The sequence below is a fragment of the Jujubicoccus corallicola genome (assembly GCF_047345645.1).
Lineage (GTDB): Bacteria > Pseudomonadota > Alphaproteobacteria > Rhodobacterales > Rhodobacteraceae > JBLEFH01.
The window spans coordinates 223552-337873 of sequence record NZ_JBLEFH010000002.1 but is presented as its reverse complement, the minus strand read 5'-3'; the positions used below and the strand labels follow the sequence as shown (position 1 = coordinate 337873).

Annotated in this window: 103 protein-coding genes and 1 tRNA gene (2 of these 104 running past the window's edge); 32 read left to right on the top strand and 72 right to left on the bottom strand. The window is 62.1% G+C overall.

The genetic code is table 11. The features are described 5' to 3' along the window. Positions 1 to 1367: the 3' portion of an SMI1/KNR4 family protein gene (locus ACMA5I_RS04405; protein WP_525885022.1), read on the top strand. Its footprint begins 34 nt before the window's first position; the window shows 1367 of its 1401 coding nt (coding positions 35-1401); the start codon falls outside the window, past its left edge; it ends in the stop codon at positions 1365 to 1367. A 66-nt stretch (positions 1368 to 1433) separates the two neighbouring features. Then, positions 1434 to 2222: a hypothetical protein gene (locus tag ACMA5I_RS04400; RefSeq protein WP_525885021.1), complete on the top strand. Its 789-nt coding sequence runs from the start codon at positions 1434 to 1436 to the stop codon at positions 2220 to 2222. Position 2223: 1 nt separating this feature from the next. On the opposite strand, the gene ACMA5I_RS04395 is transcribed toward ACMA5I_RS04400, so the two are convergent. From ACMA5I_RS04395 to ACMA5I_RS04350, 10 genes are all read right to left on the bottom strand, one after another. Then, the gene (locus ACMA5I_RS04395) at positions 2224 to 5601 is read right to left on the bottom strand and encodes a DNA polymerase III subunit alpha (RefSeq protein WP_525885020.1); all 3378 of its coding nucleotides are present in this window, start codon (positions 5599 to 5601) and stop codon (positions 2224 to 2226) included. A gap of 340 nt (positions 5602 to 5941) precedes the next feature. Continuing rightward, complete coding sequence (locus ACMA5I_RS04390) at positions 5942 to 7480, bottom strand: aldehyde dehydrogenase family protein (RefSeq protein ID WP_525885019.1); 1539 nt, start codon at positions 7478 to 7480, stop codon at positions 5942 to 5944. Position 7481: 1 nt separating this feature from the next. Beyond that, positions 7482 to 8384 (bottom strand): NAD(P)-dependent oxidoreductase, encoded by a 903-nt coding sequence (locus ACMA5I_RS04385; RefSeq protein ID WP_525885018.1) that lies wholly within the window; start codon positions 8382 to 8384, stop codon positions 7482 to 7484. 109 nt (positions 8385 to 8493) lie between these two features. After that, positions 8494 to 9408 (bottom strand): LysR family transcriptional regulator, encoded by a 915-nt coding sequence (locus tag ACMA5I_RS04380; protein ID WP_525885017.1) that lies wholly within the window; start codon positions 9406 to 9408, stop codon positions 8494 to 8496. 81 nt (positions 9409 to 9489) lie between these two features. Next, complete coding sequence (locus tag ACMA5I_RS04375; RefSeq protein WP_525885016.1) at positions 9490 to 9711, bottom strand: hypothetical protein; 222 nt, start codon at positions 9709 to 9711, stop codon at positions 9490 to 9492. A 24-nt stretch (positions 9712 to 9735) separates the two neighbouring features. Beyond that, a complete protein-coding gene (locus tag ACMA5I_RS04370; protein ID WP_525885015.1) occupies positions 9736 to 10371 on the bottom strand; it encodes a VOC family protein in 636 nt (211 codons plus the stop codon). Further along, positions 10368 to 11150, bottom strand: a complete 783-nt coding sequence (locus ACMA5I_RS04365) for a serine O-acetyltransferase (protein WP_525885014.1) — start codon at positions 11148 to 11150, stop codon at positions 10368 to 10370. Before ACMA5I_RS04365 ends, ACMA5I_RS04370 begins: the two co-directional genes overlap by 4 nt. Before the next feature lie 8 nt (positions 11151 to 11158). Then, positions 11159 to 11635 carry a hypothetical protein gene (locus ACMA5I_RS04360; RefSeq protein WP_525885013.1) on the bottom strand — a complete coding sequence of 159 codons (477 nt, stop codon included), beginning with the start codon at positions 11633 to 11635 and terminating at the stop codon, positions 11159 to 11161. Then, positions 11632 to 12462, bottom strand: coding sequence for a DUF3100 domain-containing protein (locus tag ACMA5I_RS04355; protein ID WP_525885012.1), 831 nt, complete (start codon positions 12460 to 12462; stop codon positions 11632 to 11634). The genes ACMA5I_RS04360 and ACMA5I_RS04355 overlap by 4 nt, the downstream gene beginning before the upstream one ends. A 181-nt stretch (positions 12463 to 12643) precedes the next feature. Continuing rightward, a complete protein-coding gene (locus ACMA5I_RS04350) occupies positions 12644 to 13780 on the bottom strand; it encodes an amidohydrolase (RefSeq protein WP_525885011.1) in 1137 nt (378 codons plus the stop codon). 220 nt (positions 13781 to 14000) lie between these two features. Here ACMA5I_RS04350 and ACMA5I_RS04345 point away from each other — a divergent pair, with 220 nt between their 5' ends. Then, positions 14001 to 14399, top strand: coding sequence for a hypothetical protein (locus tag ACMA5I_RS04345; RefSeq protein WP_525885010.1), 399 nt, complete (start codon positions 14001 to 14003; stop codon positions 14397 to 14399). A gap of 130 nt (positions 14400 to 14529) precedes the next feature. Here the strand turns inward: ACMA5I_RS04345 and ACMA5I_RS04340 are convergent, their stop codons facing one another. The 4 genes from ACMA5I_RS04340 to bglB are packed head-to-tail and all read right to left on the bottom strand — an operon-like array spanning position 14530 to position 18468. Continuing rightward, a complete protein-coding gene (locus ACMA5I_RS04340; protein ID WP_525885009.1) occupies positions 14530 to 15828 on the bottom strand; it encodes a TRAP transporter large permease in 1299 nt (432 codons plus the stop codon). A 2-nt stretch (positions 15829 to 15830) separates the two neighbouring features. Continuing rightward, a complete protein-coding gene (locus ACMA5I_RS04335) occupies positions 15831 to 16343 on the bottom strand; it encodes a TRAP transporter small permease (protein ID WP_525885008.1) in 513 nt (170 codons plus the stop codon). Next, a complete protein-coding gene (locus ACMA5I_RS04330) occupies positions 16343 to 17317 on the bottom strand; it encodes a TRAP transporter substrate-binding protein (RefSeq protein WP_525885007.1) in 975 nt (324 codons plus the stop codon). The genes ACMA5I_RS04335 and ACMA5I_RS04330 overlap by 1 nt, the downstream gene beginning before the upstream one ends. Before the next feature lie 32 nt (positions 17318 to 17349). Next, complete coding sequence (gene bglB, locus ACMA5I_RS04325) at positions 17350 to 18468, bottom strand: beta-galactosidase BglB (protein ID WP_525885006.1); 1119 nt, start codon at positions 18466 to 18468, stop codon at positions 17350 to 17352. A gap of 227 nt (positions 18469 to 18695) precedes the next feature. Between bglB and kdgR the strand changes: the two genes are divergently transcribed. After that, complete coding sequence (gene kdgR / locus ACMA5I_RS04320; protein ID WP_525885005.1) at positions 18696 to 19490, top strand: DNA-binding transcriptional regulator KdgR; 795 nt, start codon at positions 18696 to 18698, stop codon at positions 19488 to 19490. 6 nt (positions 19491 to 19496) lie between these two features. On the opposite strand, the gene ACMA5I_RS04315 is transcribed toward kdgR, so the two are convergent. The 8 genes from ACMA5I_RS04315 to ACMA5I_RS04280 form a co-directional block, all read right to left on the bottom strand. Further along, positions 19497 to 20858 (bottom strand): FGGY-family carbohydrate kinase, encoded by a 1362-nt coding sequence (locus ACMA5I_RS04315; RefSeq protein WP_525885004.1) that lies wholly within the window; start codon positions 20856 to 20858, stop codon positions 19497 to 19499. Then, on the bottom strand, positions 20855 to 21169 hold the full coding sequence (gene rhaM, locus ACMA5I_RS04310) for an L-rhamnose mutarotase (RefSeq protein WP_525885003.1): 315 nt from the start codon (positions 21167 to 21169) through the stop codon (positions 20855 to 20857). The genes ACMA5I_RS04315 and rhaM overlap by 4 nt, the downstream gene beginning before the upstream one ends. Next, a complete protein-coding gene (locus ACMA5I_RS04305) occupies positions 21169 to 22164 on the bottom strand; it encodes an ABC transporter permease (protein ID WP_525885173.1) in 996 nt (331 codons plus the stop codon). Before ACMA5I_RS04305 ends, rhaM begins: the two co-directional genes overlap by 1 nt. 2 nt (positions 22165 to 22166) lie before the next feature. Further along, complete coding sequence (locus ACMA5I_RS04300) at positions 22167 to 23147, bottom strand: ABC transporter permease (protein ID WP_525885002.1); 981 nt, start codon at positions 23145 to 23147, stop codon at positions 22167 to 22169. Further along, a complete protein-coding gene (locus ACMA5I_RS04295) occupies positions 23144 to 24673 on the bottom strand; it encodes a sugar ABC transporter ATP-binding protein (protein WP_525885001.1) in 1530 nt (509 codons plus the stop codon). The genes ACMA5I_RS04300 and ACMA5I_RS04295 overlap by 4 nt, the downstream gene beginning before the upstream one ends. Positions 24674 to 24751: 78 nt before the next feature. Then, positions 24752 to 25741, bottom strand: coding sequence for a rhamnose ABC transporter substrate-binding protein (rhaS, locus tag ACMA5I_RS04290; RefSeq protein ID WP_525885000.1), 990 nt, complete (start codon positions 25739 to 25741; stop codon positions 24752 to 24754). Between the two features lie 29 nt (positions 25742 to 25770). After that, positions 25771 to 26418, bottom strand: coding sequence for an SGNH/GDSL hydrolase family protein (locus ACMA5I_RS04285; protein WP_525884999.1), 648 nt, complete (start codon positions 26416 to 26418; stop codon positions 25771 to 25773). Continuing rightward, positions 26415 to 27215 (bottom strand): DeoR/GlpR family DNA-binding transcription regulator, encoded by an 801-nt coding sequence (locus tag ACMA5I_RS04280; protein WP_525884998.1) that lies wholly within the window; start codon positions 27213 to 27215, stop codon positions 26415 to 26417. The genes ACMA5I_RS04285 and ACMA5I_RS04280 overlap by 4 nt, the downstream gene beginning before the upstream one ends. Before the next feature lie 178 nt (positions 27216 to 27393). Here ACMA5I_RS04280 and ACMA5I_RS04275 point away from each other — a divergent pair, with 178 nt between their 5' ends. Together ACMA5I_RS04275 and rhaI are read left to right on the top strand one after the other, a co-directional pair. Then, the gene (locus tag ACMA5I_RS04275) at positions 27394 to 29490 is read left to right on the top strand and encodes a bifunctional rhamnulose-1-phosphate aldolase/short-chain dehydrogenase (RefSeq protein WP_525884997.1); all 2097 of its coding nucleotides are present in this window, start codon (positions 27394 to 27396) and stop codon (positions 29488 to 29490) included. 33 nt (positions 29491 to 29523) lie between these two features. Next, a complete protein-coding gene (gene rhaI / locus ACMA5I_RS04270; protein ID WP_525884996.1) occupies positions 29524 to 30798 on the top strand; it encodes an L-rhamnose catabolism isomerase in 1275 nt (424 codons plus the stop codon). Positions 30799 to 31007: 209 nt separating this feature from the next. On the opposite strand, the gene ACMA5I_RS04265 is transcribed toward rhaI, so the two are convergent. The 11 genes from ACMA5I_RS04265 to ACMA5I_RS04215 form a co-directional block, all read right to left on the bottom strand. Beyond that, positions 31008 to 32486 carry a Y-family DNA polymerase gene (locus ACMA5I_RS04265; RefSeq protein WP_525885172.1) on the bottom strand — a complete coding sequence of 493 codons (1479 nt, stop codon included), beginning with the start codon at positions 32484 to 32486 and terminating at the stop codon, positions 31008 to 31010. Then, a complete protein-coding gene (locus ACMA5I_RS04260) occupies positions 32428 to 32904 on the bottom strand; it encodes a hypothetical protein (RefSeq protein WP_525884995.1) in 477 nt (158 codons plus the stop codon). The genes ACMA5I_RS04265 and ACMA5I_RS04260 overlap by 59 nt, the downstream gene beginning before the upstream one ends. A gap of 716 nt (positions 32905 to 33620) precedes the next feature. Continuing rightward, positions 33621 to 34349 (bottom strand): SDR family oxidoreductase, encoded by a 729-nt coding sequence (locus tag ACMA5I_RS04255; RefSeq protein WP_525884994.1) that lies wholly within the window; start codon positions 34347 to 34349, stop codon positions 33621 to 33623. Positions 34350 to 34430: 81 nt separating this feature from the next. Continuing rightward, positions 34431 to 35156 carry an SDR family oxidoreductase gene (locus tag ACMA5I_RS04250; RefSeq protein ID WP_525884993.1) on the bottom strand — a complete coding sequence of 242 codons (726 nt, stop codon included), beginning with the start codon at positions 35154 to 35156 and terminating at the stop codon, positions 34431 to 34433. 1 nt (position 35157) lies between these two features. Next, positions 35158 to 36810: an FGGY-family carbohydrate kinase gene (locus tag ACMA5I_RS04245; RefSeq protein WP_525884992.1), complete on the bottom strand. Its 1653-nt coding sequence runs from the start codon at positions 36808 to 36810 to the stop codon at positions 35158 to 35160. Between the two features lie 31 nt (positions 36811 to 36841). Next, positions 36842 to 37819, bottom strand: coding sequence for an ABC transporter permease (locus ACMA5I_RS04240; protein WP_525884991.1), 978 nt, complete (start codon positions 37817 to 37819; stop codon positions 36842 to 36844). Then, the gene (locus ACMA5I_RS04235; RefSeq protein WP_525884990.1) at positions 37809 to 39311 is read right to left on the bottom strand and encodes a sugar ABC transporter ATP-binding protein; all 1503 of its coding nucleotides are present in this window, start codon (positions 39309 to 39311) and stop codon (positions 37809 to 37811) included. Before ACMA5I_RS04235 ends, ACMA5I_RS04240 begins: the two co-directional genes overlap by 11 nt. A gap of 58 nt (positions 39312 to 39369) precedes the next feature. Next, positions 39370 to 40287 carry an ABC transporter substrate-binding protein gene (locus ACMA5I_RS04230; protein WP_525884989.1) on the bottom strand — a complete coding sequence of 306 codons (918 nt, stop codon included), beginning with the start codon at positions 40285 to 40287 and terminating at the stop codon, positions 39370 to 39372. 90 nt (positions 40288 to 40377) lie between these two features. Continuing rightward, on the bottom strand, positions 40378 to 41262 hold the full coding sequence (locus ACMA5I_RS04225) for a cupin domain-containing protein (RefSeq protein ID WP_525884988.1): 885 nt from the start codon (positions 41260 to 41262) through the stop codon (positions 40378 to 40380). A gap of 401 nt (positions 41263 to 41663) precedes the next feature. Beyond that, positions 41664 to 42707 carry an NAD(P)-dependent alcohol dehydrogenase gene (locus ACMA5I_RS04220; protein WP_525884987.1) on the bottom strand — a complete coding sequence of 348 codons (1044 nt, stop codon included), beginning with the start codon at positions 42705 to 42707 and terminating at the stop codon, positions 41664 to 41666. A 215-nt stretch (positions 42708 to 42922) separates the two neighbouring features. After that, positions 42923 to 43843, bottom strand: a complete 921-nt coding sequence (locus tag ACMA5I_RS04215; RefSeq protein WP_525884986.1) for a LysR substrate-binding domain-containing protein — start codon at positions 43841 to 43843, stop codon at positions 42923 to 42925. 121 nt (positions 43844 to 43964) lie between these two features. Between ACMA5I_RS04215 and ACMA5I_RS04210 the strand changes: the two genes are divergently transcribed. Both ACMA5I_RS04210 and ACMA5I_RS04205 read left to right on the top strand, forming a co-directional pair. After that, a complete protein-coding gene (locus ACMA5I_RS04210; RefSeq protein WP_525884985.1) occupies positions 43965 to 44738 on the top strand; it encodes an SDR family oxidoreductase in 774 nt (257 codons plus the stop codon). Positions 44739 to 44803: 65 nt separating this feature from the next. Further along, positions 44804 to 45382 carry a hypothetical protein gene (locus ACMA5I_RS04205; RefSeq protein ID WP_525884984.1) on the top strand — a complete coding sequence of 193 codons (579 nt, stop codon included), beginning with the start codon at positions 44804 to 44806 and terminating at the stop codon, positions 45380 to 45382. On the opposite strand, the gene ACMA5I_RS04200 is transcribed toward ACMA5I_RS04205, so the two are convergent. The 5 genes from ACMA5I_RS04200 to ACMA5I_RS04180 all read right to left on the bottom strand — a co-directional run bounded on the left by ACMA5I_RS04200 (position 45368) and on the right by ACMA5I_RS04180 (position 51234). Continuing rightward, positions 45368 to 45442 (bottom strand) — tRNA-Gln (locus tag ACMA5I_RS04200). The two genes, ACMA5I_RS04205 and ACMA5I_RS04200, sit on opposite strands and share 15 nt — an antisense overlap. A gap of 203 nt (positions 45443 to 45645) precedes the next feature. Then, positions 45646 to 46266 (bottom strand): ligase-associated DNA damage response endonuclease PdeM, encoded by a 621-nt coding sequence (gene pdeM / locus ACMA5I_RS04195; RefSeq protein WP_525884983.1) that lies wholly within the window; start codon positions 46264 to 46266, stop codon positions 45646 to 45648. Continuing rightward, the gene (locus tag ACMA5I_RS04190) at positions 46263 to 48671 is read right to left on the bottom strand and encodes a ligase-associated DNA damage response DEXH box helicase (RefSeq protein WP_525884982.1); all 2409 of its coding nucleotides are present in this window, start codon (positions 48669 to 48671) and stop codon (positions 46263 to 46265) included. Before ACMA5I_RS04190 ends, pdeM begins: the two co-directional genes overlap by 4 nt. Beyond that, complete coding sequence (locus ACMA5I_RS04185; protein ID WP_525884981.1) at positions 48668 to 50242, bottom strand: cisplatin damage response ATP-dependent DNA ligase; 1575 nt, start codon at positions 50240 to 50242, stop codon at positions 48668 to 48670. Before ACMA5I_RS04185 ends, ACMA5I_RS04190 begins: the two co-directional genes overlap by 4 nt. After that, complete coding sequence (locus ACMA5I_RS04180; RefSeq protein ID WP_525884980.1) at positions 50239 to 51234, bottom strand: ligase-associated DNA damage response exonuclease; 996 nt, start codon at positions 51232 to 51234, stop codon at positions 50239 to 50241. Before ACMA5I_RS04180 ends, ACMA5I_RS04185 begins: the two co-directional genes overlap by 4 nt. 219 nt (positions 51235 to 51453) lie before the next feature. Between ACMA5I_RS04180 and ACMA5I_RS04175 the strand changes: the two genes are divergently transcribed. Then, entirely contained in the window at positions 51454 to 53403 is a 1950-nt protein-coding gene (locus tag ACMA5I_RS04175; RefSeq protein ID WP_525884979.1) for a TonB-dependent receptor plug domain-containing protein, read from the top strand. A gap of 56 nt (positions 53404 to 53459) precedes the next feature. On the opposite strand, the gene ACMA5I_RS04170 is transcribed toward ACMA5I_RS04175, so the two are convergent. From ACMA5I_RS04170 to ectA, 8 genes are all read right to left on the bottom strand, one after another. Continuing rightward, positions 53460 to 56534 carry an efflux RND transporter permease subunit gene (locus tag ACMA5I_RS04170; protein WP_525884978.1) on the bottom strand — a complete coding sequence of 1025 codons (3075 nt, stop codon included), beginning with the start codon at positions 56532 to 56534 and terminating at the stop codon, positions 53460 to 53462. After that, positions 56531 to 57682 (bottom strand): efflux RND transporter periplasmic adaptor subunit, encoded by a 1152-nt coding sequence (locus tag ACMA5I_RS04165; protein WP_525884977.1) that lies wholly within the window; start codon positions 57680 to 57682, stop codon positions 56531 to 56533. Before ACMA5I_RS04165 ends, ACMA5I_RS04170 begins: the two co-directional genes overlap by 4 nt. Before the next feature lie 169 nt (positions 57683 to 57851). Further along, positions 57852 to 59744: a pyrroloquinoline quinone-dependent dehydrogenase gene (locus ACMA5I_RS04160; RefSeq protein WP_525884976.1), complete on the bottom strand. Its 1893-nt coding sequence runs from the start codon at positions 59742 to 59744 to the stop codon at positions 57852 to 57854. Then, entirely contained in the window at positions 59741 to 60088 is a 348-nt protein-coding gene (locus tag ACMA5I_RS04155; RefSeq protein WP_525884975.1) for a hypothetical protein, read from the bottom strand. Before ACMA5I_RS04155 ends, ACMA5I_RS04160 begins: the two co-directional genes overlap by 4 nt. Positions 60089 to 60451: 363 nt before the next feature. Next, positions 60452 to 61873 (bottom strand): aspartate kinase, encoded by a 1422-nt coding sequence (locus ACMA5I_RS04150; RefSeq protein WP_525884974.1) that lies wholly within the window; start codon positions 61871 to 61873, stop codon positions 60452 to 60454. 36 nt (positions 61874 to 61909) lie between these two features. Then, positions 61910 to 62293: an ectoine synthase gene (locus tag ACMA5I_RS04145; protein ID WP_525884973.1), complete on the bottom strand. Its 384-nt coding sequence runs from the start codon at positions 62291 to 62293 to the stop codon at positions 61910 to 61912. A gap of 20 nt (positions 62294 to 62313) precedes the next feature. Beyond that, positions 62314 to 63585, bottom strand: a complete 1272-nt coding sequence (gene ectB, locus ACMA5I_RS04140) for a diaminobutyrate--2-oxoglutarate transaminase (RefSeq protein ID WP_525884972.1) — start codon at positions 63583 to 63585, stop codon at positions 62314 to 62316. 67 nt (positions 63586 to 63652) lie between these two features. Next, on the bottom strand, positions 63653 to 64216 hold the full coding sequence (gene ectA, locus ACMA5I_RS04135) for a diaminobutyrate acetyltransferase (protein WP_525884971.1): 564 nt from the start codon (positions 64214 to 64216) through the stop codon (positions 63653 to 63655). A 212-nt stretch (positions 64217 to 64428) separates the two neighbouring features. Here ectA and ACMA5I_RS04130 point away from each other — a divergent pair, with 212 nt between their 5' ends. Beyond that, a complete protein-coding gene (locus tag ACMA5I_RS04130; RefSeq protein WP_525884970.1) occupies positions 64429 to 64902 on the top strand; it encodes a MarR family winged helix-turn-helix transcriptional regulator in 474 nt (157 codons plus the stop codon). On the opposite strand, the gene ACMA5I_RS04125 is transcribed toward ACMA5I_RS04130, so the two are convergent. Beyond that, positions 64899 to 65798: a hydrogen peroxide-inducible genes activator gene (locus ACMA5I_RS04125; protein WP_525884969.1), complete on the bottom strand. Its 900-nt coding sequence runs from the start codon at positions 65796 to 65798 to the stop codon at positions 64899 to 64901. The two genes, ACMA5I_RS04130 and ACMA5I_RS04125, sit on opposite strands and share 4 nt — an antisense overlap. Positions 65799 to 65957: 159 nt before the next feature. On the opposite strand from ACMA5I_RS04125, the gene katG reads away from it, so the two are divergent. After that, entirely contained in the window at positions 65958 to 68129 is a 2172-nt protein-coding gene (gene katG, locus ACMA5I_RS04120) for a catalase/peroxidase HPI (RefSeq protein ID WP_525884968.1), read from the top strand. A gap of 72 nt (positions 68130 to 68201) precedes the next feature. Here the strand turns inward: katG and ACMA5I_RS04115 are convergent, their stop codons facing one another. The 4 genes from ACMA5I_RS04115 to ACMA5I_RS04100 are packed head-to-tail and all read right to left on the bottom strand — an operon-like array spanning position 68202 to position 72244. Then, positions 68202 to 68918 (bottom strand): proteasome-type protease, encoded by a 717-nt coding sequence (locus ACMA5I_RS04115; protein ID WP_525884967.1) that lies wholly within the window; start codon positions 68916 to 68918, stop codon positions 68202 to 68204. Between the two features lie 27 nt (positions 68919 to 68945). Beyond that, positions 68946 to 69758: a transglutaminase-like domain-containing protein gene (locus ACMA5I_RS04110; RefSeq protein ID WP_525884966.1), complete on the bottom strand. Its 813-nt coding sequence runs from the start codon at positions 69756 to 69758 to the stop codon at positions 68946 to 68948. A gap of 3 nt (positions 69759 to 69761) precedes the next feature. Then, positions 69762 to 70706, bottom strand: a complete 945-nt coding sequence (locus ACMA5I_RS04105; RefSeq protein ID WP_525885171.1) for an alpha-E domain-containing protein — start codon at positions 70704 to 70706, stop codon at positions 69762 to 69764. Further along, the gene (locus ACMA5I_RS04100) at positions 70706 to 72244 is read right to left on the bottom strand and encodes a circularly permuted type 2 ATP-grasp protein (protein ID WP_525884965.1); all 1539 of its coding nucleotides are present in this window, start codon (positions 72242 to 72244) and stop codon (positions 70706 to 70708) included. Before ACMA5I_RS04100 ends, ACMA5I_RS04105 begins: the two co-directional genes overlap by 1 nt. A gap of 257 nt (positions 72245 to 72501) precedes the next feature. On the opposite strand from ACMA5I_RS04100, the gene ACMA5I_RS04095 reads away from it, so the two are divergent. Beyond that, positions 72502 to 72867: a hypothetical protein gene (locus ACMA5I_RS04095; RefSeq protein WP_525884964.1), complete on the top strand. Its 366-nt coding sequence runs from the start codon at positions 72502 to 72504 to the stop codon at positions 72865 to 72867. Between the two features lie 99 nt (positions 72868 to 72966). Beyond that, positions 72967 to 73752 (top strand): VOC family protein, encoded by a 786-nt coding sequence (locus tag ACMA5I_RS04090; RefSeq protein WP_525884963.1) that lies wholly within the window; start codon positions 72967 to 72969, stop codon positions 73750 to 73752. On the opposite strand, the gene xylB is transcribed toward ACMA5I_RS04090, so the two are convergent. The 8 genes from xylB to ACMA5I_RS04050 form a co-directional block, all read right to left on the bottom strand. Continuing rightward, entirely contained in the window at positions 73740 to 75170 is a 1431-nt protein-coding gene (xylB, locus tag ACMA5I_RS04085) for a xylulokinase (RefSeq protein ID WP_525884962.1), read from the bottom strand. The genes ACMA5I_RS04090 and xylB overlap by 13 nt on opposite strands. Positions 75171 to 75192: 22 nt before the next feature. Next, positions 75193 to 75864, bottom strand: coding sequence for an HAD family hydrolase (locus tag ACMA5I_RS04080; RefSeq protein ID WP_525884961.1), 672 nt, complete (start codon positions 75862 to 75864; stop codon positions 75193 to 75195). Positions 75865 to 75867: 3 nt separating this feature from the next. After that, positions 75868 to 77331: a mannitol dehydrogenase family protein gene (locus ACMA5I_RS04075; protein WP_525884960.1), complete on the bottom strand. Its 1464-nt coding sequence runs from the start codon at positions 77329 to 77331 to the stop codon at positions 75868 to 75870. A gap of 1 nt (position 77332) precedes the next feature. Beyond that, entirely contained in the window at positions 77333 to 78097 is a 765-nt protein-coding gene (locus ACMA5I_RS04070) for an L-iditol 2-dehydrogenase (protein WP_525884959.1), read from the bottom strand. After that, positions 78094 to 79092, bottom strand: coding sequence for an ABC transporter ATP-binding protein (locus tag ACMA5I_RS04065; protein WP_525884958.1), 999 nt, complete (start codon positions 79090 to 79092; stop codon positions 78094 to 78096). The genes ACMA5I_RS04070 and ACMA5I_RS04065 overlap by 4 nt, the downstream gene beginning before the upstream one ends. Positions 79093 to 79106: 14 nt before the next feature. Continuing rightward, positions 79107 to 79931 (bottom strand): carbohydrate ABC transporter permease, encoded by an 825-nt coding sequence (locus tag ACMA5I_RS04060; protein WP_525884957.1) that lies wholly within the window; start codon positions 79929 to 79931, stop codon positions 79107 to 79109. Positions 79932 to 79941: 10 nt separating this feature from the next. Continuing rightward, the gene (locus tag ACMA5I_RS04055) at positions 79942 to 80814 is read right to left on the bottom strand and encodes a carbohydrate ABC transporter permease (RefSeq protein ID WP_525884956.1); all 873 of its coding nucleotides are present in this window, start codon (positions 80812 to 80814) and stop codon (positions 79942 to 79944) included. A gap of 94 nt (positions 80815 to 80908) precedes the next feature. Continuing rightward, the gene (locus tag ACMA5I_RS04050) at positions 80909 to 82225 is read right to left on the bottom strand and encodes an ABC transporter substrate-binding protein (RefSeq protein WP_525884955.1); all 1317 of its coding nucleotides are present in this window, start codon (positions 82223 to 82225) and stop codon (positions 80909 to 80911) included. 112 nt (positions 82226 to 82337) lie between these two features. Between ACMA5I_RS04050 and ACMA5I_RS04045 the strand changes: the two genes are divergently transcribed. Beyond that, the gene (locus ACMA5I_RS04045) at positions 82338 to 83267 is read left to right on the top strand and encodes a sugar-binding transcriptional regulator (protein WP_525884954.1); all 930 of its coding nucleotides are present in this window, start codon (positions 82338 to 82340) and stop codon (positions 83265 to 83267) included. Here ACMA5I_RS04045 and ACMA5I_RS04040 read toward each other — a convergent pair. Further along, positions 83264 to 83818, bottom strand: coding sequence for a VanZ family protein (locus ACMA5I_RS04040; protein WP_525884953.1), 555 nt, complete (start codon positions 83816 to 83818; stop codon positions 83264 to 83266). The two genes, ACMA5I_RS04045 and ACMA5I_RS04040, sit on opposite strands and share 4 nt — an antisense overlap. A gap of 97 nt (positions 83819 to 83915) precedes the next feature. Between ACMA5I_RS04040 and ACMA5I_RS04035 the strand changes: the two genes are divergently transcribed. The 4 genes from ACMA5I_RS04035 to ACMA5I_RS04020 are packed head-to-tail and all read left to right on the top strand — an operon-like array spanning position 83916 to position 86665. Continuing rightward, positions 83916 to 84374, top strand: a complete 459-nt coding sequence (locus ACMA5I_RS04035) for an acyltransferase (RefSeq protein WP_525884952.1) — start codon at positions 83916 to 83918, stop codon at positions 84372 to 84374. Between the two features lie 15 nt (positions 84375 to 84389). Further along, on the top strand, positions 84390 to 84653 hold the full coding sequence (locus ACMA5I_RS04030; protein ID WP_525884951.1) for a phosphopantetheine-binding protein: 264 nt from the start codon (positions 84390 to 84392) through the stop codon (positions 84651 to 84653). Positions 84654 to 84704: 51 nt separating this feature from the next. Further along, complete coding sequence (locus tag ACMA5I_RS04025; protein ID WP_525884950.1) at positions 84705 to 85937, top strand: AMP-binding protein; 1233 nt, start codon at positions 84705 to 84707, stop codon at positions 85935 to 85937. Further along, positions 85934 to 86665, top strand: coding sequence for an SDR family NAD(P)-dependent oxidoreductase (locus ACMA5I_RS04020; protein ID WP_525884949.1), 732 nt, complete (start codon positions 85934 to 85936; stop codon positions 86663 to 86665). The genes ACMA5I_RS04025 and ACMA5I_RS04020 overlap by 4 nt, the downstream gene beginning before the upstream one ends. Here ACMA5I_RS04020 and chrA read toward each other — a convergent pair. Further along, on the bottom strand, positions 86662 to 87843 hold the full coding sequence (gene chrA, locus ACMA5I_RS04015) for a chromate efflux transporter (RefSeq protein ID WP_525884948.1): 1182 nt from the start codon (positions 87841 to 87843) through the stop codon (positions 86662 to 86664). The genes ACMA5I_RS04020 and chrA overlap by 4 nt on opposite strands. 138 nt (positions 87844 to 87981) lie before the next feature. On the opposite strand from chrA, the gene ACMA5I_RS04010 reads away from it, so the two are divergent. Further along, the gene (locus ACMA5I_RS04010; RefSeq protein WP_525884947.1) at positions 87982 to 88338 is read left to right on the top strand and encodes a YbaN family protein; all 357 of its coding nucleotides are present in this window, start codon (positions 87982 to 87984) and stop codon (positions 88336 to 88338) included. A gap of 42 nt (positions 88339 to 88380) precedes the next feature. Continuing rightward, the gene (locus tag ACMA5I_RS04005; protein ID WP_525884946.1) at positions 88381 to 89082 is read left to right on the top strand and encodes a DUF599 domain-containing protein; all 702 of its coding nucleotides are present in this window, start codon (positions 88381 to 88383) and stop codon (positions 89080 to 89082) included. Here ACMA5I_RS04005 and ACMA5I_RS04000 read toward each other — a convergent pair. Further along, complete coding sequence (locus ACMA5I_RS04000) at positions 89079 to 90071, bottom strand: LacI family DNA-binding transcriptional regulator (RefSeq protein WP_525884945.1); 993 nt, start codon at positions 90069 to 90071, stop codon at positions 89079 to 89081. The genes ACMA5I_RS04005 and ACMA5I_RS04000 overlap by 4 nt on opposite strands. A 104-nt stretch (positions 90072 to 90175) precedes the next feature. Between ACMA5I_RS04000 and ACMA5I_RS03995 the strand changes: the two genes are divergently transcribed. The 4 genes from ACMA5I_RS03995 to ACMA5I_RS03980 are packed head-to-tail and all read left to right on the top strand — an operon-like array spanning position 90176 to position 93720. After that, positions 90176 to 90706, top strand: a complete 531-nt coding sequence (locus ACMA5I_RS03995; protein WP_525884944.1) for a gluconokinase — start codon at positions 90176 to 90178, stop codon at positions 90704 to 90706. Further along, positions 90703 to 91776, top strand: coding sequence for a TRAP transporter substrate-binding protein (locus ACMA5I_RS03990; RefSeq protein ID WP_525884943.1), 1074 nt, complete (start codon positions 90703 to 90705; stop codon positions 91774 to 91776). The genes ACMA5I_RS03995 and ACMA5I_RS03990 overlap by 4 nt, the downstream gene beginning before the upstream one ends. A gap of 58 nt (positions 91777 to 91834) precedes the next feature. Next, complete coding sequence (locus ACMA5I_RS03985; RefSeq protein ID WP_525884942.1) at positions 91835 to 92401, top strand: TRAP transporter small permease subunit; 567 nt, start codon at positions 91835 to 91837, stop codon at positions 92399 to 92401. Then, positions 92401 to 93720 (top strand): TRAP transporter large permease, encoded by a 1320-nt coding sequence (locus tag ACMA5I_RS03980; protein ID WP_525884941.1) that lies wholly within the window; start codon positions 92401 to 92403, stop codon positions 93718 to 93720. The genes ACMA5I_RS03985 and ACMA5I_RS03980 overlap by 1 nt, the downstream gene beginning before the upstream one ends. 46 nt (positions 93721 to 93766) lie before the next feature. Here ACMA5I_RS03980 and ocd read toward each other — a convergent pair whose 3' ends face one another. Both ocd and rocF read right to left on the bottom strand, forming a co-directional pair. Then, positions 93767 to 94816 carry an ornithine cyclodeaminase gene (gene ocd, locus ACMA5I_RS03975; protein ID WP_525884940.1) on the bottom strand — a complete coding sequence of 350 codons (1050 nt, stop codon included), beginning with the start codon at positions 94814 to 94816 and terminating at the stop codon, positions 93767 to 93769. Next, the gene (rocF, locus tag ACMA5I_RS03970; RefSeq protein WP_525884939.1) at positions 94816 to 95745 is read right to left on the bottom strand and encodes an arginase; all 930 of its coding nucleotides are present in this window, start codon (positions 95743 to 95745) and stop codon (positions 94816 to 94818) included. The genes ocd and rocF overlap by 1 nt, the downstream gene beginning before the upstream one ends. Positions 95746 to 95861: 116 nt before the next feature. Here rocF and ACMA5I_RS03965 point away from each other — a divergent pair, with 116 nt between their 5' ends. After that, a complete protein-coding gene (locus ACMA5I_RS03965) occupies positions 95862 to 96293 on the top strand; it encodes an Lrp/AsnC family transcriptional regulator (protein ID WP_525884938.1) in 432 nt (143 codons plus the stop codon). Between the two features lie 114 nt (positions 96294 to 96407). Here the strand turns inward: ACMA5I_RS03965 and putA are convergent, their stop codons facing one another. Further along, positions 96408 to 99989 carry a bifunctional proline dehydrogenase/L-glutamate gamma-semialdehyde dehydrogenase PutA gene (gene putA, locus ACMA5I_RS03960; RefSeq protein ID WP_525884937.1) on the bottom strand — a complete coding sequence of 1194 codons (3582 nt, stop codon included), beginning with the start codon at positions 99987 to 99989 and terminating at the stop codon, positions 96408 to 96410. Between the two features lie 118 nt (positions 99990 to 100107). Between putA and ACMA5I_RS03955 the strand changes: the two genes are divergently transcribed. From ACMA5I_RS03955 to ACMA5I_RS03935, 5 genes are all read left to right on the top strand, one after another. Next, the gene (locus tag ACMA5I_RS03955) at positions 100108 to 100566 is read left to right on the top strand and encodes an Lrp/AsnC family transcriptional regulator (RefSeq protein ID WP_525884936.1); all 459 of its coding nucleotides are present in this window, start codon (positions 100108 to 100110) and stop codon (positions 100564 to 100566) included. Between the two features lie 69 nt (positions 100567 to 100635). After that, positions 100636 to 101598 carry a cobaltochelatase subunit CobS gene (gene cobS, locus ACMA5I_RS03950; RefSeq protein ID WP_525884935.1) on the top strand — a complete coding sequence of 321 codons (963 nt, stop codon included), beginning with the start codon at positions 100636 to 100638 and terminating at the stop codon, positions 101596 to 101598. Then, positions 101595 to 102035, top strand: a complete 441-nt coding sequence (locus ACMA5I_RS03945; RefSeq protein ID WP_525884934.1) for a hypothetical protein — start codon at positions 101595 to 101597, stop codon at positions 102033 to 102035. Before cobS ends, ACMA5I_RS03945 begins: the two co-directional genes overlap by 4 nt. Before the next feature lie 84 nt (positions 102036 to 102119). Next, positions 102120 to 103955, top strand: coding sequence for a cobaltochelatase subunit CobT (gene cobT / locus ACMA5I_RS03940; protein ID WP_525884933.1), 1836 nt, complete (start codon positions 102120 to 102122; stop codon positions 103953 to 103955). Next, complete coding sequence (locus tag ACMA5I_RS03935) at positions 103955 to 104377, top strand: PaaI family thioesterase (protein ID WP_525884932.1); 423 nt, start codon at positions 103955 to 103957, stop codon at positions 104375 to 104377. Before cobT ends, ACMA5I_RS03935 begins: the two co-directional genes overlap by 1 nt. On the opposite strand, the gene ACMA5I_RS03930 is transcribed toward ACMA5I_RS03935, so the two are convergent. Then, positions 104374 to 104643 (bottom strand): hypothetical protein, encoded by a 270-nt coding sequence (locus ACMA5I_RS03930; protein WP_525884931.1) that lies wholly within the window; start codon positions 104641 to 104643, stop codon positions 104374 to 104376. The genes ACMA5I_RS03935 and ACMA5I_RS03930 overlap by 4 nt on opposite strands. A 97-nt stretch (positions 104644 to 104740) precedes the next feature. On the opposite strand from ACMA5I_RS03930, the gene ACMA5I_RS03925 reads away from it, so the two are divergent. After that, positions 104741 to 106525 (top strand): M24B family metallopeptidase, encoded by a 1785-nt coding sequence (locus tag ACMA5I_RS03925; protein ID WP_525884930.1) that lies wholly within the window; start codon positions 104741 to 104743, stop codon positions 106523 to 106525. Here the strand turns inward: ACMA5I_RS03925 and ACMA5I_RS03920 are convergent. Both ACMA5I_RS03920 and ACMA5I_RS03915 read right to left on the bottom strand, forming a co-directional pair. Then, the gene (locus ACMA5I_RS03920; RefSeq protein ID WP_525884929.1) at positions 106522 to 106854 is read right to left on the bottom strand and encodes an antibiotic biosynthesis monooxygenase family protein; all 333 of its coding nucleotides are present in this window, start codon (positions 106852 to 106854) and stop codon (positions 106522 to 106524) included. The two genes, ACMA5I_RS03925 and ACMA5I_RS03920, sit on opposite strands and share 4 nt — an antisense overlap. Next, positions 106854 to 108557 carry a chloride channel protein gene (locus ACMA5I_RS03915; protein ID WP_525884928.1) on the bottom strand — a complete coding sequence of 568 codons (1704 nt, stop codon included), beginning with the start codon at positions 108555 to 108557 and terminating at the stop codon, positions 106854 to 106856. The genes ACMA5I_RS03920 and ACMA5I_RS03915 overlap by 1 nt, the downstream gene beginning before the upstream one ends. Positions 108558 to 108663: 106 nt before the next feature. On the opposite strand from ACMA5I_RS03915, the gene ACMA5I_RS03910 reads away from it, so the two are divergent. Further along, entirely contained in the window at positions 108664 to 110037 is a 1374-nt protein-coding gene (locus tag ACMA5I_RS03910; RefSeq protein ID WP_525884927.1) for an FAD-binding oxidoreductase, read from the top strand. A gap of 12 nt (positions 110038 to 110049) precedes the next feature. Here ACMA5I_RS03910 and ACMA5I_RS03905 read toward each other — a convergent pair whose 3' ends face one another. The 4 genes from ACMA5I_RS03905 to lpxC form a co-directional block, all read right to left on the bottom strand. Beyond that, positions 110050 to 111003: a phosphotransferase gene (locus ACMA5I_RS03905; protein ID WP_525884926.1), complete on the bottom strand. Its 954-nt coding sequence runs from the start codon at positions 111001 to 111003 to the stop codon at positions 110050 to 110052. Next, the gene (gene recN / locus ACMA5I_RS03900) at positions 110996 to 112651 is read right to left on the bottom strand and encodes a DNA repair protein RecN (protein ID WP_525884925.1); all 1656 of its coding nucleotides are present in this window, start codon (positions 112649 to 112651) and stop codon (positions 110996 to 110998) included. Before recN ends, ACMA5I_RS03905 begins: the two co-directional genes overlap by 8 nt. Before the next feature lie 9 nt (positions 112652 to 112660). Next, positions 112661 to 113527 (bottom strand): outer membrane protein assembly factor BamD, encoded by an 867-nt coding sequence (bamD, locus tag ACMA5I_RS03895; RefSeq protein WP_525884924.1) that lies wholly within the window; start codon positions 113525 to 113527, stop codon positions 112661 to 112663. A gap of 115 nt (positions 113528 to 113642) precedes the next feature. Beyond that, positions 113643 to 114322, bottom strand: the 3' portion of a protein-coding gene (gene lpxC / locus ACMA5I_RS03890; RefSeq protein WP_525884923.1) for a UDP-3-O-acyl-N-acetylglucosamine deacetylase. The gene runs 241 nt beyond the window's last position; the window shows 680 of its 921 coding nt (coding positions 242-921); its start codon lies off the right edge, out of view — the gene reads right to left on this strand; the stop codon is at positions 113643 to 113645.

The following is a 114322-nucleotide window of genomic DNA, read 5'->3' as shown; positions in this document are numbered from 1 at the left end:
TTTGCGTCATCCTCCTTCCGATACTTTTCGGCTGGTTTTTCCGCAATCCATGGGTGATCCCGATCTTGGGCGCGGCCTATGTGCCGCTCTATATCCTGGGCAAAATGGGGGCTTGGACCTTCCTCACCGGTCCAGATGCCGTTTCCCGACTGATCAAAGCCGTGCCGGGCACATTTGTCATTCAGTGTCTTCTGGCCGGGTTCTTCTATCTCATCGGCGCTGGCTTGGGCAGCATATTCGGGACGCGCGAAATGGCACCGTCGCTCGAAACGCAGGATGTTTTGACCATCGCAGGCTTCGCGCTCATCATGATCCCCCTGAGTTTCTGGATTGCCTACAACGAGCAAGGATTTTTCTCGTCCGTCATTGGTGGATCTGACGTTTCTTCCAAAGACGATGCAAAGGTCGATTTCGATGTCTTGCCGCAGGCGATCACGACAGAGAATTTTTTCTCCGGCTGGCACTATAGCCGGATGAATTACACCCAAACTGCGTTGAAGGATATTGTCGATCATAAGGGCGAAAAGCCGAAACGCGCGCCCAAAAGAGCGAGTGAGGCGATGATTGCGGCGGCGGAAGATCGTCTCGGGGTGCGTTTCCCGGAAACTTTACGCGCACTTTACAAAATGCAGGACGGGGGTTCGCTCCCCACCTATTTCGTTCCAAAATATGAAGATGCCCCCCACACAAATGAAAACTGGGTCACTGCATTTGCACATGACTATGACGAACTCGTGCCGCTGGCGTACCTGAGGACCTTGCACACAAGTTATATGGAGTATTTTAACCCGGAATATGACGATCCGAGCTTGAAAGACGACTGGCTGCCTGACTCGGAAAAGCTCGTCGTCATTGCGGCGGGCACGGGCTATGGAACGGCGTTGGATTATCGGGGTGGGAGCGAACCCGGTGTGGTTCTTTTCGATCACAATGGAGACGATCTCGAGCTCCTGCACTTTGACAGTTTTGATGTCTTCATGGCCGCGTTGCGTGAAGTTGATTTCGACTATGGCTACGATGATGCCGAAGAGCAGGAAGTGGCTTTCGGCACGCCGCCAAATCCGTTGGATGCGGATCGTTTCTGGGAAAATGGGAATACAGGTCCGGGCGTGTCCGATAAGGACTGGGCAAAGGCGGGTGAAAAACTCGGCGTGACCCTGCCGGACTCGCTTCTGCCTTTCTACAAGGCTGCAAATGGCGGCACTTCAATTTACAGTGTGGCGGTGTCCGAGGATGGCGGCGCGCCTCTGCGAGTCTTCCCCAAGGGACCTTATGTGTCATGCGGTCAACTGCTGAAACTCGACCACATCATCTCCCTTGCGACGCTATCGGATCGCCTCGATTTCGTCGACAATCGCACCCCTTGACGTGATCTTTACGAAGAACCGGAGAAGCTGATCGTCCTTTCAGCGGCTTTCGATAGCGCGCTTCTGGTGGATTATCGCGGCGGCGATGCGCCGTCTGTTTTGGCGATTGAGGATCTCGACATTCCGGAAGAAATAATCTCCTTTCCAGCTGTTGAAAATTTCCTCAAACGCCTGCGCCGCTTTGGCATTCCGAAATTCGAAGAGCGCGACGATATTGGCGACGCGCGCCTCAGTTCGAGAGAGTCGGATGTCACGACTTTCTGGTTCGATGATCCGGAGCGGGACGGCGTGTCAGAAGACGCGGTCGAGGCCTTTGTCGAGACGTGGGGATTCACCACATTCGGCCTCCCTGCCGCGCTGCAGAACCTCTACAAGCATCAAAATGGAGGCCGGGTGCGCTATCGCTTTGCCGCACCCTTCGAGGTCAAAGCAAGCGGGCATCCGCTCCCCCATCTTTCCGCCCCGGAGTGGATTGATGTGTTTCCCTCTGGTCTGCTTCCGCTGGAAGAGTGGCGCAATTTTGAGGAGTGGCGCAGCGAGCAGGACCTTGCGACGGATCAATCGCTTTATGACTTCACGGGGCGCGTCGAAGCTCCCATTCTCGACAATGATGAGGGCGACGTGCAGGTCGCGCTTTTTGTGATTGGCGATCATGATGCGGAGGGCGAGCGCGTGATCACGCTTCTGGATATGTCGAGCGACTTCTTCAATCGCAACGAAGATATCCTGACGCTTCGCTATGATGAAGAGAGCGACCGGTTCGAAATTATGTTCGGCCCCGTGAGATGCGCCAGCCTTTACCAAGGCCCGGGCCGGCAAGTCGTCAAGGCGCTGAAGAGCGAGATTGAAGGCTAATCTAGTGGAAATCCCGGCTTGGGAAGAGCCGTTTCGCCTGATCCCTCGGATGCATTGCACGCGGTGCGGGGAGCGGGCGCGGTGCGTTGTCGGTTTTCGCGTCCCTCTGGCCGATCGCGTCTTCCATCGGGTGACCGAAGGCGCTGAGGCGGTCTGAGACATCCTCGATTCGCTCGGCGATCAGATGCACGACAATGCCTTCGCGTTGCAGCTTGCCGGTGACGCGCAAAAGCCGCCCGCCCATCACGGCGCGGCGGAATTTTTTGAAGGTTTTATTCCAGACGACCACATTGCTCACCCCCGTTTCATCCTCAAGCGTCAGGAAAATCACGCCAGATGCGGTGCCGGGGCGCTGGCGGGTGATGACGAGGCCGCAGACGGTGGTGCGGCGAAGCGGCGCATCTTTGAGCGCGTCGTGGCGGGTCAGGCCCGGCATGGAGGGGCGCAGGAGTTCCATCGGGTGGGCGCGGAGCGTGAGGCGGGTGGAGACGTAATCCTCAACCACCTCTTCGCCCAGATGCATGGCGGGGAGCGTGACCTCGGGCTCGCGGATCGCCTCTCCGTCGATGGGGTCGTTAAAGAGCGGCAGCGGTTTGGTGCCGCGAATGGCGCGAACCTGCCAGAGCGCGTCGCGGCGGGTGAGGCCCATGGAGGAAAACGCATCGGCTTCGGCGAGGCGTTCCAGAACACCCGGCACGATGCCCGCGCGGAGCCAGATGGATTCGGGGTCGGGATAGCCATTGCCGCGGGCGGCGGCGATCCAGTTGGCATCGTCTTCCTTGAACCCCTTGATCTGCCGGAACCCAAGCCGCAGGGCGAGTGTGCCGTCGGCGCGGCGCTCCAGCGTGTTGTCCCATGCGCTGTGATTGACGCAGATCGGGCGCACCTCGACCTGATGCTCGCGGGCGTCGCGGACGATCTGGGCGGGGGCGTAGAAGCCCATGGGTTGCGAGTTTAAGAGCGCGCAGGCGAAGACCGCCGGATGGTGGCGTTTCAGCCAAGCCGAGACATAGACCAAGAGCGCAAAGGCCGCCGCGTGGCTTTCGGGAAAGCCGTAATCGGCAAAGCCCTCGATTTGCGAGAAACAGCGCTCGGCGATCTCGGGGCTATAGCCGCGCGCCAGCATCCCGTTGATAAATTTGTCCTTATGCTCGGCAATCGTGCCCATGCGGCGGAAGGAGGCCAGCGCGCGGCGCAGTTGGTCAGCCTCCTCGGCGGTAAAGCCCGCCCCGACCACGGCGATTTGCAGGGCTTGTTCCTGAAAAAGCGGCACGCCGAGGGTGCGGCGGGTAACGGCTTCGAGTTCGGGGCCGAAGGGTTCTGGTTCCTCCAACCCCTGACGGCGGCGAATGTAGGGCTGGACCATCCCTCCTTGAATCGGACCGGGGCGAACGATGGCCACCTCGATCACGAGGTCATAAAACTCCTTCGGCTTCATACGTGGCAGGAAGTTCATCTGCGCCCGGCTCTCGACCTGAAAGACGCCAACCGCATCGGCGACTTGCAGCATCTGATAGGTGGCAGGGTCTTCTTTAGGAACGGTCGCGAGGGTGAAGCCTTGACGCTCATGCTCTTCCAGCAGACCAAACGCCTTGCGAATGCAGGTCAACATCCCAAGGCCCAGCACATCGACCTTCAGGATCCCAAGCGCGTCGATATCGTCCTTGTCCCATTCGATAACGGTGCGGTCCTCCATCGCCGCGTTCTCGATGGGACAGAGTTCATCAAGGCGTCCTTTTGTGATCACAAAGCCCCCGACATGCTGCGAGAGATGGCGCGGGAAGCCGATGAGTTGGCCGATCAGATGCAGGGTTTGCGACAGGCGTCGATCCTCGGGGTTCAGCCCCAGCTCGCGGACCCGGTCCATGTCCGGGCCGCTGCTCGAATAACCCCAGATGGAGCCGGAGAGACCCGCCGTGACGTCTTGCGATAGCCCCATGACCTTGCCAACCTCACGGATCGCCGCGCGGGAGCGGAAATGGATCACCGTGGCGCAAAGCCCGGCCCGCTCGCGGCCGTATTTTTGGTAAATCCACTGGATCACCTCTTCGCGGCGCTCATGCTCAAAATCGACGTCAATATCGGGCGGCTCGCCGCGATGGCGCGAGACGAAACGCTCGAAGACCATGCCGATCTGGTCGGGGGAGACATCCGTGATGCCCAGCAAATAGCAGAGGATCGAATTCGCCGCCGACCCGCGCCCTTGGCAAAGAATGCCTTGGCTGCGGGCATATTGGACAATGTCATACACGGTGAGAAAATACGCCGGATAATCAAGCTCTTCGATCACCGCAAGTTCCTTGGCCATGAGCTGTCGGGGCCGCTCCGGTGCGCCGCCGGGATAACGCCGCGCCATGCCTTCCTGCGCCAGCCGCGTGAGCCGCGCCATGGGGGTTTCGCCCCCCTCAGCGATCTCGTCGGGATATTGGTAGCTAAGTTCGCTCAGCGAGAAAGAACAGCGCGCCGCGATCTCCAGCGTGCGCCGCAGCGCCGCCGGATAACGGTAAAAAACCCGCTCCATATCGGCGCGCCCCTTGAGCCGCCGCTCGGCATTCAGGAGCGCGCGCCGACCGATATTGTCGATCGTGCAGCCCTCCCGCATACAGGTCAGCACATCGGCCAGCGGGCGGCGCGCGGCCCGGTGCATCAGCACATCGCCCACCGCGACCATGGGCGCGCTGCACCGCTGCGCAAGCTCAGCGCAAACGTCGAGATGGCCCTGATCCGAGCCGTCATAGCGCGGCGCCGCACCGAGGAAGGTCGAGCCGGGAAACCTCCGTTGGATTGCCTGAATATCCTGGAGAGATTCGGGGATATCCGCCCCCGGCAAGGCGATCAGGATCATGCCCTTGCCATGCTCCACCAGATCCTTGAGGTCGAGATGACATTCGGCCTTCTCCGCCCGCCGTTTCCCCAAAGTCAGCAGCCGCGTCAGGCGTTTATAGGCAGTGATATCCGTCGGCAGCGCCAACCATTCGACCGCGCTGTCACGCAATGCCAACCGGCAACCGGTGATGAGTTTCGGCAGATGCGGCACCTCCGGCATCGCAATATCCTGCGGCGTGCCAATCGCCTGCCGCGAACAGCTATCGACCCGATGCTGCGAACGGATTTGCACCGACTCCTCTGCCTTTTCCGCCAAAATTTTCAGCGCCGAATAGGCCCGCACCACCCCCGCCAGCGAATTGCGGTCGGTGATGGCAATGGCCGACAGGCCGAGTTCGGCGGCGCGGGTCATGAGTTCCTCGGGATGCGAGGCGCCAGTCAGAAAGGTAAAATTCGTGGTGACACACAGCTCGGCATAGCCGCTTGCCTCAGCCTCAAGCGCCTTACTGCGCAGCGCTTCAACCGGGCGGTGTTCGGGGTTGATTTCAATCATGGAAACATCCCTCGGAGCAAGAGAGACAGGGGTGAGTCATCACCACACCAGCGGCGCTTATAGCCGATTGACCATAAGGGTCACAGGCGCGCGCAGAGCCGCATGAACAAAACATGAACAATTCCATCTGCGGACAATAGGCCGTCGCAGAAATTGATTCAAATTATACCGCCCTATGGGCGCATATTTTTTCAACGGTTGCGTTAAATTCCGGACGTCACCAGCCTGATCGCGATCAGCGATGCAGGCCAGATCATCTGCCAAGCCTGTCCGGCACCGTGATTTTGCGCAACTTGGTCAGCATGTTACGCGATTAAACGTGGTTCCGAGCCATCCGCCTCTATTCCGGATGGTAGCTGAAGCTCATGGTGGGCGTGGCCGAGGTTTCGACCCACACGCTTTTGGTAACCGAATAAGCCGCGAGCGCCTCGCGGCCAGAGGATCGCCCATAACCGCTTTTCTTGAACCCGCCAAAGGGCGACATGACGTTGATGGACTTGTAGGAATTGATCCAGAACGTCCCCGCCTGCACTTGCGCCGCGACCCGGTGCGCGCGCCCGACATCCTGCGTCCAGACAGCCCCCGCCAAACCATAAGGCGTATCATTGGCGAGCGCGACCGCTTCCTCCTCGCTGTCGAACGGCGTCACCCCAGCCACCGGGCCGAACACCTCTTCGCTGGCGATTTCCATGTCCCGCCGGACATTGTCGATCACGGTCGGGGCATAGAAATATCCGTTGCTGTCGGCGAAAGCCTCTGGCTTGCCGCCACCTGTCACAATGCGCCCCCCTTCGCGGGAGGCCGCCGTGACCATGCTCTGAATTTTTTCATATTGGCGCAGGTTGTTGATCGGTCCCATCAGCGCATCGCGGTCCATTGGCATCCCCACCGGAATGGTCGCCGTCGCTTTGCCGTAAAGATCGACGAATTTTTCATGGATCTTTCGGTGCACCAGAATGCGCGACCCGGCGACACAGCTTTGGCCCGCCGCGCCGAAAATGGCGGCTTGCGCGCCGGGAATGGCGCGGTCGATATCGGCATCGTCGAAAATGATATTGGCCGATTTTCCGCCCAATTCCAGAATACAGGGCACCACATTGCGCGCAGCGACCTCGGCGATCCGCGCGCCTGCGGCTGCAGAGCCGACGAAGACGACGAGCCGGGTTTGAGGGTGGGTAATCGCCGCTTGGCCAGCCGTCGGGCCCGCCCCTGCGATCACATTGACCAGACCCTTCGGCGCACCCGCTTGCTCGCATAGCACGCCGATCACGAGCGACGAGTGCGGGGTGAGCTCCGAAGGCTTCAACAGCACGGCATTCCCGGCGCAAATCGCGGGCGCAACCTGCCAACCGCAAGTGTTGAGAGGCGCATTCCACGGCGTGATCTGCACGACCGTGCCATAGGGCTCATGCCGTGTGTAGTTAAGATGCGTCGTCGGCACGGGAATGACCTCGCCATGCATTTTGTCGCACCAGCCTGCGTAATATTCGAATTGCTCGGCCACGCGGATCGCTTCGCCGGAAACATCGCGGATCATGCGGCCCGCCGACAACGCCTCAAGCTCGGCCAGCGCGTCCGCCTGTTCGCGGATCTTCTGGCCGATACGAAACATGATCCGCCCCCGCTCCGACGCGGTTTTCGCCCACCATTCCGCCTGCGCCTTGGCCGCAGCGTCATGGGCGGCGTTGATCACGTCCTCTCCCGCGTCAGCATAGGCGGCGGTTTTCTCCCCCGTTGCCGGATCGAATAGCTGCACCGCGTCGCCCGTTCCGGCCATGGCCGCGCCGCCCACAAGGCTCGCAACATCGGAAAAGCCGCAGAGCTCCTGCATCAGTTGCGCGATGCGGTCGGCGGTGGAGATATCACTCGTCGCGGTCATCTTATTTTGCCTCGCTGTCTGTTTGAACACCCAGCTTAGGGTTGCCGAGTTGGGTAAAATCGGCGTCGTCGGGAAACCCGGAGCGCTCTTCCGACCACAGGTTTTGCGCCAGCCGCGCCATCGGCAAATCGGTCTGAACCGCCTTCGCCAGGTCCAGCGCGAGACGCACATCCTTACGCATCAGCCCGCTGGAAAACCCGCTGGAGAATGTCTCCGAGAGAACCCATTCAGGAAAATGCACCTCGGACAGCATCGAGCGCCCCGATGCGGCATTGATCACGCGCAGCGCCTCCTCGGCAGAGACGCCGGCCGCTTCGGCGAGCCGCAGGCCCTCGGCGGTGGTCAGCATATGGCAGGCGACGAGCATGTTGTTGACCAATTTCGCCACATTGCCCGCACCGCTCGCGCCGACATGGAGGATCTTGGTGCCCATGGCCGTGAGTTGCGGCTGCGCCTCCGAAAAAGCCGCGTCATCGCCGCCGACCATGAAGGACAATTGACCCGCAGCGGCCCCCGTCGGCCCGCCGCTCACCGGCGCGTCGAGAAACCCGTGGCCTTTATCGCGCAACGCCTCGGCCAGCGCGCGGCTGATACCGGGTTCCGACGTCGACGTGTCGATGATCACGCGGCGCGGACAATTCATATGGAGCAGGTCCGAGGCTTCGATCACGCTCTGCACATGTTTGGCGGCGGGCAGGGAAAAGACGACGATCTCGGCCTCGCTAAAAACCTGCTTCGGATCGGCGGCGAGAGCCGCGCCCGCCTCCGCTGCCATTTGCCCGCGGCTCTCATCGAGATCAAACGCCACCACCGGGAAGCCTTCGCGCACCAATGTGCCCGCCATCCCGAGCCCCATGGACCCGAGGCCAATCACACCGGTTTTGCGCTTCTGTTGCGTGCTCATGTGATCGCCTCGCTCCCGCTTCTACATGTGTTTGAGCAACTATCCTGCGTGGCTGCCGTTCTTGGAAGAGGCAGCTTTGCGCACGCATCGTTGCCAATGGGGCAACACGTCAGCCCTGAAAGGCCACCATATTGCGCGCCAAGATCGTGGCCACCGCATCAACCGAACTTGGCAAGCGCCGACGCGCGCGGACGATCGCGTGGGCGGAGGCGCTGTGGAACAGAGGTTCGCGGATCGGGATGATCGCCAGCTCTCCGCGCTCGGCCTGAATGGTCGCGGCGAAGCGCGGCAGGAAGGTAATGCCAAGGCCCGCCGTCACGAAGCGGATGAGCATCAGGACCGAGTCCGTCTCCGCAACGGGATGAAGCGATTGCCCCTGATCGGCGGCGGCGCGCGCGACGAGTTGCCGGATACCATGCGCCGCGTTGAGGATCATCATCGGCTGATCCAGAAGCTCCAAAAGCGTGACGTCACTGCGCCCGATCAAGGGCGAGGTCACCGGCACGATGGCGCATAGGGGCTGCTGACCAATCGCGAGCGCGCGTGTGCCCGGAACGAGGATCGGGTTGTAGGCGAGGGAAATATCGACCTGACCATCCGCGACCATGCGCAGGAGCGCATCCGTCCCGGCCATGCGGATATCGTAAGATAGGCCGGGATAATCCGCCATCAGGTGCCGCAGACCATTCTGCATGAGATCCGCCGCGAAGCCTTCCCCCACACCGAGGCGGACAACGCGCCGCGTCTCGTTCCGATATTGCCCCAGAAGATCAAGCACATAGTCCTGCTCTTCACGCAGATGGTTGGCGTGATCGAGCACCAATCGCCCCGCATCGGTGAGCTGCATCCCGGTGCTGCTGCGCTCAAATAGCTGCACGCCAAGCCGGGCCTCCGCATCCGCCAGCTTGCGGCTGATCGCCGAGGGCACGATATTGAGCTTCTCGGCGGCCCGGCGAATGGAGCCCTCCTGCGCAACCGTCAGAAACTCTCGCAAAAAGCGGTGGTCGAGCGCATCAGCGTTCATGAGGACAGGTGGCCGGGTGACTGGATCTGCATGGCAAAACGGTGGCACCGAACGCTTGGGCCGTCAATCCGCACAGTCATGTCAGACGGCGGACGGGGTGAATTTAAGGCAAACGCCGCCCAGCTTTTCCGCCTCGGGCAAAATCACGGCATCGTCTTTTCGCAGCGTTTTCAAACCCAATTCCGTCGCGCGCGCTTCTATAAATGCGGGCTGATCCGTGGCGAGATCAATCGCGGCGATATGCGGCGAGGCGTCAGTGCGATGGAGCGCTCCATAATGGCGTTCGAACGTCGCGTGATCCATGATGGACCACGCCCCCTTCGCGGTCTAAATGGCGGTCACGTCACCGCCGCGCTTCGGCGCGACGTCATGGACCTTCGCCAGCCAAGCCGCGATTTCAGGGATCTCATGCGCATCCGCAAGGATGGTCATCCCCGAAATTGCGTTGACGCCATTAGGATGCGCCATCCACTCCGGGTATTCGATCAAATCGCGCCGAAACTGTTGGCAGGCGAAGAGCGACAGGCGCGGGAAATCGGGGTTGTAGAGGATTTTCAGACGGGTTTTGGTGCGGTCCGCCGTGCCATCCTCCCGCGTCAAATCGCGGCCGAAATCAATGGTCCCGGTCACAGTCAGGCCGCGCGCCTCAAGCGCTGCCGCATCGGCCTCAGCATCCCGCGAATTCAGCGCCGTCAGCGCAACGCCCTCCCCCTGCGCAAGATGCTCCGCAACATGCTCGCCGAAGCGAAATCCGCCGGTCTCATAGCTGCCCAGAAGCGACGCATAGGCGATGCTGACGATCTCGAAAAGCTGGTCGCGAAAGATGAAAACCGCCGTGCTGGTGCCCCACGGGTGCTGGCTCAGCCCACGGCTGGCGAAGCCGAGATCCATGTAAAACTTGCGAGCGCGCTCAATATCGCGCACCGCGACGAGGGCATGATCGAGACCGAGGCTGTCAATCATGGCAACTCTCCTATCGGGATGCCCATTTCCGCGGCGGAGCGCGCGCGGCCTTCGTGGATCAGCGATTTCGGGCTGACGGCAACGGCGCCGGGCGGCACATCGTCGACCACGGTCGCGCCCGCCGCGACGACCGCATGTTCGCCAATCTCGACGGGTCCGATGATCTGCGCACCCGCGCCAATGACGCAGCCGCGCCGCAACCGGGGATGGCGGGAGGCACCGCGATCCACCAAGTTTGTGCCAAGCGTCACGCCGTGCCAAAGGCTCACATCGTCTTCAATGATGGCGGTTTGCCCGATCACGACACCCAGCCCATGATCCACCCACACACGCCTGCCGATTGTCGCTTGCGGCATGATGTCGGCCCCGAAGGCGCGAAGGAAATGGGTTTTGAGCACGAGAGCGGTGACCGTCTCGCCCTGCCGGTGAAGCGCGTTGGTGAGGCGATAACCCAGAAGGCAGTGCAGGCCGTTGGCGGTGAAAAGAGTCGCCGCGGGTCCAGCGGGATCGTCGTCGCGCAGGGAGGTGACGATCACATCTTCCCGCAAAATGTGAAAAAGCGCGCCATCGGGGCGGAAATGGGTCTTTGCGGCGGCACGAATACCATCGCGTGTTTGCGGGTCGTCCGACGCGCGCGCCAAGACCTCGGCGATGAGGTCCCCGTCCGTCGCCATTGCCGCCGGGTCAAAGCCCAGCATCTCGCCAAGCCCCGGTTCTTTCGCAAAAAGCGCCTCCCCTGCGTCACAGAGAAGGCGCTGATTGTCGTCTTTCGGGTTCATCATCGCGATCAGAGGAACAGATCCGCGACGAAGGCCGAGCCGATATAGGTGCCGCTCATCACGAACACCGCGACGATAAAGAGTTTCCAGCCGGAGGATTTGGCGATCTCGATCTCACGCCGCGCAATCGCAATACCGGCATAGGCAAGGCAAGGCGTGGCCAGCGTCAGAAAATTCACATGGCTGACCTTGTCGAGGATCCACGCGCTGCCGGGCGTCCACGGCATGGTTGCAATGATCCCGATCAGCGAAATCCATGCGACAGATGGCAGGCGGAACGGCGCGGCTTGCGTGAGGATCAGCCCCAGCATCGAAATAAGCCAGAGGATGATCATCCCGACAAAGCCTTGCATGAAGGTGTTGTCGGTCGCGACCGTGTTGCCGACGAGCCCGATCAGGCAAATAACGACAAGCGCGACGCCATGTTCAGCGATGGTCAATTGCGGATCAGCCTCGTGATCGACGGGGATGTCTTGCTGGCTCATGATTGGTCTCCGCTCTCAAGGGCGTCGGGCGTCTTGCGGCCCAGCAGGTCATAGAGTTTTTCGGTGATTGGCAGGGCGACGAAAATGCACAAATAGAGGCCGGTGGCGTAGGTCAGCACATTGCTGGCCCCGGCGAGGGCGAGGATTTGCGCTTCCTGCTCCGGCACCGCATGGGCCAACGCCCCGGAACAGGCCGCCATCATGGAGCCGGACCCAATCCCGCAGGCCATGGCGAGCGCTTCGATGCTGAAGAGACCCGAGGTTGAGAGCAGCGAGGCGAGAATGGCGAAAATGAAAGTCCCGAACAGGGTGCCGATCACATAAACGCCCATCACGCCCGCGCCTTCGGGCGATTTCAAACCGTATTTATCCGCAATAATGGCGATATTCGGCTCCCGCGCGACGGAGAAACACGCGCCGATGGCTTCGCGGCCCATGCCCAGAACGAGGACGGCAATGGGGAAGGCCACGACGATGGTGCCAAGATTGCCAAGCTCTTGCAGGATAAGCGCGGGACCGGCGGCGATGATCTGCTCCATGGACGGGCCGATGATCGTGCCGAACTTCGCGATGAAGGGCATGATGGCAACAACGATGAGCGGTGATGCGGCGCGCACTTCGCGCTGGCTGAGCCATCCGCTGGCTTTGCGCACCACATTCGGGTTGATCACAAGGCCCATGACAAACGCATAAAGGAGCGGCAGGAGCAGGATGCTTCCGATCCCGATCGGCACCGCGATCACGCCGATCAGCTCGGCAATGATGGTGATGATCAGCACGCTCAAATGTAGCCGCCAATCTCTGAGAATATCTGTGATGCTTGCCATTCGGCTCCCCCCTTTGCTGCGGCTTCGTGACGTGAACAGAATGCCCACCGAGCTACGGATGAGGCATCAAGAGCCGCGTTCTCTCAGCCTAGGCATGGGCTTGCAGGGCTGAGAAGTCATCTTTCAGGCGACAGCGCGTTGCTATGACGGCAACACGCATCCGCCGGTGATGCCGTTATGGCTAGGCCAATGCGGCCCGCACGAGGCGGACCCAGAACTCCGCCCCTTGCGGCAAAATCGCGTCGTTAAAGTCGAAATCAGGGGCATGGAGACCCGGATTTTTGCCCTCGCGCGCGGCGCCAAGCCAGATATAGGCACCCGGCTTTTCGTTGAGCATGAAGGCAAAGTCTTCGGAGGCCATGCTCGGCCCGGTGTCGGGGATTTCGAGGCCCATCTCAGCGCCAATGCGCCGCGCGAACTCCGCTTCCTCAGCGCTGTTGATCGTCGCGGGATAGCGGCGCTGATAGTCAAGCTGCGCGCGGCAACCATGCGCGGCGGCGATCCCTTGCGCGACTTCGGCGATCCGCGCCTCGATCAGATCCCCTGCCCCTTGGGAGAACCAACGCGCCGTCCCGCGGATCACAGCGCGATCCGGACAGACATTCCACGCCGAGCCGGTATGGATCTGCGTGACCGAAACCACGCCCGGATCGAGCGGGGACAAGGCCCGCGCCGGAATTTCCTGAAGCGCCCCGACAAGCCGTCCCGCGGAGGCCACCACACCGTCGCTCTGCTCCGGCATCGCCGCATGGCCGCCCTTGCCCTCAATCACGATTTCGAACACGGCGAAGGCCGCCATCATTTCGCCATCGCGCGCGGCAAGATGCCCCTCGGGAAGCCCCGGCCAGTTGTGGATTCCGTAAACCGCTTCGCAATCATGATCGCGGAAAAGCCCCTCCTCGACCATCACCCGCGCGCCGCCGTCATTCTCCTCCGCTGGCTGGAAAATCAACGTGGCCGCGCCGCCGTTCACACCCTCCGCCGCTAGTTGCCGCGCCGCCAGCAAAAGCATGGCGGTGTGGCCGTCATGGCCACAAGCGTGCATCTTGCCCGGATGAATCGAGGCATAGGGCAGCCCGGTCGCTTCTTCGATGGGAAGCGCGTCAATATCCGCGCGCAGAGCAAGCGGAGACGCGCCTTCTCCGAGCCTTGCAACGACGCCCGTCTTCGCCAACCCCTGATGCACAGTCCATCCCCAGTCCTCAAGGCGGCCCGCGATGAAGGCCGAGGTGCGCTCCTCCTCGAAACCAAGCGCCGGGTGGCGATGCAAATCATGCCGCCACTTCACCGCCTCCTCTATGTGATCCGCGTCGAACATATCCCGTCCTTCTCTTCGCCATGCCGCACCAAACGCACTGAAGCGCGGCTGTTGTCCCTTTGCCGCGATGCTATCGCGCTCCCGGCGTGGGTGTCATTCATAGAGTGATGATGTCTTCTGAAAAATCGCTGCATTCCGGATGACGCTTGACGATTGCCTTGCGGCGAGGCTCGATTTGCATGAGAGCGATTGCGGAAAGACGTTTGGGAAGGACGCCCCTATGGCCGACAGCGATGGCTTCATTTCAAGGGACATTTATTTTTCCGGGCCCAGAAGCGGCTTGTCCGACCTTAGCAAGGCTCTCGGCATACGCAATGCGCAGATGTTCTTCGAAGATGACGCCTTTGCCGATCAGATCTTTCCAAACCGAAAGAGTGGGATGATCTGCTATCGCGTGAAGGGGGGCTTCGCGTTTCTCGTCACAGTGTTTCTGTTCGAGACGACGCCCGAAGATCTGCATGAGGCTTTATTGAGAGCTTCTCAATCCCCCATCACCCTCGCAGTTCCTGACGAGGGTTCAGACAGCCCCTTGACTACCATTTTTTATCGCAAAGGGAACGCTTCTCAAGGCGTGATTGTCGAGGATGAAAATACCGGAGAGGTCGTCATCGGCAGCTAAAAGATAAGCCGGTGATCGCTCTCCGGTTTGCTCCTTTGCCGGGTTTCACACCGCGCACTGAGAAACCAGCCTCTCAATATAAAGTCAGAGCGCAGGTTTCTTGCGCTCTGACCAATCACGCCCCACTCCCTCAAAGACCAAAGTAGCGCGGGAGCCACATGGTCAGGATCGGGATGTAGGTCACGATCAGCAGGGTTGCGAAAAGGAGGAGGTAGAAGGGGCCGAGGCCCTTGATCGCGGTCTCCACTTTCACCCGCGCGACGCTGGCGCCGACGAAAAGGCCGGTGCCGACCGGCGGGGTGATCGTTCCAATCGAGAGGTTGAAGATCATCACCACACCGAAATGCACGGGGTCGTAGCCGACCTTTTGTGCAATCGGCAGCAGGATCGGGGTGAAGATCAGGATTGCCGGGCCCATATCCATGAAACAGCCCACGACCAGCAGCACGATGTTGATGATCAGCATCACGATGATCGGGTTTTCCGAGATCGCGAGGATCAGCGCCGTCACCGCCGCCGGGATGCCGGTGAAGGCCATGGCGAAGCTGAGGGCCGCGGAGGCCGCAAGCAGGAGCATGATCGTGCCGGTCATATGCACCGTTTCCATCAGGAAGAGCGGCAGATCGCGGACGGGCCGGGTCCGGTGAATGACGAAGGCGAGGAGCAGCGTATAGATCACGGCAATGCCGGACGCCTCCACCGCGGTGACGATCCCCAGCATGATGCCGCCGATGATGAAAACGATCAGCATCAGGCTTGGGACCGCGCGGCCGATCACCTGCATCGCCTCGGAAAAGCTGACACTGCCCGCGAGCGGCCAGCCGCGACGATGCGCAACGAAAGCGGTGATCACCATCATGCCGAGGCCCCACATGGCGCCGGCCACCGCGCCCGCCATGAAGAGCGCCGCGATGGACGCGCCGCCGGCGACGAGCGAGTAGATGATGAAGGCGGTCGAGGGCGGGATGAGCATCCCCGTCGGGGCCGAGGCGATGTTGACCGCCGCCGCGAAGCCCGGATCATAGCCCTCGCGCTTTTGCATCGGGACCATGACGCCGCCGATCGAGGTCGAGGCGGCGATGGCGGAGCCGGAGATCGAGCCGAAGAGCATATTGCCCGCGATATTGGTTTGCGCGAGCGAGCCGGGCACGCGCCCCGCGATCAGCTTGGCGAAATCGACGAGCCGCACCGCGATGCCGCCCGAATTCATGATCACCCCGGACAGAATGAAGAACGGCACCGCCAGAAGGGAGAAACTGTCGAGGCTCGCGAGCATCTTCTGCGCCGAGGTGAACAGCGCCATATCCATCGGCACCACGAGCAGCACGGCGGCAATCGCGGCGGCGGTGATGGACAGGGCAATGGGAATTCCGATCAGCGTCATCACGCCGAAAACGGAAATCATGATAAGGCTTGCGGGTCCGGCCATGGCTATTCTCCCGTCAGCTCTGCTTGTTCTTCCGAATGGACGTGATGCGTGATGCCGCGGGACAGGTCCACAAGGTTGAGAACGCTATAAAGGATCATCAGGCCGCCGCTCACCGGCAGCGAGAGATAGACCCAGCTCATCGGGATCTGCATCACCGGGCTGGTCTGGTTGGAGGCGATGGAGACGCCTTTGAAGCCGCCCCAGATCAGCACCGCGCCTGCGAAGAGGATGAAAACGCTGTAGATCAGCGCATCGACGCGGAGCTGGTTTTTACGGGACATGAAATCGCGCAGGAAATCCACGCTGAGGTGGCTCCCCTGCCCGGTGGCATAGGCCGCGCCGAGCAGAGACATCCAGATGACGCCATAGCGCAGCATTTCCTCGGTCACCGATGAGGGTGCGTTGAGGGCGTAGCGGCTGAACACCTGCCACGCCAGCACAATCACCAGCGTGGCCAAGAGCGTGCAGCAGACGAACCCAACGAGGAGGTCTAATCCGCGGCGCAGCCCGTTCATCACTCGCTCCCGCCGGTGCTGCGGATCGCTTCGAGCAACGCCTTCGCCTCGTCGCTCTGCTCGTCATAGATCGGCGTCACGGCCTCGCGGAAGGGCGCGACATCGGGCTCGTAGAAAGTCACGCCGAATTCGTCCGCGGATTTCTGGCGCTCTGCCTCGATGGCGTCATCCCAAACGGTTTTGTGGAATTCGGTCGACTCTTTTGCCGCTTCCATCACCGCCGCGCGATGCTCGTCCGACAAACGGTCGAGCGCGTTGGTGCCGATCAGCAGAATGTCGGGGATGCGGGTGTGGCCGTCATAGCTGTAATGCTTCGCAACTTCGGCATGGCGGGCGATGGTCAGCGCGAACTCGTTGTTTTCCGCGCCATCGAGAATGCCCTGCTGAAGCGCGGTATACACTTCCGCCTGCCCCATGGCGACCGGCGTTGCACCCAGAAGCTCCATGGTGCGGATCGCGGTCGGGCTTTCCAGCACGCGAATTTTCAGCCCCTGCAAATCCTCAACGGATTCAATCGGGGTGTCGGTGGTGTAGAAGTTCCGCGCACCCGAATTGTAATAGGTCGCCCCGACAAAGCCGAGATTGCGGGTCGACTCGTAAACCGGCCCCATCACCTCCGCGCTATCCATGGCGGTGTAGAAATGCTCCTGATCGTCAAAGACGTAAGGCAGCGGGAACACGCCATAGATGGGCGAGAAGCTTTCGAGCAACCCGCCCGATACTTTGGTAATGTCGAGCGCGCCACCTTGGAGCATCTCGACCATTTCGCGCTCCCCGCCAAGCTGGCTGTCCGGGAAATACTGAATGGTGACTTCGCCGCCGGTTTTCTCCGCCACCAGCTCGCCGAATTTCTGCATCGCCTCGACGGTGGGCGTGGCGTTCTGGGCATAACCGAAACGCAAGGTCTCGGCGCTGGCGATCCCGGCACTCAGAATGAGCGCCATGGCTGTCAGGGTCTTGATTGGACGGTTCATAGGGTTTCCTCCACTAAAACGCGCGTGTGTTTTTAGATGTATCCGCGCAGATATTCGGCCAGCGCAAACATCGCCATCGCCTGCCCGTAAGGCATCGAGGTCAGTTTGATCTGGCGGTAGTAATCGAGATCTTCGCCCATGGCGGTCCCGAATGACGTGTTGAGAAGCTCCCCTTCGGGGCTGATATTGTCGATGACGCCGCGAATGGCGCGGCGCGCCACGGGCGCATAATCCGCGGGCAGATAGCGCTTGCGCACGGATTTGAGCAGCCCGTAAGCAAACCCCGCCGTGGCGGAGGCTTCGAGATAGCTGTCCTTGTCGTCGATCAGCGTGTGCCAAAGGCCGCTCTCATCCTGCGTCTCGCGCAGCGCTTCCGCCTGACGGGCAAGAAGCGAGAGCAGATGACGGCGCAACGGGTCCTCCGGCTTGAGGTCGAGCATGTCGATAAATTCGGGGATCGCGATGGTGATCCAGCTATTGCCGCGCGCCCAAAGCGCCCGCGCGAAATTATGGTTCCCATCGAAGGTCCATCCGTGGAACCACAGCCCGCTGGATGTATCGGCGAGATACTGGGCATGGAGCAGGAACTGGTATTTCGCCTCTTCAATATACTCGGGGCGGTTCAGCACCTGCCCGATCTTGGCCAGCGGCATGACGCTCATCATGAGCGTGTCGTCCCACATCTGCTGATCGTTGACGCTGTTGTAAACGATATGCTGGAGACCGCCCTCGCGAGTGCGCGGCATCTCATGCATCACCCATTCGGCCCAGGTGTCGAGATAAGGCTCCCATTGCGGGCTCGGCTCGCGCTCGTAGAGGCAGGCGAGGGTCAGAAACGGCGCGACGGTGTTGATGTTCTTGGTCGGCATCCCTTCGAGCAGCCGCGCATCGAACCAGTCGCAAATAATGCCCATGGCTTTTTCGCTGCCGGTCAGCTCCCAGTATTTGAGGAGGCCGTAGAGCCCGATCCCATGCGTCCACTCCCAACCGGCCCAGCCTTTGGTATCGATAATGCGCCCATCTTCGAGATGCAGCAGGAACTCACCCGTCTCATCGGTGATGTTCACGAGATTATCCGCCAAACGCTCGATCAGCGCGGCAACCTCACCGCGCGCGATAAACTGATCCTTTTGCCGCAAGAGCGGGTGCATTCAAGATCCTCCCTCTGTCCGAATTCAATTTTCGGAACGCTATTCTAAAAATAAAGGAAACATAATCCATTTCGAAAATCAACGTGGAATTTACGCGGCGGCATGTGGTCGCTCGAAATCAACATAAGTTAATGTAAATAAATGAATTTTATGACATTAACAGATGATCTTGACAGGCCATTCCAACAGTTTCAAAATGAGGTTCCAAAATTTGCTGAACGAGTGCCATGGCCAAAACCCCGCAAAAAACTGAAAATGCCGCCGCTGTGCTCAAAGTGTTCGCCGTACTCGAATCGCTGGCGGAGGATCAGCGGGCGAGCCTCGCCGATATTGCGCAGCGGGCGATGACCTCGAAAACCACGGCGCATCGCCTGCTCCAGACCATGCTTGATCTCGGCTATGTCGAGCAGGACCCGGAGACGGAGAAATACGGGCTGACGCTCAAACTCTTCGGTCTCGGGGCACGGATTTTGCGCGGGCAGGAGGATTTGCTGCGCGCCGCCGACCGCGAAATGGGCAAGCTGTCCCGCGCGACGGGCGAGTCGATCAATCTCGGCGTGATCGACGATTTTGACCAGCGCGTCGCCTATATCCACAAATACGACTCCGCCTACACGCTCTCGATGCAATCGACGCTGGGGCGCCGCAATCCGCTCCATTCCACGTCGCTCGGCAAGGCGCTTCTGGCGTTTCGCGATGACGACGAAATCCGCGAGCGGATCGCGAAGATGGACCTCAAAAAACTCGCGCCGCGCACGATCACGCGGCCTGAGGAATTGTTCGTGCAGCTGATGCAGACGCGCAAGCAGGGCTATGCGGAAGAGATCGAGGAAAGCGAGGCGGGCGTGCGCTGCATGGCCGCGCCGGTGCTCGATTATGCGGGCCGCTCGGTCGCCGCGATCAGCGTGGCCTTCCCGCTGGTCCGTTTCGATGAGACGCGCAAGCCGGAATATATCCAGCTTCTGCGCGAGGCGAGCCGCAACGCCTCCGCCGCGCTCGGCTATTTCGAGATCAGCGCCTGACGCCACTCACGACACCGCCGCGCGCCAAGCCGCTGCGTAGGCTTTGAGGTCGGTTGTCTCTCCGCCTTGGGCCGGCGTCGTTGCCGCGTGCCGCCCGTCCGTTTCAAAGAGCAGCGCCGCGCCGATACTCGTGCCCGTCGCGGATGCCGCGATCTCGACGCCGCCCTCCCGGCACGCCGCCAGCATCTGGAGGAAATCCGCGTTCTTGGCGAACGGGCCTTCGACAACTGTCGGCCCCTCGGCACCGATGAGGCTCAGGCAAGCATCCGTCATCAGCGCGAGATAAAGCGAGAGCGCATAGATCCGCGCGCCATCGGTCGGCGGCTCTTGGGTCCAGCGCGCGGTGCGACCGGCAAAGGGTCCGCTCTCGGGAACGACAGCGGGCAGCAGCATGACCTCATCAGCCAGCACAGCGGCGCGATCCTCCGCGCTCGGCTCCGCCGCCCCCTGACCCCGGATCACCTCATATTCCCGCCCGCCCATAAAGCGCGCCGATGGGATGGGATCGCCAAAAGCGGAAACATTGATGAGCGTGTCGCGGGCCGGATCGAGCGCGGGCGTCTCGCCGCCCGCCGCCATTACCACGACCCAAGTGCCTGTGGAGACAACGGAAAACGCGCCGTCTCGCCCGAGCAGATGCGGGAGCATAGAGGCGTTGCTGTCATGGATCCCGCAGAGAACGGGCGTCGCCTCCGGCAAGCCAGTGGCAGCGGCGATCTCCGGCGTGATGGTGCCGAGAACATCCGAGGTTTTGTGCGCGAGCGCGAGTTTGTTCGCGATGCCAAGCGTCTCGACCAGTGCGGATGGCTCACCCGATTGCGGCAGCCACAAATCGGTGTGGCAGCCGAGCGAGGACACATCCGTCGCCAGCTTCCCGGTCAGCCGATAACCCCAATATTGCGGATAGGTCACGATATGCGCCGTCCGCGCCAAGAGGTCCGGATCACGCGCGAAGAGCCAGTGAAATTGCGCCCCAAGATTGAGCCCCATCGGCAAACGCGGCGCGCCGGTCTTTGCAAAAGGCGGACGCAGTTTGTCGTAGTCTGCGGTGAGATCATCCGGGCCGCTATGCTCATAATCGAGCATCGGCGTCGCCAAGTACCCATCCGCATCGAGCAGCACCGCCGCCGCGCCATGGGTGGTGATCGAAATCCCGTCAACACCATGCTCCGCGTGAAACTGCGCCAGATGCTCCAGAAAAAACTGCCAATGCCCGTCGAGGTCGAAATGCGGATAAGGCGGCCCCGGCAGAACCGTGTTGGGCCGCGTGACGACCGCAATTTCTTCGAGACTGCGCAAATCCACCAAAGCCAGCTTGGCATTGGTCTTGCCCACGTCGATAACGGCGATATGGCGCGGCGCGCTCATGGCAGGTGGAACACGGTTTGCAGCGGCGTTTCCATCGGGCTGTCATCGGCGTTCGTCTCCATGATGTCGGCCATATAGGCCCACCATTTCTTGACCGCCGGATGCGCGGGCAGCGCCGCCATATCGTGATCGTCGCGCCGCCACAGCACGGCGAAGAGATGCCGCGTTTCCGGGTCGTAATGGATCGAATAATCTTCGACCCCGGCCGATCTCAAAGCAGTGATCAGTTCGGGCCAGATCTCATCATGGCGCTTTTTATATTCTTCAAGCTGGCCCTCATGGAGGACCATGCGAAACGCATATTTTTCCATTATCTGCGCCTCCGTGCTTTCTCCCAGAGACGCGGGAGCGCGATCACGCCGATCAGCAGCAGGCCGATGAAAATCGACATGACGATCCCCGGCACGTTGAGCAGCCCGAGGCCGAAGGTCACGAGGCCCATGACGAAGGCCGCGATGACCACGCCCGGAATAGAGCCGGAGCCGCCGAGGATGTTGACCCCGCCAAGCACAACCATGGTGACGACCTCAAGCTCCATCCCGGCGGCGATGGAAGGCCGGGTCGAACCGAGGCGCGAGGTCAGGCACACCGCTGCGAGGCCGGACATGAGGCCGGTCAGCAGAAACAGGATCATCTTGACCCGCGCCACCCGGATGCCGGAGAACATCGCGCCGGTCGGGTTGTTGCCAATGGCATAGACGGCGCGGCCGAAATTGGTTTTGTGGAGCAGCACGCCGTAGATCACGGCGAGGATCGCGAAGATCACCATTTCGACGGTGATGACCCAGAACACATAGCCCTGCCCGAACCAGGCAAAGCTTTCCGGGTAGCCGCGAAACGCGCCGTCGCCGAGGATGATATAGCTGATGCCTCGGAAAAGGCTCATCGTCCCGATGGTCACAACGATGGAGGGCAGGCCGAGCCGGGTGACCAGAACGCCGTTGAACGCGCCGCAAAGAAGGCCCGTGCCAAGCCCGGCCAGCACGATCACGGGCGTGCCGAACCCGGCTTGCATCACGAGACCCATGGCGGTGGAGGAGAGCGCGATGATCGAGGCGACGGAGAGGTCGATCTCGCCCGAGATAATCAGCAGCGCCATGGCGAAGGCGATCATCGCTTTCTCGGTGAAGTTGAAGGTCGCGTCGCTCAAATTCCACGCATTGAGGAAATAGGGCGAGGCGAAGCTGTTGAGGATGAAGATCCCGACAGCGACGGCCAGAAGCAGCGTCTCCCAGCTTTTCAGGCGCTTCTCAAACGGCGAGCTGAGTTGGTCCGGGATGTGCCGCCGGGTTTGCGTTTCGGTCATGCTCACGCGGTCACCTCTGCGGATTTGAGGATCACCCGCCCCTTGCTGCGGCTGGAGCGCGCGTTGAAGGCTACGGCGATGATGATGGCCGCGCCGGAAATGGCGAGTTGCCAGAAGGGCGAGATGTTCACCACCGGCAGCGCGTTTTTCACGACGCCAAGGAAGAGCGCGCCAAGTAGCGTGCCGATCACCGAGCCCGCGCCGCCCGCGATGGAGATCCCGCCGATCACGTAAGCCGCGACCACGTCGAGCTCAAACCCGCCCGCGATATCGACATAGGCGACGGCGTAGCGCGCGATCCAGAGATAGCCCGTCAGCCCGGCGAGCGTTCCGGAAATGACGAACGCGAGAAACTGCGTTTTGCCGACATTGATGCCGGTATAGACCGCCGCGTGTGGGTTGCCCCCAACGGCGAAGAAGGAGCGGCCAAGGGTGGTGCGCTGCATGACGAGCAGCATCAGCCCGACCATGAGGATCGCGATCCAGCCAAGCACGGGCATTCCGAGAAATTCGGCACGCGGGAAGCCGGTGAAGCTGGCGCTCATTTCATGGGCGTTGATCCATTGCCCGTCCGTCAGCAGGAAAATGATGCCCCGGAAAATCGTCATGGTGCCGAGGGTGACGACGATGGGCGGAATGCCGAGTTTCCACACCAAAAGCCCGTTGATCGCGCCCAGAAACGCGCCGAGCGAGAGGGCGACAAGGATGATGACAATCACCGGCAGCCCCGGCATGGCGACATTCAGCATCGCGCAAACCATGCCCGTTAGCGCAAGATTGGCGGCGACAGACAGGTCGATACAGCGGGTCAGGATCACCACCATTTGACCGAGGGCCAGAATGATAAGCGGCGCGCTGTCCGCGAAGACGGCGACGAGATTGCCGGGCGAGACGAAAGCGGGGAAGCGGCTGGCGATGATCGCCAGAAGCGCAACGATGGCGCCAAAAAGGATCGCTTCACGGGATTTGAGCAGCGTCATCATGCGGCGTCTCCTTTCGCGTCGATGCCGGCGGCATGGCGCACGAGGGTTTCGGGGGTGAGCGCGTCGCCCGCCAGTTCAGCGGCAATCCGGCCCTCGCGCATCACGATGACCCGGTCGGACATGCCGAGAATTTCAGGGATTTCAGAGCTGACCATGATGACCGAGAGCCCTTGCGCGGCGAGTTCGGACATGAAGTCATGCACCGCTGCTTTGGACCCGATGTCGATCCCCTTGGTCGGCTCATCGAGGATGATCACGCGCGGTTTGGTCGCCAGCCATTTGGCGATCACGACTTTTTGCTGGTTGCCGCCCGAAAGGCTCCCGACTGGGGTGTCGAGCGAGGCGGCGCGCAGGTCCAGCCGTTCGGTATATTCGCGGGCGAGCGCGAATTCCTCGGCCAGTTGAATGAACCCTTTGCGGGAGGTGCGGTTCAGCGACGGGAGCGTCACATTCTGGAAGATCGGCAAATCGAGGATCGCGCCCTGCTTGCCCCGGTCCTCCGGCACATAGACGATCCCCGCGTCAATCGCGTCGGCGGGGGAGCGGATCACCGTGATCTGTCCGTCAAACCGCGCGGCGCCCTTAGAGGGTTTGGTGATCCCGATCAGCGATTGCATGAACTCGGACCGCCCTGCCCCGACGAGACCGTAAAAGCCAAGGATTTCACCACGTTTGAGGGAAAAGTTAATGTCCGCAAACTCGGTCGGGTGGCTGTAGCCCACGACCTTCAGCACCTCTTCGCCAATCTCGGCCTTGCGCTTGGGGAAGATTTGATCGACCGCCCGGCCCACCATCATCTGCACCAGATCGTCCTCGGTGGTGCCCGCCATCTTGCCCGCGCCGACAAACTGGCCGTCGCGAAACACGGTGTAGCGGTCAGAGATGCGGAAGATTTCGTCGAATTTATGGGATATGAAGAGGATCGCCTTGCCCTGCGCTTTGAGGGTCTCGACCAGCTCGTAAAGCTCCTCGATTTCCTTCTGGCTGAGCGCGGCGGTCGGTTCGTCCATGATCACGACCCGCGCATCGACCGAGAGCGCGCGGGCGATGGCAACCAGATGGCGCGAGGCGATGCCGAGGTCTTTCAGCTTCACCGCCGGGTCGATCTGTGCGCCGATCCCTTTCAGGATCTCGCCCGCCTGTTTGCGCATGGCGCTGCGGTCCATCAAGCCGAACCGGCCCTTTGGCGCATGGCCCAGAAAGATGTTCTCAGCGACGGACAGCTCTTCAAAAAGCACCGTCTCCTGATGGATCGCGGTGACGCCCGCATGAGCGGCGTCCTGCGCGGTCGCAAAATGGACCGGCGCGCCATCGAGCAGGATCTGCCCCCCATCGGGCTGATAGATCCCCGTCAGGATTTTCACCACGGTGGATTTCCCGGCTCCGTTCTCCCCGATCAGCGAGGTCACTTCGCCGGGATAAAGCTCCAGCCGAACGCCATCCAGCGCCTTAACCCCCGGAAATGTTTTGGTGATCTCATCCAGCGCGAGAACCGGTCTCCCCTCGCCGGACGCGGTATGATCCATGCTCATGGCTCACGCGCCTTCCGCAAAATGTCGAAAAGGAAAAGGCAGGGGCAGCGCGCCGCCCCTGCCCGTCAAAGATCAGAAAATGTCTTTGAATTCGTCGATATTGGAGCTGTCATAGATGAACGGCTCGGCCATCGCGGCGGAGGTTTCATCATCCAGCGTGACCTCGCCCATGCGGCCGATATTGATCGTCGCACCCGGCTCCGCCTCTGCGTTATCGGTGGCGAGTTGATAGGCCATCATGGTGGCCGAATAGCCCAGATCAATCGGGTTCCAAATCGCGAAGGATTTGGACGCGCCGCTCTCGATCGCGCCCGCCATTTCGGAGGGAAGGCCAAGGCCGGTCACATTGACCTCACCCGCCTTGCCCGCATCGGAGACGGCCTGCGCTGCGGCCACGATGCCCACCGATGTCGGCGCGATGATCGCATCGAGGTCCGGATAGGACTGCATCAGGCCCTGCGCTTCACGGTAGGATTTATCGGCCAGATCATCGCCGTAAACGGTCGCGACGACTTCAATATCGGGATAGTCTCCCATGACCTTGTTCATCTCTTCGATCCAGGTGTTCTGGTTCGTCGAGGTGGTGGTCGCCGACAGCACGGCAACCTCGCCGCCATCGGGCAGGTTGTCCGCCGCGAGCTGAATGATCATCTGACCGATCAGCTCATTCGAGGACGGGCTGAGATGCGCCTCGCGCCCGTCTTCGGCCACGCCCGAGTCCCAAGAGACTACGGTGATCCCGCGCTGCATGGCTTTCTTCAGCGTCGGCACCAGAGCGTCGGTGTCATTTGCCGAGACCGCAATCGCGTCGACATTCTGCGCGATCAGCGAGTTGATCACTTCGATCTGGCCTTCGGCGGTGGTATCCGTTGGGCCGGTATAGATGATCTCGACATCGCCGAGCTCCTCCGCGGCCTCTTCCGCACCCTTCGCGGCGGCTTCGAAAAAGCCGATCCCGAGAGCTTTGGCGACAAGCGCGATCCGCACCTCTTGGGCCGAAGCGCTCCCGGCCATCAAGGCGACAGCGGCGGAGCCGAGCAACAGGTTTTTCACTAGATTCATGGTTCATCCTCCCTTTGAACAGGCGGGCCTTAGCGGCCCATCCCTTTGATAATCTCTGCAAATCTGTCCGCGAGCGTGCGATGCGCTTCCGGCGTCAGATGGATTCCGTCCGCCGGATCGACGGCTGCCATCGATCCCGCGTCGAAAAAATAGGCGCCCTCTTGCTCTGCAAGACGCGCGTAAAAATCGGCAAGCTGCTGCGATTTCGCCGCGCCGCCCGCCATATGCGGGCCGGGCACGCCGATCTCGATAATCGGTGCGGGCGCAACGATGAGCAGCGCCGGATCGCCGCCCTCCGGTCCTACGGCCAGCGCGCGGATCTCCTGAACGAGCCGGGCCATCGCCTTGGCAATATCCGCCGCCTCCAGACTGAACCGCGCCTTGAGATCATTCGTGCCAAGCATCAGGATCACGAGATCCAGCGGCGCATGTGTCTGAAGAAGGGCGGGCAAAACGCGCAAACCGTTCTTATGCGCGCCCTCGATTGGGTCATCGAAACAGGTGGTTCGCCCCGGCAAACCTTCCTCGATCACGCGGTAATCCGGGCCCAGTTTTTCGGCCAACTGCGTCGGCCAGCGGGTCTCCGCGCCATAGCGCCACCAACTGCCATCGGGCGCAATCGCCGATGCGCCGTGGGTATTGGAATCGCCAAAGGCAAGGATGACCCGCGCGCTCATGAAGCCGCCTCTTCCCGCGCCGCCGCGACCGGCGCGACGATCAGCTTGATATCGGCGGATTCGAGCATGGCCGCCGCCCGGTCGCTGATCCCCTCATCGGTGATCAACACGTCGATGCGGTCGAGCGGGCAAAGCACAAGGCTCGACCGGCTCTCGAATTTGCTGGAATCGACGAGGAGCACCAGCTCATCGGCCTGACCGATCAGCTTTTGCTCCGCCTGAATAATCAGCGGGTCCGCCTCCATCACGCCAATCGGCGCAACACCCTGCGCGCCCATGAACATGCGGCGCGCGTAGAAATTGCGGGTCACGTCATTGTCGAAGGGCGAAAGGACAATGTTCTGCTCGCGGTAAATCACACCACCCGAGATCAGCACCGAATTTTTGGAATGTTTTACCAGATGCTCGGCGATGGCGAAGGAGTTGGTGAACACCTTGCAGCGGCGATTGGCGAGCGGGTGGACCATCTGAAAGGTTGTCGTCCCGCCATTGATGATGATCGGATCGCCCTCTTCGCACAGCTCCACCGCCGCGGCGGCAATCGCCTGTTTCTGCTTGATATGGCGCGTCTCATTAACGGAGAACGGACGACCCGCCAGCCCCGGAAACTGGTTCGGCGAAAGCGCTTCGGCCCCGCCCCGCACCCGGCGAAGCTTCTTGGCCACATGCAGCGCGGCGATGTCCCGGCGGATCGTCGCCTCGGACGCGCCGGTCATGGCACACAGCTCCGCCACGGTGACCACCGGGCGATCCTGAACCGCCGACAGGATGATTCCATGGCGTTCTTTTTCGTGCATCCATGCCTCCCTTTTGATCGAAGATGACGGATATTGACGCTCAATGTCAATCATAAATTATCAATGATCGCCATATATCCGCTCATCATGATTGTTTTTGATTGTTTTTGATTGACAATGCATGTGACCCGCCGAATACTCCGCTTCAACACACATCTGGGCTTTGGGAGGAATCATCATGACATCGGCATCGGCGCGGCTGGCTTCACTTTGGGACGACGCGAAAGCGGCAGAGATGAGCGAGCCGGAAAAGCTGCTTTACCGCTCGAACCTTCTCGGCTCAGACAAGCGCGTCACCAATTATGGCGGCGGCAACACCTCGGCGAAGGTCATGCAGGCCGATCCGCTCACGGGCGACGAAGTCGAAGTGCTGTGGGTGAAGGGCTCTGGCGGCGATATCGGGTCGATCGAGATGGACGGGTTCGCGACGCTCTATATGGAGAAGCTGCGGGCGCTGAAGGAGAAATATCGCGGGGTTGAGTATGAGGACGAGATGGTCGGCTACCTGCCCTATTGCACCTTCAACCTCAACCCGCGCGCGGCCTCGATCGACACACCGCTTCATGCCTATGTGCCGAAAAAACATGTCGATCACGTCCACCCGGATGCGATCATCGCCATCGCCGCGTCGAAGGATTCCAAAGCGCTGACGCAGGAGATTTTCGGCGATGAAATCGGCTGGCTCCCGTGGAAAAAGCCGGGCTATGAACTGGGCCTCTGGCTGGAGACGTTTTGCAAGGACAACCCGGATGCGAAGGGCGTAGTGCTGGAGTCCCACGGTCTCTTTACATGGGCTGACGATGCGAAAGAGTGCTACGAGCTGACGCTGGAGATCATCAACAAGGCGATGGACTATTTCGCGGAGAAAACCACTGGCCAGCCCGCGTTCGGCGGCGCGGTTCATGAGAGCCTCGATACCAAGGAACGCCGCGAGATTGCGGCCAAGCTGATGCCCGCCATTCGCGGCTTCGTCTCGGGCCAGCAGCATATGGTCGGCCATTTCGAGGATAGCGACGCGGTGCTGGAATTCGTCAACGCCAAGGATATGCGCGATCTGGCTGCCCTCGGCACCTCCTGCCCGGACCATTTCCTGCGCACGAAAATCCGCCCGCTGGTAGTGGATTTCGACCCGGCCCAGAAGAATATCGACGCGGTTCTGGAGGGGCTGGAGTCGCAGGTCGCGGCCTATCGCGAGGATTACAAAGCCTATTATGAGCGCTGCAAACATGACGACAGCCCGGCCCTGCGCGACCCGAATGCGGTGGTCTATCTCGTGCCCGGCGTCGGCATGATCACCTTCGCCAAGGACAAGGCGACGGCGCGGATTTCGGGTGAGTTTTACATCAACGCGATCAATGTGATGCGCGGCGCGTCGGCGGTGTCCGAATATCAGGGTCTGCCGGAGCAGGAAGCTTTCGACATCGAATATTGGCTGCTTGAAGAGGCCAAGCTCCAGCGCATGCCGAAGCCGAAATCGCTGGCGGGCCGGGTCGCGCTCGTGACCGGCGGCGCGGGCGGGATCGGCGCGGCGACAGCGGCGCGCTATCTGGCCGAGGGCGCTTGCGTCATGTTGGCCGATATCAATGAAGAGAGCCTGAGCGCGACCGCCGAAAGCCTTGCCGGGCGTTTCGGTAAGGATGTGGTCGGCACGGTCATGATGAATGTGACCGATGAGGATCAGGTTGCCGCGGCCTATGCCGATATGGCGGTGACCTTTGGCGGCGTCGATATCCTCGTCTCCAATGCCGGGATCGCCTCCTCCGCGCCCGTGGAAGAAACCAGCCTGGCGCTCTGGAACAAGAATATGGACATTCTTTCCACCGGCTATTTCCTCGTATCGCGTGAGGCATTCAAGGTGATGCGCACGCAAGGGATCGGCGGCGCAATTGTCTTTGTGGCCTCGAAAAACGGCCTCGCCGCGAGCCCCAATGCCTCCGCCTATTGCACGGCGAAAGCGTCTGAAATCCACCTTGCCCGCTGTCTCGCGCTCGAAGGCGCAGAGGCCGGGATCCGCGTCAATGTGGTCAACCCCGATGCGGTACTGCGCGGCTCGAAAATCTGGGAAGGCGAGTGGCTGGAACAGCGCGCGGGCACCTACGGGACAGATAAGGACGGGCTGGAAGAAATGTATCGCCAGCGCTCCATGCTCAAACGCTCGGTGCTGCCCGAAGACATTGCCGAGGCGGCCTATTTCTTCGCCTCCGAAAATTCGGCGAAATCGACCGGCAACATCATCAATGTGGATGCGGGCAATGTGCAGGCCTTCACCCGGTGAAGACACGCGCCCCTAGGGCCATGGGAGGATATTATGATCAAAGATGACATCATCGCAGGCGACAACGAACGCCGCAGCGCAGATCTCGACAGCGACTATGCCGCGCTTGGCGAAAAACTTGCGCGCCGCGGGGTTGAGATTGACGCGATCAAGGAACGCGCGAAAGGGTTCGGCGTCGCCGTCCCGAGCTGGGGCACCGGCACCGGCGGCACCCGCTTCGCGCGCTTCCCCGGCGAAGGGGAACCTGCCACCATCTTCGACAAGCTCGACGATTGCGGCGTTATCCATAAGCTGACACGCGCGACCCCCAGTGTGTCGCTCCACATCCCCTGGGACAAAGCCAACCCGGCGGAGCTGCGCGACAAGGCTGCGCAGCATGATCTCAGCTTCGATGCGATGAACTCGAACACCTTTCAGGATCACGCGGACCACCCGCGCTCCTATAAATTCGGCTCGCTCAGCCATACGGATGCGGCGACCCGCCAGCAGGCCATCGAACACAATATCGAGTGCATCGAGATCGGCGAGAAGATCGGCTCCAAGGCGCTGACCGTCTGGATCGGCGACGGGTCGAACTTCCCCGGCCAAACCCATATGGGCCGCCAATTCGAGCGCTATCTCGGCTCGATGAAAGAGATCTACGCCGCCCTGCCCGGCGACTGGCGCCTCTTTTCCGAACACAAGATTTACGAGCCCGCCTTCTACTCCACCGTGGTTCAGGACTGGGGCACGTCGCTCCTGACCGCGCAGGAGCTTGGCGAGAAAGCCATGTGCCTCGTCGATCTCGGCCACCACGCGCCGAATGTGAATATCGAGATGATCGTCTCGCGCCTCATCCATGCGGGCAAACTCGGCGGCTTCCATTTCAATGACAGCAAATATGGCGATGACGATCTCGACAGCGGCACCATCGAGCCCTACCGCCTGTTTCTCGTCTGGAACGAGTTGGTGGACGCGGAATCCACGCCTGGCCTCGACCTCGCGCATATGATCGACCAGTCGCATAACGTGACGGACCCGATCGAGAGCCTGATGATCTCCGCTATGGAAATCCAGCGCGCCTTCGTGCAGGCCTCGCTCGTGAATCGCAGCGCGCTCAGGGGCTATCAGGACGAGAACGACGCGCTCATGGCCTCCGCCACCCTCCGCGCCGCCTTCCGCACCGACGTGGAGCCAATCCTCGCCAAAGCGCGCCAAGAGGCGGGCGGCGCGATTGATCCGGTCATGGCCTACCGCGCCTCCGGCTATCGCGCGGCGGTGGCGGAGGCGCGGCCGAAAGCGAGTGGTGCGGGCGGCGGGATTGTGTGACGGGAGTCGGGAAGTCGGTTTTCTGGCAAGATTGGCAGTGCCTCGACGTGGAGAACGGCGATGCCGGGCGAGATGCGGGTGACGCGCCCGCCACCCGCTTGCCCCGCAAATCGACGCCCTTTGAAAGAGCGCTTTTGGAGCAGGCAAATCTTGCCTCCGCCCTATAATCCGAAGCGCTGCGGCATAGCTGCGCTCGAGCGTAACCTCGATCAGGCGAACACCCCCTGCACGAACCAACCGGGGTTTTGCGGGGTATAGAACAGCCACAACCGTTGCCCCTGATGGGTCTCGATCCGCCAGTAATCGCGCGCGCCATGCCGCCAGCTTTCATCTTCTATCCACCATTCGGGAAGGATCCGCTCCGGCCCGGTCGCGCGCATCGTGGTGAACGCCATGCGCCGCCAGCGGAAGCTTTGCGGCGGGCGATGGCTGCGGGCGGCGATGGATTCGGGGCGGAACATTATCAGCGGCCGCGGGCGCGGGCTGCTCCAGCCACCAGTCGGTTTGGAATAGGCGGCGGGGGCGATGATAAAGCTGCGCTCGGGGATATGGCTGTCGGCGGGCAGGAAGCGCTGGACGTTTTCAAGCCCGATGCGCGTGCCGATCCGGGTGATGAGATCATCGAGCCGGTCGGATCTGTCTGACACCACATGGCTGATCTGCTCGGTCGGGAGCGCCTCGACCTGCGTGGCCTCCAGCCGAAGCTGGTCGATCCCATAACCCGCATCCACCTCGCTCACGCCGCGCTGGAACAGCGGCAGGATGCGGGTCGGATCGCGCAAGGGCCGCGCGAGGCGCAACTCCACATGCTGCGCGTCCTTATCAACCCGGCGGAGCGTCAGGCACAGCACCCGCGCGCCGGTTTCCTGCTGTTTCAGCGTATCGCACAGACGGCGCAGCAGGCGCTCCGTTCCGGCCATCACATCCGCCTCCAGCCCAATCGGTTCGGGCAGGCTCATCCGCACACCGTAATGCGGCGGCTCCTTTTGCGGCGAAATCTCTTCGGGATGGCGGCCAAGCGCCTGATCGAGCCGCATCATGAGGCCCGGCCCGAAACGCCGGGCGAGCGGCGCGCGGGCGGCTTCCGCCAATTGCCCAATGGTCCGCAACCCGAGCCGCTGGAGCGCAACAACCACCTCCGCCTCCAGCCGCAATGCAGCCACCGGCAGCGGCGCCAGCGCGTTGAGCGCATGGCCCGCCTCGGCCACCCCTTCGCCAAAATGCGCCAGCGCCCAAGCCGCGCCGCGCGTGTCGCCAAGCCCAACCCGGGCCGACAGCCCTGCCCGCGTCAGCCGCCCGCGCAGATCGCGCAGCATGGAGGCTTCGCCACCCAGCAAATGCGCCGAGCCGGTGATGTCGAGCACCAGCCCGTCCGCGCCCTCAAACCCCACCCAAGGGCAATAGCGGAGCGCCCAACGGCGGAGTGTATTGAGAAAGCGCTGATCGGCATAGGGATCCGCCGGGTGGCTCAGCAGTTCCGGGCAAAAGGCCCGCGCATCGGAAAAGGACATGCCGCGATAGAGGCCTTTGCGCTCGGCGGCGGCATTGAGGCAATAAACGCGGTTGGCATTATTCTCCTGAAGCGTCAGCGCAAAGGGCCCCTCGACGGGCCGGGCGCGCAAAACCCGGTCACTCGCGAGACGCGGAAACCACAATGAGACGACGCGCCGATTGATCCCATCGAACATTCCAGACACCAAGTGTTCCTGATTTGTTCTTGATAAGCGCCCAACGTTGAAGAGTCGAGTCTTCCGGGGCGCTCTCAAGGTCCGGCAACGGGCTGACATGCCAGCGGGTTTCGGCGGTGTTGTTGGGCATATCCTCGGGGATCAGACACAGCCCCGTGGTCCCACCCGCCTGCGCCGCAAGCTGCAACCGCCGCCCCTCGGTAAGGGTCAGCGGGGCAGTGAGCTCCATCACAACAATCGGACAGACCCCATCTCGCAAGGCCTCTTCGGCAACCGCGAGCGTTTCGATCTGGCTCTCCGTCTGCGCAACCACGAGGGTCGAGACGTCAAAGAACATATCGAGACTGTGCGGCGTGACGGTCTCGGGCTGATGCGCCTCCCGCGCCCAGAAGGCGGATTGACGAGATTGCGCAATCATCACCGCGACCAGACTGGGGGCCAAAGGACCGCAGACTTCGTGGACACGTGACGGGCGTAAAGGGATAGGGCGACGGGCGATCATGAGGGGAGAATATGCAGTGAGGGACTTTGATTCAAATTATGCCGCTCGGATAAAAATTCACTCTCAACTTTCGAAAAAGAGCCGATGAGATCGCATTATTTGTCCCGAATAATATCTTGAATTTTCAATAAACACAAAATTATGCACTTGAAACATTTTGCATGTCGATCAAATTCATCTCACCTGCGAAAATTAATATTTTCCCTTTTATCGCAATTCGCAAAATCCCGCTTCCAAATAGATCAGAAATTTCGTCTTTTCATTTTGGCTAAAAAACTGAACCCTTATGGATCTTGTGCTCGCTCTCGCTACCGAGGCTTCAAAATCATCCCGCTTGAACTCACATTGGGAAATTGTCTTTCGTCCAAGTATTCAGGGCGATGGCGCGTACAGTTTCATATTCATTACTTCAGAGGAAATTTGGATCTGCGTGCATCTTCGCCACCGCAGACGAAGGCCTGATCCACGGCAATCACCGCGCGACTCATTTCAACCAGCGGCAGCTCTCCTTGACTGCAGATTAGCTGCAATGAATTCTATTCCTATCAAAGCCACAGGGGGCGACTTTTAGCACCAAGCATTGTGTAGCAAAACGTCCAATGAACCCATGCTCCTTTCACGCCGACAACAGGTCAAACATCGAAATTGCTTGGCAGCACAAGCATGTCGCGAATGGTGACGTTGCGCGGTCTGGTCAGCATGAACATCAATGCGTCGGAGACCTCCTTTGGCTCGATAAGCGCGCCCGCGTCCTTCATCTTCTGAAGGCGCTCGGGCTCCCAGTCGGACAAAAGCGCCGAGACAACTGGCCCCGGCGAGACTTGCCCCACACGAATGCCATGCTCCATCAACTGGCGACGCATCGCCTGAACGAAACAAGTGACCGCCCATTTGGACGCGGAATAAACCGGCTCGACATGAATGGGCGCATGTCCAGCGATCGAACAGGTCACGAGAATATCCCCAATGCCGCGCTCAATCATATGGGGCGCAACGGCGCGGACATTTTTCATGACAGCGTTGATATTGAGGTTCAGCATCCGATCAATCGCGCTCGGGTCCGTATCGACAAGACCTCCGCCGATATAGCTGCCTGCGTTACAAATCAGAATGTCGATATGCTCGGTCTTTTCGAGAATTTCGGGGATCATCGCGTTGCAGCTATCGGCGTCCAGCAGATCCGTGACCTGCGCCGTGGTGTTGCTGCCAAGCTTACCGGTCAGTTCGGCGAGCGCCTCAGCGTTCCGGTCCACCATCACAACCTTGGCGCCATAGGCCAGCAATGCTTCTGTTGTGGACAGGCCAATGCCAGAAGCGGCCCCCGTGACGACGGCAGTTTTACCCTTCAGGTCTTGGGTCATGATGGTCTCCTTCATTCGGCGGGACGCCCGCAATTGATATCTATTTGAAAAGCTATGATTTTCTCATCCAAGAAGCAGAGTTCACACAGCCAGAAAGCCGCCGTCGAGGGGCAGAACCGCGCCGGTGATCATCGCCGCGTCGGGCGAGAGCAGCATGGCGATGGAGGCCGCGACATCTTCGGCCTCGGCGAAGCGGCCCATCGGGTGGCGCGCCATCATCGGGGCGCTTTTTTCGGGATCGCTCCAGGCCTCGGCGGCGAGTTCTGTCATGGTAACCGTGGGCGCAAGCGCATTGACGCGAATGCCATGTGAACCAAGTTCCTTTGCCATGACGCGTGTCGCGCCTTCCAGACCGGCTTTCGATGCGGCATAGCAAACATGGTCCGGAAATCCGCGATGCCCGGCGATGCTGGTGACGTTGACAATGGCTCCGCCGCCGCCTGCTTTGACGCGCGCGCGGGCGAACTCCTGCGCGCAGATCAACGCAGTGCGAAGGTTGATATTCATGATGCGGTCATAGCCTGCATCGGTCATGTCCAGCAGGCTTTCGAGCACATTGGTGCCCGCACAATTGACGAGAAAATCGCAAGCGCCAGCTTCTGCCATCGCTTCGCGGGCGCCGGCCGGATCGGACAGATCGACGGCAATGCTGACGCAGCCTGTCTCTTCCGTAAGTTCATCAAGATCGGCTTGCGTGCGGCTAAGCGCAATGACCTTTGCGCCGCGCTCAGCCATGAGGATCGCAGTGGCGCGGCCAATGCCTTTGCCTGCGCCCGTGATAATGACGGATTTTCCAGAAAATTGCATGTCAGACCTCGGTTTCGGAATCTGTGTTTTGCTGTGCGTTTTCGGCAGCGCGGATGCTGCGAGCCGTTTCTTGCAGCGCGAGAAAGGCCGCAAAGCGTGCGTCGTGGCGCACTCGGGTTGAGCCCGTTGCGGGGGTATAAACCTTGCTGATGCGAGACATCGCAGGCATGGCGTCGTCGAGCGAAGAGAACGCGCCGCACGCGACCGCGCCGAGCATGGCGGCACCCAGCAGCACCGGCTCTTCGCATTCGGTGGCCTCAACCGGCAAACCCGTCGCATCGGCGAGAAGCTGGCGGATCAGCGGGTGGCTTCCAGCGCCGCCGCTGATAGCAATGCGCGAGACGGGTGCGCCGTTTTGCGATTGTGTGTCGATGATCTGTCGCAGGCCGTAGCCGAGGCCGCAAATGCCCGCAACATAGAGCGCGATGAGTGAATCTAGATCCTGTGCCATCCCAAGGCCTGCGATAACGGCACGTGCCTGAGGGTCGGCGAACGGCGCGCGGTTGCCCAGAAATTCCGGCACAACATGGAGGTGATCGGCGCGCCGCACTGCGTCAGATGCGCTGTTGCTTTGTGAAAGAGCGCTGTCGGCCAGAAACTGTGGGAGGGATTTACCTGCGGTGCGGGCAAGATCCTGCGCGTCGCCATGGGCGGGATGCAGTGTCACAAGCTGGTCAATGGCAGCTCCGGCGACGGACTGGCCACCTTCATTCAGCCAGGCACCGGGGATCATCGCGGAGAAATACGGCCCCCAAACGCCCGGCACGAAAGCTGGCGCGCGGGTCGTTGTCATCGTGCAGGATGAGGTGCCGAAGACATAGCCGAGGCAGGCCGCCGGGTCCTCTGCGCCACCTGATGCGCCAACCGTGGCAAGGCCGCCAGCATGGGCGTCAATCAAGCCTGCGCCTACGGAAATGCCCGGCGTCAGGCCAAGTTCAGCGGCGGCCTCCTCCGTCAGCCCCTGCGCGAGCGCCGTACCGGGCGCGACCATCTCCGTGCCGATCCGCGCAAACTCCTGATCTACGAGATCGCCAAGCCCGATCGCCTGAAAGTACGCGGCATCCCAGCGGTTTTCATGGGCCAGATAGGTCCATTTGCAGGTCACGGTGCAGGTTGAACGCGCGCGGCTACCCGTCGCTTTCCACGTCAGAAAGTCGGTGAGATCGAAGAAATGGCCCGCCGCCTCATAGATCTCGGGCCGGTTTTCCTTCAGCCAAAGCAGCTTCGGCGTTTGCATCTCCGGCGAGATGCGCCCGCCAACATATTTCAACACATCATAATCGCCAGTGTTGATCCGAGCGGCCTGTTCGACGGCACGGTGGTCCATCCAGACGATGATGTCGCGCTCCGGATGGTCTGGATCGCCAACCGGCAAAGGCGCATCATCGCGTCCGCGCACCACCAGCGAGCAGGTTGCGTCGAACCCGATCCCCCTGATGCTGCCGGGGTCAATCGCGGCTTGCGTCACGGCGGCGCGGGTGGCAGTGCAGACCGCCGCCCACACCTGCTCACTCGACTGCTCCGCAATCCCGCCACCGTCCCGGTGCATGTCGATATCATGCTTGGCTGTGGCGAGAAGCTGACCTGTCTCGTCGAAAACACCCGCCCGTGCAGAGCCCGTTCCGACATCAACGCCTATGAAGTGATTGCGCATTTCAAATGTCCCGTTCTCTGTCAGGGCGCATTCAGCGCCATTCGCGGCCGATATAGATGGCCAGAAGGATGATGAAGCCCTTGATGACATCTTGCAGATACGGGTTGATGCCCATCAGGTTCAGACCGTTATTGATGATCCCGAGCAGAAGCGCGCCGATGAGCGTGCCGATGATCAGGCCGCGCCCGCCGGAGATCGCCGCACCGCCGAGGACGACCATTGCAATGGCGTCGAGTTCGAAGGCAACACCTGCGCCGGGCTGGCCGCTCATGAGCCGGCCCGTCAGGACGATGGCCGCCATGGCGGAGGTGAACCCCGAGATCATGAAGACATAGAGTTTCACGCGCTTGGTGTTGACGCCAGAGAGGTTGGCCGCGGTCTCATTGCCGCCAATCGCATAGACGTGCCGGCCAAACGAGGTGCGCTGGAGCAGCACCCAGGCGAGCGCATAAAGCACGACCATGATGATAATCGGCACCGGCACACCGCCGACGCGCCCCACCCCGAACCACGACACCCAAGACGGGATCCCGCTGATCGGATAGCCGCCTGAATAGACAAGCCCGAGGCCGCGCGCGATGAGCATGGTTGCGAGGGTCACGATGATCGCGGGCATCTGCCCCCATGCAACGAGCGCGCCGTTGAACAGACCAAAAAGCAGTCCTACGGCGATCATGGCAAGCAGGCCGACACCTCCGGGCAGGCCCATATTCACCATCACCCCGGCCCCAAGCGTTCCGCAGAGCGCCATCACCGCGCCAACCGAGAGGTCAATCCCGCCCGTGAGGATCACGAAGGTCATCCCGATGGCGAGAATGCCGATGATCGACTGCTGACGCAGCACATTGGTGATGTTGTCGATGCTAAAGAAATTGTCGCTGGCGAAGGCCATGGCGATGGACACCACAATCAACCCCGCAAGCGGCAGGAGCAGCGGTGAGTGCTTCAGTCGGGCCGCGAAAGATTGCGCGACTTGCGGCTCGGTTTGTGCTGTAGCTTCATGCGACATATCTGACTTTCCCCGTGGTAGCGTGGACCATAATTTCTTCGGAATTGATGGCGTCCCCCTCGACGGTGGCGACGATCGCCCCGCTCCGGAAAACGCAAACGCGATCTGACATCCCGACGACTTCGGGGAGTTCGGATGAGATCATGATGATCGCATAGCCTTCCTCGGTCAGATTGCGCATCAGTTGATAGATTTCTGCCTTCGCGCCGACATCAATGCCGCGTGTCGGCTCGTCGAATATCAGGATCGGCGTGGAGTGATTCAGCCATCGGGCAATAACAACCTTTTGCTGATTGCCGCCGGACAGCGTATCGACGGCGGCATGTGGACCGGGGGCCTTGACCCGCACCGCGTCCATCACGGTCTTCGTATCCTGAAGCTCTTTCTTCAGGTCGAGGAAATATCGCATCGAGCGGTATTTGCTGTAATTGTTGACCGAGATGTTCTGCATGATCGAAAAGGGCGTGATCAGTCCCTGATCCTTACGGCTTTCAGGCAGAAGGCCGATCCCGCGATCAAGCGCATCCTTTGGATTTGTCGGGGGCCGCGCATCGCCATTGATCTCGACTTCGACCTTTTCCGCCGGATAGGCGCCCATGATTGAAAGCGCCGTTTCCGTGCGACCCGAGCCGACCAGACCCGCAAAGCCAAGGATTTCACCCCGGTGGAGTTGAAAGGCGCTGACCGGACCGTTCTTGCGCAGTTGGATATGTTTGGCGTCGATCACCACCTGCGGGTCTTGCGGCGTTGCCGGTTTGGGCGGGAAGCTGCTTTCGATACGGCGGCCGACCATCATCTCGACGAGCCCGTCTGTGTCGATGGCGGCGACTTCGGTGGTGCCGACATATTCGCCGTCGCGCAGAACGGTGATCCGGTCGCAAATCTCGAAAATCTCTTCGAGATGATGCGAGATGAAAACCATGCCGACGCCTTGGCCGCGCAATTCATTCATCACTTTGAACAGATGCTCGACCTCGGCCGGAGTGAGGGTCGCTGTCGGTTCATCGAGCACAAGGATGCGCGCGTCGAGCGACAGCGCCTTGGCGATTTCGACGAATTGCTGCTCGGCAACGCTGAGATCCGCCACAGGCACATCGAGTGCCACATCGACACCAAGCTTGTCCAGCACCTCTTTGGCGCGGGCGCGCATCGCCCTGCGGTCGAGAAGCCCAAAGCGGGTTTTGATCTCACGAGCCAGAAAAATGTTTTCGATAGCGGTCAGATAGGGGATCAGGCTGAATTCCTGAAAGACAATGCCAATCCCGGCGTCAATTGCATCGTCGTAATGGGCGAAATTCTGGGCCTTGCCATCAATGCGGATCTCGCCCTCATCGGCTTTGAGAATACCGCAGAGGACCTTCATCATCGTGGATTTTCCCGCGCCATTCTCGCCCAGCAGCGCGTGGACCTCACCGGCGCGGACATCGAGATTGACGCCGTGAAGCACCTTGATGGGGCCGAAGGCTTTTTTGATACCCGTCATCTCAAGCATAGTGTGTCCTCTCCAAAATTGCCGTGCCCGAAATTCGGACACGGCCCTTCGCTGCGCCTTACCAGCTGAACTCTTCGGCGTTCTCGGCATCGACAACGCGCACGTCGATCGGCACTTCGCTTGGTACGACCTGAGCGCCCCAGTATTTCGCTAGCGCCATCCCAAGGCCGACCCGCACCTGATCGCGCGGGAACTGCGCTGTGGTTTCGATGAAAGGCGTGCCTTGCGCGATCGCCGCAACGGCTTCGGGTGCACCGTCAACCGATGTCAGTTTGATGTCCTTGCCCGAGCCCTGAATAGCGGCCATGGCCCCCATGGCACCGCCATCATTGACCGAGAAAATCCCCGCAAGATTGGGGTGAGACTGGATCATGTTCTCGACAACACCCAGCGCGACCGAGCGATCCTGACGCCCGTTTTGCGTATCGACGAGCGTAATGCCTGGGCTTTCCTCAAGCGCGGCCTTGCAACCTTCGACACGCTCCAGGATCGGCACCACGGGGATACCGTCAAGGATCGCAACCTCACCCTCGCCGCCAAGCGACTCCGCAAGATATTGGCAGGACTGATAACCCGCATCGCGGTTCTTGGAGCCGACGAAACTGTCCACCGGGCCATTGGCGTTCGCGTCCACGGCGACGACGATCACGCCCTGATCCTTCGCCATACGCACGGCGGACTCGACGCCTGCGCTATCCGTCGGATTGAGCAACAGAATATCGATATCCTGCTGGAGCATGTCCTCCACGTCGGAGATCTGCTTGGCCACGTCATGACCTGCATCGGTGACGATCACTTCCGCGCCGATCTGGGCCGCCGCTTCATTGAGTGCCTCCTGCATACTGACGAAATAGGGGTTGTTCATTTCCTGAAACGTCATGCCGATTTTCAGGCTGTCATCCTGCGCGGCGGCGATGCTGGCCGTGCTGGCAACACCAAGAGCGGCGATGGATGCGGTTTTCAAAAAGGTCTTCATATGGTCCTCCCGTTGATGAAGATGGCAAATCTTTCCTGTGCGCTGCGGGCATGTCGCCGCAACGTTCGGAATTTTCGTGATCTTTATGTGTTAACTGGCCATGCGAATAATCTCGTTCGCGGCAAAGGTCGCGCGGAATTCCGACGGCGCCATGCCTTTGAGCTTGAGAAAATGGCGGTTGAAGTTTGAAAGGTTCGAGAACCCGACATCAAAACAGATATCCGAGACCTTCGCATCCTGATCCGAAAGCAGGATATGACAGGCGAGGTCGATCCGAAGCTGATTGCGGTATCGCACAAGGGTCGTGCCGGTGTGGCGCTTGAAAGATCGCGAAAAGGCGCTTTGGCTCTGGCCAGTGAAATCGGCCAGTTCCGCCTCGCTCAGCGGCTCGTTGAGATTGTCGCGCAGATGGGCGATGGCGCGGTTCATGTCCGTTTCCTCGGCCTTCTCCAGATCAAGAACGAAGCTCAGGCTGGCAAGAATCTGCGTCTTCGGTGCGTTTATGAGCAGGTCCAGGATCTCGAAGAAGAGCGCCAGACGACGCACACCGCGCGCCTCTATCAGTTTGGGGATCACCGGGCGAACCGCTTTACTGGTCTCTTCGTCGAAGAGGATTCCGCGACGGCTGCGTTCCAAAAGGCGCTCTGCGGCCTCCATCTCGGGGAAAAGCTTGCCCGCGTCCTCGATGAAGCGCTCCGGAAACTGAATAACTTGTGTGCGCTTGGGGACAATCTCATCGGGGCCAATATCACTGATCCAGTTCTGTGGCAGGTTCGGGCCCGTCATAATGAGCTGGCCGGGACCAAATTCACCAACATGATCGCCAACATAATAGCGGCCCGACGTCGCGACGACTTGGTGGATTTCGTATTCCGGGTGGTAGTGCCAACGTACAGTGCGAAAGGGGTAGCCATGCTTCCAGGCTGCGAAGGATTCGCCTCTCCTGATATGTACGAGCTCCAAATCGGGCTGCATGATCTTCTCCTCCCGGCGCCTGGCCTGCCTTTGCGGCTATGATCCTCTCGGCGCTGATTCCCTTTTTAACACCTGATGAAGACAGCCTTCCACGACCCCAGCCGCAAGAATCTGATACTTTTTTGACATTTCACCCCGGAAACGCATAACAGCGCTGCGCAATTTATCCCCATCTGAATGCTGCAATGCAGAATTTTCTTACGTCGCCGTGAGTATTTTTTATATTTTCAGGGCTAAGAGGCTTGTCCTCATAGATTGGTCGCCGCCGTTCGACCGAGAAATGCGCAGTGTAACCTCATACTTTTTCTGGCACCCTTCCGCCTTACGCAAGTGTTAATAAAGGCCTCGACGCAATCGCGCTGAGGCCTTTCCGTTTCTCATACGTTTGTGTTTGATGCCTCCTAGCTGGCGGGCATTTCGATATGTATCTTCACATCGGTCTCGCGCGCCTCGACAGCACGATCGAACGCGGCAATGCTGTCTTCGAACGGCAGTGTTGCCGAAATGAGCGGCTTCAAATCGACCTTACCAGCACCGATCAGCGCAATGGCGCGGTCGTAGATATTGGCGTAGCGGAAGACCGTCTCGATCCGCAATTCCTTGGCCTGCAGGCCCACGATATCCACAGGGACCGGGTCTACGGGCATTCCGACCAGAACAATCGCGCCGCCGGGGCGCGCCAGCGCGGGCAGGCCAAGGATCGCGGGCGCCGCGCCCGAGCATTCGAACACCACATCAGCGCCCCACCCGTCCGTCACATCATGAATAACGTCGGCTGCTGCGTTTTCGCGGATATTGATCGTCCCAATGCCGTCATATGCACCAATGATGTCGAGCTTCGGCTGCGCCATATCCGCGACGTAAACCTTCGCGCATCCCCCCGCCAATGCGGCCAGCGCCGTCATCATGCCGATCGGACCCGCGCCGGTCACAAGCGCAATATCGCCGGGCTTAATGCGGGCGCGCAGCGCGCTTTGCATCCCGATGGCGAATGGCTCAACCATCGCGCCCTCGGCAAACGAAACACTGTCCGGAAGCTTATAGGTAAAGGCTGCAGGGTGGACGACCTCCGGTGTCAGGCAACCGTGAACGGGCGGCGTTGCCCAGAATGTCACCGAGGGATCGACATTATATATGCCGAGCTTCGCGGCGCGCGAGGTCGGGTCGGGAATGCCGGGCTCCATGCAAACCCGGTCGCCAACTGCAAGGTGACGCACATCAGAACCGATTTCGCTAACAACGCCGGCAGCTTCATGGCCGAGCACCATCGGATCATTGACGACAAAAGGGCCGATTTTGCCGTGGGTGTAGTAATGCACATCCGACCCGCAAACCCCGACCGTATGCACCTTGATCCGCACATCGCCGGGTCCAAGCTCTGACGGCAGCGCGATGTCCCGCAGCGCCAACTGCCCTTTCTTCTCCAACACCAAAGCTCTGGCCATAGTCTCCTCCTTGTATCCGTGGGATCGCCTGCCCCATCCGTCCATGTCCCGACGTTCAGGATGTTGATGAAGGCGCTGTCTGTAAACTTTTTCCGTTCCGTTCGCGGCTTTCTTCCGGTGAGGTGGAATAAAGCTATCAACTTTGGGAAGCGCCTCTATCAGGCTGCTAAATCGATGCACATTTTCGGCGTGAGTTTAGAATAGAGACACCCGTTTCATTTTATGGGGACAGGACTCAACACGCCCACACTGCCGAGCACACCCTCCATCCACTTCTGGAAAACCTTCACTTTTGCCGGCATGTTTCTGCGTGTCGGATAGAGCATCGAGAGCTGGATCGACGGCTGCTTTTCGCGGCTAAGGACCGGGATAAGCGTGTCGCCCGAGAGCAGGGCGTCGAGTTCAAACCGCGGGATCTGAATCAAGCCGAGGCCCGCGCAGGCCGCGGCGATATAGGCTTCGGCGTTATCGACGGTGAGCGCGCTTTGCATCGGAATTTCGCACGGCGCGCCGTTGTCGAGCACCGTGAGCGAGGGCTCGCCCGCGGGGAACTTCGTCGCGTAATTGACGAGTTTATGGCCTGTCAACGCGGCTCGGCTCGCGGGGTTGCCATAGCGGTTCACATAGTCGCGGCTGGCGCAGGTCACGAAGGGAATGTCGGCGAGTTTGCGGCAGATCAACTCAGAACTGCGCAGGCTGTCGAGGCGCAGGACGCAGTCAACGCCGTCGGTCACCAGATCGACGGGCCGGTCGCTTGTGCTCAGATCGAGATGCAATCCGGGATGCGCCGCCAGAAAATCCGGCAAGGCAGGGATCACAATCTTGCGGCCGATCCGGCTGGGCATGTCCACGCGGAGCCGTCCCGAAAGCTGGGTTTGGCTATTGATGAATCGCGCTTCAGCAGAGTCGACAGCGTCGGTCACCTCGCGCGCGACATCGAGAAACGCATAGCCATCCGCCGTCGGCGTCACATTGCGCGTCGAGCGATGGAAGAGCGGGCAACCGAGGCGATCCTCCAAGGCCTGGAGTTCTGTCGAGACGGTCGAACGCGGCATCGCCAAGGCCTTGGCAGCCTTGGTGAAATTTCCACTCTCCATAATCTGGATGAAGATTTTCAACTGCCGCAATTTATCCATGGCCTATTGTTCGCGATTTCCGACATCTGTTGTCAAGATTACGTTCTTCCCTTCGCGCAAGACTCTGCCCAATCTCAAAAAACGCCGCGCATCTGGCGGCGACAATGAGAGGAAAATCCCCATGTCCAGAAACAGTATCGAAGGCAAAGTCGTGCTGATTGCGGGCGGCGCCAAGAACCTTGGCGGCCTGCTCGCGCGTGAGTTTGCAAATGCGGGCGCGAAGGCGGTTGCGATCCATTACAACAGCGACTCGTCCAAGGCCGACGCCGACGAGACCGTCGCCGCGATCAAGGCGGCAGGCGTGGAAGCAGCCGCTTTTCAGGCCGATCTGACCAGCGCCGATGCCATGGCGAAGCTGTTCGAGGATGCCGTGGCCGCCGTTGGCCGCCCGGATATTGCCATCAACACCGTCGGGATGGTGATCAAAAAGCCGATTCTTGAGGTCACGGAAGCCGAGTTTGACCAGTCGAGCGCAGTGAACATCAAATCCGCCTTCTTCTTTCTCAAGGAAGCGGGCAAGCATGTGAATGACAACGGTAAGATCGTCACCATCGTGACCTCGCTTCTGGGGGCGTTCACACCGTTTTATGCGGCTTATGAGGGTCTAAAGGCGCCTGTGGAGCATTTCACCCGCGCAGCCTCGAAGGAGTTTGGCGAGCGCGGCATTTCCGTAACCGCCATCGGGCCGGGCCCGATGGACACGCCGTTTTTCTACCCCGCCGAAGGCGAGGACGCCGTGGCCTATCACAAGACCGCCGCCGCCCTCTCGCCCTTCACCAAGACGGGCCTCACCCATATCGAGGACATCGCCCCGTGGATTCTCTTCATGGTTTCCGATGGCTGGTGGATGACGGGTCAGACCATTCTGGTGAATGGCGGCTACACCACGAAGTAAGAGCGCTGGCCGGCGGGGACCCCTCGCCGGCTTTTTCAACCTGACGTCAACCGATGGTGTGCGCCATGCCCAATGCTTTTCAGGAGATTTTCGACCGCCAGAAATCCGCCTTCGAGACGGATCGCAGCAAGAGCCGCGAGTGGCGGTTAGATCAGCTCAACCGGATGGAGCGGATGCTGCGCGATCATCAGGAGCACTGGGGCGCCGCACTTCACGAGGACTTCGGCAAGCTGCCCTTCGAACAACTGTTCGAAATCACGGTGCCCGTGGGCAATATCACCTACTATCGCGACAATCTCGACACGCTGATGGAACCTGAAGAGGTGCCGCTCCCCGAAGGTTTGGCAAAGCTGGTACAGCGCGGCGCGAGCCTTTCGGGGTCACACTCGCATCTGGCACTTCAATGCGCCGATCCTCCTGCTGCTCAATCCGGCGATTGCGGCCATCGCAGCGGGCAATCGCCGCCGCCAGACATAGGTCGCACCGCGCCGCGCGACATAGTTCACAAGCCCCATTTGGCCCTCCATCAGAAGAGCTTTTCGGCGCATGTCTCGCAGGGATGTGTCGCAGCCCGATTCACAGCTTGTTTTCGCCGTAAACACCAACAACATCAATCACTTAGGGTAAGTTGGCTGGGGTGGTAGGATTCGAACCTACGGTACACGGTACCAAAAACCGCTGCCTTACCGCTTGGCTACACCCCAACAGTGGGAGGGTTAGTATAATCTGGATCGCCGGGCTTCAAGGGAAAAATTGCGAAAATCGGCAGTTTATTTTTAACCTTGGAGTGACGGTTTGCGCGGGCTTTGGAAATCGGGCGATGGGGTGGATTGGCAAGGCTCAAAACCGCTTGGAAGGACGGGGGAAGGGTCTTGCCCTCATCACACAGTCAAGGCGCTCGCGTTCCTCACCGCACGGGCAGACACCGGCAGCTACGGCCCGTCGTGATCACATAGCGGCCCTGCGCCAGCGGCGACAATGCGGGATCGTCGATCAGGAGCCCGCCGGTATAGGTGCCGAAGGCGGGCATGATCAGGTGATTCCGGCCGACAACAAAAACCGGGACGCGCTGGCGGGCGATGATTGCCTTTGGGTGGTAATGCCCTGAAATATCAGGTCCCTGCCCCGCGATGTGACGCAGCGCGATACCGTCCACAGACATCTCATCAATCGCCGCGCCGCCATCGTGATTGCCTGCGATCCAGCGCCAGCGGCCATGGCGCGTGAGGCCCTCGATCCGGGCGGTCACCGCGTCCGGAAGCGCGTCGCGCGCGAAATCGTCATCGAAACTGTCGCCGAGCAGAAACACTTCATCGGGCTGCGTCGCGTCCAGCTCCGCCTCAAGGCGGTCCAGCGTGTCCTGCGTCTCATAGGGTGGGAGGAGCGCGCCGCCACGGCGGGCCATACGCTCGGATTTCCCCAGATGCAGATCCGCCAGCACCAGCGCGCGGCGCGCGGGCCACCACAGGGTGCGGGCCGGGCGCGCGAAGAAACTCTGCCCGGCAAAACGAAAGGGGAGCGTGGTCATGCGGCTGTATCGCCCAAAACCTCTTCGGGGTCGAGACCCGCCTCGGCCATCATGCGGGCGGCTTCCTCGTCGATCATCCGGTCGATGCCGAGGCCCTTGATCGGCACCCGCCCATGTTCCAGCAAAAGCGGCGCGGCGAGCGGGGTCACATGGGGCGGCAGGCTGTGGACGATCTCGGGGTTGCCTGCCAACATCTGCTCGATCCGCCCGAAATCGACGAGGCCGCGCTGCGTTTCGGCTTCGGTGATCTCCAACAGCAGATGCTCGGGATCATATTTGCGTAGGGTGTCGTAGATGATGTCGGAGGAAAAGGTCGCCTGCTTGCCGCTTTTCCGGGTGCCGGGGAGATTGCGCTGCAAGAGCCCGGAGATGGTGGCGACGGCGCGAAAACTGCGCTTCATCAAAGCGTTCTCGCCGAGCCATTGGTCGAGCCCGTCCCGCAAGCCCTCGGCGCTCAAAAGCGGCGCGGGATCGGTGACGAGATCGAGCGACCAGATCAGCAGCGCGTAATCGGTGCAGACGAAGCCGAGCGGCGCGAGGCCGGCCTCTTCCATGCGGCGCGTGAGCAGGAGGCCGAGCGTCTGATGCGCGTTCCGGCCTGCGAAGCCGTAGAGGCAGAAATAGGCGCGGTCGCCGCGGCGGAAACTTTCGCAGGTCAGCGTGCCGGGTTCGGGCAGAACGGAAATTTCGCGCTGAAGGCTGAGCCATTCTTGCGTGTGGTCTGGCAAAGCGCGCCAGCGGCCCGGATCGCCGATCAGCGCCAGCACGCGCTGGCTGAGCGCGGTCGATGTCGCCATTTTCAGCCCGTTGAACACCGCGATTTTGGGCTGTTTGGACGGGGTCTTGGTGACTTCGACGATCATGTCGCGCAGGCGCTCATAGCGCACGGTTTCGCCGCCAATCAGGAAGGTGTCGCCCGGTGTGAGGGCGGTGGCGAAGGCCTCCTCAACCTCGCCCAGGGCCGGGCCGCCGCGCCGGGATTTGGAGCGGACCTTGAGCGTTTCCGGGCTGAAAATCGTACCGATATTCATGCGGATGAGCCGGGCGCTACGCGGGTCGCGAAGTTGCCACAGACCGTCCCTTTTCATCAGACGTTGCCACTGATCATAGGCTTTGAGCGCATAGCCGCCGGTCGCGCAGAAATCGAGGCAGGCGTCGAAACCGGCGCGCGTGAGGTCGCGATAGGGCCCTGCGCGGCGGACCTCTTCGAAGAGATCGTCCTCGTCGAAAGGCGCGGCGCACGCCGTGAGCAGGATATGCTGACATAGCACATCGAGTGGGCCGGGCGGGCGCGGCTCGCCGTCAAGTTCGCCCGCCTGCACCGCTTCGAGCGCGGCAACACATTCGATCACCTCAAACCGGTTGGCGGCGACGATCCGCGCGCGGGACGGCGCGTTGTATTGATGGTTCGCCCGGCCAATCCGCTGCACCAGCCGCTTGACGTTTTTCGGCGCGCCGATCTGGATGACGAGATCCACATCGCCCCAATCGATCCCGAGATCGAGCGAGCCGGTGCAGACGACCGCGCGCAGATCGCCGCTCGCCATCGCCTGCTCCACCTTCTCGCGCACATCACGCGAGAGCGAGCCGTGATGGAGGCCAATCGGCAGGTTCTCGTCATTGATCGCCCAGAGCGCCTGATAGAACAACTCGGCCTGCGCGCGCGTGTTGATGAAAACGAGCGTCATTTTAGCCGCGCGGATCGCGTCCAGCACGTCCTGCGCCGCGTAATGCCCCCCTGCCCCGGCCCATGGCGGCGGATCGCGGGTGTCCAGCATCGCGATATCCGGCGGCGGGCCGGGATCGGCGAGGTGGATCTTCGCCCCGCCCATGAAATCCGCAAGCGCGGGCGGGTTCTCGACCGTGGCCGACAGTCCTGTCACGATCAAATCCGGCGCAAGCGTGCGGAGCCGCGCCAGCCCGAGCATCAGCTGATCGCCCCGTTTGCTCTCGGCCAGCGCGTGGATTTCGTCGATCACCACCCGCCGGAGCGTGCCGAAAATCTTCGGCGCTTCGGGGTAGGACAGCATCAGCGCGAGACTTTCGGGCGTGGTCAGCAGTATGTGCGGCGGGTCCACCCGCTGGCGCGCGCGCTGCTTTTGCTTGGTGTCGCCGGTGCGGTCCTCGATGCGAATGTCGAGGCCAAGATCCGCCACGGGCCGCGCGAGATTGCGCGCGATGTCATTGGCGAGCGCCTTGAGCGGGGAGATATAGAGCGTGTGCAGACCCGGCTCCGGATCTTTCAAAGCGGCAAGGCTCGGCAGGAACCCGGCGAGCGTCTTGCCGCCGCCGGTCGGCGCGATGAGCAGCGTGTCCTCCTGCGCCTCCATCAAGGCCAGCTGATGCGGATGCGGGGTCCATCCTTGCGCAGCAAACCATGCAGCAATATCGGGCGGCAAATTCACAGATCGACCTCGGGCGGGAGCAGTTCCTGAAGGCTCGCGAGCGTGTCGGCTTCGGCGGCTGGCTTGTCATCCCGAATACGCGAGATGCGCGGAAAACGCATGGCGACGCCGGATTTGTGCCGCGCGGACCGGTTCAGCCCCTCAAAGGCCACTTCGACCACTTTTTCGGGCTTCACCGAACGCACCGGGCCGAAGCGCTCCACCGTATTGTTGCGGACAAAACGGTCCAGCTCTTTCAGTTCCGCGTCCGTAAACCCAAAGTAAGCTTTGCCCACCGGAACCAGTCGGTCACCATCCCACACGCCGAACGTAAAGTCCGAATAATAGCCCGAGCGCTTGCCATGCCCGCGCTGCGCATAGAGCAGCACAGCATCCACCGTCATCGCGTCGCGCTTCCATTTGAACCAATGTCCCTTGATCCGGCCCGCGAGATACGGGCTGTCGCGATGTTTGATCATGACGCCCTCGATAACCACTTCCGGCGGATTGGCGCGCTGCGCCGCAATCTCGCCCCAAGTCTCGAAAGGCAAAAGCGGGGAAAGGTCGATTTGCGGCTCGTTCAGCGCCGGGATTGCCGCCTCCAGCACCGCGCGGCGCGCGTCGGTGCCGCGCGCCCGCAGATCCTCGCCCTCCCAGATCAGCACATCGTAAATCCGCAGCGCCGCCGGGTGGCTCTCCTGCATCTTCTTGCTGACCTGTTTACGGCCAAGCCGCTTTTGCAGATCGGCGAAAGGCGCAACCGCATCACCGCGCCGGATCAAGAGCTCGCCATCCAGCGCGCCCTCGAAATTCATGCGCTCGATGAGGTCCGGAAAGGCGCGGGAAATGTCCTCGCCCGTGCGCGAATAAAGCCGCGCGACCCCTTCTTCGCAGACCGCCTGCACGCGGATGCCGTCCCACTTCCACTCAACCTGATACTGCGCGGGATCGAGCGCTTTCAGACCCGCCGCATCAATCGGGGTCGACAGCATGACCGGGCGAAACGGCGCGAGCGCGGCGCTTTCCGGCTTCTCGCCCCCTTCGGCCCAGGCGAAGAGATCCAGAAAAGGCGGTGTCAGCCCGTGCCAGATTTCCTCCACATCGGTCAGCGGCAGATCGCCAAACTCCGCCACTGCCGTGCGCGCGAGCCGGGCCGAGACGCCGACCCGCAACCCACCCGTCGCGAGTTTCAAAAACGCATAGCGCTCGGACGGGCCAAGGCGATCCAGCAACCCCGCAATCAACGCGGGCAATTCGGCGCGGGATGTGGTTTTGAGCGCTTCCACAATCTCCGGCAGCGGCGGGTCCTCGCCCTCCGCCGGACCCGGCCAGATCAGCGCAATGGTCTCCGCCAGATCGCCAACGAAATCGTAAGAGAGCTTGAACAGTTCCTCATCCGCCCGCTCCGCCACCAACCCGCGCAGCAGGGACGGCGTGACATTCCTGAGTTCTAGGTCCCGGGTCAGCGCGGCCAGTGCAAAACCGCGGGACGGGTCCGCCGCTTCCTCGAAATAGGTCCGCAAATGGCGGATCTTGCCAAGGCGTGACGGTGTGAACGCAAGCTGTTCGAGAAGACGGGCGAAGCGTTTCATTCGACCTCATCCTCATAGCCGACCAGCCGAAGCGGGCGGGCCTTGCGCCCCTCCATCTCGCACCAACGGATCAGTGCATCCTCGCGCCCATGGGTGGCCCATGTTTCTTCGGGGTTCAGCTCCTCAATGGTGCCGATGAGGTCCGGCCAGTCCACATGGTCCGAGATGATCAGCGGCAATTCGACGCCGCGCTGCCGGGCCCGGGCGCGGACCTGCATCCAGCCGCTCGCAAAGCAGATCACCGGGTCCGGGAAGCGCTGCGCCCAAGTGGCCGCGAAGGCCGAGGGCGGGCCGAGGATGATCGCCCCGGCAAAATCGCCCTTCTTGCCACGATCCACGGTCGCGGGCTGCAGATCGCCGAGCGGGATGCCCTGCGCCACATGATAATCGCAGAGCCGTTGCAGCGCGCCGTGGGTATAGATCGGCTTGTCCCAACCCGCCTCGCGCAGGAGCATGATGACCCGCTGCGCCTTGCCGAGCGCATAGGCCCCGACGAGATGCGCCCGCTCCGGGAACGCGTCGACCGAGGAAAGCAGCTTGGCGATCTCCCCTGCCGGGTCCGGGTGGCGAAAGACAGGCAGGCCAAAGGTCGCCTCCGTCACGAAAATATCGCAGGGGACCGGCTCGTAAGGCGCACAGCAGGGGTTGGCGGTGCGGCAGTAATCGCCCGAAACGGTGATCCGCTGATGTTTGTCAGCCACCGTAATCTGCGCCGAACCGAGGACGTGGCCCGCGGGCGTGAAGGTCGCGCGCACCCCGCCGATCTCCACCGGACCCTCCGCCACCTGCCGCGTCTCGCAAAAGTCCTCGCCATAGCGGATCGCCATGATATCGAGTGTCTGCGCCGTCGCCAGCACCGCGCCATGGCCTGCCCGCGCATGATCCGCATGACCATGGGTGATCAGCGCGCGTTTCACGGGCCGCACCGGGTCGATGAAGAAATCGCCGGCCGGGCAATAGAGGCCCTGGGGCCGCGGTGTGAGTAGCTGCATTGCTGTCCGTATCCGATTGGCCGATGAACGCGCGAAAGGTCGCGCCAAGAGGCATCTTTCCGCCTCTTTTCAAACGTTAACCAATCTGGGGCAAAGCGCAAACACAAACCCGGTCGCATTCCCCTTGTTTCACAGCGTCGTTAACAGTAAGGCTGTCGATCAAGTAGCCAGGTAGCCCCCAGCGAAACAGCACAAGATTTTCGTCTGGAGGTTCTTCTCATGCGTTTTACACGCACCGCTTTGCTCTATCCCACATCCCTCACGGCGGCGCTGCTCGCCAGTTCCGCCGCTGTGCAGGCGCAGGATTCCGTCTTCATGCTCGATGAGCTTTATCTCGAAGCCGTTGACCCGAATTTCGGCGCCGCCGACCGTGCGACCACCATGTATGTCAGCGGGCTGGAGCTGGAGAAGGCCCGCACCGGCGATATGAAAGATGTGTTTTCCGGGATCGCCTCGGTCTCCGTGGGCGGCGGCATCCCGCTGACGCAGAAGATCTTTGTTAACGGCGTCGATATGCTCAACCTTGGCGTCACCGTGGACGGCACCGCGCAAAACAACCGCGCCTTCCACCACGTCTCCGCCAACGCGATTGATCCGGGGCTGCTGAAACAGGTGCGCGCCGATGCGACGATCTCGCCCGCCGATGCTGGCCCTTACGCGCTGGCCGGGTCGGTGGTGTTCGAGACCGTCGATGCCGAGGATATTCTGGACGAAGGCGATGTGTTTGGCGGGAATTTCCGCCTCGGCTACACCGACAATGGCGAAACGGCACAGGGCGCGCTGACGCTGGCGGGTCAGTATAACGGGTTCTCATGGGTCGGTTATGGCAAGCGCGCCACCGGTGACGAGTATGAAAACGGCGATGGCGAGACCATGGACGGCTCTGCCGCCGACCTGAACAGCTATCTCGGCAAATTGGCTTATGAGGCGCCAAACGGCCACCGTTTTGAGCTGTCGGGCCAGCGTCTGGAAGATCAGGAACTGCGGCAATACCGGGCGAATTTCCAGGATATCCGGGGGATTGGCCTACGTTTCTACGACACCACCCGCGAAAGCTACTCGCTGCGCTATGAGAACACGCAAGCAAGCGGCATTTGGGATCCGGAAGTTCACATCGGCTATTCCGAGAGCAGCGTGAACATCCCCGACCCGTCCGCGAGCGAAGGTCTGTCCGAAACATGGTCGGCGACCGTTCAGAACAACTTCCACCTGAATGGCACCGACACCATCACCGCCGGGCTCGATTTCCAGCGCCGCGAGAGCAATTATAAAGGCTTTGAGGAAGAGACTGGTTCCATCGATCTCGATGAGAGCTCGGACAATTTCGGTGCCTTCGCCCAGGCACGGATGAGCCCGACGGAGCGCCTAGACGCCTCCTTCGGTGTCCGTGCGGATCGTCAGGAATTCACGGGCATCGGCGGCGCGGAGAAGACGAATACCGGCGTTTCCGGCAACGCATCGGTGAAATATCAGGTCGCCAACAGCTTCGCGCTGCGCGGCGGTGTGTCTTCAGTCTTCGGCGGGATCGATCTGGAAGACAACTATCTCTACTACCGGATTTCTGACTACTCCGTGCTGGAAGCCTCGCGCGCGAACAACGCGACACTCGGTTTCGATTGGGAGCAAGGCAACCTGAAACTTGGCGGCGAGCTCTTCCTCACGCGGATCAATGACGCGCGAAATGAGGAGGCGAATTTCGATTTCGAAAGCCGCGGTTTCAATCTCGGCGCAGAATATGGTTGGGACAGCGGCTCCGCGCGTTTCACGCTGTCGCATAGCGATATCGAACTTAATGGCGATGAAACCAACAGCTACGACGCGCAGGATTTCGGCGCGCCGCTCGGCACGGTTCTCGCGTTCGAAGTCGAGCAAGCGACGCCCATGCAAGGCCTGCGTGTTGGCGGCGGCATTGAGGCTGCGCTGAGCTATGAGACGGAAAAGAGCGAGATTACGGGCGTCGCCAACGACATCCCCGGCTACGCCATCTTCAACGCCTTCGCGGAATACACCCCCGCGAGCTATGAGGATGTGACGCTTTGCCTCGAAGTGAACAACATCTTCGACAACACCTATGCGGATCGCGCGACGTACGGCGCGGAATATGACAGCATCGCCACCTTCGATGAGCCGGGCCGCAACATCACACTGACCGCGGTGTCGCGCTTCTAAAGCCGCGCAAAGATCAGCCCATCACACCCGCGACGCAGATCGCAGGTGTTTTCGTTTTAAACCGACGTCGCCGCCTCACTGTTCAGCGCCCGGCTGCGTTCGCCCGGCGGGGGCGAGAGCGGGGCGAGCAGGCGGTAGAGGACCGGGGTCAGCAGCATGGTAAAGATGGTCGCGAAGCCGAGCCCGCCGACGATCACCCAGCCGACCGCCATGCGCGCTTCTGCGCCCGCGCCGCTCGCTAGCACCAAAGGCACGCCGCCGAGGACGGTCGAGATCATCGTCATCATCACGGGGCGCAGGCGCAGTTTCAGGGCATCGAGAATGGCGGTTTCGACATCCGCGCCGTCCTCGCGCCGTTGATTGGCAAACTCGACCAGCAGGATCCCGTTTTTCGCCATGATCCCGATGAGCATGACGAGCCCGATCTGGCTGTAGTAGTTGAGCGAACCGCCTGTTAGCGCGATGGCGGCGACTGCGGCGCCGAGGCCGAAGGGGACGGTTAGCAGGATAATCGCGGCGCTGACGATACTTTCAAATTGCGCCGCAAGCACAAGGAAAACCACGAGAAACGCCGTCGCGAAGACGAGGATCGTGCCGTTGCGGCTTTCCTCCAGCGCAGCGGCTTCACCGGTCATCACCAGGCGGATGCCGCTTGGCAGGGTGTCTGCGGCCAGTTCGCGAAGCCGGTCCGCCGCGTCGCCAAGCGCAACACTGGCACCGAGATCGGAGCGCAGTTCCACGGCCCGCTCGCGGCCTTCACGGTTGAGGCTCGACGGGCCGGCGATCTGCTCCAGCGACATGAAGGTGGAGAGCGGCACAAACGTGCCGGAGGTGGTGCGCGCAAAGAGCCGTTCGAGATCGCGGGGATCATCCACCGGACGCCCGCCGGGACGGATCGCCACATCGGTTTCGGTGCCTTCGAGGAAGACGGTTGCGGGCACGACGCCTTCGGTCATCACCCGGATGGCGAGCGCCAGATCGTCGGGCGAGAGGCCGAGATCGCGCGCCTCGTCCCGGTCGATTTGAACGGAGAGAAGCGGCTCGTCGGTTTCGTAATCGAGTTCGGGGCGCAGGAAGGTTGGATCGCCCTCCATCGCCGCGACAAGCTCGTCGCCGACCCGCGCCAGGGTGGGGTAATCCGCGCCGGTGAGCGCCGCGCTCAGGCCCTCACCACCGCCCCGGATGCCCAGCGAGTTGCCACCAAAGGCGGCGACGGAGATGCTGGGGATTTCAGCGAAAAGCGGGTTCAGCTCCTGCAAAATCTCCTGCTGCGAGCGGCGTCCGCTTACCCAATCGCTGAGGCGGACGATCACGAAGGAGCGCCCGGCGCGGACGATGGAGGTCACGGCATCCACCTCGCCGCTGGCCTGATAGGGCGCGAGCGCCTCTTCGATCTGCGTGATCGCGCCGTCGGCAAATTCCACGCTGGTCCCGGTCGGTGCGCGGGCGGAGATGAAGAACGCGCCGCGATCCTCGGTCGGGGTGATTTCGCTCGGCAGGGTTTTGACGAGACCGAAGCAGAGGACCGCGAAGGCGATAGCGACGCCAATCACCAGTTCCGGCGCACCGAACATGCGTTTGGCAAACCGCGCATAGCCGCGCCCGGCCCAGCCCCCGTCATCGGCGGTTTTGCGGCCCGCTTGCGCGCGGCCCGGATCAATGATGGCGGCGAGAGCGGGGGTGAGGGTCAGCGCGACGAAGGAGGACAGCCCCACGGCGAAGGCCAGCACGAAGCCGAATTCGGTGAAGACGCCGCCCGCCTGCCCCGGCAGGAAGGAGATCGGGATGAACACCGCCGCGAGGGTCGCGGTGGTCGAGATGACGGCGAAGAACACTTGGCTCGCGCCATCGGCGGCGGCGCGGTTTGGCCCCGCCCCCTTCCCGCGCAGACGCACGATGTTTTCCGTCACCACGATGGCGTCATCAACGACGAGGCCCGTGGCCAGCACCAGCGCCAAAAGCGAGATGGTATTGACCGAAAAGCCCGCAAGCCAGATCGCGGCGATGGTGCCGATCAGCGCCACGGGAATCGCGAAGGCGGGCAGAAGCGTGGCCCGGAGCGAGCCGAGAAAGGCATAGATCACCGCGATCACGATGAGGATCGAAATGCCAATGGCGAGCGAGACTTCGCGGATCGAGTTCTCGATATAGATGCCATCATCGGAGCCGGTGACGATGCGCACGCCCTCCGGCAAAGTTTGCTGGATCTCGCCAATCGCGCCGCGCACCTCTTGCGAGACCGCCAGCGTATTGGCGACGGACTGGCGCAGGATGCCGAGACCAATAGAGGTCTGCCCATCCATCCGCGCGGTGGTGGTTTTCTCCTTGGCTGTCAGCACGACGCGGGCGACATCGCCAATGCTGGTCGTCTCGTTGATGCGGAGCGCTTCGATATCAGCGGCACTCGGGTCGTCATTGCTGATCCGCAATACGATGTCCTGCGCGTCCGACGACAGGCTGCCAAGCGCCGCGTCCACCCGGATGCGGCCAAGCGCTTCGGAGAGGTCCGCAATGGTCAGCCCGCGCCCGATAAGCGACGGCATGTCGGCAATGACGCGAAATTCCTGTTCCGTGTCGCCGTAAACCTGCACATCCGCCACGCCATCAACGAGCAAGAGCGCATCGCTGATCGGGCCGGTGGCGAGTTCGGTCAGATCGGTCAGGGGCAGATCCCCAACCAGCGCGAGGCGAATGATCGGCTCCGCATCGGGATCGCTGACGGACACCTCGGGATCGTCCGCGCCATCAGGAAGCTGCGAGGCCACGCGCGCGACGATGGAGACGAGATCGCTCGCGGCCACGTCGGGGTCCACCCCATCGGCGAGTTCAATAGTTATCCGGCTACGCTCGTAGGAGGACGAGGCCGAGAACGCGATGGCGCCCTCAAGCTGCGTCACTGCGTCCTGCAAAACCTCGGTGACGCCGGTATCCACGGTTTCGGGCGACGCGCCATCATAATCAGTGCGCACGGACACGACAGGCCGCTCGACGGCGGGCATTTCGCGCACATCCACGGTGGTCAAGGCGGCGAGACCGGCGATGATAATCAGCAAATTCAGCACCAGCGCCAGCACCGGGCGGCGCACGAACAGCGCGGACGGGCCGCCCTTATGCGGGATCATCGCGCTCATTCCGCTGCCTCCCCGAGCGTGGCGGCCTCCGCCAGCCGGTCATCACCGCGTGCGCCACCCGCCTCGCGGACCTCGACGCCCTCGCGCATTTTCTGCATCCCTTGGGTGACGACCCGGTCGCCCGCCTGCAGTTCCGCCTCAACCCAGACCTGATCGCCCTCGCGGGTGACGATAGTGACAGGCGCGCGGGTGACGGTGCCCTCGGGCGTTTCCTTCCAGACAAACGCGCCCTCGCGGCTCCACGCAATCGCGAGCGCCGGGATGACCGGAAGCGCGTCCTCTTCGCTGGTGGTCGAGACGCTGAAGGTCATGCCTGGCCAGAGCATCCCTTCGTGATTGGCGATGCTGGCCTCGGTGGTAATGGTGCGGGTCGCGGCGTCGACGCGGCTATCAAAGCCAGTGATGCGCCCCTCAAACACCTGCCCGCTTCGCGCCGACGTGGTCAGCCGCACCGGCAAATCCGCGCGCAGGATCGATGCCGCGCGTTCGGGCAACTCGAAAGAGACGAGCAGCGAGGACACGTCGTCAATGGTCGTCAGCGCGTCGCCGGAGGAGACCCGCGCGCCTTCGTTCAGCGTCGTCAGACCGATGCGACCCGAGATCGGCGCGCGGATGGTGCGATCATCGAGGTCAAGCCGCGCCGCTTCCAGATCCGCTTCGGCGACCGCGACGGCGGTGCGTGCTTCCTCCAGCGTCCGGGTCGCGACAATGCCGCTGCCGCCCGATGCCAGTTGCTCGTTGCGGGCCAGCTGCGCCACCGCCTGATCGTAATTCGCCTCAGCGCGGTTCAACTCAATCCGCGCCAGATCCTCGTCGAGCGTCAGCAGCACATCCCCCGCCGCGACCTCGTCATTGGCCGCAAAGGTGATCTCGCTGATCTCGCCATCGACCTCGGCCATGACGGTCACGCTTCGGATCGCGCGCGCCGTGCCGACCGCCTCGAACTCCGTGGTGTAAGGCATCACCTCGACCTCGGAGAGCACAACCAGCGTCGCACCCCCGCCGCCGCCCGGCCCGAAACCGCGCCCGCCACCGGGACCGCCGCCCGCCGCCGCCATATCCTCGGCGCTGCTCCCGCCGCCGCCCACATACCAAAGCGCGGCCCCAACAAGGGCAAAAGCCAGCAAAGAGGTCACTAAACGGCGCATCGGAACTCCAGAGTCAGAATCAATCCTGTTGATTATACGGAGCGGTTTCGGCTTTCCGTCGGTAAATTTTTACAAAAACTCGGGATAACCGCGCCGCCTTGCCCCTAGAAACGCAAAACGCCCCGATGCGGTTGCATATCGGGGCGTTTTTTCTTGAGAGGTGAAGCGCTTATTCGGCGCGCTCCGGCAGGGCGTAAACCGCGATCTGATCGCCGACATTCGGCTTGATGATCGAGTTGCCTCCGGCGACGAAGGCGACATATTGGCGGCCCTCATGCTCATAAATCGCCGGGATCGCGACGGACGGTGCCTGCACCACATCGGACCACAGCACCTCGCCGGTCTCGGTATCGAGCGCGCGGACGCGGTCATCCATGGATGCGCCGATGAAGATCAGCCCTGATTTGGTAACGGCCGGGCCGCCGAGCGTGGGCGAACCCCAGCTTTTCGGCCCGACGAACCCCCATTGCTGCGAGCGGCCAAAGGGCGCTTCCCAAAGGCGCTCGCCGGTGTTGAGGTCATAAGCGGACATGGTGCCATAGGGCGGCTTCCAGCAAGGCAGGCCCATCGAGGTGACCCAGTTTTTCAGCTCGAACCCATAGAGTGCGCCCTCTTGCGGGTAAAAGCCCTGCTCATTGCCGCTGCCGCCATCGAGGTTGTCATAGTCTTCGCGCGGGATCAGCTTCAGCGTCTGCACAACCTTCGACGCGTTCACATAGAACCGGTTGGTCTCCGGGTCGAGCGCGCCGCCGCCCCATTGCATCCCGCCCGCCGTGCCGGGATAGACAATCGTGCCTTCCTCGGAGGGCGGCGTGAAAATGCCTTCATAGCGCATCCCCTCAACGATCTCGCCACATTCCCCAAAGGAGACGAGGTTCGCCAGCATCGACATTTCGGGATAATTCTCGAAATCATGGGTCGGCGGCGGCGTCATATAGAAAGGCTGCGTCGGCGCGGCTTCTTCGCCCGTCGCATCGGAGGCGGGCACCTCCCGCTCCTCCATCCCAAACACCGGCTCGCCCGTGCGGCGGTCCAGCACATAGAGCATCGCCTGCTTGGTGGTCTGCACCAGCGCCGGAATCGTCTCACCGTCGCGCTGAATATCCACGAGGGTCGGCGCGGCATTGGTGTCGTAATCCCAGATGTCGTGATGGACGAGCTGCTGCGACCAGATGATCTCGCCCGTATCCGTATCGACCGCCGTCACCGAGGTCGCCAGCGGGATCGGATCGAGCCGGTTGCCGCCCCAGTAATTTGGACTCGGCGAGGAGACGGGGATGTAGAGCACGCCCGCTTCCTCATCCACGGTCATCGCCGTCCACACATTGGCGGTGCCGGTTTGCGGGCGGATCTCGTCGGGGATGAATTCCACCTCCCACTCAAGCTCCCCCGTCCGCGCATCCAGCGCAAACACGGTGCCCGGAGGCGCTTCGGAAAACTCCCAGTCCTTCCCGGCCCAGCCAACGAAAAGCTTGTCATCATAAGCGGTTGGGGGCTGGAGCAGCGAAAGCGGCCATTTCGGGTTCAGGTCATTCCACTGATTGACGGTGACGATCCCGCCCTCGCCGAAACCAGTGCAAAGCTCGCCGGTGTCCGCATCGACCGCGTGCAGCTCGGAATCCATCGTGCCGATATAAACGCGCTTGTCGCAGGTGCCTTGCGGGTTCTCCGCCTCCCAATAGGTCACGCCGCGGTTTTTCAGCGCCGGCTGCGTCATCGCCTCCAGCGTCGATTGCGTGTTGTAGGACCATTTCTCTTCCCCCGTCGCCGGATCGAGCGCGAGGATGCGGTAGAAGGGGGTGCCGAGATAGAGCGTGTGATTGGCGTAAATCGGCGTCGCCGACCACACCGTTGCCGGAAGATCGCCCGAACCGTCGGACACATCGCCCGTATGCAGCTCCCAGACCTTTTCGAGATCGCCGACATTGTCCTTGGTGATCTGCTCCAGCGGCGAATATTTCTGCGCCGCGAGATTGCCGTGGAACTCGGTCCAGTCCGTATCCTGCGCGAACGCCGCAAGCGGGAGCAGCGCGAGTGCGCTTAATGTGAGAGGCTGTTTCATGCGTGCGCCCCCTCAAGTTTCGGCGATGCGAGATGCGCAACGAGGCCGACCAGCGCGAACACCATGGCGATCACGATGCCCATGGAGAGCAGGAAATGCCCCGCCACCCCGGTGCCGATGATGCCAAGCCCGGTCAGAAGCGCCATGAATTTCTCAAACCCGCCGATCGGCGTAAAATTCAGCACCGCACCCCCGAAGGCCACCGCGCCGCCGCCAAAAGCCGTGAGCGCCGCGCCGGAGGTGCCCGTCATCCCGCTCAGCGGTGTGAAATAGAGCCACAAGGCCAGTCCGCAGGCGACCAAACCGCCCAGCACGACCAGCAGCATCCAGTTGCTTTTTCGCATATCTCTGTTCCTTGGATTCAGGGTCTGAAAGCACCCATCACCGCGACCATAACATCTTTGTCAGCGCTGTGAAGGACTGCGTCTAAGTTTCAGAATTTTCGGCGGTGTTTGGCTTTCTGCCTGCGCTATTTGGTCGCAGATCGGCAGGGTTGCGCAGCGTTCAGGCAAGCTTCGCAACCCGTGCCGCCATCTGCGCATCCGCCGGGAAAAACGCCTCGATGGTGAGGTCGGCCAGCGTCGTGTCATTGGCCGTGCCGAAGCGAGACACGCGGGCGGATCACAAAGCAACGGACATTCTCGCGATGGCATGAAAAAGGCCGAGCCCTTTACGAGGCGCGGCCCGATTTAGCGCTGCGAAACAGATCACCCAGCCTTGCGCATTTCCGTTTCTTCTTCCTCGATCAGCGCTTTGTGGAGGGCGCGGATGCCGTCGTCGAGATGCTCGCGAGCGACGATGAATTGCGCGTCCACGTTGCGGCCCGACTGGAAGACGCTTTTGACGGGAATGCCCGCCTCTTCAAGCGCGATCAGCCCGCGCGAGATCACCCTGAGCCCGTCGAGATCGCGGCCAACGGCGGCGACCATGGCCAGGCCTTCGGTGACAATCCCCGCATCCGGGTAGGCCTTGCGCAAATCTTCCTCCGCCCGCTTCACTTGCGAGAGCGAGCCGCGCAGATAGTGCGTGATCGTGTTGGCGTTGGAGTTTTTCGAGACGATCCAGAGCTTGTGGCGGTCGAGCACGCCCAAGATCGTCGCGTCATAGCCCTTCTCGCCAACCATATCCTGTTCGAACAATTCCAGCGCATAGACCGAGAGGCCCGTGACCATCTCGACGCGGGGCGTGTCCGGCTTGCGCTGGTCGATGACCGTGCCGGGGTTGTCCTGATCGAAGCAATTATCGACCCGGAGCGCCACGCCCGACTGGCGGAGCACCTTGGCCGCATTGGGGTGGATCGCCTCCATCCCGAGGTTCGACAGCTGGTCGGCCACATCGTAATTGGTCGTCCCAAGCACCCGCACCTTGTCCAGCCCGACGAGATTGGGATCGGCGCTGGAGAGGTGGAATTCCTTGTGGATGATCGCCTCATCCGCGCCGGAGAGCGCGGCGAGATGCGCGAAGGTCACCTCCGAATAGCCACGATCATATTCCTTCATCAGCCCGGTGCTGCATTGGCAATAGCCGGTCACGATCGGCATTTCCTGAGCGACATCAACATCCTGCCAGGCGTTGCTCAAGCGCTCTTCGAGGGTCAGGACCGAGTCGTCCCGCCATCCGGAGAGATCGACCGCGCGGGCGTTCACCCCGTCCCGGCGCAGCATCAGCGCGGTCGCCATGGCGGAGTGGGACTCGCCAAGCCCCGACAGCATCTCGCGGATGGTCATCAGATGCTCGGACAGCTGAAACTGCCCATAGGTACAGAGCCGCTTGAGATCATGCAGCAGGCTTTTCGCCCCGTCGATCCGCTCGGCGACAAAGGCGTCGGCCTCGGCGATGTCGTCGTCATGCGAGAGGATCACCCGATGCGCCTTGCGCATGGCCTCGGCCACCCGGTCGAGCCCGGCCTCCCAGGCGTCGTCCTGCTCATCGCTGTCGGCAAAGAGGCGGTAAACGCCCGGCTCACCGCTTTTCTTATGCTCCAGCAACAGATTGGTGATCCCGCCGAAAGCCGAAACGACGAAGGCGCGGTTATAGACCACCTCGCCGTTCTTGCGGAAAAGCGTGTCTTTCAGCTCATGGGCGCGGCTCATGCTCGTGCCGCCGATTTTCTCAACAGTATGGGTCATAAAATGCGTGGAGCGCCTCAGCGGCGCTCCCAAAAGTTAGTCAACAAGGGCGTAGGAGCCGTCTTCGCGGTGGACTTCCTTGCCGGTGATCGGAGGGTTGAAGCAGCAGGCCATCACCAGCTCTTCTTCCGAGCGCAGGATATGGCGGTCATGCTCGTTGAGGGCATACATCACGCCGGGGCGGATCTCGTGGGTCTCGCCGGTGGCAAGATCCGTGATCGAGCCCTTGCCGCTCATGCAATAGACGCTCTCAAAGTGGTTCTTATACTCGAACGTATGCTCCGAGCCGGCCTTCAGCGTGGTGATGTGGAAGGAAAAGCCCATCTGGTCATCCTTCAGCAGCATCCGCACCGAGGTCCACTCCGCGTCCGACACCGCACGGTCCGTGTTTTTCAGCTCGTGAAAATCGCGTACAATCATGCTCGTCTCCTTAGTCTTCGTTATTCTGCCGCGTGGGCTTTGTCGTTGATGGCCGCATCGAAGGCGCTGGCGAGGATGCCGAGACCTTTTTCCAGCAACTCATCCGGCGTCGTCAGCGGAGCGAGGATCTTGACCACCTCGTCATTCGCGCCCGAGGTCTCGATGATCAGCCCGCTTTCAAAGCAGCGGCGGCAGATGTCGCTGGCCAGCTCGCCCGAGACCACATTGATCCCTTGAATCATACCGCGGCCACGCAGGGTCGAACCGGGCAGTTTGTCCTGCATCGCTTTCAGCGCGTCATGGACCATCTGGCCCCGGCGGGCGATGTCCTTCTGGAACGCATCATCGGCCCAGAATTTTTCCAGCGCGACACGGGCGGTCACGAAGGCATGGTTGTTGCCGCGGAAGGTGCCGTTATGCTCCGCCGGTTCCCAGTCGTCATATTCGGGGCGGATCAGCACAGCCGCGAAGGGCAGGCCCATGCCCGAAAGCGATTTCGCCATTGTGATCATGTCCGGCACGACGCCCATCTCCTCGAAGGAGAAGAAGGTGCCCGTGCGGCCACAACCGGCCTGAATGTCGTCCACGATAAAGATCGCGTCATGCTTCTTGGCAAGCGCAGCAACGCCTTTGATGAACTCGGCGCTGGCAGCATTCAAACCGCCCTCACCCTGCACCGTCTCCATGATGATCGCGGCGGGCTGGTCGAGACCCGAGGACGGATCGTCGAGCATTTTTTCCAAGAGCTTCAGGCTCTCAACACCATCCGCATAATTGTCGTACGGCACCGGGGTCACGCCATGGGTCATGTTTTCCGGGCCCATGCGGTGATGCTGGTTGCCGGTCGCGGCGAGCGCGCCCATGGTCACACCGTGGAAACCGTTGGTGAAAGACACAACATTGGTGCGCCCCTTCACTTTACGCGCCAGTTTCAGCGCCGCTTCCACCGCGTTGGTGCCGGTCGGGCCGCAGAACATAATGCGGTGATCCATGTTGCGCGGGCCTAGGATGATCTTGTCGAAGGCTTCGAGGAAATCCGCCTTGGCCGAGGTGAACATGTCGAGGCCGTGTGTCACGCCATCGGCATTGATGTAGTCGATCAGCGCGGCCTTCATGTCCGGGTCGTTATGCCCGTAATTCAGCGAGGCACAGCCCGCCAGAAAGTCAATGTAATCCGTGCCGTTCTCGCCGATCAGTTCGCTGCCGCGGGCGGCTTTGAACACGGTCGGGAAGCCCCGGCAATAGGAGCGGGCTTCGGATTCGCGGGTTTCGAAAATCTTGGTGTCAGTCATGAAAAGTCCTTCCTGCCGCAAGAAGCCTCGCGGCGGTGACAGTTATTCAGAAGTCGTTGGGTTTGGCTCAGGCGACGCTTTCCAGCGCCTCCGGGAAACGGATCGTGACCAGATGTTCGGTCGCGTGCTCCCCGTCGAAATGAGCCTCTTTCTTGAAATAGGGCTCGTCACTCAGCGCCGCATCCATATCCTTGGCCAGCTTGGTGAAGAGCGCCCAGGATGCGTCGTTGTCCTTGGTGATCGTGGTTTGCAGGCGGGTCACATGGCCGCACACGCTGCGCGACAGGATCTGCCGCAGCATCCGCGAGGCGAGCCCTTGCCCGCGCGCCTTGTCCGCCACCGCGACCTGCCAGATGAACAGCACGTCGTCCTCGGAAGGCGGCAAATGCGCCGAGATCCAGCCCACAACCTCATCGTCCTGCGCGGCCAGAACGCAGGTCTCTGCGAAATGGTCGCATTGCACGAGGTTGCAATACATCGAGTTCTCGTCCAGCGGGTCGCAATCGCCGATCAGGTTCCAGATGTCCGAGCCGTCCTCTATGGTCGGCTCGCGGAAGGTAATTGGCGAGCGCTCTACTGGTTGCGCATCATTGGCAGCAACAGCCGCTTGGGTGGTTGCATCCAAGGTCATAACAAAGCCCAAATTTGTTTCGTTGATCGAAATATATTCGATGCAGCGCAGCAAATCAACCATGTCGGGGAAGAAAATTGCGCGGACCCGACGTCCATTTCACGCGTTCATAGCGGCATTTGAGGCTTGTCTTGCCTATATTACAGGCCTAAAAGCGCTTTAGTCCCTTCGATAGGCAAATTATGGCCGTCGAACCAATTTTAGGAACCGCCATGCCGACACGTTCGGAAACCGCTCTCATCGCCCTGCGCCGAATCCTGCGCGCCACGGAGACCCATGCCCGCCAGATCGCGGCGCAGACGGATCTGACCGCCTCGCAGATGTTTTTGCTCTCGACCATTGCGGAGGCGGCGGCGCAAACGCCGACGGCGCTGTCGCAGAAAATGAGCATCACGCAAGCGACCACGACGGCGCTTTTGAACAAGCTGGCGGAGAAAAATCTGATCGAGCGGCGCAAGTCGGAAAGCGACCGGCGGCAGGTTTTGATTTACATCACCGATGCGGGTCGCGCGCTGCTCGAAAGTGCGCCGAACCCGCTGCAAAGCCAGTTTGAACAAGGGTTTAGCGCGCTGGATGATTGGGAGCAGGCGATGCTGATTGCCTCCCTCGAACGGGTGGCGAGCCTGCTCAATGCGTCCGATGCGGACGACATCGCGCCGGTGCTGACACCGGGCGAGGTTGGTTAACCGAGCCGCAGCTCCGCCTGCCCCGCCGTTTTCAAAATCCCGGCAATCTGCTGGAGGTGATCGGTCAGCGGCGTCGTCTTGCGCCAGACCATGCCGATGGTGCGCGTCGGCGGCGGCGAGAGGCGCGCAACGGAGACGCCTGCAGAGGCCGTCTCCACCGGCACGGCCATATCGGGGATGAGCGTCACCCCGATCCCAGCGCCCACCATCTGGACGAGAGTCGCGAGCGAGCTGCCTTCCATCAAATCGCGCGGCGGTGCGGAGGACATTTCACAAAAGGTCAGCGCCTGATCGCGAAAACAATGCCCTTCCTCCAACAAGAGAAGGCGCATCTCGCGCAATTTTTCGGGTCGCGGCACGGGTTTTTCGGCGTCTCCGAGGGGGCGAACCAGCACGAATTCTTCGTCAAACAAAGCAGTTTCGGTCAGCGAAGGCTCGGACACTGGGAGCGCAACAATCGCCGTGTCAAGCCGCCCGTCCCGCAAATCGGCGATCAGCCGCGCCGTGGTGGTCTCGCGCGGATGCAGGTCGAGCCCCGGCATGTCCTCCCCGAGCCGCTGGATCAGCCAGGGCAGCAGATAGGGCGCAATCGTCGGGATCACGCCAATCCGGAGCCGCCCGGCAAGCGCACCGCGCGAGGCGCGCGCCAGATCGCCAAGCGCGTCGACATCCTGCAAGATATCGTGAACCCGCGCGGCGAAGGCTTCCCCGAGGCTGGTGAGACTCACCTGCCGCCCGCCCCGCTCGACCAGCGGCGCGCCAACCGTTTCCTCCAGCTCGCGAATTTGCACAGACAGCGCGGGCTGTGAGATCGAACAGTCCCGCGCCGCCTGACCGAAATGCCCGACCCGCGCGAGCGCGTCGAAATAGCGGAGTTGCTTCATCGATATGTCCATAAGATTTTCCTATCAGATAATTCAGAAAATACAATTTTTCTCTATCGCGTGAATTTGCTAAGAAGCTGGCAACGGAGATGAATCGCCTCACGCAGCCAGAACCTTCTGGCGACGGACAGGGCACATCTCCCAATCACATGTGAAACAAGGAGACCCGCAATGGATGGAAGCGACGTAACCAAAGGTGGCGGCTGCCCCGTCATGCATGGTGGCAACACCAGCCATGACAACTCGGTCATGGATTGGTGGCCGAATGCGCTCAATCTCGACATTCTGCACCAGCATGACCGCAAGTCGGACCCGATGGGCCTCGATTTCGATTACCGCGAAGAGCTGAAAAAGCTGGACGTGGAAGCGCTGAAGCAGGATCTGCGCGACCTGATGAACAACAGCCAGGACTGGTGGCCCGCCGATTGGGGCAGCTATGTCGGCATGTTTGCGCGCGTTGCGTGGCACGCGGCAGGCTCCTACCGTCTCGAAGACGGGCGCGGCGGCGGCGGCACGGGCAACCAGCGTTTCGCCCCTCTCAACAGCTGGCCGGACAACGCGAACACCGATAAGGGCCGCCGTCTGCTTTGGCCGATCAAGAAGAAATACGGCAACAAGATTTCCTGGGCCGACCTGATGATCCTCTCGGGCACGATTGCCTATGAAGTCGCTGGCCTCAAAACCTATGGCTTCGCCTTTGGCCGCGAAGACATCTGGCACCCGGAGAAAGACACCTATTGGGGCGCGGAGAAAGAATGGCTCGCACCGTCCGATGAGCGTTACGAGAATGTCGATCAGCCGGAAACCATGGAGAACCCGCTCGCTGCTGTGCAGATGGGCCTCATCTATGTGAACCCGGAAGGCGTCAACGGCCAGCCGGACCCGCAGAAAACGGCGGATCAGGTGCGCGAGACCTTCAAGCGCATGGCGATGAATGACGAAGAAACCGCCGCGCTGACCGCAGGCGGCCACACCATCGGCAAATGTCACGGCAATGGCGATCCGGACGATCTGAGCCCGGTGCCTGAAGCGGCTGGCCCGGAATTTCAGGGCCTTGGCTGGGTGAACACCAAGGGCCGCGGCATTGGCCGCGATCAGATGGTTGGCGGGCCCGAGGGCGCATGGACGACCCATCCCACCCAGTTCGACGATGGCTATTTCAAGATGCTGCTCGACCATGAGTGGCAGATCACGAAAAGCCCCGCAGGCGCGTTCCAGTGGGAGCCGGTCGAGATTGCCGAAGAGGACAAGCCGGTCGATGTGGAAGACCCGTCGATCCGCACCATGCCGATGATGACCGACGCCGATATGGCGATGAAGGTGGACCCGATCTACCGCAGCTATATGGAGAAGTTCCGCGAAGATCATCAGTATTTCTCGGAGACCTTCGCCAAGGCATGGTACAAGCTGACCCACCGCGATATGGGGCCGAAGGATCGCTATTTCGGACCGGACGTGCCGAGCGAAGATCTGATCTGGCAGGATCCGATCCCCGCAGGCAGCACGAGCTACAACGTCGATGCGGTGAAATCGGCGATCGCCAATAGCGGCCTCTCGGTCAGCGATATGATGTCGACCGCGTGGAACAGCGCGAAGACCTTCCGCGGCTCGGATATGCGGGGCGGTGCCAATGGCGCGCGCATCCGTCTTGAGCCGCAAAGGGATTGGGAAGGCAACGAGCCGGCCCGCCTTCAGCGTGTGCTCGGCGTGCTTGAGCCGATTGCCAACGAGCATGGCGCGAGCGTGGCTGATGTGATCGTTCTGGCGGGCAATGTCGGCGTCGAGATCGCGGCGAAAGCGGCTGGTCACGATGTTGAAGTGCCGTTCGCGCCGGGCCGCGGTGATGCGACCGCCGAGCAGACCGATGCGGAATCCTTTGAGCCACTGGAGCGACTGGTCGATGGCTATCGCAACTACCAGAAGACCGATTATGTGGTCAGCCCCGAGGAAATGATGCTGGATCACACCCAGCTTCTCGGCCTCACCGCGCCGGAAATGACCGCGCTGGTTGGCGGGATGCGCGTGATCGGTGCCAATTATGAAGACAACAAACACGGCGTCTTCACCGACCGTGAAGGCCAGCTGACGAATGATTTCTTCGTCAACCTGACCGACATGGCCAACAAATGGGTGCCGGTGGACAAGCAGACCTATGAGATCCGTGATCGCAACACGGATGAGACCAAATGGACCGCCTCGCGCGTCGATCTGGTCTTCGGGTCGAACTCCATCCTCCGCGCCTATGCCGAGGTTTATGCGCAGGACGACAACAAAGAGAAATTCGTCAAGGATTTCGTTGCCGCCTGGACCAAGGTGATGAACGCGGACCGTTTCGACATTTAAGCTCGAACGTCTGACATGAAAAAACGCCGCGCGGGCTCTGGCTCGCGCGGCGTTTCTTTTTTTATCAGCGGTTTAAATCTCGATCTGCGTGTAGGCGTCGCGAAGCGCCCGGCTCCACGCCTCCGACATGCCCGCGATTTTCTCATCCCCCGCCTCAAAGCGCTCGCGGCTCTCGACCCGCCATTCGTCGCGCGGGATGGTCACGAGATCGAGCGGCATCCCGACGGAGAGGTTCGAGCGGATCGTGCTGTCCATCGACAGCAGCGCCGCCTTGCGCGCTTCGGCGAGCGAAACCGAGCGGTCGATCACGCGGTCGAGGATCGGTTTGCCGTATTTATGCTCGCCGATTTGCAGGAAGGGTGTGTCATCCGTCGCCTCGATGAAATTGCCCGCGTCATAGAGCAGGAAGAGCCGCATCTGCCCGCCCTTGAGTTGGCCCGACAGCAGGATCGAGGCGGAGCCGCCGCCCTTCTGGCCAAGGCGGCTTTGAATATCGGTGGAGACCTCGCGCAGCATCCCGCCGACCATTTCGGCAACTTCCAGCATCGTCTCGCAAGTCATCAGAGACGGGCGGCCATCTTCCGCCTTGATCGCCTCATTGATCCGAGCCAGCACCGTTTGCGTGACCGAGAGCGAGCCCGCCGTTTGCAGACAGATCACCCGGTCGCCCGGCTCTTCAAAGATGAACAGCTTGCGATAGGTCGAGATGTTGTCGAGCCCGGCATTGGTGCGCGTATCGGACAGCAGCACCAACCCGGCATCGACCAGAACGCCAACACAATAGGTCATAGAAACCCCCAAAAATCGAGGATGGGTTTACTTGTCCTTGGCGGTTACGGCAACGCTTACTTCGACCCGGTGCGACGATGGCCCATAAGCCGTGCCCCGGATGGGCGCAGCGTCCAGCGCATCAAGGCCCGAACCGACGCGGATATATTTCTCGTCCGGGCAGCAATGATTGGCCACATCGAAGCCGACCCAGCCGAGCCCGTCGATATGGATCTCCGCCCAGGCGTGGGCCGCATCATGGGCCTGGCCGAACTCATCCGCTTGCAGATAGCCGGAGATATAGCGCGCGGGCAGACCGTTGAGCCGGGCGACCGCGCAAAGCACCTGCGCCTGATCCTGACACACGCCCTGCCCCGCCTGAAGCGCCTCGGCGGCGGTGGTTGTGGCTTCGGTCACGCCCGGCAGATAGCGCACGCGCTCGGCCACCAGATGCGAGAGCGCATGGCTGTGATCGAGCGGCGCGAGGCTTTTGCCCTTCACCTCCGCAGCGAGCGCCCTGAGCGCGGCATCGGGTTTCGTCATGCTGCTCGGCGTGAGATAGACCAGCGGCGAAATCCGCTCGCGGTGGCCTTTCAGAACGCCCGCCGTGTCCTCAGTCTCGACCTTGCCGGTCACGGTCACGGTGACTTCCTCGGTCGGCCCCGGCGTTGAAACGGTGGTGATCTTGTCCCCCGCCCCATCGGTGAAACTCGCGCCAAAGGTCGCGCCCGGCACGGAGACATCCCAGTTTATGATGTCCTGCCCGTCAGACATGGACGGCGTCATGCGCAGGCTTTGCAAAATCCAGCGCACCGGGGCGTCATAGCGGTAGCGGGTGGTGTGATGCACAGTCAAAATCATCGCTTACCCTCCAAAGAAAAAGGTGTCGGACAGGGACGCGCCCAGCTCGTTGATCTTGCCGAGCCGCTCTTGCAGGAACTCGTGCAGACCGTCGGAAATGATCTCGTCCACCGGGATTTCCCGCAGACTCACCCGGAAGCGGCGCACCATTTTCTGCGCGTCGAACTCGGTACCGTAAAGCTCCGAAAGGTGGTCGAGATGGAGGGCGATCTCATCCATGCAGTGAATGAGCGAGCGCGGGTTCTTCTCGTTCTTGAGGAAGAATGACGCGATCTTTCCGGGGGTATAGTCCCCGCCATACGCCCAGTGAAATTGCCGCTGCGCGGACATGGCCCGAAGCAGCGTCTGCCACTGATAGCTGTCCACACCGCCGCCGACCTCATCGAGCGAGGGCAGCAAGACGTAATATTTCACATCGAGGATCCGCGACGTCGCGCCCGCGCGCTCCAGATAGCCACCGATATTGTAGAAATCATAGCCATCGCCATGCAGCAGCGTGCCCTCGATCGCGCCGCGAGTCTGGTTGGCGACCCGCCGCGTCCATTCGCAGAATTTCGGCAGCGCATCGGCGGAACGGCTCTGCCCCTCCAGCCCGCGGATTTCCTGATACCCAGCGTTGAGCGCGTCCCACACTTCGGCGGTCACCGCCGTTCGCTGCGCCCGGATGTTCTCGCGCGCGGCGGTGATGCAGGAGACAACGGAGCTGGAATTGCTGCGGTCAAAGAAGAGGAAATCCAGCACGTTGCTGCTGTTCACCTCGTCATAGCGCTCATCGAAGCCATAGCGGCCCGCGACGGTAAGGATCGACTCCCATTCATTGTGATAGCCCTCCCGTGCGCCCGGAATGAGCGCCATGCGGTAGCCCATATCGAGCAGGCGGGACATGGTTTCGGCGCGCTCCAGATAGCGGGCGGACCAGTAGAGATTTCCTGCGGTTCTTGAAAGCATCACTGCTGTGCCCCCCCTTCATCCTGATCCTGCACGGTCGAGATCGGCGGCGCGGGTTGGTCATCCTGCTGATGCGCGCGCGGCGGCTCTTTGGGCGGCGGGTTGAACTCTTTCTCACCCCCCTCAGAGGAGGACGCCAAGACCCACGTATCCTTCACGCCGCCCCCTTGGGACGAGTTGACAACCAGAGAGCCCTCGCGCATCGCCACCCGCGTCAGCCCGCCGGGACAAAGTTGAATATCCTTGCCAACAAGACAATAGGGCCGCAAATCCACATGGCGCGGCGCCAGCCCCTGATCGACAAAGGTTGGCACGGTCGAGAGCGAGAGCGTCGGCTGCGCGATGAAGTCCGACGGGTCCGCCTTGATCCGCTCGGCATAATCCTCACGCTCTTTCTTGCTCGCCGCCGGGCCGACCAGCATCCCGTAGCCGCCCGAGCCGTGGACTTCTTTCACCACCAACTCGTCTAGATGCTCCAGCACATATTTGAGGTCATCTTCTTCGGAGCAGCGCCATGTCGGCACGTTTTTGAGGATCGGTTCCTCGCCGAGATAGAAGCGGATCATCTCCGGCACGTAGGTGTAGATCGCCTTGTCATCGGCGACACCCGCCCCCGGTGCGGAGCAGATCGTCACCCCGCCTGAGCGGTAAACATTCATCAGCCCCGGAATGCCGAGCATCGAGTCCGGGCGGAAGCAGAGCGGGTCGATAAAGTCATCGTCGATCCGGCGGTAGATCACATCCACGCGCTGCGGCCCTTGGGTCGTGCGCATATAGACGAAATCGCCTTCGACGAAGAGATCCTGCCCCTCCACCAGATTGATCCCCATCAGGTCAGCGAGGAAGGAGTGTTCGTAATAGGCGGAGTTATAGGCCCCCGGCGTAAGCAGCACCGCCGTCGGATCGCCCTCACATTTCTTCGGCGCGACCGAATGCAGAGTCCGCCGCAGCATCTGCGGATAGTTGTCCACGGGGCGGATACGCGTGCCTTTGAAGAGATCCGGGAAGAGCCGCATCATGATCTCGCGGTTCTCCAGCATGTAAGAGACGCCCGAGGGGGTGCGGCAATTGTCCTCCAGCACGAAGAACTCATCCGGCCCGGTGCGCACCAAATCGATCCCAACAATATGCGAGTAAACATCACGCGGCGGCGCAAAGCCCACCACCGACTTTTCATAGGCGGCATTGCGATACACGAGATGCCCCGGAATTTTGTCCGCGCGGATGAAATCGCCCCGGTGATAAACATCCTTGAGGAACATATTGAGCGCCCGCGCGCGCTGCTTCACGCCCGCTTCCATATTGTCCCATTCGGGCGCGGTGAATACCCGCGGCATCATGTCGAAGGGGATCAACCGCTCGGGATCGCCGCCCTCGCCATAAACCGCGAAGGTGATGCCGATGCGCCGGAAGATCGCCTCCGCCTCCGCCCGCTTTTGCGACCGGTCCGCTTCGCTGAGGTGATCCATCCACTCCGCAAGCTGGCGATAGGGCACCCGCACCTCATCGCCATCATACATCTCATTGAAGAAACTCATCTTCTACATCCCCACTTGGCTTTGTCGCTATTGAACCGAGTTGCCCGAAGGATTGGAAGGGGGATGGATAAAATAGTCCACAAAAAAAGGGTTTTAGGGGGCGTTGCGGCGGGTTTTGCTAAAGATTTAGGCAATCTTATGGGGCGCGGCGACGCCCCGCCCTTCCGTTGAACACGTTTTCGTGAGATCACAAAAAGATTAGATCGAAATCCCTTTCTCATGCGTTGGACACATAGAAATTTAATGGAGTTTTAACGATGACGCGCCTTCAGATTGCTGCCGCCCTTGCCCTCGCAGGTCTCGCTCCCGTCGCTATTCTGGCCGCGCCGCAAGGGCCGTCCCCCTGCCCGGCACCTGAAGGGTGCGAAGAGGCGGTGTCGCAGGACGCCGCGCCTCGGGAAGCCGTTGAAGAAGTTCACAACGCCATCCACCCGCAAAGCGGCCCGCATATCGGCGAAGCGGCCCATGACAGCCAGGCCTTTGCGCCCGCCGCGCAGGATCACCTCCGCGCCGCGCCGCAGGGCCACGAGTATCGCGTGATGGGCAATCATGTGGTGCTGGTCGAAACGGAGAGCCAGACCGTCTCCAAACTCATCGGGGTGTTGACCAGCGCGGCCCAGTGACGCCGCGATTGTTTCGCGCCGCGCGACAGTCTGGCGCGGCGCTGGCCCTTTATTCGCCGCGTTACGACGTTACATCTGGCCCCTGAAAAGGAGGCCGATATGGCAAGTTCTGATGCCCCTATCTCGATTGGTCACGTGACCCTGACCGTCAATGATCTGGACCGCGTTGGCGATTTTTACACCCGTGTTCTCGGGCTGGAGCCGCTCACCCGCGACGGCGAAACCGCGCAGTTTGGCGCAGACGGCCGCCTGCTCGTCGCGCTCGAAAAAGACGCCGCCGCGCGCCACCACCCTTACGAGGCGGGGCTGTTTCACACCGCGTTTCTGCTGCCGTCCCGCGCCGCGCTTGGCGGGTGGCTGACCCATGCGCGCGATCTCGGCCTGCGTCTCGACGGCGCTTCGGATCACCTCGTGAGCGAAGCGCTGTATTTGCGCGACCCTGAAGGCAATGGCATCGAAATTTACTGGGACCGCCCGCGCTCGGAATGGCAGGTGAGCGGCGATGAGATCGCGATGAACACGCTCCCGCTCGACCTCATGGCGCTGGCGGAAGCCGCGACGCCGTGGAACGCCGCGCCCTCCGGCACGGTGATCGGCCATGTGCATTTGCAGGTCGGCGATGTGGCTGCGATGGATAGCTTCGCCACCGAGACCCTCGGCGCGACCAAGACCTTCGGGATGGCCGCGGCGGGTTGGTATGGCTGGGGTGGCTATCACCACCATATCGCGGGGAATGTCTGGAACTCGCGCGGCGCGGAGACGCGCAGCGCAGACAGTCGCGGGCTCAAAGAGGTCGGGCTGATCGCGACTGATCCCGCCGGGCTGCCCGACACGCTAACCGATCCGTGGGGCACCCGCTTTACGCTCAGCAATCAGCCCGCGTAGAGCGCGCGATAGCGGGCCAGCGCGTCGTCAAAGGCGGCGCGGTGGTCCGCCTCGGGCGTGATCTCCTGCGCAATCGCCGGAGCGGTGCAAACCTCCAGCGGGTCCGCCCCGGTATCGGCCATGAGCCCGAGCCGCGCCGCGCCGAATGCCGCACCGAAATCGCCACCTTCGGGGAGCAGCACGGGCAGATCGAGCGCGGTAGCAATGAGTTTCAGCCAATAAGGCGACTTCGCGCCGCCGCCCAGTGCCAACAACGCCTGCGGATCGGAGCCCGCTGCGCGCAGCGCCGCGAGGTTGTCGGCGAAGGCAAAGGCGACCCCTTCCAGCACGGCGCGGGTCAGCGCCGCCCGGTCGGTGCGCGCCGAAAGTCCGGCGAGATGGCCGCGCGCGGACGGATCGTTATGCGGCGTCCGCTCTCCCGAAAGGTACGGCAGGAAGGTCACGAGACCGGGGGCCTCAAGCGTGTCGCCAATCTCCGCCGTCAGCGCTTCGGGCGGCTGGCCGGTGATCCCGGAGAGCCATGTCAACGAGGCGGAGGCGGAGAGGATCACGCCCATCTGGTGCCACGTCTCGGGCAGCGCGTGGCAGAAGGCATGAACCGCGCTTTCCGGGCGCGGCAAATAGCGGTCGGTCGCGGCGAAAAGGACGCCCGAGGTGCCGAGCGAGACGAAGCCCTGCCCTTCGGCCACCGTGCCCGCGCCAATCGCCGTCGCCGCATTGTCGCCCGCGCCGCCTGCCACGGGGATGCCGGGGGTCACACCCCAGGCTTCGGCGAGATCCTTGCGCAGACCGCCCGAAACGGCATTGCCCTCGATGAGATCCGGCATCTGGTCGGCGCGCATCCCGGAGGCCTCCAAAAGCGCGTCCGACCAGCGGCGCGCGCCGGTGTCGAGCCAACTCGTGCCCGCCGCATCCGACATTTCGGCGACATGCTCCCCGGTCAGCCAAAGGCGCAGATAATCCTTCGGCAGCAACACCTTGGCGACTCGGGCAAAGGCGTCCGACTCATGTTTCGCCATCCAGACGAGCTTCGGCGCGGTGAAGCCCGCAAAGACGATATTGCCGGAAATCTCGCGAAATTGCGGGTCGGCATCGAGCGCGGCGGCTTCCTCATGGGCACGGCCGTCATTCCAAAGGATCGCGGGCCGGATCACCTTGTCATCCGCATCGATCGTCACCGCGCCGTGCATCTGGCCCGAGAGGCCAATCCCGCGCAGGCCGGAGAGGTCATGTTTGGCTTTCAGCTCCGCAATCGCCCGCTCCGACGCGGCGACCCAATCCGCCGGGTCCTGCTCCGACCATCCGCGTTCGGGCCGGGACACGTCTAGCGGCGCGCTGGCCGAGCCAAGCACCTTCTGCGCATCGTCCATGAGAAGCGCTTTGACACCCGACGTGCCGAGATCAATGCCAAGATACATGCTGCCCTCCGCTTGCCGCGATTCAGCGCGCGGCGATCAATTTGCGAATAGTTTCGGGCAATTCGGCGGCATGTGCAACGAGCGCGTCGGGATGAAGCTGCGGCAAACGCGCGCCGAGACGCGCTGCCTCCGCATGGCCGCCGCCGGTGAAGCCGATCACCTGCATCCCGGCGGCATGTGCGGCCTCGACGCCGTGGGCGCTATCCTCGATCACGATGCAATCTTGGGGCGCGGCCCCGATCTTCTCCGCCGCATAAAGGAAGAGATCCGGCGCGGGTTTGCCGTTTTTCACAAGGCTCGCCGAATAGATATGCGGGGCGAGGCGCGGTTTGAGATTGGTCAGGGTCAGCGTCTGCTCCAGCCGCGAGGGCGTCGAAGAGGACGCGACCGCGCGCGGCAGATCGGCGAGTGCGTCGAGCGCGTCGGCGATCCCCTCAATCGGCTGGAGCGATGCGGCAAAGCGCTGCTCCAGACGCAGGCGAAAATCCTCGATATAGGGCGCGGCATCGACGCCATACTCGCGCCGCACAATGTCGAGGATTTTGGCAATCGACAGCCCGACCATCCGCACGAAAATCTCGTTATCCGTGATCTCCGCCCCGGCCTCACGCAGCGACGCGCCCAGTTCTGCGACGGAGAGCGGCTCGCTGTCGATCAGCACACCGTCGCAATCGAAAATGAGCGCCGTCGCCATCGTTTAGCTACCGAGATAATGGCGCAGCGTCGCCTCGGTGCCGTCCGCCCACAGCATATTCAGCCAGCGGGCGAAAGGCTCGGCAAAGGCCGGATCGCGCCCGGTTGCGCCGTAAATATCCGACATTTCCAGCCATTTTGACGGATCGTCCTTGGCGGCTTTGGCGGTCTCGGTCAGGCGGTCCCAGTTCGGATCATTCGGCGCGATCTCCGCCCCGCTCTCGGTCGTCCCGGCGCAGTAGCGGCACCAAAGCGCGCTTTCGAGGGCCAGACCATCCACTGATTTGCCGTCCTTCAGCCGATCGGCAATGGTCGGGATGATAAATTTCGGCTGGCGGTTCGAGCCATCAAGGCAGAGCCGCCGGATCGTATCCGCGATTTTGGGGTTGGCGCAGCGCTCTTTCACCTTCTCGAAATAGGCGGTGGTGTCCGTGCCGGGCACGGGCGGGACAGCGGGGATCATCTCCTCGGTCTCGATCTTTTCGAGGAAGCGCGCGACGAGATCGTTCTGCATCCCTTCATGAACATATTCGATATCCATCAGCCCGGCGGGATAGGCGATCACCGCGTGACCCCCATTGAGGATACGCAGTTTCATATATTCCCAAGGCGTCACATCCTCGACGAATTCGACGCCGACCTCTTCAAGCGCGGGCCGCCCGGCGGGAAAATTGTCCTCCAGCACCCACTGGATGAAATCCTCGCAAAAGACCGGCGCGTCGTCCTCGATGCCAAATTCGTCGCGGACCATCTTGCGCTCGCGCTCGGAGGTGGCAGGGGTGATCCGGTCCACCATGCCGTTGGGGAAGGCGACGTTTTCTTCGATCCAGTCCGCCAGCTCACTCGACGACAGCCGCGCCGTCTCGACCACCGCTTCGCGGGCGACGACGCCGTTATGAGGAATGTTGTCACAGCTCATCACGGTGAAAGGCGGATGGCCTGCCTCGCGCCGCGCCTTGAGCCCCGCAACCAGCATCCCGAACACGGTTTCCGGGCTCTCCGGGTTCGCGCCGTCATGGGCGATGGCGTGATGGGTCGGGTCGAAATGATTGGTGTTGGCGTCGATGAAATAGCCGCCCTCGGTGATGGTCAGGCTGGCGATTTTCGTCTCCGCGTCCGCCAGTCGCGCGATCACCGCATCGGCGTTACCGGGCGCGATATAGTCGATCATTGGGCCGATCACCCGCGCATCGGCGGCCTCCGCCGTCTGCTCGACCACCGTATAAAGATAGTCCTGTTCGGCCAGCGTATCGCGCATTTTCACATCGCCCGGCATGACGCCCGCGCCGACAATCGCATAGTCGCCGCCCTTGCCCGTCTCCAGCAAACGGTCGAGATAAACCGCCTGATGCGCGCGGTGGAAATTGCCGACCCCGAAATGCAGGATCCCGCCTTTCAGCGCGGTGCGATCATAGCTTGGGGTGGGAATATCGATCTTGTCGAGCGCGGCAGCGTTCAGCTTTGTCATATCAGCTCATCCATTGTCCGCCGTCCACATTGTAGCATTGCGCGACAATGTAATCGGCTTCGTCTGTTGCGAGGAAAATGGCCATACCAGTTAAGTCGTCTGCGGTGCCCATGCGGCCATAAGGAACGGCCTCGCCGACCTCCTTTTTCTTCTGGCCGCGCGGCTTGTTCTCATATTCGGCGAATTTGGCGTCCACGCCGTCCCAGTGATCGCCATCCACCACGCCGGGGGCGATGGCGTTGACGTTGATGCCATGAGAGATGAGGTTCAGACCCGCCGATTGGGTCAGCGAGATCACCGCCGCCTTGGTCGCGCAATAGACGGCGACGAGCGGCTCGCCGCGACGGCCCGCCTGACTCGCCATATTGATGATCTTGCCGTTGCGGCCCCTGTCGATCATGTCTTTCGCGACGGCCTGCATGGTGAAGAGCGTGCCGCTGACATTGATCGCAAAGAGCCGGTCATAGCTCTCGCGGGTGATCTCGGTGATCGGGGCAAGGTCAAAGAGCGCGGCATTGTTGATGAGAATGTCGATCCCACCCATGGCCTCCGCCGCATCCGCGACGCCCGCATCTATGCTCGCCTGATCGGTCACATCCATCACAATCGGCACCGCGCCAATCTCGGAGGCCGTGGCTTTCACGCCCTCCGCATTGATATCGGCAATCGCGACCGTCGCGCCTTCGCGGATATAAGCCTCCGCAAAGGCTCGCCCGATCCCGCGCGCCGCGCCCGTGATGAGCGCGGTCTTGCCTTCCAGCCTCACAGAGCCAGCCCGTTTTCGCCGAATTTATAGATGCGGCCTTCCTGCGGGGTGAGGTGGATGCGGTCGCCATGCTTGACCGGGAATTCCCCCTCGGCGCGGGCGATGATATGCGTGCCCTCGTCGAGATCGATATGGAGGAACGTGTCGGAGCCGAGATGCTCGGCGACGCCGACCGTGCCCGCGAAGGCGCCGTGGGTGGTGGACATCGACCAATGCTCGGGCCGCACGCCGATGGTATGGGCGCCAAAGGGCGCCGCCGCCTCGCCTTCGATGAAGTTCATGTTGGGCGAGCCGATGAAGCCGCCGACGAACTTGTTCGCCGGGCTGTTGTAAAGCTCCAGCGGCGAGCCGACCTGCTCCACCCGGCCCGCGCGCAGCACCACGATCTTGTCGGCCATGGTCATGGCTTCCACCTGATCGTGCGTCACATAGATCATCGTGGTTTTGAGGCTGTTATGCAGCTCCGAGATCTCCACGCGCATGTTGACCCGGAGCGCCGCATCGAGGTTCGACAGCGGCTCATCAAAGAGGAACGCCTCCGGCTCGCGGACAATCGCCCGGCCAATCGCGACCCGCTGGCGCTGACCGCCCGAGAGCTGGCCCGGCTTGCGGTCAAGATAGCTGTCGAGGTTCAGGATCTTCGCCGCATGGGCGACGCGCTTTTCCTGCTCGGCCTCAGACATTTTCGCCATCTTCATCGGGAAGGCGATGTTCTTGCGCACCGACATATGCGGATAGAGCGCATAGGATTGGAACACCATCGCAAGGCCGCGCTTGGCAGGCCCGGCATCGGTCACATCCTGCCCGTCGATCAGGATTTTGCCGGAGGTCACATCCTCCAGCCCCGCGATCAGCCGCAGCAGTGTGGACTTGCCGCAGCCCGACGGGCCGACAAAGACCACGAACTCGCCATCGTTGATATCGAGATCGACATCGGGAATGACCTCAACCTCGCCAAAGGTCTTGCGGACATTTTGAAGTGTAATGGAACCCATGTGTCAGTCCCCCCTTATTTCACCGCGCCGAAGGTCAGGCCGCGGACAAGTTGTTTTTGGCTGAACCAGCCGAGGATCAGGATCGGCGCAATCGCCATGACGGAGGCCGCCGAGAGCTTGGCCCAGAAGAGACCCTGAGGGCTGGAGAAAGAGGCAATGAAGGCCGAGAGCGGCGCGGCATTGGTCGTGGTGAGCTGGATCGTCCAGAAGGCTTCGTTCCAGGCGAGGATCACGTTGAGCAGAAGCGTCGAGGCAATGCCGGGCACCGCCATCGGCGTCAGCACATGGACGATCTCTTGGCTGAGCGTCGCCCCGTCCATCCGCGCGGCTTCGAGGATTTCCCCCGGAATCTCGCGGAAATAGGTGTAGAGCATCCAGACCACGATCGGCAGGTTCATCAGCATCAGGATGATGGTGAGACCGATCCGGGTGTCCATCAGGCCGGTGCGCAGGAAGATCAGATAAATCGGCACCAGCACCGCGACGGCGGGCATCATCTTGGTCGAGAGCATCCACATCAGGATGTTCTTGGTGTGCTTGCTCGGCGAGAAGGCCATCGCCCAGGCCGACGGGATCGCCACGATCAGCGCCAGCAGCGTCGAGCCGATGGAGACGATCACCGAGTTGGTGAAGGGCCGCATGTAATTATATTGCGACTGCACCTCGCGGTAGCTGTCGAGCGAGAAGCTGGGCAGAAGATCGAACCCCGCAATCGCCTCCGGCTCGGTCTTGAGGCTGGTGATGATGGTGTAAAGGATCGGGAAGAAGATCACGAGGGCCACACCCCATGCGGCAATCGTCCATCCGATCTTGGCTTTGGTGGAAACAGCGCGTGCCATAATGCCCTCCTCAATCCAGGTTTTTGCCAACGGCGCGCATCAGGAAGATGGCGACGATATTGGCCAGAATGACCGCGATGATCCCGCCAGCGGCAGCAAGGCCGACATCCTGGCTGAGCCGTGCGGCCCGGTAGATCAGATAGGTCAGGTTGGTCGAGGCATTGCCCGGCCCGCCGCCCGTGGTCACGAGGATCTCCGCATAGATGCTCAGAAGGAAGATCGACTGGATCAGGATGACCACGGTGATCGCCCGCGACATATGCGGCAGCGTGAGATAGCGAAAGCGGCTGAGCGCCGAGGCCCCGTCCATCTCCGCCGCTTCCATCTGCTCGCCATCAAGCGATTGCAGAGAGGTCAGCAGGATGAGGGTCGCAAACGGCAGCCATTGCCACGCCACGATCAGGATGATCGAGAAGAGCGGATATTGCGCAAACCAGTCCACGGGATTTGCCCCAAAGAATTTTGCGATATCGGCAAAGACCCCGTAGCTGGGGTGCATTATCATGTTCTTCCAGATCAGCGCGGCCACCGGCGGCATGACAAAGAACGGCGAGATCACGAGGATGCGCACAAAGCCCTGCCCGAAGATCGGCTTGTCGATCAGCATGGCAATCAGGATGCCGCCGATGACAGTGATCGCCAGCACGCCGAGCACAAGGATCAGCGTGTTCCAGATCGCATCCCAAAAGGCCGGATCCGTGACGAAGAATTCATAATTGAGCCAGCCGATCCAGCCGGTCGGCTCCGAGCCATACTGTAGGCGGAAATCTTGAAAAGAATACAAAAGCGTCATGATGAGCGGCACAGCCATCCAGATCAAAAGCAGGATGATGGCCGGCAGGTTCATAAGACGCGCAAGGCTCTGTGTCTGACGAGTCGCCATTGCATGTCCTCCGACAAGGCGCGAGCGAAAAACACGACCCGCGCAGGTTCCGGAAAATCAGGCGCCCCGAGAGGCGCCTGAGGTCAGTGGAAAATTAGCGGATGTAGCGCGCGCGCTTCATCTCGCGGGTCGTGTCCGACTGCGCGTTGCTCAGGGCTTCTTCAGCCGAAACCTGCCCCGCCAGTGCCGCCGAGAACTGCTGACCCACGCTCGTGCCGATGCCCTGGAATTCCGGGATCGCGACGAACTGGCCGCCGGTATAAGGAATATCCTGCACGGAGGCTTTTTGCGTGTTCGCGTTCTCAATCGCGGTCAGGGTCGGCGCTGCGAAAGGCGCTGCCTCCTGATATTCGCTGTTCTCATAAAGCGAGGTGCGGGTGCCCGGAGGCGCTGCGCGCCAGCCTTCGGATTCGGCAACCTGCTCAATATAGGCTTGGCTGGTGGCCCAAGCGACGAATTTCTTGGCCGCATCCGGTGCATCCGAGGAGGACGGGATCGCGAGGCTCCAGGACCACAGCCAGTTGCCGCGGTTGTCCACGCCTTCCTTGTTCGGGAACTGCGCAAAGCCCACGCTGTCGGCCACAACGGATTCGTCGGGGTCGGTCACGAAGCTCGCCGCCACCGACGCGTCAATCCAGATGCCGCATTTGCCCTGCTGGAACAGCGAGAGGTTCTCGTTGAAGCCGTTCGACGATGCGCCCGGCGGGCCGTAATTCGTCATCATGTCCAGATAGTCGGTGATGGTCTCGTTCCACTCCGCGCTGTCGAATTGCGGGTTCCACTCCATGTCGAACCAGCGCGCGCCATAGCTGTTGGCCATGGTGGTGATGAAGCCCATATTCTCGCCCCAGCCCGGCTTGCCGCGCAGACAGATGCCGTAGAGCTCTTCATCTTTGTTCGTCATCGCCTCAGCGGCCGCCTTGATGTCGGCCCAGGTCGGCTCTGCGGGAATTTCAACACCCGCCTCTTCGGCGATATCCGTGCGATACATCACCAGAGCGGACTCGGCGTAGAACGGCACCGCGTAAAGCGTGCCATCGACCGACAGCGCGTCGCGCACCGGCGGCAACAGATCGTCCACATTGTAATCTTCCGGCAGATCCTCCAGCGGGGTCAGCCATTCCTGTTTCGCCCAGATCGGCACCTCGTAGTTGCCGATGGTCAGCACGTCATACTGGCCGCCATTGGTGGCGATATCGGTCGTGACGCGCTCGCGCAGGATGTTTTCCTCCAGCGTCACCCATTCCAGTGTGATGTCCGGATTGGCTTCGGTGAAGGGTGCGGTCATTTGCTGCATGCGAATCATGTCACCGTTGTTCACAGTGGCAATGGTGATGGATTGCGCAAAGGCCGGAAGCGCCAATGTCGTGATTGCGCTCGCAGCCATGAGACGGCGGGTCATCTTGGTCATCATTTTCTCCCTATGGTCGAACTTTCTAAATTAAACAGTTGCTCGACTCGTGGGCAAATGCTCACATTAACCTAAGGTAAAAGTCAAACATTATTCTGGGAGGAAGCGTGAAATGACAGCGGAAGAGAGGAAGCTGGATCAGGCCGCACGGGCCGCATGGCTTTATTATGTTGGGAATTTGCGGCAGGACGAGATCGCGCGGCATATGGGCGTCTCGCGCCAGACGGCGCAGCGATTGGTGGCTCAGGCGATGGATGCGGGGCTGGTCAAAGTGCGAATCGACCACCCAACGGCGGTCTGTCTGGAGCTCTCGCGGGCGCTTGAGGCGCGGTTTGACCTTCAGGAAATCTATGTCGTTCCCGATGAGGGCGGCTTTGCCGGGGTCGCCATGGCCCTCGCCGATGCGATCGAGCGCGACCTGAACGGCACGGACCCGATCACGCTGGCGATCGGCACCGGGCGGACCCTGCGCGCCGCCGTCCTGCAACTCGCCCGGATCGACTGCCCGCAGCACAAGATCGTCTCGCTCACCGGGAACATCGCCCCGGACGGCTCGGCTGCCTATTACAACGTGATGTTTTCGCTCTCGGAACGGGTGACGGCGCGCAGCTATCCCCTGATGGTTCCGGTGATCGCGGCGACGGTGGAAGAGGTGGAGGCGCTCCACCGCCAGCCCGGCAATGCGCGGGTGATCGAAATGGCTCGCCGCGCCGATGTGGGCTATATCGGCATCGGCTCGATGGACGATAAAGCGGCTCTGCTCGATGACGGGTTCCTCTCACGCCGTGAGGTAGAAGCCCTGCGCGCAGCAGGCGCCGTCGGCGAAATCCTAGGCTGGCCCTATGATGCCAAAGGCAATGTGATGCCCAATCTCGACCGCGTGGCCGCGCCGCCCCTGTCCAACCTCGCCGAGGTGATCGTGACCGCCTCTGTCTTTGGCCTATCCAAAGGCCCGGCAACCCTCGGCGCCCTGCGCGGCGGACTGATTAACGGGCTGATCTGCGATCAAACCCTCGCCGCCTGGATCCTCGATCAAGCCTAGCCGAAAGACCGCATCCGGCGACGGCGCAGAATATCCGACAGCAGCGCGCCAAGGAAAATCCCGCCGATGTTCAGGATAAGATCATCGACATCGAAAGTTCGGTATGCGCAGGGATAAAACCCGAAAAGCCCGGTGAGTTGCGCGAGTTCAATCCCGCCGGACAGCAGCGCGCCAAAAATCAACGCTCCGCCCGGCCCGATCCCATTGGCCGGAAGCCGCGTGCCGATCAAAAAGCAAAGCCCGAGATTCATGAGGGTCGAGGCGGCCAGCAAATCCGTCGCCCATTGCCGAAGCGAGGCCTGCTCCGCGATCAGCTGGCTCATGCCACCGAGGAACGCGAAGGGCACCAGCCGCGGCGACGGCGCATTGGCGCACACCATCGCCTCCCGGTCCGGGAAGGGATGAAGCGCGAGGAAGATCATGAAGAATGTGAGGAAGGTCAGCAGCCAAGCGGACCGGACGCGCCGGATGAGCAGGAGCAGCGTACCAGACGCCAGCGCCGCATAGAGCGCTGCCGTTGCGAGGAAACTTGCCAATCCAGTCAAACTCATCATTCGCTCTACACAGTTCCGCGACCAAACACGCCATAGCGTTTGACCAAATCACATGCCTCAACTACATGATGCGTTCAAATCACCCGGGGGTAATATGGCAGCGGCTGCTCAACTTAAAAGATTTATCTTTCGGAAAGTCTTGCTGCCCTTGAATCACTTCAAGTTCAAGACGCTTTACGGCATGGATATTGGAGAGCACGCACGGATTTCGCGAACCGCGCGGCTGGATATGACAAACCCGAAAGGCATTCATATCGGTAGCCACACCGCTGTCGTTGGCGGCGCATCGGTGCTCAGTCATGATTTCGTAAACCGTCAATGGCATGACACTTATGTCGGCTCGCATTGCTTTATTGGCTACAATGCTGTGATCCTGCCCGGTGTGAAGGTCGGCAATCACTGCATTGTGTCCGCAAATACGGTGGTGGCGCGCGATGTACCTGATAACAGCGTCGTGGTTGGCAATCCGGGGCGCGTGGTGGAGCGCGATATTGTCACGGGGCCTTGGGGCATTCGGCTCGATAAGGGCAATGACTCCGAAGTGGCGTATTAATAAGGGATAGAAGAGATGGATAAGCAAAAACTCGACAGCGAAATTCGCCGCGTTTTTGGTGAGGTGTGGGAAACGGAGCAAGGTGGTGCGGCTCCTGAATTGAAACAGGACACGGTTCTGCTCGAATCCGGGCTGGACTCCATGGGGTTCGCGATTTTCGTCTCGCAGCTTGAGGAAGAGCTGGGCTTTGATCCGTTCACGCTCGCTGAAGACGCGTTCTATCCGCAAACCTATGCGGAGTTTCTGGACTTTTACGACAAATACAAACCCGCCGCCTGAGCGATGTCACTCTGGGCACGCATAGAAGCGCGGTCGGCAGACGACGTGCTGATGTCCGCAGCGTCGGGCGATCTCACTATGCGCGATGTGGCGCCCGGCGAGGGCGCGTTGCCCTTTGGCTCTGATGCGACGGTTGCGGTTTCGGTGAAAGATGCGCGCGCGCTGATCGAGACGCTCATCCGCCTCGATGGACAGGTCCGCGCCATTCTTCTGATCTCCTACGCTCAGCCGGCATCGGTGGTGGATGCGCTGGCGGAGGAAGCGGGCGCCTCGGCGCTGGTGACGGATCGGGCTGATCTCAATGGGATGCCGCCGCAAGCGCTCCGTGCCGCGCGGCGCAGTGAGGTCGAAACCCGCTGGCTGATGACCACATCTGGGACGACCGGCCAGCCAAAGATTGTGCCACATACGCTTAAATCGCTGGCCCGCACAGTGTCGCATTATGAGGGCAATCAGCAGGCGCGCTGGGGTCTGCTGTATGATCCGACGCGGTTTGCCGGGATGCAGGTCGTGCTTCAGGCCGTGATCGGGCGCGCGGCGCTGATTGCGCCGGATCTCGACGCGCCGCTGGCCGAGCAGGTGGCCACACTTCACCAAGCGGGCTGCTCGCATCTGTCTGCCACGCCGACTCTTTGGCGGCGGCTTTTGATGGTGCCGCAACTCAAATCTTTGCCGCTCAAGCAAATCACCCTTGGTGGGGAAATCGTCGATCAACAGATCCTCGACGCCCTCCGCGCCGCCTTCCCGGACACGCGGATCACCCATATCTATGCCTCAACCGAAGCGGGCGTGGGCTTCTCTGTCAATGACGGCAAAGCGGGCTTTCCGGTCAGCTATTTCGACCGCCTGCCCGGCGGCACCAAGATGGAAAACAAGGATAACACGCTCCATTTCCATCTCGCGGACGGGCAAAGTGTCAATTCCGGCGACCGCGTGAAGATAGAGGGCGAGCGCGCCTATTTCCTTGGCCGCGACAATGGAATGATCAATGTCGGCGGCGTCAAAATCTATCCCGAGGGCGTTGAGCGAGTCATCATGGATGTGCCGGGCGTCGCACTTGCGCGGATCTATGCCAAATCGAGCCCGATCACCGGGGCGCTCGTCGCGGTCGATGTGATGCCGGACGGCGAGGTCGACAAAGCCGCGCTCAAGAAGGCCATCCAGACCCATTGCAAAGCGCATCTGGAGCGCGAAGCGGTGCCCGCGATAATCCGCATCGTGCCGGATCTCGAGGTCAGCGCCGCCGGGAAAATCATTCGCAAAACCGAAGGAGGTGCCGCATGACCGAGGCTCCGAAATCCGTCCTCGTCACCGGCGCGTCGCGCGGGCTTGGGCTTGCCATTTGCCGCCGCCTTGTCGCCGAGGGCTATCACGTCACCGGGGTCAGCCGCTCCCATTCGGACGCCTTTAAAGAGGTCGCCGAAAAGGCCGACGGTCGCCTCGATTTCATCCCCTTCGATGTCGCGGAGCTTGATGGTATCCCGGAGCTGGTTAACGGCGTCGTGAAAAAACATGGCGGCCTCTGGGGGATGGTCAACAATGCCGGGATCGGTTCGGACGGGGTGCTGGCGACGCAGCACAAGACCGATATCGAGAAGGTCATTCAGGTCAATCTCACCGCCTCGATCATTTTCGCGAAATATGCCTGCCGCCCGATGCTCGCGGCTCGTGCGGGGCGGATCATTAATATTTCCTCCATCATTGCCACGACCGGTTTTCACGGGCTGGCGGCTTATGCGGCATCGAAGGCGGGACTGGAAGGCTTCACCCGGTCGCTCTCGCGCGAGCTTGGTAAGCGCTCGGTGACGGTGAATTGCGTCGCGCCCGGCTATATGGAGACGGAGATGACCGGCGGGCTCGATGACCACAAAATGGCCTCAATCCGCCGCCGCGCGCCCTTGGGGTTGCCCGAGGTGGATGATGTGGCGGGCGCGGTTTCGTATCTCATTGGCCCGGATGGCGTGCGGGTCACGGGCTCGATTGTCACCGTGGATGGCGGCAGCACGGCTTAAATCAGGCTGAGGGCTGCGCCGCCAAACGCGGTAAGGATCACGACCTGCCAAGGCGAGCGTTTCCATATGGTCAGCAGCAGAAACGCGGCCAGCGCGAGGGTGAAATCGCGGCTGTTTGTGACGGCGCTGGTGAAGACCGGGTCGTAGAGCGCGGCGCCGAGGATGCCGACCACGGCGGCGTTGGTGCCTTGCATCACGCCCGCCGCCGAGGGGTGGCGGCGCAGATCATCCCAGAAGGGCAGCACGCCGAGGAGCAGCAGAAAGCCCGGCAGGAAGATGAAGAGGATGCCGATTATGCCGCCGATCAAACCGTTTGGCTCGGGGGTCATGGCCGCGCCGAGATAGCCCGCGAAGGTCGAGAGCGGGCCGGGGATGGCTTGGGCCGCGCCATAGCCTGCAAGAAACGCGTCGTCGCTGATCCATCCGCGCGCGACGGTGGCGCTGTCGAGGAGCGGCAGGATCACGTGGCCGCCGCCAAAGACGAGCGCGCCGGCGCGGTAGAAGGCTTCGGCCGGCGCGAAGATATGGGCGAGATACGCGAGCAGCGGCAAGCCGATCAGCAGTGCGGCGAAGGCGATGAGGCAACGCACCCCGAACCGGCGGGAGAGCGGGATCGCGGGCGGCGCGCTTTGCGGGGTGCCGCCGGTCAGGCGCAGGCCGATGAGCGCGCCGAGCAGGATCGCCCCGATCTGGCCGACCGCGCCGCCGATAAAGGCGACCATGGCGACGGCAAGCAAGGCGATGGCGGCGCGCGGGCGGTCCGGCGTGAGGGTCCGCGCCATGCCCCAGACGGCTTGCGCGACAATGGCGACGGCGACGAGTTTGAGCCCGTGGAGCGCGCCTTGTGCGAGATCGCCGGTCAGGAACTGCGTCGAGAAAGCGAAGGCGATGAGCAGGGTCGCGGAGGGCAAGGTGAAGCCCGCCCACGCCGCCGCCGCGCCTTTGAGACCGGCGCGGCTAAGGCCCATCACAAAACCGACCTGACTTGAGGCAGGTCCCGGAAGGAACTGACATAATGCGACAATATCGGAATAGGCCGCGTCGCCCATCCATCTGCGACGGGTCACCAATTCGTCGCGGAAATAGCCCAGATGCGCGATCGGCCCGCCAAAGGAGGTGAGGCCGAGACGCAGAAACGCCCAGAAAACTTCGCTCGCCGTACCGCGCTCTTGCTCCATCGCGCCTCCCTTCCCGCGCCACGTTACCCGGCGGGGCGGGCATTGCAATCACGCGGCACTCGGATTTTCAAATTGTCATGAAACGGCTTGCGGCGCGGCGGCGCGGGCGGCAACACTGGCGAACAAGCGAGGCAGATCATGACATTCCGGCTCTTTTGGCTCCTGATCGGTTGGCTGGCCGTGGCCCTCGGCACGCTCGGGATCGTGCTGCCGCTCCTGCCGACGACGGTGTTTTTCATCCTCGCCGCCTTCGCCTTCGGGAAATCTTCGCCGGAATTGCGGGCGCGGCTGATGAACCACCCCCGGATCGGCCCGCCCCTGCGGGATTGGGAAGCGCGCGGCGCGATCTCGCCCGCGGCCAAACGCGCGTCGATCCTGGCCATGCTGGCGACGCTGCTGATCTCCTGGGCGCTTGGCGCGAGCGGCACGGTGCTGCTGATCCAAACCCTTTGCCTCAGCGCCGTTGCCCTCTTCATCCTGACCCGCCCCAGCTAAGGCGACTTGACCAGAGCGCCGCGCCATGTGCATTTGCGAAGCATGACAGCAGCGCTTTCCTATTTCACCTGGCTCGACGGTCTGGCCCTATCGATGCTCATCGGGCTTTGGGTGCTCACCGGCTATTGGGTCGATCACGGCTTTCGCGGCCGCGCGTCTATGCATTCGACCATCCGCCATTATCGCTATGACTGGATGCGGGCGATGATCACGCGCCAGCCGCGGATTTTCGACAGTGCCATCCTCGCGCAACTGGCGCAAAGCGCGAGCTTTTTCGCCTCTGCCTGCATGATCGCGATTGGGGGTGCAGTGGCGCTGATGGCCAATACGGACCAACTCTCAGGCTTTGCCAGCGACATTTCCGCCGAACTGGCCGCGCCGCGAATCGTTTGGGAAATCAAGGTGATGACGGTGCTTGGCTTCATCGTCATCGCCTTCCTGCGCTTCGTCTGGGCCGTGCGGCTCTTCAACTATTGCGCAGTGCTGATGGCCTCGGTGCCAAATGACCCTGAGGATCCGAAAACCGAGGACACCGCGCGCCGTGCCGCCGAAATCAACATCGCCGCCGCCCGGCATTTCAACTCGGCCCTGCGCGGTGTGTATTACGCCATCGCGGCGCTTGGCTGGCTGATTGGCGGCACGGGGCTGGTCGTCACCACGCTCTTTGCGACGCTGACGGTGATGCGGCGCGAATTCTACTCCCACTCCCGCGATGTGATCGGCGCCGGCCCGCCGCCGCGTTAACGCGACCGCGCGGTGCTGCTGCGGGCCATCACCTCGAAGCCGAGATCCAGCACATCGCCATCGACCTGCCCGAGCAGAAGCTCGATGGCCTTCACCCCCATCTCATAACGCGGTGTGCGCACGGAGGTCATCGCCGGGTTCGCAGCCTGGCAATATTCAAGATCATTGAAACCGCAAACGCCCATTTTCCCCGGCATATCGACGCCGAGTTCCAGCAACTCAAACACCACGCCGAGCGCGATATCGTCGTTGTTGCATTGGACCGCGTCAGCCTCCGGGAAGCGCTGGATGACCTGCGCCATCATCTGGCGGCCAAGGGCGATGGAACTCGGCGCGGGATCGGCGACCAGCCCGGCCTCCTCCCCCCAGACATCGCGAAACCCGCGGATCCGGCTTTTACTGCGCGGGTCCATCTGGGCGGCCATGAAGACGGGCCGTTTATAGCCCTGCGCCTTGAGATGCCGCGCGCCCGCCGCCGCCGCCGCGCGGTGATCGAGGCCGACCGCCTTGTCGATGATCTGGCCGCTGATATCCATCACCTGCACCACCGGGCAATTCATATTGCTGAGAAGATCCACCACTTTCGGCGTCTGATCCGTCCCGGCCACGATCATCCCCGCCGGGCGCTGCGCCGCGAAGGTTTTAACAAGGCGGCACTCCTCCTCCGGGTCGTAGCGGGTGTTGCCGATCTGGATGGTCATGCCCGTCCCGTCGGCCGCTTCATAAAGCCCGAGCAGCACGTCCGAGAAGACCGCATTCGTCACGGAGGGCACCAAAACCCCGATCACATCGGAGCGTCCATTGGCGAGCGATCGCGCCATCGGGTCCGGCGTATAGCCAATCTTTTCCGCCGCCTCTTCCACCCGCACGCGAGTGTCCGGCCGCACATTTTCCAGCCCGCGCAGCGCCCTGCTCGCTGTAATGGGGCTGACCCCCGCCAATTCGGCCACCTCCGCTAAAGTCGCGTATCCCTTTGTTTTTCTAGGCATTTTTAACTCATTATCTACGCTTGACTACTAATGATAGCGCTGTCATCATCCTGAACACAACATTATAACATGTGATTCACGCATGAAAACTTAAGGGAGAAAAGATGGAAAACCCGCGCAATCTGCTGGTTATGGGTGTCTGCGGCTCGGGCAAAAGCACCGCCGCGCGCGCCATTGCCGAGGCTTTGAACGCGCGGTTTCTCGAAGCCGATGATTTTCACCCTCAGAAAAACGTCGCCGCGATGTCGCGGGGCGAGCCGCTGAATGACGAGATGCGCTGGCCCTGGCTGGCGGCGGTGGCCGAAGCGGCGGCGCGCAGCGACGGTCCGGTGGTGATCGCCTGCTCCGCGCTGAAACGCAGTTATCGCGATCTTCTCTGCGCGCGGGTCGAGGGGCTTCACATCGTCTATCTCCATGCCGAGCGCGATGCGCTGCGGGCGCGGATGCTGGCGCGGGAAAACCACTATATGCCCGAGAGCTTGCTCGACAGTCAGCTTGCGGATCTCACACCTCCCGAAGCGGACGAGCCGCATATAAAAGTTGATGCGACTCTGCCCGTAGCGCAGATTGTTTCAAAAACCTTAACCCCATGGGCCGATGACGCCCAACCTCAAAAGACAGGAGAGGATTCATGACCTTACGCACAACAGTGACCGTGGGCGCTTTCGCCCTGATGGCAACAAGCGCACTGGCGCAGGACTACGCGCTGAAGTTCCAAAGCTCGGACCCGGCAGGCAACCCGAATTTCGAGTTGCAGATGGAATGGGCCGCCAATCTGGAGGAAGCTTCGGACGGCGCGATCTCCGTCGAGATGCTGCCCGTGGATGCGGTCGTCGCCCATAACGAGACGCAGGACGCCGTGGGCGCGGGCATTCTCGACGGCCACATCACCGACACCTCCTATTTCACCGGCAAAGACCCGGCCTTTGGCCTGATCGCCAACCCGGTCGGTGCATGGTCGGACCCGCAGCAGATGCTGGATTTCATGGAAAATGGCGGCGGCGCGGAGTTGATGAACGAGCTTGTTGAGCCCTACGGCCTCCACTTCATCGGCGCGACCACGCCGGGCCTCGAAGCCTTCGTGTCCAAGGTGCCGCTCGACGGTGTGGACGATCTGCAAGGCGTCAAAGTTCGCGCGCCCGAGGGTCTTGTCCAAAACGTCTTTGCTGCCGCAGGCGCGGCGCCGGTGAACCTGCCGGGCTCCGAGGTTTTCACCTCGCTCGACAAGAACGTCATCGACGCGGCGGATTACACCGTGTTCTCGACCAACCATGCGCAGGGTATGCATGACGTGGCCAAGCATCCGGTCTATCCGGGCTTCCACTCGCTCCCCCTCGTCGAAGTGTCTATGAACAAGGCGAAATGGGATGAAATGCCCGAAGACCTGCAAGCGATCATGACCCAGTCGGTCAAGGATTACGCGCAAAACCTCATCGAGACGCTGAACGAGAAAGACGAAGCCGTGAAGGCCGAGATCGAGGAAGAGGGCGAGATCACCATCCATGACTGGTCCGAAGAAGAGCGTGCCAAGTTCCGCGCCATCGCGACCGAGCAATGGGCAGATGTTGCTGAAGGCTCTGACAACGCGCAGAAAGTCTATGACACGCTCATCGCCTATCTGACCGAAGAAGGTCTGATGGACGCGCCCGCTGAAGAGGGTGCCGAGGCGGACGCTGCCGAGAGCGAAGACCAGCCCGCAGAATAAGCGGATCGGCCGGGGCGGCGCTCTGCCCCGGCTTTTTTAAACCCAAGGGGAGGCCGATATGAACGAATCCACCGAACACGCGCCTGAGGAGGATCTTCACGGCCCCGACCCCGGAGCGGTCCCAGAAGCTGGCTTCTTTGGTCGCATCATCGACAAGGGCGGCGTGATCTTCGCGCTGATGATCGTCGCCGCCATGTTCATGCTGATCTGGGAAGTCTTCGCACGCTATGTGCTGAACAGCCCGACGGCCTGGGTCCATGAAACGGTGGTGTTCCTTTGCGGCCTCGCCTTCATCTATGGCGGGCTCTACGCGGTCGCGCGGGACAGCCATATCCGCGTGGTCCTTATCTATGACGTGATCCCCAAAGGCGCGCGGCGGGTGCTCGATATCGTGATCTCCCTCGTCTGCGCCTTCACCTCAGTGATGTTCGGCTGGGCCGCCTGGGGCATGGCGACCAAAGCCACCTTCGCCCCGAGCGGCGAGATGCGGTTCGAAACCTCCGGCTCCGCTTGGAACCCACCCTACCCCGCTTACGTCAAAATCTTCCTCTGCGCCGCCATGGTCGCCCTGACCATCCAGTTCCTCATTCTGGCGTTCAACTATCTTCGCGGAGGGCAGCGCTAATGGAATTTCTCGAACCCGGCGCGCTAAAGGCCATCGGCATTGAAGGCGGCACCCTCCTCATGTTCGTCATGCTGCTGGCGCTGCTCGTCACCGGCATGCCGCTCGCCTTCGTGACCCTTCTGGTCGCGCTTCTCTTCACCCTCGGCTGGTTCGGCCCCATGGGCGTGCCGCTCATCACCAGCCGCGTTTACAGCTTCGTCTCCAGCTTCGTCTTCGTCTCGGTGCCAATGTTCGTGCTGATGGCGGCAATCCTCGACAAATCCGGCATCGCCCGCGATCTCTTCGACGCCATGCGCCTCATCGGCGGCAAAATCCGGGGCGCGCTGGCGGTACAAACCATTTTCGTTGCGGTGATCCTCGCGGCCATGTCCGGCATCATCGGCGGCGAAGTCGTGCTGCTCGGCCTGATCGCCCTGCCCCAAATGGTCCGCCTCGGCTATGACCGCAAGCTCGCCATCGGCACCTGCGTCGCGGGCGGCGCGCTTGGCACCATGGTCCCGCCCTCGATCGTGCTGATCATCTACGGGCTAACCGCGAACGTCTCGATTGGTGATCTCTTCACGGCGGCCTTCGTCCCCGGCTTCATGCTGGCGGGCTTCTACATCGCCTATATCCTGATCCGCGCCCGGCTGAACCCGGAGATCGCACCATCCTATGACGTGGGCGACGTGCCGCGTGCCGAAAAACTGCGCTTGCTCAAGGGCCTGATCCTGCCGCTCCTCGTGGTCTGCATGGTGCTCGGCTCGATCTATTCGGGCATCGCCAGCGTCACCGAAGCCTCCGCTGTCGGCGTCTTCGGGGTTATGATCTCCACCATCATCCGCGGCGAGTTCACCGTCGGTCTCATGATCGACGCGGCCAAACGCACCCTCGCCACCTGCGGCATGATCGTCTGGATCGGCATCGGCGCAAGCGCCCTTGTCGGGGTGTTCAACCTTATGGGCGGCGTGACGTTTGTCTCAAACCTGCTCACCGGCATTTCCGAGAACCCGACGATCATCCTCCTGGTGATGATGGCGATCCTCTTCGTCCTCGGCATGTTCCTCGACTGGGTCGGCGTTGCGCTTCTCACCATGCCAATCTTCGTGCCGATCATCACCGATCTTGGCTATGATCCGGTCTGGTTCGGGGTGCTGTTCTGCATGAATATGCAGGTGAGCTTCCTCTCGCCCCCCTTCGGCCCGGCGGCCTTCTACCTCAAATCGGTCACGCCGGACATTCCCTTGGGCGAGATCTTCCGCGCGCTCGTACCCTTCATCATGATGCAGGTGCTTGCCGTCGCGGTGCTGATCATGTTCCCCGGCATCACCGGGCGCTGATCGACACACCAAATGAAAAAGGCCGGGGCTCATCCCCGGCCTTTTCTTATGCGCCCGAACGCAGCAGCATCCCGTAAAGATCGCGCGGATCATCCGGGTCCGCCAAAAGGTCCAGCATCTGATAATGCTGCGTCCCGTCCAGCCGGTCGCGCACATAGCGCAGCGCCGAGAAATCCTCGATAGCAAAGCCGACAGAGTCGAACAGCGTGATCTCCCGCGCGTCTTTCCGCCCCTCGGTCTTGCCAGCCATCACTTCCCAAAGCTCGGTCACGGCGTAGTCCTCAGGCAGCGCCTGAATCTCGCCCTCGATCCGGGTCTGCGGCGGATATTCCACAAAGATCGACGAGCGCAGCAGAATGTCCTTATGCAGCTCCGTCTTGCCCGGACAGTCCCCGCCAACCGCGTTGATATGCACACCGCCGCCGACCATGTTGTCGGTCAGGATGGTCGCATATTGCTTGTCCGCCGTGCAGGTCGTGATGATATCCGCGCCCTCAACGGCTTCCTCGCCGGTGCTGAAAATCTCCACCTTCAGCCCGGAGCCCTCGAGGTTCCGCTTGCACCGCTCGGACGCCGCGCGGTCGATATCATAGAGCCGGATAGTCTCGATCCCGCAGACCGCCTTGAACCCAAGCGCCTGAAACTCCGACTGCGCGCCATTGCCGATCATGGTCATCGTCTTGGCCCCTTTCGGCGCCAGATGCTTGGCCGCCAGCGCCGACATCGCCGCCGTGCGCAGCGCCGTCAGGATAGTCATCTCGGTCAGCAGCACGGGATAGCCATTGTCGACATCCGCCAGCACACCAAAAGCGGTGACCGTCTGGCGGCCCGTCTTGGTGTTCTTCGGATGGCCGTTGACATATTTGAACGCATAATCCCGCCCGTCCGACGTCGGCATCAGCTCGATCACGCCTTCATGAGAATGGGCGGCGACCCGCGGCGTCTTGTCGAATTCCTCCCAGCGAAGGAAGTCGGATTCGATATACTCCGCCAGTTCCGAAATGAACCGCTCGACGCCGATCTCCAGCGCCAGTTTCATCATGTTTTCGACGCTGACGAAAGGCACCAGCGCCAGTTCAGATGCTTTAATAGCCATCAGTAACTCCTTGTGTAACGGTCCATAATACGGCGACCGAAGAGGCTCGCGGCGAGGTCCACCATCAGCCGCGCGGTCATGCCGCGATCATCGAGAAAGGGGTTCAACTCCACGAGGTCCAGCGAGGTCACGAGCCCGCTGTCATGCAGCATCTCCATCACCAGATGCGCCTCGCGGAAGGTCGCGCCGCCCGGCACCGTGGTCCCGACAGCCGGTGCGATGCTCGGCTCCAGAAAATCCACATCGAGCGAGACATGCAAGAGGCCATTCGCCGCCTTCACACGCTCCAGAAACGGTCCGATCAGCCGGGTCACGCCCTTTTCATCAATCGCGCGCATATCCCACGCCTCAACGCCGTGCTGCGTGATCAGCTCCCGCTCCGGCAGATCCACCGAGCGCAGGCCGAAAATGCAGACGTTCTTGGCGTCCAACGGGGTTTTCAGCGGCGCGCCGAGATAGGCGTCGAACCCCGGCAACCCGCAAAGATAGGCCAGCGGCGTGCCATGCAGATTGCCGCTCTCAGTCGTCTGGAACGTGTTGAAATCGCTATGTGCGTCGAGCCAAAGGACGAATTGCGGCCGGCCCGCTTCCGCCGCCGCCTCCGCCTGCCCGGCAACCGTACCGAGCGACAGCGCATGATCGCCGCCCATATAGACCGGCACGCCCGGCTTTTTCGCCAGATCCCGTGCCGCGTTGAAGAGCCCGCGCGTCCAGCCCGCGACCTCATTGAGATGGTGAACCGCCGTGCCCGGCGCCTCCAGCCCGCTCACCTCTTCCGGCGTCACATCGCCGTGGTCGGTCACGTCATGGCCAAGCGCCGCCAATTCCTCGGCGAGCCCCGCCGTGCGATACGCATCCGGCCCCATCACACAGCCCTTGCGGCCCGCGCCCTCTTCAATCGGCGCACCCAGCAGATGAATCTCTGTCATGTCGTCCTCATTTTCGTTTCGGTCATAAGATGGCGTCCAAATCAGGCAGGGAAAAGCAGTTAAAGTGGTCGATTTGGGCGCTATATTTCTCGAAACGAATAGGATAACTTATCAAAATGGACGATCTGGACGAAAAGCTTATCGGTATCCTGCGCAGCGACGGACGGCGCGCCATTGCGAATCTGGCGCATGACCTCGGGGTGAGCCGCGCCACGGTGCGCGCGCGCTTGGAGAAACTGCAAGAACGCGGTGAAATCGTTGGGTTTTCCGCCATCGTGAAGGGCGACGCGCTTGGCGGCGCAGTGCGGGCAATCATGTCGCTTTCCATCGAGGGCAAGCGCACGGATCAGGTCATCCGCACCCTCTCCGGCATCGGCGAGGTCGCCGCGATCCACACCACCAATGGCCGCTGGGATCTGGTCATCGAGATCAGCGCCCCGGATCTCGACCGGTTCGACGCGGTGCTCGCCCGCATCCGCCTGATCGAAGGTGTCGCCGCGTCCGAAACCTCGCTCCTGCTCTCCACGAAAAAGACACGGCTCGGTTAACGCGCTGTCACATTTCGCACGGGCTTGGTTAATCCACTGTCATAAACCGCGCGAAGCTGGTTAACGGGCTGTCACAAATCTCGTGAGAAATATGACAGCCCGTTAAGTTTTGGCTCAGGACACTTTTGCGAGCAGGGCCGCATTGCCGCCCGCCGCCGTGGTGTCGATGCAAACCGCGCGCTCATGCGCGAAAGCCGAGAGGCGGTTGAGATCGGTCACGACTGGCACAATCGCCCCGTCCCGCGCCGCAAGCGCCTGACGCAGCGGGCGCAGCGCCGCGTCATCCCCGGCAAAGGCAACCAGATCGAGTGGGCCGGATGTCAGCGCCCCCGCCTCGACCTGCCCTTCGCGGATCACCAGCGGCACACCTCCGCCGCGCAGACTGTCGAGCGTCTCCATCGCCTTCGGCGCAATCGCCACCACCGCATTGCCCATGGCGAGCGCGGTCACGACCTGCGCCTTGAGGCTCTCCGCATCGGGGCCAAGGCAGAGCACCCGCCCGCGCGGCGCGAGCCGCAGACGGTTCGACTCCCCTGTCGGCCCCGGAAGCTCCTCAGCATTGAGCGGCGAGGTACTGATATCATTAAGCAATGCCGTGTCCGCACCGCGGCGGCGCAGCACCGCGAGACGGTCATTCCGCGCCGCCCAAGCCGCCGCATCCGGCCAGCTTGGTAGCTTCACGGTCTCACCGCTGACACGCCCGCCCGCCCGTTTGCTCTTGCGGAAACGGGAGAGATAGAACGGCCCGCCCGCCTTCGGCCCGGTTCCGGAAAGTCCTTCCCCACCAAAGGGTTGGCTGCCGACAATCGCGCCGATCTGGTTGCGGTTCACATAGACATTGCCCGCGTGGACGCCGTCGACCACCTCCTGCACCCGCGCGTCGATCCGGCTGTGGATGCCGAAGGTCAGGCCGAAGCCGCGCGCGTTGATATCGTCGATCACCTTGCCGATCTCTTCCGCGCCAAACCGGGCGACATGGAGGACCGGGCCGAAGACCTCGCGCTCCACCGTGCCGATATTTTGCGTCTTGATCGCGACCGGCGTGACGAAGAAATCGCTGGTCGGGCCGTCAATGGCATGGAGACGGTCCGCCTGATGCGCCTTAGTGTAAGACGTAATGTTTTCATAGGCTTCTTCGTCGATCACCGGGCCGATATCGGTGGACATATCCCACGGATCGCCGATCACCATCGCATCCATCGCGCCTTTAAGCATCTTAAGAACACCGTCGGCCACATCGTCCTGCACGTAGAGGACACGCAGCGCCGAACAGCGCTGGCCGCAGCTTTGGAACGCGCTCGCCGTAATATCCCGCACGGCCTGCTCCGGCAGGGCGGTCGAGTCGACGATCATCGCATTGATGCCGCCCGTCTCCGCGATCAGCATCGCGTCCGGGTCGCCGTTTTTCGCCAACGCCTTCTCGATGATCCGCGCCACCTCGGTCGAGCCGGTGAAGCAGACCCCCGCAATGCGCGGATCGGTGGTGAGCGGCGCGCCGACATTCTCGCCGTCGCCGGGCAGCAGATGCAGAACCTCTTTCGGCACGCCCGCCTCATGCAAAAGCCGCGCGCCGATGGAGGCGATCAGCGGCGTTTGCTCGGCCGGTTTCGCCAAAACGCTGTTGCCGGTGACGAGCGCCGCCGCGATCTGGCCGGTGAAAATCGCCAGCGGAAAGTTCCACGGGCTGATGCAGACAATCGCGCCGCGCGCCTCGGTGCCCTCTTCGGCGGCCTCGGCCTGATCGGCGTAATAGTTCAGAAAATCAACGGCCTCGCGGATCTCGGCCACCGCGTCGAAGGGTGTCTTCCCCGCCTCGCGCGCGATGCAGCCGAAGATTTCGCCCGCGTTTTCCTCATAAAGCTGGCCCGCCTTGCGCAGAATGTCCGCGCGCTCGGAAACCGGGCGTGCGGCCCAAGCCTCTTGCCCGTCAATCGCGGCGGTGATGGCCGCCTCAACACCCGCCTGATCGACCTCATAGACCGTGCCAATCACCTCTTCGCGCTTGGCCGGATTGCGCAACTCGCGCGGCGTGCCATCCTGCGCGCCGAGCGCGGAGGAGAGCGGACCCGCCTCCCAAGTATAGGGCGCGGCGAAGGGCGCGCGGGCCGATTTGAACCGCATCACATCCACCGGATCGAGCAAATCCCAGCCTTCCGAATTGCGCCGGTCGCCGAAAATCTTCTCCGGCGGCGTCACACCCGGATGCGCCTTTTGCTCATGCTCCAATGCCTCGGCAATCGGGTCCGCGGCAACCTCGGCGGGCGGGATGTCCTCATCGACGATCTGATTGACGAAGGAGCTGTTCGCCCCGTTCTCCAGCAGGCGGCGAACGAGATAGGCGAGCAGGTCGCGATGCGCGCCGACGGGCGCGTAAATCCTCGTGGTCACGCCGGTCTGGCGGCGCACGATCTCATGCACGCTCTCGCCCATGCCATGCAGGCGCTGAAGCTCGAAGCTGTTGAAATCATCGCCCGCCATATCAAGGACGGCGGCGACCGTATGCGCATTATGAGTCGCGAATTGCGGATAAATCCGGTCGCGGCTGTCGAGCAGCAGACGGGCACAACCAAGATAACTCACATCGGTATTTGCCTTGCGCGTGAACACCGGGAAGCCGTCGAGCCCTTTCACCTGCGCGAGCTTGATTTCAGTGTCCCAATAGGCGCCCTTCACGAGGCGCACCATGATCTTGCGATCCAGCTTCTCGGCCAGCGCGTGAAGCCAGCGGATCACCGGCGCGGCGCGGCGGCCATAGGCCTGCACGACCACGCCGAACCCGTCCCACCCGGCGAGGCTCTCATCGGACAGCACCTCCTCAATGATATCAAGCGAGAGATCGAGACGGTCTGCCTCCTCCGCATCGACATTGAGGCCGATATTGTAGGATTTCGCGAGTTGGCAGGCCTCCAGCAGACGCGCGACCAGCACCGGCACGCAATCCTCGCGGTGGCTGGTCTCGTAACGCGGATGGAGCGCCGAGAGTTTGACCGAAATGCCGTGGTTCTTGCGAATATCGCCGCTGTCGCCGGATTTGCCGATCTTGTGGATCGCGTCGAGATAGGCGTCGTGATAGCGCTTCGCATCGTCCTCGGTCCGGGCCGCTTCGCCGAGCATGTCGAAGGAGTAGGTGTAGCCCTTCTTGGTATAATCGCGGCCCCGCTTCATCGCGTCCTGAATGGTCTGACCGAGAACGAATTGGGCACCCATTTCCCGCATCGCGCGGGTGGCGGCGGTGCGGATCACCGGCTCGCCCATGCGGCGGACCATGCCGCGGAGCGACCCGACGATCCCCGGCTCGCGTTCTTCGAGAACCCGGCCCGTCAGCATCAGCGCCCAGGTCGAGGCGTTCACCATGGTAGAGGACGAATCGCCCAGATGCTCGCCCCAGTCATGAGGGGTGATCTTGTCCTCGATCAACTCGTCCACGGTCTCGGCATCAGGCACCCGCAGCAGCGCCTCGGCCATGCACATCAGCGCAACGCCTTCTTGGGTCGAGAGGCCATATTCGGCCAAAAACGCTTCCATAATGCCGGGGCGCTCACCCTCACGGACATTTTTGACGATCTTCGCCGCTTGATCCGCAATCCGCGCACGGTCCGTCTCCGACAGCGCCGCCGTGTCGATCAATTGCGACAGAATCTCGGCCTCGTCCGCCAGCGTCGCGTTCCGAATGTCTTTGCGAATATCATCAAGCATGAGCGCCTCCCTTTCCCGCCACCATGACACAAAATCGCGACAGCGGATGGTCTGAAATGATCCAATCGGCAGCGCAATCGGACTGTTCTTAACCGCTTTTTCGCACTATCGTTCTGCGATGGATGAGAATGAGAACCCGCTTGACCGGATCGACCGCAAGATCCTCGCCGCGCTAACCCGCGACGGGCGACTCTCCATGGCCGCGCTGGCGGACACGGTGGGGCTCTCGAAAACCCCGGTGCAGGCACGGGTCAAGAAGCTCGAAGCGGGCGGATTCATCAAGGGCTACACCGCAATTCTCGACCACACCAAACTCGGCGCGGGCCATGTGGCCTTCGTGCAGGTCTCGCTGACGGACACCCGCTCCGAGGCGCTGGATGCGTTCTCCAAAGCCGCCCGCGAAACGCGCGAGATCGAGGAATGTCACATGATCGCAGGTGGTTACGACTATCTCCTAAAGGTCCGCACCGCTCATATCGCGGGGTTCCGGCGTTTCTTGGGCGAAACCCTCTCCGCCATGCCGCATGTCTCCCACACAACCACCTTCGTCGCGATGGAAACGGTCAAGGAAAGCTGACGCCGCAAGGGCGGGGTTGCACCCTTCCGCAGCATGGTCCACAAGGTTTCGACAACCCCCGGAGGCCCCATGGATTTACCGAGCGTAGAACTCTCCGTCCGCGATGTGTTCGGCATCGACAGCGATCAGACCGTGCGCGGATTTGCCGATGTGACGGAGCGCGTTCCTGCCCGTGACGACAGCTATCTTTTCGACCGTGACACCACCCTCGCGATTCTCGCCGGGTTTCAGCACAATCTGCGGGTCATGGTGCAGGGGTATCACGGCACCGGGAAATCGACCCATATCGAACAGATCGCCGCGCGGCTGAACTGGCCGAGCGTGCGGGTCAATCTCGACAGTCATGTCAGCCGGATCGACCTGATCGGCAAGGATGTGATCAAGTTGAAGGACGGTCTGCAAGTCACGGAATTTCAGGACGGAATCCTACCTTGGGCGCTGCGCAATCCCTGCGCGATCATCTTCGACGAATATGATGCGGGCCGGGCCGATGTGATGTTCGTTATCCAGCGTGTTCTGGAAGCCGAGGGCAAGCTGACCCTTCTGGACCAGAACGAGGTGATCACGCCGCATCCGTCCTTCCGCCTGTTTGCCACATCGAACACGGTCGGCCTCGGCGACACGACGGGCCTCTATCACGGCACCCAGCAGATCAACCAGGGCCAGATGGACCGCTGGTCGCTGGTCGTCACGCTCAACTATCTGCCCCATGACGACGAGGTCGGAATCGTTCTCTCGAAGAACCCGACCTATGCCGATGATGAAGGCCGCAAGGTCATTAGCCAGATGGTCACGGTCGCGGATCTCACCCGGAACGCCTTCATGAACGGCGATATTTCCACCGTGATGAGCCCGAGGACCTGTATTGCATGGGCCCGTAATGCGCGGATCTTCGGCGATGTCGGCTTTGCCTTCCGCCTGACTTTCCTCAACAAATGCGACGAGTTGGAGCGCCAGACCGTGGCGGAATTCTACCAGCGTTGCTTCGATGAAGAGCTGCCCGAAAGCGCAGCCAATGTGAGCCTCGGATGAAGACAATCAAAGCCCTGACCCCGCTTTTCGCGCTGGTCGCCCTCGCCGCTTGTGAGACGCCCGCGCCGACGCAGTCCATCGCGGAGATGGATCTCACCGACGAGCAGACCACCGCGATTTCCTGCACCGAAATGCTCCGCGCGACCTATGATGTCGGCGAAAAACTTGGCGTCCCCGGCCCCGAGCCGCGCGACGAATATCTCGGACCGCAGGATCAGGCCATGATGCGCATTGCCGGTGATCTCGACGAAGAAACGCTGATGGCCGCGCGGCGCTCTGCCTATTACGCGGCCTATCCGATGCTGGAAACCATGCTGACGGTGGAGAAGGAAAGCGGCGCCGCTGCGGCCGAAGCTACCCCCGAAGGTGAGGGCATGGGCAAGCTGCTCGACGACTGCACCCCTTACTACCAGCGCTCCCTTCTCGCCGCGATGTAAGCCGCGCCGGGTGCTTGGCACCCGTTTCGCGCTGGCTTAGGCTAGGGATGCGCGGCCTCACTGAAGCGCGCAATTGGAGGCGTCGTGACCAAATCTGACAACCCTGCCGACCCGTTCAAAAAGGCGCTTACCGGGGCGACCAAGGCGCTGGCGGCGGATCGCGATCTCACCGTCTCCTATTCGGCGGACCCGCCGGGTTTGACCCGTGAGAATGCGCGGCTCCCGCAAATCTCGCGGCGCATGACGCGGGCGGAGGTGCTGCGGGCGCGCGGCATGTCGGACAGTTTCGCCCTGCGCCGCCGCTTCCACGACGCGGCGCTTCATGCCCGTTTTGCCCCCGATGGCGAGATGGCGCAGGCTTTGCATGAGTCGCTGGAGCAAGCGCGGATCGAGGCGACGGGCGCGCGCGCCATGCCGGGCGCGGCCCGCAATATCGAGACGATCCATGCCGAGCGCGCCGAATCCGCTGGCTATGACAAAGCCAGCAATATGACCGATATCCCGCTCGATGTGGCGGCGGGCTTTTACATGCGCGAGCAGGCTACGGGCCGGAAGCTGCCCGGTGCGGCGGGTCAGGCGGTGGATCTGTGGCGCGATTATCTGGACGCGCAGATTGCAGGGCGGTTCGATCATATCGACAATGTGCTGGGCGATCAGGAAGCCTTCGCGCGGCTCGCCCGCGACATTATCCGCGACCTTGGCTATGGCGACCAGCTTGGCGAAGATCCCGATGATCCGACCGAGGATGACACCCCGCCGGAGGACTCGCCCGAGGACGCCAATGACGACAATCAGGGGCGCGGCGAGGAGGAAGCGGACGAGCAGTTCGACGAGAGCCCGAATGAGCAGGCCGAGGAGGAGGACAGCTCCTCCGCCGCCGAAGCGACGATTGCGCAGGACGAGGATGAGCTTTCCGAAGGCTCGCCCGCCGATGGTGATGACGCGGAGGCACCGCAGGAGCAACCCGCGGCACCGGACAGCGAGGCCACACCGGATTACAAGATATTTACCAAAGCCTTCGACGAGATTGTTAAAGCGGAAGAATTGGCCGATCCGCAGGAGCTTATCCGCCTGCGTCACTATCTCGACCAGCAATTGGAGCCGGTGAAGGGCGCGGTCAACCGCCTCGCCAACCGCCTGCAACGCCGCCTTCAGGCGCAACAGAACCGCAGTTGGCAATTCGATATGGATGAGGGCCTGCTCGACGCAGGCCGCCTCGCGCGGGTGATCGCGAACCCCACCCTGCCGCTGTCTTTCAAGGTCGAAAAAGACGTGGAATTCCGCGACACGGTGGTCACCCTTCTGTTGGACAATTCCGGCTCCATGCGCGGGCGGCCGATCTCGATTGCCGCGATCTGCGCGGATGTGATGGCGCGCACGTTGGAGCGCTGTCAGGTGAAATGCGAAATCCTCGGCTTCACCACCCGCGCCTGGAAGGGCGGCAAATCCCGCGAGACATGGCTGGAGGCGGAACGCCCGGCGACGCCCGGCCGGCTCAACGATCTGCGCCATATCATCTATAAAAGCGCGGACACCCCCTGGCGGCGGGCGCGGCCCAATCTGGGGCTGATGATGAAAGAAGGTTTGCTCAAGGAAAATATCGACGGCGAGGCCCTCGAATGGGCGCATCGCCGCCTGCGCGCACGGAGCGAGCAGCGCAAGATCCTGATGGTCATCTCCGACGGCGCGCCGGTGGACGATTCCACGCTCTCCGTCAATCCGGCCAACTATCTGGAGCGGAATCTGCGAGACGTGATCGAGATGATCGAGAAGCGCAGTTCGGTGGAGCTCAACGCGATCGGCATCGGCCATGACGTGACGCGTTATTACCGCCGCGCCGTGACGATCACCGATGTGGAGCAACTCGCCGGCGCGATGACCGAGCAGCTTGCGGCGCTCTTCGATGCGGAGGGTGTGTGATGGTGGAAACGACGCAAGACCTCATGGCCTTCGCCAATGACGTGATCGCGCGCCAGCCCTTCAGCCGGCTGATCGGCGCGGAGGTGCTGGAAGTGACCGCGGAGAACATCACCGTCGCCATCCCGCTGGAGCATCATCATCAGCAGCAGCACGGTTTCGCCCATGGTGGCCTCGTCGCAGCGCTGGCCGATATCGGGCTGGCTTTTACCGGCGGCATTGCCCTTGGCGGCGACAATGTCGTGACCTCCGAGTTCAAGATTAACTATCTGCGCCCCGCCATCGGCGAGCGGCTCATCGCGCGGGCCAGCACCCATGCGGGCAAGCGGCAAGCGGTCTCGCGCTGCGAGATTTATGCGGAGAAGGACGGGGCCGAAAAGCTCTGCGCGCTGGCGCAAGGCACCATCAACCGCGTCGGCGCTTAACGGCGAAAGATATTGCGGCGACGCGAGCGCAGGATCAGCAGCAGGAACCCGATCACCAGCAGAATCGGCGCGAGCGGCAATTCCAGCACCGGCCCGATCCAGCGTTGATCGCCCAAGCCTTCGAGCAAGGCGGGCGCAAGGTCATAGACGACCTCGCCGATCCGGTCGAAGCGCAGCGCATAGCCCTCCGCCAGCGTATCGGCATAATCCAGCCAGCCCTTCCAAAGGCCCGCAAGGATGAACAATATGGCGACGATCCGCGTCATAGCCCCGCCTTGAAAACATTTCCCTGTTTACGGTTCTTTCTAAACCTATAACCTGTTCTGATGATCGAAAAGTCCTTTCCCAATTTGGTGATCCACGATGTTCCAACGCTTTGACGACCGCAGCAATCCCGCCAATGTCGGCCCGCGCCTTTCGGCCTTGCGCGAGGAAATGGAGGGGCTGGGGCTCGACGGGTTCCTGATCCCGCGCGGCGATGCGCATCAGGGCGAGAATGTGGCCGAGCGCGACGAGCGGCTGGCCTATGTCACCGGCTTCACCGGCTCGGCGGGTCTGGCGATTGTCACGCAGGGCGATGCGATCCTCTTTGTGGACGGGCGCTATACGCTTCAGGCCCCGAAACAGTCGGACCCCGATCTGGTGACTTTCGGCAAACTTGGCCAGTGCAAACCCTCGGACTGGCTCTCGGAGCATCTGCCCGATGGCGGCGTGGTCGGTTTCGATCCGTGGCTGCATGTGCTCTCCGAAGTGCGCGGCCTCGGCAAGGCGCTTGAGGCGCATGACATCAAGCTGATGCCGGTGCGCAACCCGGTCGATATGATCTGGGACGATCAGCCCGCCGCGCCGGTCACACCCTTGCGCATCCAGCCGCAGGATCTCGCCGGGCTGAGCCATCAGGAAAAACGCGAGACCATCGGCAGCCAGCTTGAGGAGGACGGGATCGACGCCGTGCTGCTCACTCAGCCGGATTCGATTGCGTGGCTTCTCAACATCCGCGGCGGCGATATCCCGCGCACGCCGGTGGCGCTCTGCTTTGCGATCCTGCACAGCAGCGGGCGGGTGGAGCTCTTCATCGACGAGGGCAAGCTGACGCCCGAAATCGACGCACATCTGGGGAGCGACGTTGCGCCCGCGCGGCCCTCCGAACTCGTGGCCGCGTTGAGCCAACTCAAGGGCAAGGTGCAGATCGACCCGGACCTCACGCCCTACAAACTCGCGCAAGCCATTGACGCCGAGACGGTCGAGGCAGGCGATCCCTGCATCGCCATGAAAGCCCGCAAGACCGAAGCGGAGCTTGACGGTGCGCGCGCGGCCCACAAGCGGGACGGCGTGGCGATGGTGCGCTTCCTCCACTGGCTCGACACGGCGCTGGAGGCGGGCGACGAGGTCACGGAAATCAAGCTGGTCGAGGTGCTGGAAGGCTTCCGCCGCGAAAGCAACACGCTGCAGGACATCTCTTTCGAGACCATCTCCGGTATCGGCCCGAACGGTGCGATCGTCCATTACCGCGTGACCGAAAGCAGCAACCGCAGCCTGACCCCCGGCGAGGTCATTCTGATCGACAGCGGCGGGCAGTATCCCGATGGCACGACGGACATCACCCGCACACTGGCCACCGGCGAGACCGATGCGGAGGCGAAAGACGCGTTCACCCGCGTCCTTCTCGGCATGATCGACCTGACGCAAGCGCGCTTCCCCGACGGGGTCACGGGCCGCGATCTCGACGCCATCGCGCGGATGCCGCTCTGGCAGATCGGCAAGGATTACGCGCACGGCACGGGCCACGGGGTCGGCGCGTTTTTGGGGGTGCATGAAGGGCCGCAAAGCATCGCCCGCAGCCCGCGCGGCGCGGTCAAGCTGGAGCCGGGAATGATCCTCTCGAACGAGCCGGGCTATTATGAAGAGGGCCGCTTTGGCATCCGCATCGAGAACCTGATCGCGATCCATAAGGCCGAAGATGGGTTCATGGAATTCGAAACTCTCACCCTCTGCCCCATCGACCGCAAAATGATCGCCCCGGAGATCCTGCCGCAAAGCGCAAAGGATTGGCTCAACGCCTATCACCAACAGGTTTTTGATGCCCTCTCGCCCGATCTTGGCGAGGCCGAAACGGGCTGGCTCCGCACCGCCTGCGCCCCACTTTAAGGGGCGTCGCGGCCTTCGGGACCTTCATATTGGCGTTCGACCTTGGCCACGCGAAGGGTGTAGTGCCGATACCAGCGGGCCTGTCCCGTCTTTTGCGCCGCGCGGTGGCGCATCACGGCTTTCCACGCGGCGATATCGGCCTCGCTCCGCCAATAGCTGACCGTGATGCCAAACCGATCCGAGCCGCGCACGCTTTCCATCCCAAGATACCCCGGTTGCGCGGCCGCGAGCGCCGCCATTTCTTCCGCCATCTTGTCGTAACCGGCATCATCCGGTGACAGATCGCTGCTGAAAATGACGGCGTAATAGGGCGGCTCCGGCAGCGCCATTAACTATGCTCTTCGCGGGCAATCGCAGAGAGCGCGCGGTTGAGCGATTTCAGCGCATCGACCTCGAAGACCGCGCCGAGGAGTTCCGGCTCTTCCTCCCCCTCGATCCGCACAATGGGGATGATGCCGAGTTTGCTTTGATTAAAGAGCGGCATGGCCTGTTCAAGCGTCGCGTTGGTGCGCAGGTAGGCGCCCTGCTCGATCAGCTCCCAGCATTTGCTGTCCGACGCGCCATTATCCGCGCCGCGCGGGCGCATGAGCCGTCCGACCGAGATGGTTTGCAAAAGATATTGCTGCGGTCCGGCGGCGACATGCACGTCGCGGCGTTCCAGTTGGGTAAGGAAAAAAGAGCGATCCACCAGCCGGGTCGAGACCGCGCAGGCGAGAGAGACGGCGACCATCACGGCGAGGCCGGTCTGCCAGTCGCCCGTGAGTTCGAAGACGATGAGCGCGGTGGAGATCGGCGCGCCGAGGACGGCGGCGGCGACCGCGCCCATGCCCGCGAGCGCATAGAGGGTTTCGGTGCCGGAAACAGTCGGGAAGAGGTTCGTCGCGATATAGCCGAAGGCGAGGCCCGTCAGCGCGCCGACCATGAGCGAGGGCGAGAACATGCCGCCGCCCATCCGTCCGCCCACGGTGACGGCGACGGCGATCACCTTGACGACGGCGAAGATGACCGCTTGCCAGATCAGGAGTTGCCCGGTCAGCGCGCGGGTCGTCGTTTCATAGCCGACGCCGATGATATGGGGGAAGCCAAGCGCGATCACCCCAAGCACAGCCCCGGCCATGGCAGGCCGCGCCCATGGGGGGATGGAGAGGGATTGCGTGACCACACTCGCCGCGTCTTCGGCGAAGAACACCGCTTTCATCATCATCACGGCCACCACTCCGCAGACGAGGCCGAGCAGCATAAAGGCCGGGATTTCCACGTAGAATGCGAGGGTGTGAGGGGCGAGGACGAACTCGGTCACTTCGCCCAGGGTCAGCCGCGAGATCACCGCACCCGCGACGGCGGAGATCACGATGGGCGCGAAGGCGTGGACGGCGAAATGGCGCAGGATCACTTCGAGGGCGAAGAGCGCTCCGGCAATCGGGGCATTGAAGCTCGCCGCCACCGCACCCGCGACGGCGCAGCCGAGAAGGTCGCGCGCGGTCATGCCATCGGCGTGGATGAGGTCCGAAATCCGCGTCGAGATCAGCCCGGCGATATGCACCACCGGCCCTTCCCGGCCCGTCGAGCCGCCTGTCGAGAGCGTGATCAGCGAGGCCAGCGCGCTGGCGATCCCGGCCTTTGCCTCGACCCGCCCGTCCCGCATCGCCGCGCCTTCGATCACATGGGCGACGGAGCGGACGCGCTGGTCCGTGGTAAAACGCGTGAGGATCAGCCCCACCACCAGCCCGCCAAGGATCGGCATGAGCATAACGACCCACCAGTCGAGACCCGCCGCGGCAGTCGCCAAGCTGTAATCATCCGCGCCGTAAAAGGTCCGTTGCAGAAGCGAAATGCCCATACGGAAGAGAATGGCGCAGGTCCCGGCGGCCAGCCCGATAAAGAGCGCCAGCACCCAGAATTGCACCTGCCCGAGCCCCTGCTCGCGCACCGCCTGCCAACCCGTGCGCCAACTGGTCGCGACACGGGTTCGCCGCGCCGTGATAAAGCTGGCGATCTGCTGGCGTCCGGTGGGTTTGGGCTGCTCGACCATAACAGTCTCTTAACGCGGGATTCGCATGAGCGCAAAGTGGCTTGTCACGAAATCCGCCTTGCCTGCCCCCGCCCGCCGCGCCATCCTTGAGCCAAGGAGGAACGCCATGTCCATCAGCGAAGCCATTGCGCAGATTGCAGCCGCGTTAGGCGCGCGTCTCGTCACCACCGACGCGATCCGCCAGCAGCATGGCGAGAACGAGAGCTATTACCCGGTCACCCCGCCCGATGCGGTGGCCTTCCCGGAGACGACGGAGGAGGTCAGCCTGATCGCGCGGATCTGCAACGAGCTGGGCTGTCCGCTCGTGGCTTGGGGAACCGGCACCTCGCTGGAGGCGCAGGCGCTCGCGACCCAGGGCGGAATCTCCCTCGATATGAGCCGGATGAACAAGGTGCTGGAGGTCCGGCCCGATGATCTCGACGTGACCGTGCAGCCGGGGATCACGCGGGAGGAACTCAACGCGGAACTGCGCGCGACCGGCCTGTTTTTCTCCGTCGATCCCGGCGCGAATGCGAGCCTTGGCGGCATGGCGGCGACCCGCGCGTCCGGCACTACGGCGGTGCGCTACGGCACCATGCGCGAGGCGGTGCTGGCGCTTGAAGTCGTGCTCGCCGATGGCCGGATCATCCGCACCGGGAGCCGCGCGCGCAAATCCTCCGCCGGGTATGATCTGACGCATCTCATCATCGGCTCCGAAGGCACGCTCGGGATCATCACGGAAATGACGGTACGCCTTCAGGGCCAGCCCGAGGCGATCTCCGCCGCGACCTGCCGGTTTGCGGATGTGGAGAGCGCCGTCGCCGCCGTGATCCAGACGATCCAGATGGGCATCCCCATGGCCCGGATCGAGCTGGTGGACGCTATGTCGATCCGCGCGATCAACTTGAAGACCGGATCAGAGCGCCCTGAAACGCCGCATCTTTTCCTCGAATTTCATGGTAGCGAAGGCGGCGTCGCGGAGCAGACCGAGGCGGCCAAGGAAATCATGGAGGACAACGGCGCGGACGGGTTTGAATGGTCGACCCTGCCCGAGGAACGCGCCGCGCTTTGGGAGGCCCGGCACAAGATGTATTGGGCGGCGCTCGGGTTGCAACCGGGGGCGCGCGGGCTGACCACGGATGTGTGCGTGCCAATCTCGGCACTCGCCGAAGCGATCCGCGAGACCGCCGCCGATATCAATGCGAGCCCGCTCATGGGGCCGATTGTGGGCCATGTCGGCGACGGGAATTTTCACGCCTGTCTGCTCGTGGACCCGGACAAGCCCGAGGATTTGAAAGAGGCCAAACGGCTGGCGCATCTGATGAATGAACGCGCCCTGCGCCTCGGGGGGACGGTCACGGGCGAGCATGGCGTCGGCATCGGCAAGAAGGTCTATATGCCCGATGAGCATGGCGATGGCTGGGCGGTGATGGCCGCGATCAAGCGCGCGCTCGATCCGAATAATATTCTCAACCCCGGCAAGACGGTTGAGATTAACTGAAGGGTGGCCGGTTTAACCGGCGCGCTTGAGCCAGCCTTCTCCGATCCGGCGAAGGCGCGCCCGAACCGCTTCGGGCCGGTCGCGAGAGGTGAGATTGATCAGCGCGCTTTGGCCGATGAAAAAGGGCAAAGTGCGCGCGAGGTCGCTCTCCGGGAGCAAGGCGGAAGCTGCGATCATCTCGAATTCCGCCGGCGCGATCCCCCAACCCGCCGCGTCTCCATCTCCCGCAAAAGCCGCTGCGCTCGAGGGTGCCGCGCCTTTGAGCCGCGTGCCGATGAGGTAATGCGCGATGTCGCGGGCGAGCGGAAAGACGGTGTCCGGGCCGAAGTCGATGCCGGTCAGCACATCTTCCGACAGCATCAGATTGCGCGGCGAGAGATCGCCATGTCCCGGCCCGCGCAGCACCTCAAACCCACGTAAATCCTGCGCAAAGTCGAGGAGCGCGGGCCGCAGGCGGTCAAACAGCGCGGCGTCCTGCGCGTCCTTCGGGCGCGGCATCTGGCGCAGGCGGCGGATCGCCGCGCGCGGTGCCATCGGCTCGATCCGACGCTGCCCGGCGGTGAGCGCACTCAGCCAGTTCAGCACTTGAGGAAAGGCCGCCTCACGGGTCCGCGCATCGCCGCGCGCCAGATGCGCCGCGAGGGTTTCGCCGGGGACGCGCTCCATCACGACGACGCTGCCGTAAAGCGCGAGCGGGCGAACGGCGCGGAGATGCGGCGCGGTGAATTGTGCCTCCAGCGCGGTCAGACGGGCATGAACCGCACGGGCGGTTTGCTCCGCCTCCTCGCCAAAATACCATTTGAAAACCGCAAGCTGGCCGTTCCACGTCCCGCTCACAACCACCCGATCCTCGGCCCGGCGATAGACGTGATCGAGGGTGATACTTGCCTCAGGATCCGCCCGATGGATCGCCGCGCTCAGCGCCTTGCGCAGCCCGCCGCGAAACCACGCCGAGGCGTCATCCATCGCGCGGGCCGTCGAGCAGCGCCGTCGCCGCGTCCCGCGCCGCGTCGGTCACCGCGTCGCCAGAGAGCATCCGCGCAATTTCGTCGACACGGGCGGCCTCATCGAGCGGGGTGACGCGCGAGAGGGTCGCCCCATCCTCGACAGATTTCGCGACACGCCAATGGTTTGCGCCAAGGGCCGCGACCTGCGGCGAGTGGGTCACGACCAGCACCTGCCCGCCGTTCGCCAGCGCTTTGAGCCGCCGCCCGACCGCATCCGCCGTCGCGCCGCCGACGCCGCGGTCGATCTCGTCGAAAATCATGGTGATGCCGCTGTCATCTCCGGTCAGACACACTTTGAGCGCGAGCAGGAAGCGCGAGAGCTCCCCGCCCGACGCGATTTTGGCGAGCGGCCCGGCGGGCGCGCCCGGATTGGTCGCCACGACAAAAGCCACATCGTCGCGGCCCTCCGGCCCCGGCTCACCGCGCGCGACCTCGGTGGTAAAAACGGCGCGCTCCATTTTGAGCGGCGGCAATTCCTTCGCCATGGCCTTGTCGAGCGCCTTCGCCGCACGGCTGCGGCCCTCACTCAGCGCCTTGGCCGCGCCATCATAAGCCAGATCCGCCTCGACCAACGCGGCTTCCAAGCTTTTGATTTCACTCGCTCCGCCCTCGATCTGTGCGAGGCGGCGCGAGAGATCGTCCGCCAATGTCGCCAGATCATCGGCCAACACATCATGTTTGCGGGCGAGCGCGCGGATCGCGAACAGCCGTTCCTCCACACGCTCCAACTCCGCCGGGTCGGCCATCAAATCGCGGCGCTGATCGTCGAGTGCCCGGCCCGCCTCGCCAATCTCGGTGATCGCGCGGTTCAGCGCGTCGGCCACCTCATCGAGCTGCGGCGCGTGGCGGGCGGCGTCCTCGATCCAGCGGAGCGCATCGAAAAGGTTCCGCTCCGCGCCCTCCTCCACCAGACTGGCCGCCTTGGCGAGATCATCGGCAATCTTGCCCGCCGCCTGCAACTGGCGGCGGCGGGTGTCGAGGCTGGCATCCTCGCCAGCTTCGGGCGAAAGTTTCGTCAGTTCTTCAACGGCATGGGTCAGAAAATCGCGATCCGCTTCGGCGGCGGCAAGGCGCGTTTCGGCTTCGGTCAGCGCCTTGCGCGCGGTCTGGCGGGCGCGCCACGCGGCGCGGGTTTCGGCCAGATCGCCGTCGAGCCCGCCGAAGCGATCCAGAAGCGCACGGTGCTGGCGGGGGTCCAACAGCCCGCGATCATCCTGCTGGCCATGCAATTCCACCAACACCGCCGAGAGCGCGCGCAAGGTCTCCCCGGAGACGCGGCGGTCGTTGACATAGGCCGTCTTGCGCCCGCCGCCCGCATTGACCCGGCGTAGGAGCAGCATGTCGTCATCGGGCAGATCCGCCTCGCGCAGGATGGCGCGGGCCGGGTGGTCGTCATCCAGCGTAAACTCCGCCGTCACCTCGCCTTTTTCGGCGCCGCTGCGCACGAGATCGGCGCGGCCGCGCCAACCCAGCACGAATCCGAGACTGTCGAGAAGGATGGATTTGCCCGCCCCCGTCTCCCCGGTCAGCACGTTCAGACCGGGCCGGAAATCGAGATCGAGCCGGTCGATCAGCAGCATGTCGCGGATCGAGAGCGCGGTCAGCATGGGGTCAGCTCAGAGCCACTTGCCCTGAACGACCTGCCGCCAGACATCGTCGAGCCAGCCCTGGCTCTTCGCCTCGGGGCGCAGCCCGCGACCGGTCAGCAGCGCATAGCTGTCCTGATACCAGATCGAGCCGGGGAAGTTGTGCCCCAGAATCGCCGCTGCTGTCTGTGCTTCGCCATCAAGGCCGAGTGAGAGATAGGATTCGACAAGACGGTGCAGCGCCTCTGCGGTGTGGCTGGTGGTCTGATATTCCTCGACCACAGCGCGGAACCGGTTGATCGCCGCCGGATAATGCTGGCGCTTGAGATAGAACCGCCCGATCTGCATTTCCTTACCTGCGAGATGGTCGAGGGTCAGGTCGAATTTCAGCAGCGCTGATTTAGCGTAATCGCTGTCCGGGTAAAGCTCGATCACGTCGCGCAGGGATTGCAGCGCGAGGAAGGTGTTTCCCTGATCGCGGCCCGTATCGGCGATCTGGTCGTAATAAGAAAGCGCGATGAGATATTGCGCGTAAGCGGCATCTTTATCAGCGGGATAGAAGGAAATGAACCGCTCCGCCGCGGACCGGCTGCGCTCATAGTCGCGCGCCTCATGCCAGGCAAAAGCCTGATTGATCATCGCCCGGCGGGACCATTCGGAATAGGGGTAAAGCCGCTCGACTTCCTCAAACTGCTCCGCCGCATCATCGGCATTGCCATTTTCGAGATCACGTTCGGCCTCAAGATAAAGCGCTTCGGCGCTGCCGACGGCCTGCTCCTCGCCTGTTGCCTCTTCGGGGCCAAACAGCGCATTTGCGCCCGGCACGCGACCACAGGACGCGGTTCCCAGAAGCAGGAGGCCCATGAGCCCCAGTCTCGCCAGCGATTTCATCTGCATAGTTACCTCAGAATGCTCCGGGCCGGACCGGCAAAGCAGCGGCCATGCCACGAGTTAGCATAGCATTCTCAAAGGGGAAAGACTTCGAAGGCGCGAAGGCACGCAAAGCCGCCGGTTAAACGGCTTCGCGCAGTTCGGTCAGCGCCGCGACGCCGCCCGGCAGCTTGCGCGCGGTTTCCGGCGACACTTCGACGAGACGCCACGCATCGGGCTGCGCAAACAGCGTGTGCAGCAGACGGTTGGTGATGCCGTGGCCCGCGCGGTTGCCGATATAGTGGCCAAGGATCGGGTGCCCGGCGAGGCCGAGATCGCCGACCGCATCGAGCGCCTTGTGACGCACACATTCATTTGAACGGCGGAAGCCCTCCGGGTTCAGCACCTTGTCGCCTTCGACCACGACCGCATTTTCCAGCCCGCCGCCAAGGGCGAGGCCGTTCTGCTGCATCATGTCCACGTCGCCGCGGCGGCAGAAGGTCCGGCAGTCCGACAGCTCGCGCATGAACTGGCCGTTCGACATATCGAGCTTGATTTCCTGATGACCAATGGCCGCATCGTCGAAATCAATGGTGAAGTCGATGGCGAACCCGTCATGGGGATGCAGCTCGGCAGAAGCCGCGCCATCCTCGTAACGCACCGGTTTCAGGATCTCGATGGCGTAAAGCGGCGCGTCGAGACGGCGCAGACCCGCCTCGCGGATCGCGCGCACGAAACGCTGCGAGGAGCCGTCCATGATCGGCACTTCCGGCCCATCCACGGACACCAGCGCATTATGGACACCGCAGCCTGCCAGCGCCG

Coding starts and splice junctions, on each gene's coding strand:
- ACMA5I_RS04395 (WP_525885020.1), bottom strand. CDS start 5,601: ATGATTGAAATCAACCCCGAACACCGCCCGGTTGAAGCGCTGCGCAGT.
- ACMA5I_RS04390 (WP_525885019.1), bottom strand. CDS start 7,480: ATGACCGCGACGAGTGATATCTCCACCGCCGACCGCATCGCGCAACTG.
- ACMA5I_RS04385 (WP_525885018.1), bottom strand. CDS start 8,384: ATGAGCACGCAACAGAAGCGCAAAACCGGTGTGATTGGCCTCGGGTCC.
- ACMA5I_RS04380 (WP_525885017.1), bottom strand. CDS start 9,408: ATGAACGCTGATGCGCTCGACCACCGCTTTTTGCGAGAGTTTCTGACG.
- ACMA5I_RS04375 (WP_525885016.1), bottom strand. CDS start 9,711: ATGGATCACGCGACGTTCGAACGCCATTATGGAGCGCTCCATCGCACT.
- ACMA5I_RS04370 (WP_525885015.1), bottom strand. CDS start 10,371: ATGATTGACAGCCTCGGTCTCGATCATGCCCTCGTCGCGGTGCGCGAT.
- ACMA5I_RS04365 (WP_525885014.1), bottom strand. CDS start 11,150: ATGAACCCGAAAGACGACAATCAGCGCCTTCTCTGTGACGCAGGGGAG.
- ACMA5I_RS04360 (WP_525885013.1), bottom strand. CDS start 11,635: ATGAGCCAGCAAGACATCCCCGTCGATCACGAGGCTGATCCGCAATTG.
- ACMA5I_RS04355 (WP_525885012.1), bottom strand. CDS start 12,462: ATGGCAAGCATCACAGATATTCTCAGAGATTGGCGGCTACATTTGAGC.
- ACMA5I_RS04350 (WP_525885011.1), bottom strand. CDS start 13,780: ATGTTCGACGCGGATCACATAGAGGAGGCGGTGAAGTGGCGGCATGAT.
- ACMA5I_RS04345 (WP_525885010.1), top strand. CDS start 14,001: ATGGCCGACAGCGATGGCTTCATTTCAAGGGACATTTATTTTTCCGGG.
- ACMA5I_RS04340 (WP_525885009.1), bottom strand. CDS start 15,828: ATGGCCGGACCCGCAAGCCTTATCATGATTTCCGTTTTCGGCGTGATG.
- ACMA5I_RS04335 (WP_525885008.1), bottom strand. CDS start 16,343: ATGAACGGGCTGCGCCGCGGATTAGACCTCCTCGTTGGGTTCGTCTGC.
- ACMA5I_RS04330 (WP_525885007.1), bottom strand. CDS start 17,317: ATGAACCGTCCAATCAAGACCCTGACAGCCATGGCGCTCATTCTGAGT.
- bglB (WP_525885006.1), bottom strand. CDS start 18,468: ATGCACCCGCTCTTGCGGCAAAAGGATCAGTTTATCGCGCGCGGTGAG.
- kdgR (WP_525885005.1), top strand. CDS start 18,696: ATGGCCAAAACCCCGCAAAAAACTGAAAATGCCGCCGCTGTGCTCAAA.
- ACMA5I_RS04315 (WP_525885004.1), bottom strand. CDS start 20,858: ATGAGCGCGCCGCGCCATATCGCCGTTATCGACGTGGGCAAGACCAAT.
- rhaM (WP_525885003.1), bottom strand. CDS start 21,169: ATGGAAAAATATGCGTTTCGCATGGTCCTCCATGAGGGCCAGCTTGAA.
- ACMA5I_RS04305 (WP_525885173.1), bottom strand. CDS start 22,164: ATGACCGAAACGCAAACCCGGCGGCACATCCCGGACCAACTCAGCTCG.
- ACMA5I_RS04300 (WP_525885002.1), bottom strand. CDS start 23,147: ATGATGACGCTGCTCAAATCCCGTGAAGCGATCCTTTTTGGCGCCATC.
- ACMA5I_RS04295 (WP_525885001.1), bottom strand. CDS start 24,673: ATGGATCATACCGCGTCCGGCGAGGGGAGACCGGTTCTCGCGCTGGAT.
- rhaS (WP_525885000.1), bottom strand. CDS start 25,741: ATGAATCTAGTGAAAAACCTGTTGCTCGGCTCCGCCGCTGTCGCCTTG.
- ACMA5I_RS04285 (WP_525884999.1), bottom strand. CDS start 26,418: ATGAGCGCGCGGGTCATCCTTGCCTTTGGCGATTCCAATACCCACGGC.
- ACMA5I_RS04280 (WP_525884998.1), bottom strand. CDS start 27,215: ATGCACGAAAAAGAACGCCATGGAATCATCCTGTCGGCGGTTCAGGAT.
- ACMA5I_RS04275 (WP_525884997.1), top strand. CDS start 27,394: ATGACATCGGCATCGGCGCGGCTGGCTTCACTTTGGGACGACGCGAAA.
- rhaI (WP_525884996.1), top strand. CDS start 29,524: ATGATCAAAGATGACATCATCGCAGGCGACAACGAACGCCGCAGCGCA.
- ACMA5I_RS04265 (WP_525885172.1), bottom strand. CDS start 32,486: ATGTTCGATGGGATCAATCGGCGCGTCGTCTCATTGTGGTTTCCGCGT.
- ACMA5I_RS04260 (WP_525884995.1), bottom strand. CDS start 32,904: ATGATTGCGCAATCTCGTCAATCCGCCTTCTGGGCGCGGGAGGCGCAT.
- ACMA5I_RS04255 (WP_525884994.1), bottom strand. CDS start 34,349: ATGACCCAAGACCTGAAGGGTAAAACTGCCGTCGTCACGGGGGCCGCT.
- ACMA5I_RS04250 (WP_525884993.1), bottom strand. CDS start 35,156: ATGCAATTTTCTGGAAAATCCGTCATTATCACGGGCGCAGGCAAAGGC.
- ACMA5I_RS04245 (WP_525884992.1), bottom strand. CDS start 36,810: ATGCGCAATCACTTCATAGGCGTTGATGTCGGAACGGGCTCTGCACGG.
- ACMA5I_RS04240 (WP_525884991.1), bottom strand. CDS start 37,819: ATGTCGCATGAAGCTACAGCACAAACCGAGCCGCAAGTCGCGCAATCT.
- ACMA5I_RS04235 (WP_525884990.1), bottom strand. CDS start 39,311: ATGCTTGAGATGACGGGTATCAAAAAAGCCTTCGGCCCCATCAAGGTG.
- ACMA5I_RS04230 (WP_525884989.1), bottom strand. CDS start 40,287: ATGAAGACCTTTTTGAAAACCGCATCCATCGCCGCTCTTGGTGTTGCC.
- ACMA5I_RS04225 (WP_525884988.1), bottom strand. CDS start 41,262: ATGCAGCCCGATTTGGAGCTCGTACATATCAGGAGAGGCGAATCCTTC.
- ACMA5I_RS04220 (WP_525884987.1), bottom strand. CDS start 42,707: ATGGCCAGAGCTTTGGTGTTGGAGAAGAAAGGGCAGTTGGCGCTGCGG.
- ACMA5I_RS04215 (WP_525884986.1), bottom strand. CDS start 43,843: ATGGATAAATTGCGGCAGTTGAAAATCTTCATCCAGATTATGGAGAGT.
- ACMA5I_RS04210 (WP_525884985.1), top strand. CDS start 43,965: ATGTCCAGAAACAGTATCGAAGGCAAAGTCGTGCTGATTGCGGGCGGC.
- ACMA5I_RS04205 (WP_525884984.1), top strand. CDS start 44,804: ATGCCCAATGCTTTTCAGGAGATTTTCGACCGCCAGAAATCCGCCTTC.
- pdeM (WP_525884983.1), bottom strand. CDS start 46,266: ATGACCACGCTCCCCTTTCGTTTTGCCGGGCAGAGTTTCTTCGCGCGC.
- ACMA5I_RS04185 (WP_525884981.1), bottom strand. CDS start 50,242: ATGAAACGCTTCGCCCGTCTTCTCGAACAGCTTGCGTTCACACCGTCA.
- ACMA5I_RS04180 (WP_525884980.1), bottom strand. CDS start 51,234: ATGCAGCTACTCACACCGCGGCCCCAGGGCCTCTATTGCCCGGCCGGC.
- ACMA5I_RS04175 (WP_525884979.1), top strand. CDS start 51,454: ATGCGTTTTACACGCACCGCTTTGCTCTATCCCACATCCCTCACGGCG.
- ACMA5I_RS04170 (WP_525884978.1), bottom strand. CDS start 56,534: ATGAGCGCGATGATCCCGCATAAGGGCGGCCCGTCCGCGCTGTTCGTG.
- ACMA5I_RS04165 (WP_525884977.1), bottom strand. CDS start 57,682: ATGCGCCGTTTAGTGACCTCTTTGCTGGCTTTTGCCCTTGTTGGGGCC.
- ACMA5I_RS04160 (WP_525884976.1), bottom strand. CDS start 59,744: ATGAAACAGCCTCTCACATTAAGCGCACTCGCGCTGCTCCCGCTTGCG.
- ACMA5I_RS04155 (WP_525884975.1), bottom strand. CDS start 60,088: ATGCGAAAAAGCAACTGGATGCTGCTGGTCGTGCTGGGCGGTTTGGTC.
- ACMA5I_RS04150 (WP_525884974.1), bottom strand. CDS start 61,873: ATGACCCATACTGTTGAGAAAATCGGCGGCACGAGCATGAGCCGCGCC.
- ACMA5I_RS04145 (WP_525884973.1), bottom strand. CDS start 62,293: ATGATTGTACGCGATTTTCACGAGCTGAAAAACACGGACCGTGCGGTG.
- ectB (WP_525884972.1), bottom strand. CDS start 63,585: ATGACTGACACCAAGATTTTCGAAACCCGCGAATCCGAAGCCCGCTCC.
- ectA (WP_525884971.1), bottom strand. CDS start 64,216: ATGACCTTGGATGCAACCACCCAAGCGGCTGTTGCTGCCAATGATGCG.
- ACMA5I_RS04130 (WP_525884970.1), top strand. CDS start 64,429: ATGCCGACACGTTCGGAAACCGCTCTCATCGCCCTGCGCCGAATCCTG.
- ACMA5I_RS04125 (WP_525884969.1), bottom strand. CDS start 65,798: ATGGACATATCGATGAAGCAACTCCGCTATTTCGACGCGCTCGCGCGG.
- katG (WP_525884968.1), top strand. CDS start 65,958: ATGGATGGAAGCGACGTAACCAAAGGTGGCGGCTGCCCCGTCATGCAT.
- ACMA5I_RS04115 (WP_525884967.1), bottom strand. CDS start 68,918: ATGACCTATTGTGTTGGCGTTCTGGTCGATGCCGGGTTGGTGCTGCTG.
- ACMA5I_RS04110 (WP_525884966.1), bottom strand. CDS start 69,758: ATGATTTTGACTGTGCATCACACCACCCGCTACCGCTATGACGCCCCG.
- ACMA5I_RS04105 (WP_525885171.1), bottom strand. CDS start 70,706: ATGCTTTCAAGAACCGCAGGAAATCTCTACTGGTCCGCCCGCTATCTG.
- ACMA5I_RS04100 (WP_525884965.1), bottom strand. CDS start 72,244: ATGAGTTTCTTCAATGAGATGTATGATGGCGATGAGGTGCGGGTGCCC.
- ACMA5I_RS04095 (WP_525884964.1), top strand. CDS start 72,502: ATGACGCGCCTTCAGATTGCTGCCGCCCTTGCCCTCGCAGGTCTCGCT.
- ACMA5I_RS04090 (WP_525884963.1), top strand. CDS start 72,967: ATGGCAAGTTCTGATGCCCCTATCTCGATTGGTCACGTGACCCTGACC.
- xylB (WP_525884962.1), bottom strand. CDS start 75,170: ATGTATCTTGGCATTGATCTCGGCACGTCGGGTGTCAAAGCGCTTCTC.
- ACMA5I_RS04080 (WP_525884961.1), bottom strand. CDS start 75,864: ATGGCGACGGCGCTCATTTTCGATTGCGACGGTGTGCTGATCGACAGC.
- ACMA5I_RS04075 (WP_525884960.1), bottom strand. CDS start 77,331: ATGACAAAGCTGAACGCTGCCGCGCTCGACAAGATCGATATTCCCACC.
- ACMA5I_RS04065 (WP_525884958.1), bottom strand. CDS start 79,092: ATGGGTTCCATTACACTTCAAAATGTCCGCAAGACCTTTGGCGAGGTT.
- ACMA5I_RS04060 (WP_525884957.1), bottom strand. CDS start 79,931: ATGGCACGCGCTGTTTCCACCAAAGCCAAGATCGGATGGACGATTGCC.
- ACMA5I_RS04055 (WP_525884956.1), bottom strand. CDS start 80,814: ATGGCGACTCGTCAGACACAGAGCCTTGCGCGTCTTATGAACCTGCCG.
- ACMA5I_RS04050 (WP_525884955.1), bottom strand. CDS start 82,225: ATGACCAAGATGACCCGCCGTCTCATGGCTGCGAGCGCAATCACGACA.
- ACMA5I_RS04045 (WP_525884954.1), top strand. CDS start 82,338: ATGACAGCGGAAGAGAGGAAGCTGGATCAGGCCGCACGGGCCGCATGG.
- ACMA5I_RS04040 (WP_525884953.1), bottom strand. CDS start 83,818: ATGAGTTTGACTGGATTGGCAAGTTTCCTCGCAACGGCAGCGCTCTAT.
- ACMA5I_RS04035 (WP_525884952.1), top strand. CDS start 83,916: ATGGCAGCGGCTGCTCAACTTAAAAGATTTATCTTTCGGAAAGTCTTG.
- ACMA5I_RS04030 (WP_525884951.1), top strand. CDS start 84,390: ATGGATAAGCAAAAACTCGACAGCGAAATTCGCCGCGTTTTTGGTGAG.
- ACMA5I_RS04025 (WP_525884950.1), top strand. CDS start 84,705: ATGTCCGCAGCGTCGGGCGATCTCACTATGCGCGATGTGGCGCCCGGC.
- ACMA5I_RS04020 (WP_525884949.1), top strand. CDS start 85,934: ATGACCGAGGCTCCGAAATCCGTCCTCGTCACCGGCGCGTCGCGCGGG.
- chrA (WP_525884948.1), bottom strand. CDS start 87,843: ATGGAGCAAGAGCGCGGTACGGCGAGCGAAGTTTTCTGGGCGTTTCTG.
- ACMA5I_RS04010 (WP_525884947.1), top strand. CDS start 87,982: ATGACATTCCGGCTCTTTTGGCTCCTGATCGGTTGGCTGGCCGTGGCC.
- ACMA5I_RS04005 (WP_525884946.1), top strand. CDS start 88,381: ATGACAGCAGCGCTTTCCTATTTCACCTGGCTCGACGGTCTGGCCCTA.
- ACMA5I_RS04000 (WP_525884945.1), bottom strand. CDS start 90,071: ATGCCTAGAAAAACAAAGGGATACGCGACTTTAGCGGAGGTGGCCGAA.
- ACMA5I_RS03995 (WP_525884944.1), top strand. CDS start 90,176: ATGGAAAACCCGCGCAATCTGCTGGTTATGGGTGTCTGCGGCTCGGGC.
- ACMA5I_RS03990 (WP_525884943.1), top strand. CDS start 90,703: ATGACCTTACGCACAACAGTGACCGTGGGCGCTTTCGCCCTGATGGCA.
- ACMA5I_RS03985 (WP_525884942.1), top strand. CDS start 91,835: ATGAACGAATCCACCGAACACGCGCCTGAGGAGGATCTTCACGGCCCC.
- ACMA5I_RS03980 (WP_525884941.1), top strand. CDS start 92,401: ATGGAATTTCTCGAACCCGGCGCGCTAAAGGCCATCGGCATTGAAGGC.
- ocd (WP_525884940.1), bottom strand. CDS start 94,816: ATGGCTATTAAAGCATCTGAACTGGCGCTGGTGCCTTTCGTCAGCGTC.
- rocF (WP_525884939.1), bottom strand. CDS start 95,745: ATGACAGAGATTCATCTGCTGGGTGCGCCGATTGAAGAGGGCGCGGGC.
- ACMA5I_RS03965 (WP_525884938.1), top strand. CDS start 95,862: ATGGACGATCTGGACGAAAAGCTTATCGGTATCCTGCGCAGCGACGGA.
- putA (WP_525884937.1), bottom strand. CDS start 99,989: ATGCTTGATGATATTCGCAAAGACATTCGGAACGCGACGCTGGCGGAC.
- ACMA5I_RS03955 (WP_525884936.1), top strand. CDS start 100,108: ATGGATGAGAATGAGAACCCGCTTGACCGGATCGACCGCAAGATCCTC.
- cobS (WP_525884935.1), top strand. CDS start 100,636: ATGGATTTACCGAGCGTAGAACTCTCCGTCCGCGATGTGTTCGGCATC.
- ACMA5I_RS03945 (WP_525884934.1), top strand. CDS start 101,595: ATGAAGACAATCAAAGCCCTGACCCCGCTTTTCGCGCTGGTCGCCCTC.
- ACMA5I_RS03935 (WP_525884932.1), top strand. CDS start 103,955: ATGGTGGAAACGACGCAAGACCTCATGGCCTTCGCCAATGACGTGATC.
- ACMA5I_RS03930 (WP_525884931.1), bottom strand. CDS start 104,643: ATGACGCGGATCGTCGCCATATTGTTCATCCTTGCGGGCCTTTGGAAG.
- ACMA5I_RS03925 (WP_525884930.1), top strand. CDS start 104,741: ATGTTCCAACGCTTTGACGACCGCAGCAATCCCGCCAATGTCGGCCCG.
- ACMA5I_RS03920 (WP_525884929.1), bottom strand. CDS start 106,854: ATGGCGCTGCCGGAGCCGCCCTATTACGCCGTCATTTTCAGCAGCGAT.
- ACMA5I_RS03915 (WP_525884928.1), bottom strand. CDS start 108,557: ATGGTCGAGCAGCCCAAACCCACCGGACGCCAGCAGATCGCCAGCTTT.
- ACMA5I_RS03910 (WP_525884927.1), top strand. CDS start 108,664: ATGTCCATCAGCGAAGCCATTGCGCAGATTGCAGCCGCGTTAGGCGCG.
- ACMA5I_RS03905 (WP_525884926.1), bottom strand. CDS start 111,003: ATGGATGACGCCTCGGCGTGGTTTCGCGGCGGGCTGCGCAAGGCGCTG.
- recN (WP_525884925.1), bottom strand. CDS start 112,651: ATGCTGACCGCGCTCTCGATCCGCGACATGCTGCTGATCGACCGGCTC.
- bamD (WP_525884924.1), bottom strand. CDS start 113,527: ATGCAGATGAAATCGCTGGCGAGACTGGGGCTCATGGGCCTCCTGCTT.